The 114818-nt window shown below is 67.2% G+C and carries 101 protein-coding genes, 1 tRNA gene, 2 pseudogenes and 2 riboswitches (2 of these 106 only partly in view); of the genes and pseudogenes, 27 read left to right on the top strand and 77 right to left on the bottom strand.

Going from position 1 to position 114818, the window contains the following annotated elements:
- Both AC1MFL_RS05530 and AC1MFL_RS05535 read left to right on the top strand, forming a co-directional pair.
- Nucleotides 1–1004 carry the 3' portion of an HNH endonuclease signature motif containing protein gene (locus AC1MFL_RS05530; protein WP_479813912.1) on the top strand. It extends 1555 nt beyond the left edge of the window, so only the last 1004 of its 2559 coding nucleotides appear in the window; its start codon lies beyond the left edge, outside the window; its stop codon occupies nt 1002–1004.
- Nucleotides 1005–1110: 106 nt separating this feature from the next.
- Complete coding sequence (locus AC1MFL_RS05535; RefSeq protein ID WP_479813914.1) at nt 1111–2136, top strand: alpha/beta hydrolase; 1026 nt, start codon at nt 1111–1113, stop codon at nt 2134–2136.
- Nucleotides 2137–2232: 96 nt separating this feature from the next.
- Here AC1MFL_RS05535 and AC1MFL_RS05540 read toward each other — a convergent pair whose 3' ends face one another.
- The 5 genes from AC1MFL_RS05540 to AC1MFL_RS05560 form a co-directional block, all read right to left on the bottom strand.
- On the bottom strand, nt 2233–4023 hold the full coding sequence (locus tag AC1MFL_RS05540) for a gamma-glutamyltransferase family protein (RefSeq protein ID WP_479815318.1): 1791 nt from the start codon (nt 4021–4023) through the stop codon (nt 2233–2235).
- Between the two features lie 118 nt (nt 4024–4141).
- On the bottom strand, nt 4142–4270 hold the full coding sequence (locus AC1MFL_RS05545) for an MFS transporter small subunit (RefSeq protein WP_264196830.1): 129 nt from the start codon (nt 4268–4270) through the stop codon (nt 4142–4144).
- A 1-nt stretch (nt 4271) separates the two neighbouring features.
- On the bottom strand, nt 4272–5666 hold the full coding sequence (locus AC1MFL_RS05550; RefSeq protein WP_479813917.1) for an OFA family MFS transporter: 1395 nt from the start codon (nt 5664–5666) through the stop codon (nt 4272–4274).
- A gap of 158 nt (nt 5667–5824) precedes the next feature.
- Complete coding sequence (locus AC1MFL_RS05555; protein WP_479815320.1) at nt 5825–8305, bottom strand: Tex family protein; 2481 nt, start codon at nt 8303–8305, stop codon at nt 5825–5827.
- Between the two features lie 137 nt (nt 8306–8442).
- The gene (locus AC1MFL_RS05560) at nt 8443–9048 is read right to left on the bottom strand and encodes an SOUL family heme-binding protein (protein ID WP_479813919.1); all 606 of its coding nucleotides are present in this window, start codon (nt 9046–9048) and stop codon (nt 8443–8445) included.
- Between the two features lie 299 nt (nt 9049–9347).
- Between AC1MFL_RS05560 and AC1MFL_RS05565 the strand changes: the two genes are divergently transcribed.
- Nucleotides 9348–13004 carry a TM0106 family RecB-like putative nuclease gene (locus AC1MFL_RS05565; RefSeq protein WP_479813921.1) on the top strand — a complete coding sequence of 1219 codons (3657 nt, stop codon included), beginning with the start codon at nt 9348–9350 and terminating at the stop codon, nt 13002–13004.
- 264 nt (nt 13005–13268) lie between these two features.
- On the opposite strand, the gene AC1MFL_RS05570 is transcribed toward AC1MFL_RS05565, so the two are convergent.
- The 12 genes from AC1MFL_RS05570 to AC1MFL_RS05625 all read right to left on the bottom strand — a co-directional run bounded on the left by AC1MFL_RS05570 (nt 13269) and on the right by AC1MFL_RS05625 (nt 26334).
- On the bottom strand, nt 13269–14141 hold the full coding sequence (locus AC1MFL_RS05570; RefSeq protein WP_479813923.1) for a triose-phosphate isomerase family protein: 873 nt from the start codon (nt 14139–14141) through the stop codon (nt 13269–13271).
- A 12-nt stretch (nt 14142–14153) separates the two neighbouring features.
- Nucleotides 14154–15539, bottom strand: a complete 1386-nt coding sequence (locus tag AC1MFL_RS05575) for an MFS transporter (protein ID WP_479813925.1) — start codon at nt 15537–15539, stop codon at nt 14154–14156.
- Nucleotides 15540–15604: 65 nt separating this feature from the next.
- Nucleotides 15605–15730, bottom strand: a complete 126-nt coding sequence (locus AC1MFL_RS05580; RefSeq protein WP_479813927.1) for a hypothetical protein — start codon at nt 15728–15730, stop codon at nt 15605–15607.
- A gap of 12 nt (nt 15731–15742) precedes the next feature.
- On the bottom strand, nt 15743–16510 hold the full coding sequence (locus tag AC1MFL_RS05585) for an SDR family NAD(P)-dependent oxidoreductase (RefSeq protein WP_479813929.1): 768 nt from the start codon (nt 16508–16510) through the stop codon (nt 15743–15745).
- 34 nt (nt 16511–16544) lie between these two features.
- On the bottom strand, nt 16545–17531 hold the full coding sequence (locus AC1MFL_RS05590) for a 3-hydroxyacyl-CoA dehydrogenase family protein (RefSeq protein ID WP_479813931.1): 987 nt from the start codon (nt 17529–17531) through the stop codon (nt 16545–16547).
- A 2-nt stretch (nt 17532–17533) separates the two neighbouring features.
- Nucleotides 17534–18016 (bottom strand): ribose-5-phosphate isomerase, encoded by a 483-nt coding sequence (locus tag AC1MFL_RS05595; protein WP_479813933.1) that lies wholly within the window; start codon nt 18014–18016, stop codon nt 17534–17536.
- Nucleotides 18013–19770: a dihydroxyacetone kinase family protein gene (locus AC1MFL_RS05600; protein WP_479813935.1), complete on the bottom strand. Its 1758-nt coding sequence runs from the start codon at nt 19768–19770 to the stop codon at nt 18013–18015. Before AC1MFL_RS05600 ends, AC1MFL_RS05595 begins: the two co-directional genes overlap by 4 nt.
- Nucleotides 19771–19934: 164 nt before the next feature.
- Entirely contained in the window at nt 19935–20939 is a 1005-nt protein-coding gene (locus AC1MFL_RS05605; protein ID WP_479813937.1) for a sugar phosphate isomerase/epimerase family protein, read from the bottom strand.
- A gap of 273 nt (nt 20940–21212) precedes the next feature.
- Nucleotides 21213–21923: a GntR family transcriptional regulator gene (locus tag AC1MFL_RS05610; protein ID WP_479813939.1), complete on the bottom strand. Its 711-nt coding sequence runs from the start codon at nt 21921–21923 to the stop codon at nt 21213–21215.
- A gap of 273 nt (nt 21924–22196) precedes the next feature.
- Complete coding sequence (locus AC1MFL_RS05615) at nt 22197–23270, bottom strand: alkene reductase (RefSeq protein WP_479813941.1); 1074 nt, start codon at nt 23268–23270, stop codon at nt 22197–22199.
- An 82-nt stretch (nt 23271–23352) separates the two neighbouring features.
- Nucleotides 23353–24408, bottom strand: a complete 1056-nt coding sequence (locus AC1MFL_RS05620) for a 2,3-butanediol dehydrogenase (RefSeq protein ID WP_479813943.1) — start codon at nt 24406–24408, stop codon at nt 23353–23355.
- 135 nt (nt 24409–24543) lie between these two features.
- Nucleotides 24544–26334: an NAD(P)-binding domain-containing protein gene (locus AC1MFL_RS05625; protein ID WP_479813945.1), complete on the bottom strand. Its 1791-nt coding sequence runs from the start codon at nt 26332–26334 to the stop codon at nt 24544–24546.
- 205 nt (nt 26335–26539) lie between these two features.
- Between AC1MFL_RS05625 and AC1MFL_RS05630 the strand changes: the two genes are divergently transcribed.
- Nucleotides 26540–27874 carry a GAF domain-containing protein gene (locus AC1MFL_RS05630; protein ID WP_479815322.1) on the top strand — a complete coding sequence of 445 codons (1335 nt, stop codon included), beginning with the start codon at nt 26540–26542 and terminating at the stop codon, nt 27872–27874.
- Nucleotides 27875–27909: 35 nt separating this feature from the next.
- On the opposite strand, the gene AC1MFL_RS05635 is transcribed toward AC1MFL_RS05630, so the two are convergent.
- A complete protein-coding gene (locus AC1MFL_RS05635; RefSeq protein ID WP_479813946.1) occupies nt 27910–28848 on the bottom strand; it encodes a PKD domain-containing protein in 939 nt (312 codons plus the stop codon).
- Between the two features lie 3 nt (nt 28849–28851).
- On the bottom strand, nt 28852–29508 hold the full coding sequence (locus AC1MFL_RS05640; RefSeq protein WP_479813948.1) for a DUF6318 family protein: 657 nt from the start codon (nt 29506–29508) through the stop codon (nt 28852–28854).
- Nucleotides 29509–29880: 372 nt separating this feature from the next.
- Between AC1MFL_RS05640 and AC1MFL_RS05645 the strand changes: the two genes are divergently transcribed.
- The 3 genes from AC1MFL_RS05645 (at nt 29881) to AC1MFL_RS05655 (ending at nt 31288) form a co-directional block, all read left to right on the top strand.
- Complete coding sequence (locus AC1MFL_RS05645; RefSeq protein ID WP_226758546.1) at nt 29881–30315, top strand: pyridoxamine 5'-phosphate oxidase family protein; 435 nt, start codon at nt 29881–29883, stop codon at nt 30313–30315.
- A gap of 89 nt (nt 30316–30404) precedes the next feature.
- Nucleotides 30405–30836, top strand: a complete 432-nt coding sequence (locus AC1MFL_RS05650; protein ID WP_479813950.1) for a very short patch repair endonuclease — start codon at nt 30405–30407, stop codon at nt 30834–30836.
- Nucleotides 30837–30997: 161 nt separating this feature from the next.
- Nucleotides 30998–31288, top strand: a complete 291-nt coding sequence (locus tag AC1MFL_RS05655) for a hypothetical protein (RefSeq protein ID WP_479813951.1) — start codon at nt 30998–31000, stop codon at nt 31286–31288.
- A gap of 19 nt (nt 31289–31307) precedes the next feature.
- On the opposite strand, the gene AC1MFL_RS05660 is transcribed toward AC1MFL_RS05655, so the two are convergent.
- The 12 genes and pseudogenes from AC1MFL_RS05660 to AC1MFL_RS05715 form a co-directional block, all read right to left on the bottom strand.
- Entirely contained in the window at nt 31308–32576 is a 1269-nt protein-coding gene (locus AC1MFL_RS05660; protein WP_479815324.1) for a 5-methylcytosine restriction system specificity protein McrC, read from the bottom strand.
- Nucleotides 32563–34794 (bottom strand): McrB family protein, encoded by a 2232-nt coding sequence (locus AC1MFL_RS05665; protein WP_479813953.1) that lies wholly within the window; start codon nt 34792–34794, stop codon nt 32563–32565. Before AC1MFL_RS05665 ends, AC1MFL_RS05660 begins: the two co-directional genes overlap by 14 nt.
- Before the next feature lie 91 nt (nt 34795–34885).
- A complete protein-coding gene (locus AC1MFL_RS05670) occupies nt 34886–35164 on the bottom strand; it encodes a hypothetical protein (RefSeq protein ID WP_479813955.1) in 279 nt (92 codons plus the stop codon).
- 174 nt (nt 35165–35338) lie between these two features.
- Nucleotides 35339–35746 (bottom strand): annotated as a pseudogene (locus tag AC1MFL_RS05675) (acyl-CoA thioesterase); the annotation flags it as partial.
- Nucleotides 35747–35796: 50 nt separating this feature from the next.
- Nucleotides 35797–37740, bottom strand: a complete 1944-nt coding sequence (locus AC1MFL_RS05680) for an ABC transporter ATP-binding protein (RefSeq protein WP_479815326.1) — start codon at nt 37738–37740, stop codon at nt 35797–35799.
- 149 nt (nt 37741–37889) lie between these two features.
- Nucleotides 37890–39623: an ABC transporter ATP-binding protein gene (locus tag AC1MFL_RS05685; RefSeq protein WP_479813957.1), complete on the bottom strand. Its 1734-nt coding sequence runs from the start codon at nt 39621–39623 to the stop codon at nt 37890–37892.
- Nucleotides 39624–39913: 290 nt separating this feature from the next.
- Nucleotides 39914–41626 carry an MFS transporter gene (locus AC1MFL_RS05690; RefSeq protein WP_479813959.1) on the bottom strand — a complete coding sequence of 571 codons (1713 nt, stop codon included), beginning with the start codon at nt 41624–41626 and terminating at the stop codon, nt 39914–39916.
- A 10-nt stretch (nt 41627–41636) separates the two neighbouring features.
- Entirely contained in the window at nt 41637–42116 is a 480-nt protein-coding gene (locus tag AC1MFL_RS05695) for a MarR family winged helix-turn-helix transcriptional regulator (RefSeq protein ID WP_479813961.1), read from the bottom strand.
- Between the two features lie 154 nt (nt 42117–42270).
- Complete coding sequence (locus AC1MFL_RS05700; RefSeq protein WP_479813963.1) at nt 42271–43995, bottom strand: thiamine pyrophosphate-binding protein; 1725 nt, start codon at nt 43993–43995, stop codon at nt 42271–42273.
- On the bottom strand, nt 43992–45098 hold the full coding sequence (gene speB / locus AC1MFL_RS05705) for an agmatinase (RefSeq protein WP_479813964.1): 1107 nt from the start codon (nt 45096–45098) through the stop codon (nt 43992–43994). The genes AC1MFL_RS05700 and speB overlap by 4 nt, the downstream gene beginning before the upstream one ends.
- Nucleotides 45099–45197: 99 nt before the next feature.
- Complete coding sequence (locus AC1MFL_RS05710; protein ID WP_479815328.1) at nt 45198–46601, bottom strand: ammonium transporter; 1404 nt, start codon at nt 46599–46601, stop codon at nt 45198–45200.
- A gap of 284 nt (nt 46602–46885) precedes the next feature.
- Nucleotides 46886–47461: a helix-turn-helix domain-containing protein gene (locus tag AC1MFL_RS05715; RefSeq protein WP_301224498.1), complete on the bottom strand. Its 576-nt coding sequence runs from the start codon at nt 47459–47461 to the stop codon at nt 46886–46888.
- A gap of 181 nt (nt 47462–47642) precedes the next feature.
- Between AC1MFL_RS05715 and AC1MFL_RS05720 the strand changes: the two genes are divergently transcribed.
- Nucleotides 47643–49037, top strand: coding sequence for a sodium:solute symporter family protein (locus AC1MFL_RS05720; RefSeq protein ID WP_479813966.1), 1395 nt, complete (start codon nt 47643–47645; stop codon nt 49035–49037).
- A 144-nt stretch (nt 49038–49181) separates the two neighbouring features.
- Here AC1MFL_RS05720 and AC1MFL_RS05725 read toward each other — a convergent pair whose 3' ends face one another.
- Nucleotides 49182–49418 carry a hypothetical protein gene (locus tag AC1MFL_RS05725; RefSeq protein WP_479813968.1) on the bottom strand — a complete coding sequence of 79 codons (237 nt, stop codon included), beginning with the start codon at nt 49416–49418 and terminating at the stop codon, nt 49182–49184.
- Nucleotides 49419–49682: 264 nt separating this feature from the next.
- Between AC1MFL_RS05725 and AC1MFL_RS05730 the strand changes: the two genes are divergently transcribed.
- Nucleotides 49683–50987, top strand: coding sequence for a VIT1/CCC1 transporter family protein (locus AC1MFL_RS05730; RefSeq protein ID WP_479813969.1), 1305 nt, complete (start codon nt 49683–49685; stop codon nt 50985–50987).
- Entirely contained in the window at nt 50987–51904 is a 918-nt protein-coding gene (locus AC1MFL_RS05735) for a matrixin family metalloprotease (RefSeq protein WP_479813971.1), read from the top strand. Before AC1MFL_RS05730 ends, AC1MFL_RS05735 begins: the two co-directional genes overlap by 1 nt.
- 4 nt (nt 51905–51908) lie before the next feature.
- Here AC1MFL_RS05735 and AC1MFL_RS05740 read toward each other — a convergent pair whose 3' ends face one another.
- From AC1MFL_RS05740 to AC1MFL_RS05760, 5 genes are all read right to left on the bottom strand, one after another.
- Nucleotides 51909–53042: an LOG family protein gene (locus AC1MFL_RS05740; RefSeq protein WP_479813973.1), complete on the bottom strand. Its 1134-nt coding sequence runs from the start codon at nt 53040–53042 to the stop codon at nt 51909–51911.
- A gap of 136 nt (nt 53043–53178) precedes the next feature.
- Nucleotides 53179–53952, bottom strand: coding sequence for an SDR family NAD(P)-dependent oxidoreductase (locus AC1MFL_RS05745; protein ID WP_479813975.1), 774 nt, complete (start codon nt 53950–53952; stop codon nt 53179–53181).
- Nucleotides 53953–53980: 28 nt separating this feature from the next.
- A complete protein-coding gene (locus AC1MFL_RS05750; RefSeq protein ID WP_479813977.1) occupies nt 53981–55369 on the bottom strand; it encodes an MFS transporter in 1389 nt (462 codons plus the stop codon).
- A gap of 195 nt (nt 55370–55564) precedes the next feature.
- Nucleotides 55565–56272, bottom strand: a complete 708-nt coding sequence (locus tag AC1MFL_RS05755; protein WP_479813978.1) for a FadR/GntR family transcriptional regulator — start codon at nt 56270–56272, stop codon at nt 55565–55567.
- A gap of 129 nt (nt 56273–56401) precedes the next feature.
- The gene (locus AC1MFL_RS05760) at nt 56402–56890 is read right to left on the bottom strand and encodes an SRPBCC family protein (RefSeq protein ID WP_479813979.1); all 489 of its coding nucleotides are present in this window, start codon (nt 56888–56890) and stop codon (nt 56402–56404) included.
- A 53-nt stretch (nt 56891–56943) separates the two neighbouring features.
- Between AC1MFL_RS05760 and AC1MFL_RS05765 the strand changes: the two genes are divergently transcribed.
- From AC1MFL_RS05765 to iolB, 3 genes are all read left to right on the top strand, one after another.
- Complete coding sequence (locus AC1MFL_RS05765; protein ID WP_479813980.1) at nt 56944–57783, top strand: gamma-glutamyl-gamma-aminobutyrate hydrolase family protein; 840 nt, start codon at nt 56944–56946, stop codon at nt 57781–57783.
- 132 nt (nt 57784–57915) lie between these two features.
- On the top strand, nt 57916–58656 hold the full coding sequence (locus tag AC1MFL_RS05770; RefSeq protein ID WP_479813982.1) for a GntR family transcriptional regulator: 741 nt from the start codon (nt 57916–57918) through the stop codon (nt 58654–58656).
- A 156-nt stretch (nt 58657–58812) separates the two neighbouring features.
- Nucleotides 58813–59709, top strand: coding sequence for a 5-deoxy-glucuronate isomerase (gene iolB / locus AC1MFL_RS05775; protein ID WP_479813983.1), 897 nt, complete (start codon nt 58813–58815; stop codon nt 59707–59709).
- 99 nt (nt 59710–59808) lie between these two features.
- Here the strand turns inward: iolB and AC1MFL_RS05780 are convergent, their stop codons facing one another.
- From AC1MFL_RS05780 to AC1MFL_RS05810, 7 genes are all read right to left on the bottom strand, one after another.
- Nucleotides 59809–60843 carry a Gfo/Idh/MocA family protein gene (locus AC1MFL_RS05780; RefSeq protein ID WP_479813985.1) on the bottom strand — a complete coding sequence of 345 codons (1035 nt, stop codon included), beginning with the start codon at nt 60841–60843 and terminating at the stop codon, nt 59809–59811.
- Nucleotides 60840–61634: a TIM barrel protein gene (locus tag AC1MFL_RS05785; protein ID WP_479813986.1), complete on the bottom strand. Its 795-nt coding sequence runs from the start codon at nt 61632–61634 to the stop codon at nt 60840–60842. Before AC1MFL_RS05785 ends, AC1MFL_RS05780 begins: the two co-directional genes overlap by 4 nt.
- Nucleotides 61634–62749, bottom strand: a complete 1116-nt coding sequence (locus AC1MFL_RS05790; protein ID WP_479813988.1) for a Gfo/Idh/MocA family oxidoreductase — start codon at nt 62747–62749, stop codon at nt 61634–61636. Before AC1MFL_RS05790 ends, AC1MFL_RS05785 begins: the two co-directional genes overlap by 1 nt.
- A gap of 142 nt (nt 62750–62891) precedes the next feature.
- A complete protein-coding gene (locus AC1MFL_RS05795; protein ID WP_479813990.1) occupies nt 62892–63806 on the bottom strand; it encodes an ATP-binding cassette domain-containing protein in 915 nt (304 codons plus the stop codon).
- A gap of 17 nt (nt 63807–63823) precedes the next feature.
- On the bottom strand, nt 63824–64873 hold the full coding sequence (locus AC1MFL_RS05800) for an ABC transporter permease (RefSeq protein WP_479813992.1): 1050 nt from the start codon (nt 64871–64873) through the stop codon (nt 63824–63826).
- Between the two features lie 52 nt (nt 64874–64925).
- Entirely contained in the window at nt 64926–65921 is a 996-nt protein-coding gene (locus tag AC1MFL_RS05805) for a substrate-binding domain-containing protein (protein ID WP_479813994.1), read from the bottom strand.
- Nucleotides 65922–66238: 317 nt separating this feature from the next.
- Nucleotides 66239–67528 (bottom strand): MFS transporter, encoded by a 1290-nt coding sequence (locus AC1MFL_RS05810; RefSeq protein ID WP_479813996.1) that lies wholly within the window; start codon nt 67526–67528, stop codon nt 66239–66241.
- A 172-nt stretch (nt 67529–67700) separates the two neighbouring features.
- On the opposite strand from AC1MFL_RS05810, the gene AC1MFL_RS05815 reads away from it, so the two are divergent.
- Nucleotides 67701–68150 (top strand): MarR family winged helix-turn-helix transcriptional regulator, encoded by a 450-nt coding sequence (locus AC1MFL_RS05815; protein WP_479813998.1) that lies wholly within the window; start codon nt 67701–67703, stop codon nt 68148–68150.
- Between the two features lie 76 nt (nt 68151–68226).
- On the opposite strand, the gene AC1MFL_RS05820 is transcribed toward AC1MFL_RS05815, so the two are convergent.
- The 9 genes from AC1MFL_RS05820 to AC1MFL_RS05860 all read right to left on the bottom strand — a co-directional run bounded on the left by AC1MFL_RS05820 (nt 68227) and on the right by AC1MFL_RS05860 (nt 78759).
- A complete protein-coding gene (locus AC1MFL_RS05820) occupies nt 68227–69591 on the bottom strand; it encodes a sugar porter family MFS transporter (protein WP_479815330.1) in 1365 nt (454 codons plus the stop codon).
- A 97-nt stretch (nt 69592–69688) separates the two neighbouring features.
- Nucleotides 69689–70561 carry a sugar phosphate isomerase/epimerase family protein gene (locus AC1MFL_RS05825; RefSeq protein ID WP_479815332.1) on the bottom strand — a complete coding sequence of 291 codons (873 nt, stop codon included), beginning with the start codon at nt 70559–70561 and terminating at the stop codon, nt 69689–69691.
- An 88-nt stretch (nt 70562–70649) separates the two neighbouring features.
- Nucleotides 70650–71663 carry a Gfo/Idh/MocA family protein gene (locus AC1MFL_RS05830; RefSeq protein WP_479814000.1) on the bottom strand — a complete coding sequence of 338 codons (1014 nt, stop codon included), beginning with the start codon at nt 71661–71663 and terminating at the stop codon, nt 70650–70652.
- Between the two features lie 27 nt (nt 71664–71690).
- Nucleotides 71691–72602, bottom strand: a complete 912-nt coding sequence (locus tag AC1MFL_RS05835; protein ID WP_479814001.1) for a sugar phosphate isomerase/epimerase family protein — start codon at nt 72600–72602, stop codon at nt 71691–71693.
- Nucleotides 72603–72633: 31 nt separating this feature from the next.
- Nucleotides 72634–74151 carry a CoA-acylating methylmalonate-semialdehyde dehydrogenase gene (locus AC1MFL_RS05840; RefSeq protein ID WP_479814003.1) on the bottom strand — a complete coding sequence of 506 codons (1518 nt, stop codon included), beginning with the start codon at nt 74149–74151 and terminating at the stop codon, nt 72634–72636.
- Nucleotides 74152–74199: 48 nt separating this feature from the next.
- Entirely contained in the window at nt 74200–76161 is a 1962-nt protein-coding gene (gene iolD, locus AC1MFL_RS05845; RefSeq protein ID WP_479814004.1) for a 3D-(3,5/4)-trihydroxycyclohexane-1,2-dione acylhydrolase (decyclizing), read from the bottom strand.
- 6 nt (nt 76162–76167) lie between these two features.
- A complete protein-coding gene (locus AC1MFL_RS05850; RefSeq protein WP_479814005.1) occupies nt 76168–77124 on the bottom strand; it encodes a Cgl0159 family (beta/alpha)8-fold protein in 957 nt (318 codons plus the stop codon).
- Nucleotides 77121–78122 carry a 5-dehydro-2-deoxygluconokinase gene (iolC, locus tag AC1MFL_RS05855; protein ID WP_479814006.1) on the bottom strand — a complete coding sequence of 334 codons (1002 nt, stop codon included), beginning with the start codon at nt 78120–78122 and terminating at the stop codon, nt 77121–77123. The genes AC1MFL_RS05850 and iolC overlap by 4 nt, the downstream gene beginning before the upstream one ends.
- Nucleotides 78123–78354: 232 nt before the next feature.
- On the bottom strand, nt 78355–78759 hold the full coding sequence (locus tag AC1MFL_RS05860; protein WP_479814007.1) for a tautomerase family protein: 405 nt from the start codon (nt 78757–78759) through the stop codon (nt 78355–78357).
- A 289-nt stretch (nt 78760–79048) separates the two neighbouring features.
- Here AC1MFL_RS05860 and AC1MFL_RS05865 point away from each other — a divergent pair, with 289 nt between their 5' ends.
- Nucleotides 79049–79390, top strand: a complete 342-nt coding sequence (locus tag AC1MFL_RS05865; RefSeq protein WP_226758599.1) for an ArsR/SmtB family transcription factor — start codon at nt 79049–79051, stop codon at nt 79388–79390.
- Nucleotides 79387–79869 (top strand): SRPBCC family protein, encoded by a 483-nt coding sequence (locus AC1MFL_RS05870; protein ID WP_479814008.1) that lies wholly within the window; start codon nt 79387–79389, stop codon nt 79867–79869. Before AC1MFL_RS05865 ends, AC1MFL_RS05870 begins: the two co-directional genes overlap by 4 nt.
- Nucleotides 79870–79970: 101 nt before the next feature.
- Here AC1MFL_RS05870 and sucD read toward each other — a convergent pair whose 3' ends face one another.
- The 5 genes from sucD to AC1MFL_RS05895 form a co-directional block, all read right to left on the bottom strand.
- Nucleotides 79971–80873: a succinate--CoA ligase subunit alpha gene (gene sucD, locus AC1MFL_RS05875; protein WP_479814009.1), complete on the bottom strand. Its 903-nt coding sequence runs from the start codon at nt 80871–80873 to the stop codon at nt 79971–79973.
- 12 nt (nt 80874–80885) lie between these two features.
- Entirely contained in the window at nt 80886–82055 is a 1170-nt protein-coding gene (gene sucC, locus AC1MFL_RS05880) for an ADP-forming succinate--CoA ligase subunit beta (RefSeq protein ID WP_479814010.1), read from the bottom strand.
- Between the two features lie 224 nt (nt 82056–82279).
- A complete protein-coding gene (locus tag AC1MFL_RS05885; protein WP_479814011.1) occupies nt 82280–82987 on the bottom strand; it encodes a hypothetical protein in 708 nt (235 codons plus the stop codon).
- A 69-nt stretch (nt 82988–83056) separates the two neighbouring features.
- Nucleotides 83057–85573 carry a DNA helicase PcrA gene (gene pcrA / locus AC1MFL_RS05890; protein WP_479815334.1) on the bottom strand — a complete coding sequence of 839 codons (2517 nt, stop codon included), beginning with the start codon at nt 85571–85573 and terminating at the stop codon, nt 83057–83059.
- 289 nt (nt 85574–85862) lie between these two features.
- Nucleotides 85863–86720 (bottom strand): inositol monophosphatase family protein, encoded by an 858-nt coding sequence (locus AC1MFL_RS05895; protein ID WP_479814012.1) that lies wholly within the window; start codon nt 86718–86720, stop codon nt 85863–85865.
- A gap of 126 nt (nt 86721–86846) precedes the next feature.
- On the opposite strand from AC1MFL_RS05895, the gene AC1MFL_RS05900 reads away from it, so the two are divergent.
- Nucleotides 86847–87500: a hypothetical protein gene (locus AC1MFL_RS05900; RefSeq protein ID WP_479814013.1), complete on the top strand. Its 654-nt coding sequence runs from the start codon at nt 86847–86849 to the stop codon at nt 87498–87500.
- 201 nt (nt 87501–87701) lie between these two features.
- Here the strand turns inward: AC1MFL_RS05900 and AC1MFL_RS05905 are convergent, their stop codons facing one another.
- On the bottom strand, nt 87702–88724 hold the full coding sequence (locus AC1MFL_RS05905; RefSeq protein ID WP_479814014.1) for a hypothetical protein: 1023 nt from the start codon (nt 88722–88724) through the stop codon (nt 87702–87704).
- A 210-nt stretch (nt 88725–88934) separates the two neighbouring features.
- Here AC1MFL_RS05905 and AC1MFL_RS05910 point away from each other — a divergent pair, with 210 nt between their 5' ends.
- The gene (locus AC1MFL_RS05910; protein WP_479814015.1) at nt 88935–89087 is read left to right on the top strand and encodes a hypothetical protein; all 153 of its coding nucleotides are present in this window, start codon (nt 88935–88937) and stop codon (nt 89085–89087) included.
- A 101-nt stretch (nt 89088–89188) separates the two neighbouring features.
- On the opposite strand, the gene AC1MFL_RS05915 is transcribed toward AC1MFL_RS05910, so the two are convergent.
- The 4 genes from AC1MFL_RS05915 to AC1MFL_RS05930 form a co-directional block, all read right to left on the bottom strand.
- Nucleotides 89189–90721 carry a putative bifunctional diguanylate cyclase/phosphodiesterase gene (locus tag AC1MFL_RS05915; protein WP_479814016.1) on the bottom strand — a complete coding sequence of 511 codons (1533 nt, stop codon included), beginning with the start codon at nt 90719–90721 and terminating at the stop codon, nt 89189–89191.
- Nucleotides 90714–91190, bottom strand: a complete 477-nt coding sequence (locus AC1MFL_RS05920) for a DUF7793 family protein (protein WP_479814017.1) — start codon at nt 91188–91190, stop codon at nt 90714–90716. Before AC1MFL_RS05920 ends, AC1MFL_RS05915 begins: the two co-directional genes overlap by 8 nt.
- Nucleotides 91187–91324 (bottom strand): hypothetical protein, encoded by a 138-nt coding sequence (locus AC1MFL_RS05925; RefSeq protein WP_479814018.1) that lies wholly within the window; start codon nt 91322–91324, stop codon nt 91187–91189. Before AC1MFL_RS05925 ends, AC1MFL_RS05920 begins: the two co-directional genes overlap by 4 nt.
- A 154-nt stretch (nt 91325–91478) precedes the next feature.
- Entirely contained in the window at nt 91479–92276 is a 798-nt protein-coding gene (locus tag AC1MFL_RS05930; RefSeq protein ID WP_479814019.1) for a DUF998 domain-containing protein, read from the bottom strand.
- Nucleotides 92277–92361: 85 nt separating this feature from the next.
- Here AC1MFL_RS05930 and AC1MFL_RS05935 point away from each other — a divergent pair.
- From AC1MFL_RS05935 to AC1MFL_RS05945, 3 genes and pseudogenes are all read left to right on the top strand, one after another.
- Nucleotides 92362–92434 (top strand) — tRNA-Arg (locus tag AC1MFL_RS05935).
- 1 nt (nt 92435) lies between these two features.
- Nucleotides 92436–92930 (top strand): DUF6314 family protein, encoded by a 495-nt coding sequence (locus tag AC1MFL_RS05940; protein ID WP_479814020.1) that lies wholly within the window; start codon nt 92436–92438, stop codon nt 92928–92930.
- A pseudogene (locus AC1MFL_RS05945) lies at nt 92927–93328 on the top strand (NUDIX hydrolase); the annotation flags it as partial. The gene AC1MFL_RS05940 and the pseudogene AC1MFL_RS05945, both read left to right, overlap by 4 nt.
- Before the next feature lie 98 nt (nt 93329–93426).
- On the opposite strand, the gene AC1MFL_RS05950 reads toward AC1MFL_RS05945, so the two are convergent.
- Together AC1MFL_RS05950 and AC1MFL_RS05955 are read right to left on the bottom strand one after the other, a co-directional pair.
- On the bottom strand, nt 93427–95340 hold the full coding sequence (locus AC1MFL_RS05950) for an ABC transporter ATP-binding protein (protein WP_479814021.1): 1914 nt from the start codon (nt 95338–95340) through the stop codon (nt 93427–93429).
- Nucleotides 95337–97007 (bottom strand): ABC-F family ATP-binding cassette domain-containing protein, encoded by a 1671-nt coding sequence (locus AC1MFL_RS05955; protein ID WP_479814022.1) that lies wholly within the window; start codon nt 97005–97007, stop codon nt 95337–95339. The genes AC1MFL_RS05950 and AC1MFL_RS05955 overlap by 4 nt, the downstream gene beginning before the upstream one ends.
- Before the next feature lie 228 nt (nt 97008–97235).
- Between AC1MFL_RS05955 and AC1MFL_RS05960 the strand changes: the two genes are divergently transcribed.
- Genes AC1MFL_RS05960 through AC1MFL_RS05970 form a run of 3 tightly spaced genes read left to right on the top strand, consistent with a single transcriptional unit; the run spans nt 97236 to nt 99440 of the window.
- Nucleotides 97236–97982, top strand: a complete 747-nt coding sequence (locus tag AC1MFL_RS05960) for a hypothetical protein (protein WP_479814023.1) — start codon at nt 97236–97238, stop codon at nt 97980–97982.
- Nucleotides 97964–98692: a hypothetical protein gene (locus AC1MFL_RS05965; RefSeq protein ID WP_479814024.1), complete on the top strand. Its 729-nt coding sequence runs from the start codon at nt 97964–97966 to the stop codon at nt 98690–98692. The genes AC1MFL_RS05960 and AC1MFL_RS05965 overlap by 19 nt, the downstream gene beginning before the upstream one ends.
- 13 nt (nt 98693–98705) lie before the next feature.
- On the top strand, nt 98706–99440 hold the full coding sequence (locus AC1MFL_RS05970; RefSeq protein ID WP_479814025.1) for a hypothetical protein: 735 nt from the start codon (nt 98706–98708) through the stop codon (nt 99438–99440).
- A gap of 427 nt (nt 99441–99867) precedes the next feature.
- On the opposite strand, the gene AC1MFL_RS05975 is transcribed toward AC1MFL_RS05970, so the two are convergent.
- From AC1MFL_RS05975 to AC1MFL_RS06015, 9 genes are all read right to left on the bottom strand, one after another.
- Entirely contained in the window at nt 99868–102891 is a 3024-nt protein-coding gene (locus AC1MFL_RS05975; RefSeq protein ID WP_479814026.1) for an alpha-mannosidase, read from the bottom strand.
- A gap of 104 nt (nt 102892–102995) precedes the next feature.
- Nucleotides 102996–103871: a formate dehydrogenase accessory sulfurtransferase FdhD gene (fdhD, locus tag AC1MFL_RS05980; RefSeq protein ID WP_479814027.1), complete on the bottom strand. Its 876-nt coding sequence runs from the start codon at nt 103869–103871 to the stop codon at nt 102996–102998.
- A 76-nt stretch (nt 103872–103947) separates the two neighbouring features.
- Nucleotides 103948–105381: a molybdopterin molybdotransferase MoeA gene (locus AC1MFL_RS05985; RefSeq protein WP_479814028.1), complete on the bottom strand. Its 1434-nt coding sequence runs from the start codon at nt 105379–105381 to the stop codon at nt 103948–103950.
- Entirely contained in the window at nt 105378–105665 is a 288-nt protein-coding gene (locus AC1MFL_RS05990; RefSeq protein WP_479814029.1) for a DUF6457 domain-containing protein, read from the bottom strand. Before AC1MFL_RS05990 ends, AC1MFL_RS05985 begins: the two co-directional genes overlap by 4 nt.
- Nucleotides 105649–106371: a molybdenum cofactor guanylyltransferase gene (gene mobA / locus AC1MFL_RS05995; protein WP_479814030.1), complete on the bottom strand. Its 723-nt coding sequence runs from the start codon at nt 106369–106371 to the stop codon at nt 105649–105651. The genes AC1MFL_RS05990 and mobA overlap by 17 nt, the downstream gene beginning before the upstream one ends.
- A 54-nt stretch (nt 106372–106425) precedes the next feature.
- Complete coding sequence (locus AC1MFL_RS06000; protein ID WP_479814031.1) at nt 106426–106926, bottom strand: HNH endonuclease; 501 nt, start codon at nt 106924–106926, stop codon at nt 106426–106428.
- A 220-nt stretch (nt 106927–107146) separates the two neighbouring features.
- Nucleotides 107147–107908, bottom strand: coding sequence for an NlpC/P60 family protein (locus AC1MFL_RS06005; protein WP_479814032.1), 762 nt, complete (start codon nt 107906–107908; stop codon nt 107147–107149).
- 309 nt (nt 107909–108217) lie between these two features.
- Nucleotides 108218–108376: riboswitch (cyclic di-AMP (ydaO/yuaA leader) on the bottom strand.
- Between the two features lie 149 nt (nt 108377–108525).
- Nucleotides 108526–109341, bottom strand: a complete 816-nt coding sequence (locus AC1MFL_RS06010) for a M23 family metallopeptidase (RefSeq protein WP_479815336.1) — start codon at nt 109339–109341, stop codon at nt 108526–108528.
- A gap of 10 nt (nt 109342–109351) precedes the next feature.
- A riboswitch (cyclic di-AMP (ydaO/yuaA leader) is annotated at nt 109352–109562 on the bottom strand.
- Between the two features lie 149 nt (nt 109563–109711).
- On the bottom strand, nt 109712–110407 hold the full coding sequence (locus tag AC1MFL_RS06015) for an iron-dependent transcriptional repressor DtxR (protein WP_479814033.1): 696 nt from the start codon (nt 110405–110407) through the stop codon (nt 109712–109714).
- A gap of 265 nt (nt 110408–110672) precedes the next feature.
- On the opposite strand from AC1MFL_RS06015, the gene serC reads away from it, so the two are divergent.
- Complete coding sequence (serC, locus tag AC1MFL_RS06020; protein ID WP_479814034.1) at nt 110673–111800, top strand: phosphoserine transaminase; 1128 nt, start codon at nt 110673–110675, stop codon at nt 111798–111800.
- A 75-nt stretch (nt 111801–111875) separates the two neighbouring features.
- On the opposite strand, the gene AC1MFL_RS06025 is transcribed toward serC, so the two are convergent.
- Genes AC1MFL_RS06025 through AC1MFL_RS06035 form a run of 3 tightly spaced genes read right to left on the bottom strand, consistent with a single transcriptional unit; the run spans nt 111876 to nt 114319 of the window.
- A complete protein-coding gene (locus AC1MFL_RS06025) occupies nt 111876–113183 on the bottom strand; it encodes an MFS transporter (protein WP_479815338.1) in 1308 nt (435 codons plus the stop codon).
- Nucleotides 113184–113227: 44 nt separating this feature from the next.
- Complete coding sequence (locus tag AC1MFL_RS06030; RefSeq protein WP_479814035.1) at nt 113228–113926, bottom strand: DUF3027 domain-containing protein; 699 nt, start codon at nt 113924–113926, stop codon at nt 113228–113230.
- 9 nt (nt 113927–113935) lie between these two features.
- The gene (locus tag AC1MFL_RS06035; protein WP_479814036.1) at nt 113936–114319 is read right to left on the bottom strand and encodes a cold-shock protein; all 384 of its coding nucleotides are present in this window, start codon (nt 114317–114319) and stop codon (nt 113936–113938) included.
- Nucleotides 114320–114496: 177 nt separating this feature from the next.
- Between AC1MFL_RS06035 and AC1MFL_RS06040 the strand changes: the two genes are divergently transcribed.
- Both AC1MFL_RS06040 and AC1MFL_RS06045 read left to right on the top strand, forming a co-directional pair.
- Nucleotides 114497–114730 carry a hypothetical protein gene (locus AC1MFL_RS06040; RefSeq protein WP_226758620.1) on the top strand — a complete coding sequence of 78 codons (234 nt, stop codon included), beginning with the start codon at nt 114497–114499 and terminating at the stop codon, nt 114728–114730.
- A gap of 10 nt (nt 114731–114740) precedes the next feature.
- A protein-coding gene (locus tag AC1MFL_RS06045; RefSeq protein ID WP_479814037.1) for a helicase-associated domain-containing protein crosses the window boundary here: on the top strand, nt 114741–114818 show its beginning. 2418 nt of this gene lie beyond the right edge of the window; the window shows 78 of its 2496 coding nt (coding positions 1–78); the start codon lies at nt 114741–114743; its stop codon lies beyond the right edge, outside the window.

Raw genomic sequence — 114818 nt, forward strand, 5'->3', positions numbered from 1 at the left:
ACTTCCTGACACGCGTGGCCCGGAGCTGGACCGATGCCCTGGACCAGGACGGCGCCGAGCCCTCCGAGGAACTCCTGCGCCAACTCCAGGGCGCCTTCATCCGCAAACCCCGCCACGGACTCCAGCACCTGGAAATCTTCGGAACGGCCGAACAATTCGAACACCTCCTCACCGTCATGAACACCGCCACCAACCCCCGCACACCAGCCCCGGAACCCGGAACCGACGCCGCCCCGGCAGGCACCACCGCTGCCGCCGGAGTCCCGGCCGCCGGGATCTGCGCCGGGGCCGTCGCCGGAGGCCCCGTCCCGTGGGCCGAGGGCGGCCCGGACGCCGCAGAGGTCCCCCTTGACCTGCGCTCACGCCCGCAGAAACTCCTCGACGGCCTCGTCGGTGCCTGCAAAGCCGCCCTCGCCGCCGGCACGCTGCCCGCCGCGGGAGGACTCCGCCCACAGGTCATGGTCACCATCGACTACCGGGACCTGCTCGCCCGGCTCGGACACCTCGACGGAGACCTCCAGAACACCGCCGGCAGCCCCTTCCACCCGGGAGCCACAACGGAACACACCGGTAACCTGCTCTTCACCGGACCCGTCACCGCCTCCACCGTCCGGAAAATCGCCTGCGACGCGGACATCATCCCGGTCCTGCTCGGCAGCGAAGGCCGGGTCCTGGACATCGGCCGGGCCTCACGGGTCTTCCCGCCCCACATCCGCAAAGCCCTCACCGCCCGCGACCAAGGCTGCGCGTTCCCCGGCTGCACCATCCCCGCGCCCTGGTGCGAAGCCCACCACATCACCTACTGGTCCCGCGCCGGAACAACCGGCACAGACAACGGAACACTCCTGTGCTCCCACCACCACCACGTCATCCACAAAGAACAATGGACCATCCAAATCCGCACCGGCATCCCCTGGTTCATCCCGCCCCCACACCTGGACCCACGCCAAAAACCCCGCCGCAACCACTACTTCCGACCCACAGACCCCGACACCCCCGGCTGACCCTGGGCCCCTGAACAACGACAGCAAGCTCCGCACGGCATGAACACAAGTGCCGTCCAGCACGGTGAAAATCCAGTTATCTCGATGATGGAGATACCATCGAGCTGTGAGAAACGCGACGCCGGAGGACCAGGGCAACCATGAACCCGGAAGGCTTGGGCCGGCGGTCCTGAGATGGAGTGGCGCCGTCACTGCGGCAGCACTGATCGTGGTCCCGCTCTGGATGTTGCTTAGCAACAGCGCCGTCCTCGGCGGCCACCCGGCGCTGCCGGCCCTATTGTTGGCCGCCGTCGCACTGGGCCTTGTCTGGATGTTCACGCTTTTCAAACACTCGACCCTGCTCAAGCACTGGAGCCCCAACCCCAACCGGAGTTCGAACAATCACCGGAGGCCGCAGCGCAGAGTGACGCGCTGGCAACTGCTCCGCCGCCTTGCGGGCAGGATTGTTGTTCTCGGTCTCGTCGCGGGTCTGGCGTGGCTCAACCCATTCCCCTACCAGCCCGGCGGCGCCGATGGCCAGACGACCGGGACCTCCACTGAGGACGCCACCTCGATCACTCTCGCCCCGGAGGGCAGGGTCACGTCGGGTCTCGTCTTCTACCCCGGGGCGCGGGTAGACGCGCACGCCTACCGGGACATCCTGGGCCCGCTCGTGAACGCGGGCCATCTGGTCGTCATCCTGAAAGCACCGCTGGGCATCCCGCTGCTGGACACCGGCCAGGCCCGCGGAGCCATGGACCGCCACCCCGACGTCACGGCTTGGGCTGTCGGGGGCCACTCGCTGGGAGGAGTAAGCGCATCTTCCTTCGCGAAGTCGAACCCCGACGTCTCCGGGCTACTGCTCTTTGCTTCCTACCCCGCAGACAGCCTGGCGGGCAGCAACAATCTCTCGGTGCTGTCCATCTCAGGCTCGAATGATGGCCTCACCACCCCTGACAAGATCGCTGCGTCGAAGTTGATGCTCCCTCCAACCGCCACCTTCGCAACTGTGCAGGGCGGGGTGCACGCGTTCTTCGGAGACTATGGTGAGCAACCCGGGGACGGCCAACCGGGCGTCCCCCGCGACCAGGCCCAGCAGCAGATCGCTGCGGAATCAGTCCGCTTCATGGACGGGGTCCGCAGCGCCGGCTGACGGGCAGGCCGTCGCCCAAAGACACACCCAGGGACGCCCGGATTCTGCCACGATGGAATCATCCAAAATTCGTCGGCTGAGTGGCAACGTCGCCCGCTAACGTCCCGCGGCGTATCCCTGCGCACCGCGGGGATTTGCCGCCGCCTGCAGGACGCCGGTCGCAGGATCCCGCACCACCGCCGAGAGCCGTCCCAGCGTCCAGCCGCCTACCCTGGTGACGACGTGACCGCGGCGTTCCAGTCCCGCGATGACGTCCTCGCCCAGCCGGTCCTCGACGACGGCGCCGCCGGGTTCCCAGGTGCGCGGCCAGAATGAACCGGGCATCGACGTCGTATGGAACGTGGGTGCGTCCACGGCTTGCTGCGGCGTGTAGCCGCCGACGATCGTGCGCAGCAGGTACGGCAGCTGCCATTGATCCTGTTGGTCACCGCCCGGCGAACCCAGCGCGGTCACGGCCTTGCCGTCCCGCAGCACAATGGTGGGTGTCAGGGTGGTGCGGGGCCGCTTCCCCGGGGTCAGGGTGGACGGTGTACCCGGTTCGAGCCAGGTCATCTGGAGCCGGGTGCCGAGACAAAAGCCCAGCTGGGGGATGGCGGGTGAGGACTGCAGCCAGCCGCCCGACGGCGTGGCAGAGACCATGTTGCCCCAGCGGTCCACGACGTCGATATGGCAGGTGTCGCCCCGGGTTTCCCCGCTCGGCGCTACGGTGGGCTCCCCCACCCCGAGCCCGCCGGCTCCCGTTCCCGCTCCGTCTCCCGCCCCCGAAGGAGTTGGCGGCGTGTAGTGGGTGCGCAGCGGCGGCAAGAACGGCTCACGGCCGGGCACTGTGCCGGGCCGGAAGTCATGCGAGGCCCGCTCCCCGATCAGCGCGCGGCGTCCGGCGCAGTATTCGGCGGACAGCAGATACTCCAGCGGCACATCGGTGTCGCCGTAGTAGGCTTCCCGGTCCGCGAGCGCCAGTTTCTGGGCTTCCAGGATGGTGTGCGCACCGAGCTCGGTGGACGGGTCGAGGTACCGGTCATCGAACCCCTCGAGAATGGCGAGCGTCTGAAGCAGCGCCGGGCCCTGCCCCCACGGCCCCGTCTTGGCGATCGTGTGTCCCCGGAACTCAACGGTGGCTGCCGGCTCGTATCCGGCTTGGAATCCCCCGATGTCCTCGAGTGCCAGGACCCCGCGGTGGTCCGTGCCGGAGGAATGCCGGTGCGGGGTCTGGACGGATTCCACCATCGCCCTGGCGACGAAGCCCTCGCGCCATTCCCGGCGAGCGGCATCGATCCGGGCCTCGCGGGTGTCGTTCCCCGCCTGCACAACCGAACCGGCTGTCCCGGCGTCGACCAGGCGTTGCAGCGTCCGGGCATACGCAGGGTTCCGGACAAGCTCCCCTTCGGCCGGAATCCGGCCGCCTGGCATCCAGAGGTCGGCCGAGGTGGGCCAGTGAGTCTTGAACAGTTCCGCTACGGCGGCGATTGTCGTCCCGACCCTGCCCAGCATCGGGTGCCCGTCCCGGGCATAGTCGATCGCGAATTCCAGCACCTCGCCCAGTTCCCACGTCCCGTGGTCGCGCAACAGCAGGAGCCAGGCGTCGACGGCGGCGGGCACCGCGGCGGCCAGTGCACCCGAGCCCGGCACCAGTTCCAGGCCTTCGGCGAGATAGTGCACCGGGGTGGCTCCGGCTGGGGCCGGGCCCTGGCCCATCAGCACGACGGGTTTGCCGGGTTCCTCCGCGGTGGCGAAGACTCCGGTCATGTCCCCGCCCGGACCGTTCAGGTGCGGCTCCACTACATGCAGTACGAAGGCTCCGGCTGTTACGGCGTCGAACGCGTTACCGCCGCGTTCCAGCACCGCCTGGGCAGCCGCCGTCGCGAGCCAATGCGTGGAGGCGCTCATCCCGAAGGTGCCCTGCAGCGTGGGGCGGGTGGTGAACGCCTCCGGGCGGGTGAACGCCACCGGGCCGGCCGCCGCGGAAGCCCCCGGGGAACCCACGGAACCGCCAGCCGGCATTGGCTCAGCCAAACAGGGCCGCCACCCGGGTGAGGGTTTCGTATACGCCGTATCCCAGCGGAACCCCGACGAGCGCCCAGGCGATCACCAGTTTCCCGGTCGACGGATTGACCGATGTCTGTGCAGTGCTCATTTCAGGCCTCCAAGGCGGGTTCGTCGGACCGGGCGCGGCCCGGGCGGGGTTCGTGGAACCGGGCATCGACCGGGTTGACCAGCAGGTTGGCGACAAAGCCGATCACCAGCAGCCCCACCATGGTCAGCAGGGCCGGCTGGTAGGACGCAGCGGTTAGCTGGCCGGGCTTGCCCTGGGCATCCAGGAATGCGTTGACAATCAGCGGCCCGGCGATGCCGGCAGCGGACCAGGCCGTAAGGAGCCGGCCATGGATCGCCCCGACCTGGAAGGTGCCGAAGAGGTCGCGCAGGTAGGCGGGGGCGGTCGAGAAGCCGCCGCCGTAGAAGGAGATGATGATGAACGCGAGCGCCACATAGAGGAACGTGCTGGTGGAGCCGGCCAGTGCCAGCACGGCGTAGAGCACGGCACCGACGCCGAGGTACATCATGTAGATGCGCTTGCGGCCGGTGACGTCCGAGGTGGCGGACCAGGCGAAGCGGCCGGACATGTTGCCGATCGAGAGCAGCCCGACGAAGCCGGCGGCGACGGCGGCGCTGACCAGGGACACGCCGTCGGACTGGCGGAAGAAGTCCTGGATCATCGGCGCGGCCTGTTCGAGGATGCCGATGCCAGCGGTGACATTACAGAACAGGGCGACCCAGACCAGCCAGAACTGCCTGGTCTTGACGGCGTTCTTGGCGGAGACGTTGTCGGTGGTGACCAGCGTGGCGGCCTTGACCTTGGAGGGGTCGAAGCCCGCCGGCTTCCAGCCCTCGGCCGGGACCTTGATGGTGAACGCGCCGAACATCATGTAGGCGAGGTACAGGACGGCCAGGGTCAGGAAGAGCTTGCCGACGGAGTCGCCGCTGGCGATCCAGCCCTTGGCCCCGGAGTTGGGGTCGTACATTTTCAGCAGCGCGGTGGAGACCGGGCTGGCAATCAGGGCACCGCCGCCGAAGCCCATGATGGCCATGCCGGTCGCGAGGCCCGGGCGGTCGGGGAACCATTTGATCAGGGTGGAGACCGGCGAGATGTAGCCGATGCCCAGGCCGATGCCGCCGATGAAGCCGTAGCCCAGGTAGACGAGCCAGAGCTGGCTGCTGAAGATGCCGAGCGAACCGATCAGGAAGCCGCTGGCCCAGAACACCGCCGAGGTGAACATCGCCTTGCGCGGGCCGTTCTTGTCCACCCAGGTGCCCATGATGGCGGCCGAGAGGCCCAGCATCACGATGGCGATCGAGAAGATCACGCCGATCTCGGTCAGGCTGGCGCCGAAGTGCTTCACCAGCGCTGTCTTGTAGACGCTCGTTGCGTACGCCTGGCCGATGCACAGGTGCACGGCGAGCGCTGCGGGCGGCACCAGCCACCGGTTGAATCCCGGTGGGGCGATCGTTCGTTCGCGGTCCAGCCAGCCCATAGTTGCTCCTCTTGCTTGTCGAAGACGTCGGTGTCACGGCGGCACAGAGGCGAATGGCCCCCAACGCGAGCCGTTGCCTCCGGCAATCATGGTGCACATCATCAGCAAACGTACTAGCCGTGCGCCGAGTGGTAGGTATTCCGCGGTGAGCGGTCGGGCTACTTTCCGAGTCCGGCTTTCCGCAGCGCCTCGGCCATTGCCGTGTTGGCCGGCTGCGGGACCGGGGCGGACTTCTGCGGCTGCCTGGCCGGAGCCCGCCGCTCGGGGGCGGGTTTCCCGGACGGTTGCTGCGACGGCGCCCGGCGGGCCGGTGAGGGGGCCGCCTGCTGACCCGCTTGCTGACCCGCTTGCCGCGGACGGTCCGGGCGCGAATCGACGCGTCCGCTGGGGGCCGCACGCCCGCCGGCGGCCGCCGGTTCGTCGTCGAGCCGCAGCGTCAGCGAGATCCGCTTCCGTTCCGGATCGGCTTCAAGCACCTTGACCCGCACCACCTGGCCGGATTTGACCACTTCACGCGGATCGGACACGAAGCGGTTGGCCAGCGCGGAGACGTGCACCAGGCCATCCTGGTGCACCCCGACGTCGACAAACGCGCCGAACGCCGCGACGTTGGTGACAGTCCCTTCCAGGACCATCCCGGGCCTGAGGTCCGAGATCTTCTCGATGCCCTCCGAGAAAGTCGCCGCCGCAAAGGCCGGACGCGGGTCCCGGCCGGGCTTCTCCAGTTCGGCGATGATGTCCTGCACCGTGGGCAGGCCGAACGAGCCGTCGACGAAGTCCTGCGGATTCAAGCTGGCGTAGCTTCCCGCTGCCGGCCCCTTCCCCCCGACGGCGGCTCTGATTTTCCGCGCCACCGGGTACGCCTCCGGGTGCACGCTGGAGGCATCCAGCGGCTCCGCTCCCCCGGTGATCCGCAGGAAGCCGGCGCACTGTTCGAACGCCTTGGCGCCGAGCCGCGGCACCTTCTTCAGCTCGCTGCGCTTGTGGAACGGGCCGTGCTCGTTCCGGTAGGCGACGATGTTCTCGCTCAGCAGCGGCCCGACGCCGGCGACGCGGCTCAGCAGTGCCGGGGAGGCGGTGTTAACGTCCACGCCGACAGCGTTCACGCAGTCCTCAACGACCGCATCCAGGCTGCGGTCCAGCTTGGCGGCGGTGACGTCGTGCTGGTATTGCCCGACGCCGATCGACTTGGGCTCAATCTTGACCAGCTCAGCGAGCGGGTCCTGCAGCCGCCGTGCGATGGACACGGCCCCGCGCAGGGACACGTCCATGCCCGGCAGCTCCGCGGCGGCCAGCGCCGAGGCCGAATACACCGAGGCGCCGGCCTCCGACACCACGATCTTCTGCGGTTTGGCATGCTGGCCGGCCGGGTCCGCGCCCGCAAGCTGCTTGAGCAGCTCCGCGGCAAGCTTGTCCGTCTCCCGCGACGCGGTGCCGTTGCCGATGGCCACGAGTTCGACGGCGTGCTTCCGGGCCAGGCTGACGAGCGTGCGCAGCGCGTCGTCCCATTTCCGGGCCGGGGCGTGCGGGTAGATCGTGTCTGTGGCAACGACCTTGCCGGTACCGTCCACGACGGCGACCTTGACCCCGGTACGCAGCCCGGGGTCCAGGCCCAGGGTGGCGCGGTTCCCGGCCGGCGCTGCCAGCAGCACGTCGCGCAGGTTGGCGGCGAAGACCCGCACGGCTTCGTCCTCGGCGGCGGCGAACATCCGGCTTCGCAGGTCTGCCGTGAGCCGGGCCATTACGCGGGAGCGCCAGGCGAGCTGGGCGGTCTGCAGCAGCCAGGCGTCGGCGGGCCGGCCGCGGTCGGCAACCCCAAGGAACCGGGCCACGGCGGCTTCGTACCGGCCGCGGGCGGCGGTGAGGGCGGCGTCGTCGGTCGGTTCAGCCTCGGCGAGGTCCAGCTCCAGCACCCCGTCCTTTTCGCCGCGCAGCAGCGCCAGGACGCGGTGCGAGGGCATCGCTGACGGCTGCTGGGAGAACTCGAAGTAGTCCTTGAATTTCTGCCCCTCGGCGTCCTTGCCCTTCTTCACCCGGGACACCATCCGGCCCTGCGTCCAGAGCCGCTCCCGCAGCGTGGCGGCCAGGTCGGCGTCCTGGGCGACGCGTTCCACCAGGATGGAGCGGGCGCCGGCGAGCGCCGCGGCGGCGTCGACAATGGAGTGCTCGGCGTTGAGATACCGGCCGGCTTCGCGTTCCGGATCCAGCTCGGGCCGCTTCAGCAGGGCATCGGCGAGCGGCTCCAGCCCGGCCTCGCGGGCGATCTGCGCCTTGGTCCGCCGCTTGGTCTTGAACGGCAGGTAGATGTCCTCCAGCCGCGACTTGGTGTCGGCGCCGACGACGGCGGCCTGCAGTTCCGGGGTCAGCGCACCCTGCGCGGCGATTGCCTCAAGGATGGTCCGGCGGCGGTCCTCGAGCTCGCGCAGGTAGCGCAGCCGCTCCTCCAGGTCGCGGAGCTGGGTGTCATCGAGCGTCCCGGTGGCTTCCTTGCGGTACCGGGCGATGAACGGCACCGTGGACCCGGCGTCGAGCAGGTCCACGGCCGCTTTCACCTGCCAAGCCTGGACGCCGAGTTCGGCGGCGATCTGCGCGGCGATGCCGGACTCCTGGGTCTGCGGGGCCTGGGTCTGCGGGCCCAGGGTCCGAGACGCCTGGGTCTGTGGGGCCTGGGTCTGCAGGGCCTGGGCTGTGGCGGACGGAGTCCGGGGCGGTGCGGAGGCTGAGCTGGCGGGGCGCTGCGGGAGTTGGGTCACTCTGCCATTTTGCCTTACCGGGGTCAGCGGCCGGGCTCAGCTGAGGGTGGAGTAGTCTCCTGGACGTCCTGGACAACCTCGTTGCGGCGCAGGAACCACGGTTTGAACGGCGGATCAAAACGGGCGAATCGTGGGGGCCCCACGGCCTTGAGCCCGGCGAGCACAAGTGCCGCCTGGAGACCCTTGTTGCGCCGTTCGAAGGCGGCTTCCGAGCTGCTGCCGGAGAATTGCAGAACAGCCGCCAAGGACCCGGGGATGGTCCGGATCTTGACCTGGGGGTCCGCCGGGACCGGTGCCGTATCCGCCGTCAACCCTGCGGGGAGCACAAAGGCAACCACAAAATCAGCGGTACCGTCGCTTCCCGGCAGCGGACCGCTCTGGAGGACCGGGGCGGTCATCGCCAGCTTCTGCGAAGGACCGAGCTCCTGAATTACCGGGGCTGTCATCGCCAGCTTCTGACGGGCGTTGTTGCTGCCGCTGATGTAGTTGAACAGGTGCCGGAAGGCCGCATTACCGGCCCGGTCAAACGTCGCATTGACCTGTATTTCGGCCACAACATACGCGGGATAGCGGCGCAGCTCGAAGTGCGCGAAGCGCTGGACCAGCTCATAGGGTTGCTGTTCGGTCATAGTCCTCAGACCCTACGCCGATCCTGCGACGGGAACCAGCAGTATCCTGCCCGGTTTCCGGTTCCGGGTTCCGGGTTCCTGGGTTTCGGGTTCCTGGGTTCCTGGGTTCCTGGGTTCCGGTTCCGGTTCCGGTTCCGGGTTCCCGCTTCCTGCTTCCTGCTTCCTGCTTCCTGCTTCCTGCTTCCTGCTCGATTGTCAGAGGGCTTTGATAGTTTGAAGAGCAGAGAGCCAGGCCGCGCTGCCGGCGGGTCTTTGGCGGCAGGCGGCTACATGCGCAGCGCATCAACATCGGGGGCACAGTGTTTTTTCTTGAACCGGAAGTAGCGGGGACCGCGCAGGACCTGGTGTTCTCCGCGAGCGACCTCGTCACGGCCGCGAGCTGCGAGTACCAGCTGCTGCGCAAGCTTGACGAGAAGCTCGGCCGCTCGCCCAAGGCGTCCTTTGAAGACGATGAGATGCTCAAGCATGCAGCCGTGCTGGGCGACCGCCACGAGCACAAGGTCCTCGACGGCTTCGTGGAGGAGTTCGGGCACTGGGATCCCGCGTCCAGGCGCGGCGTGTATGACGTCGTGCCGGCACAAACCATGGACCGCGCCACCCTGCTGGCCAAGCACCGGGAATCCTTGGACGCCCTGCGCTCCGGCGCCGACGTCGTGTTCCAGGCCGCTTTCTTCGACGGCCAGTTCCACGGCCGCTCCGACTTCCTGGTCCGGCAGGCCGACGGCAGCTACGCGGTGTTCGACACCAAACTGGCCCGCCACGCGAAGGTGACCGCGCTGCTCCAGCTTGCCGCCTACGGCGATCAGCTGCTCAAGGCCGGGATCACACCGGCCCCGGCGGTGACCCTGGTCCTCGGCGCCACGGTCCCGCTCCCGGACGGCGGCTTCGACTACGTCCGCAGCCACCACAAACTTTCCGAGATCCTGCCGGTCTTCCGCGAGCGGCGGGACCGGTTCCTGGCCCTGACCTCCTCGCATCTGGCGCAGCCCGGCACCGTGCAGTGGGGGAATCCGGGACTCAGCGCCTGTGGCCGCTGCGATTACTGCCAGGAGCAGGTCGTAGCCACCGACGACCTGCTGCTCGTGGCGCGGATGAGCTCGGCGCAGCGCAAGGCACTCCACGGACAGAACATCTTCACGGTCAAAGAGCTCGCGGAGGCCCGGCTTCCCGGCGCGAACAGTGCACTGCTGCGCCTGCAGGACCAGGCGAGGATGCAGAGCGGGGTCGGTGCTTCCGACGGCGGCGTCCTTCACCTCAAGGACGGAACGGAACACGGCATCAGCTACCGGGTGATCCCGGAAAACACGCTGGCCGAACTGCCGCCGCCCAGCCAGGGCGACATCTTCTTCGACTTCGAGGGCGATCCCCTCTGGCAGGAAAGCGCCACCGGCATCTGGGGACTGGAATACCTGTTCGGCGTCGTCGAAGCCCCGACGGGCCCCGGCGTCCCGGGAGTGTTCCGGCCGTTCTGGGCGCACAGCCGGGAAGCGGAAAAGCAGGCCTTCCTCGATTTCCTCGACTACGTGCAGAAACGCCGGCCGGACCATCCGGACATGCACGTCTACCACTACGCGGCCTACGAAAAGACAGCGCTCCGGAAACTCTCCGTCCTGCATGTTGCCGGCGAGGACATCGTCGACGAATGGCTGCGCGAGGGCCTGCTGGTCGATCTCTACCAGACGGTCCGCAGCAGCATCCGGATCTCCGAGAATTCCTACAGCATCAAGAAACTTGAGCCCCTCTACATGGGGACGAATCTTCGCTCCGGGGATGTGAAAGACGCCGGCGCCTCGGTGGTGGCCTACGCCCACTACTGCGATGCGCGCGACGACGGTCGGGCTGAGGAAGCGGCCACCATCCTCGCCGGGATCTCCGACTACAACGAATACGACTGCCTCTCCACGCTGGAGCTCCGGAACTGGCTCCTTGGGCTGGCGCGGGAACGCGGGATCCAGCCAGCCGGGGACGGCGTCGCGTCCCCGGTCCCATCCGGCGTCGCGTCCACCGTCCCGTCCAGGGCCGGCGGCGGGCTCGCGGACACCGCACTGGATGCCTCACCGGGTGCCGCTGACCTGGACCCGCTGGAAGTGGCGCTGGCCGGGCTGGCGGATGCCGCCGTCGGGCTGTCCGAGGATGACCGGAAGGGGGTGTCCATGCTCGCGGCGGCGGTGAGCTACCACCGCCGGGAGCGCAAGGCGTTCTGGTGGGCGCACTTCGACCGGTGTGAAAACGGCCCCGACACGCATCAGCAGCAGGACCGCAATGTTTTCCTCGTCGAGGACGCGGAAGTGCTCGAGGACTGGTGGAAGGACGGGGCGAAGCTTCCGGAGCGGAAGGTGAAGCTGATCGGTACGGTCAGCCCGGGCTCCGATCTCCGCGGGGGCAGCACCTGGTTCCGCATGTATGAGCCGCCGCTTCCGGCCGGGCTGGAGGGCACTGGTATCAACGGGACCGGACGCAACGGCTGGTTCGGGACCGAGGTTCTGGAGCTGGGCCACGAGGACGGCAGGGACACCGTCGTCATCCGGGACAAGCTCCGCAAGACGATCGAACCCTACAGCCAGGTCCCCGTTGCCCTGACCGAAGACCAGCCCATCCAGACCAAGAGCCTTGAGGACGCGCTGGCGGCCCTGGCGTCCGACGTCGCCGCGGCATTGCAGTTCAATCCGCCCGTTTTCCCGAGCCATCCGGCCCTGGATCTCATCCGCCGTGTTCCGCCGCGGTTGAGTTCCGGGGCGCAATTGCCCCCGCCCGGGGAAGGCCCGGACCGGTTCATTGACGCGATCACGGAGGCTGTCGGAGCCCTGGACCGCTCCTATGTGGCAGTCCAGGGTCCGCCCGGGACCGGCAAGACCCATGTGGGATCCCATGTCATCGCCCGGCTGGTGGCCCGCGGGTGGAAGGTCGGCGTCGTCGGCCAGTCCCATGCGGTGGTAGAGAACCTGCTGAAGACAGCAGTGACCAAAGCCGGGGTCGATCCGGCTCTGGTGGCTAAGGAAGTGAAACACGCGGAGGCCCTCCCCTGGCAGCAGCGCTCAGCGAAGGATGTGGCGCACCTGCTCAGTTCGCCCGGCGGGGCGCTGGTCGGCGGGACAGCGTGGACCATGACGGGGGCCAACGTGCCGGCCGGATCGCTGGACCTGCTGGTGATCGACGAGGCCGGTCAGTTCTCCCTGGCCAACACCCTCGCCGTGGCGCAGGCCAGCAGCCGGTTGCTGCTGCTCGGCGATCCCCAGCAGTTGGCGCAGGTCAGCCAGGGCTCGCACCCCGAACCCGTGGATGAGTCAGCCCTGGGCTGGGTTTCCGCCGGACATGCCACCCTTCCGCCGGAACTCGGCTATTTCCTCGCCGACTCGTGGCGGATGACCTCCGAGCTGTGCCGGGCGGTCTCGGAGCTCTCCTATGAGGGCAAGCTGCGCTCAGCGCCGGCCGCGGACCTCCGGCGGCTCGAGGGAGTTCCGGCCGGGATCGAGACTGTCATGGTGGAGCACAGCGGCAACATCACATCCTCGGCCGAGGAAGCCGCCGAAGTCGTCCGGCAGGTGCGGCGCCACCTGGGCCTGGGCTGGCATTCGGAGCAGGGCACCCGGCCGCTCGACGCCGCCGACATCCTGGTGGTCGCGGCCTACAACGCCCAGGTCAACGTCATCCGCGCCGCGTTGGAAGGCGCTTCCCTGGCCGGCGTGCGGGTGGGGACCGTGGACAAGTTCCAGGGCCAGGAAGCCGCCGTGGTGATCGTGTCCATGGCCTGTTCGGCGGTGGCCGAGGCGCCGCGCGGCATGGAATTCCTGCTCTCACGCAACCGGATCAACGTGGCGGTGTCCCGCGGCCAGTGGCGCGCCGTCGTGGTACGGGCACCCGGGCTGACCAACTATCTCCCCAGCCATCCCGAGGGCCTGGAGCAGCTGGGCGGGTTCATCGGGCTGTGCCAACGCTCTGTGGCGGCCGTCCAGTAGGACATGTCCATTTCTGGGCCCCGCACCCGCGGGACATGCCCAGTCTTGGAGCCCACAAGTCTGGGACATGCCCAGTCTTGGAGCCCACAAGTCTGGGACATGCCCAGTCTTGGAGCCCACCAGTCTGGGACATGCCCATTCCTGGACGCGGACAGTGGACACAATGGCATTATGTCCACTGGTTGCCGCCGCGGCGGGGCATGTCCAGCGGTGGCGGTGTCCGCGGCGGGGCATGTCCGGCGGTGGCGGTTCCCTCGGCCGGTCCTAGTTGCGGCGGGCGGGGGCAGACGCTGCCGCGGCCGTCACGGGAATGGTCGTCCCAGGCACAGCCCTCCCAGGGATGTCTGTCCCGGCGATTTCCTCAGCCAGCAGGAGTGCTTCATCCAGGACGGCCCCGAAGTTGGCCGGGTTGTGGGCGAAGCGGCCGAGGAAGAGCCCGGAGACGCCGTCGAGCGTGGGCAGCAGTCCGGGCTTTGCCGAGCCGCCGTAGATGACGGGCAGGTCTCGCAGCCCGGAGGCGGCGAGCTGTTCCCGGAGTTGCCCGACGACGTCGGACACGAACCCGGCGTCGGCGGGCTCCGCCGCACCGATGGCCCGGACCGGTTCGTACGCGATGACGAGCCGCGCGGCAAGATCCCAGTCGCCGTCGACGGCCGAGCGGATCTGGCGGCGGACAAAGTCAGCGGCGGCAGCGGGCTCACTGCGGTCGAGCTCTCCGACGCACAGCAGCGGCGTGAGCCCGGCGTCGGCCGCGGCCCGGACCTTGCGCGCGATCATGGGCTCGTCTTCGCCCAAGTGGCGCCGGCGCTCGGCGTGGCCGATTTCCACGAGCCGGACCCCAAGCTCCGCAAGCATGGACGGGGCCACCTCCCCGGTCCACGGGCCGTCGGCCCAGCCGCAGTTCTGGGCGCCGAGCAACAGCGGCGAACCGGCCAGCAGCCCGGCGGCGGCGGGCAGGACGGGAAACGACGGAATGACAAACGGGACAACCCGCCCGGCCGCAAGGGCCGGGCGGGTGTCCACTTCACGCCGCAGTAGCCCCAGCCAGTCCAGGCTGTCCTGGTAGCCCAGGTACATCTTGGTGCTGACACCGACCAGGATGCTGCCGGTGGTGGTCTGGCTGGGGTGCTGCTGCATTGTTGGTGCTTTCTACTTGGATCCGGGTGCGCCGGTCTGGACGGAAGGCTGCTCCTCCAGCAGTTCGTCTGCCTTGTTCTTGAACCGCTTGGTGGCGAACATCATCGCCGCGGCGAGGAAGGGCAGGACACCCAGCGCGTAGACACCCATGGTTCCGGTGTCGGAAGCCGTCATCTGGTTGACCGAGGTCCGCAGAATCGGGGCGACAAAGCCGCCCAGGTTACCGAGGGAGTTGATCAGGCCGATGCCCGCGGCGGCGGCTGTTCCGGTGAGGAACGCCGTCGGGTAGGACCAGGCGATGGGGCCGATGGACAGGAAGCTGCACACGGCAAGGGTGATGAAGATGATGCCCAGCGCCGGAATGTGGTTGGCGCCGGCCCACGCGGAGCCGAAGATGCAGAGCCCGGTGGAGATGAAGAGCCCGGTGCCCCAAATGCGGCGGCGGACTACGGTGTTGGCGGCCTTGCCGATGAAGTAGCAGGCGAAGATCCCGAAGAACCACGGGATCGCGGCCATCAGGCCGACGGCGAAGCCGACCTTCTGGCCGGTCAGCTGGGCCACCTGCTGCGGCAGGTAGAACGTCACACCGTACACGGCGATCTGGAGGCAGAAGTAGATGACGGTGAAGTACCAGACCTTGCCGTTCTTCATGGCCGCCAGCACGCCGCGCGGGCCGGACTCCTCCTTGACGGTGTCCTCCAGCGCCATGACCTCCAGGAGTGCGCTCTTCTCTTCCTTGTTCAGGAACTTGGCGTCCTGCGGGCTGTTGATCAGGAAGAAGAACGCTGCAACGCCGGCGAGGACGGCGAGCATGCCCTCGACGAAGAACATGACCTGCCAGCCCTGGACACCGGGGACCTGGTCGCCGATGTTGATCAGCCAGCCGGAGAGCGGCGCGCCCAGCATCTGGGAGAACGGCTGCGCCAGGTAGAAGATGGCGAACATCCTGACGCGGACCTTGTTGGGGAACCACGCGGCGAGGAACATGATGACGCCCGGGAACAGGCCGGCCTCGGTGACACCGAGCAGGAAGCGCAGGATGATGAACGATGTCTCGCCCTGGACGAACGCGAAGCATGCGGAGACGATGCCCCAGGTGATGGCGATGCGGGCCAGCCAGATCTTGGCGCCGAACTTCGTCAGGAGCAGGTTGCTCGGGATTTCGAACAGGGCGTAGCCGATGAAGAAGATCCCGGCACCGAGGGCGTAGGCGCCGGCAGTGATGCCCTTGTCCACGCCGAGGGCGGCTTCGGCGAAGCCCACGTTGGTGCGGTCCAGGAAGGCCACCACGTACAGGATGACCAGCATGGGCATAAGCCGGCGGGACGCCTTGGAGATCGCCGATTTCAGGACCGGGGTCTCCAGAAGGTCCCTGGTGGACGTTGATACAACGGACATCAAAACTCCTCGTCGAGCAGATAAGTTGAGTGAATCAGGTGGGTGGAGCGGCAAAACGGTGTTCTCTAGCGGGACAAGGCGATGATCATGACCCCGGCCAGGCAGGCCAGGATCCCGACGGCGAGGTAGATCTTCCGTCCCCTGCTCCACGACGCGAATCCGGAGGCTGCGGTCTTACTCGGTTGTGCCACGGCGCTTCTTCCTTAGTGCATGTAGAGTCCGCCATCCACATTCAGCGTCTGGCCGGAGATGTAGCCGGCGTCCTCGCTGATGAGGAAGGCGATGGCGGCCGCGATGTCCCGGGTGGAGCCCACCCGGTTCACGACGAGGTCTTTGGTGAGGTCATCCTTGCGTTCCTGGCTCAGGGTGCCGCCCATGATGTCGGTATCGATAGGGCCCGGAGAGATGGCGTTAACCGTGATGTCGTATTCGCCGAGTTCGCGGGCGGTGGCTCGGGTCAGCCCGATCACGCCGGCCTTGGCCACGGAGTACGGGGTCTTGGAGTAGGTTCCGCCGCCGCGCTGGGCGGAGACGGAGGAGATGTTGACGATGCGGCCGATCCTGTTCTTGACCATGGACTCGGCGACCCGTCGGGTGGCGTAGTGGACGCCGTTGAGATTGATGCTGAGGACCCGGTCCCACTCAGCCGCGTCCAGTTCCAGGTACGGGACCGGGGAGCTGACGCCGGCGACGTTGGCCAGGGCCACGATCTGGGGCAGTTCGGCCTCGATCGCGTCGATGGCTGCGCGGACGGATGCTTCGTCGCCGACATTGGCGCCGGCGCCGAACGCCTTGACGCCGTGCTCGGCCGCCAGTTCCTTGGCCGCGGCCTTGCACCGGGCGTCGTCGAGGTCGATGATGCCGACGTTCCAGCCCTGCGCCGCCAGGTAGTTTGCCGTGGCTCGGCCGATGCCGCGCTCGGACACGGCGCCGGTGATGATGGCGGTGCGTCCTGCGGGGAAAGTGCTCATGAAACTGCTCCTGAAAGTGTGAAAGGGGCGGGGCTCAGTTGATGGGGGCAGGGCCAAGCTCATCGATGAGCTTCTGCATGGCCACGTACGCCTTGTTCCGGTAGGCGATGAGCTCGGGCGTGCGCTCCGCCGGGACGTTGAGGAAGCCGGCACCGGTCTTGGTGCCCAGCTTGCCGGCGTCGACGAGTTCGCTGAGGATCTTCGGCGTCGCGAAGCGCTCCGGGAATTCCGTCTGCAGCGACTTGTAGCAGAAGTTGTAGACGTCCAGCCCGGCCATATCGGCGATGGCGAACGGTCCAAAGAACGGCAGCCGGAAACCGAACGTGGTGCGGACCAGGGTGTCGATGTCCTCCGCCGTCGCGATCTCCTGCTCCACCAGCTGGGCGGCCTCGTGGAACAGGGCGTACTGGAGGCGGTTGAGGACGAAGCCGGTGACGTCCTTGACGACGGCGGTCTGCTTGCCGGCCGCGTGGACCAGCTCGCGGACAGCGCCGACCGTGGTGGCCGAAGTGCCGGCGTGAGGGATGATCTCCACGCCGGGGATGAAGGGCGAGGGGTTGGAGAAGTGCACGCCCAGGAAACGCTCCGGGTGGGTGACGGGCTCGGACAGTTCCGCGATGGAGATTGTGGAGGTGTTGGATCCGATGATGGCGTCCGGGCGGGCGGCGGCGCTGATCCGTGCCAGCGTCTGGTGCTTGATCGCAAGGATCTCGGGGACGGCTTCCTCGATGAAGTCGGCGTCCGCCACCGCTTCCTCGATGTCCCGGGCGGCCCAGAGGTTCTCTTTCAGGACCGCGGTGGAGCCTGCCGGGAAGAGACCGGCGGCGACAAATTCGTCCGATTCGGCCAGCAGCCGTTCGTAGTTCTTCTGCGCCACTTCGGCGGACACGTCGGCCAGAGCCACCCGGGCGCCGCCGAGCGCCAGTACCTGTGCGATCCCGCCGCCCATGTAGCCAGAGCCGACGACGGCGATCTTACGGGCGGCGTTAAGGGCGGCTGCGGTGTTTGCTGATTCGGTCATGGTCAAACTGCCTTCGTGTATTCGGGCTCGTAGGAGCAGATGGCGTCCACCTTGGCGGCGGAGGAAGAGGTTTCGTCGAAGCTGTGGCCCAGCCATTCGCCGACGAGTTTCTTGGCGAGTTCCAGGCCGATGACGCGCTGGCCAAGGGTGAGCACCTGGGCGTTGTTGCTGAGCACGGACCGTTCCACGGAGTAGCTGTCGTGCGCGGTGACGGCGCGGATGCCGGGGACTTTGTTGGCCGCGATGGCGACGCCCAGGCCGGTGCCGCAGATCAGCAGGGCCCGGTCGGCGCGGCCCTCGACCACTATCCGGGCGGCTTCGACGGCGACGTGCGGGTACGCGGTGGTGTCATTGGCCCCGACTCCGATGTCCTGCACGGACGCGACGCGGGGGTCCGCTTCGAGCAGTGCTTTGAGGGCGTTCTTGTATTCGACGCCGGCTTCGTCGTTTCCGACGACCACGCGCCAGCCTGCTGCTGTGCTCATGCCTGTACTCCTTGCTGGGCCGGTTCGGGGTGAGCGAGCCGGCTGTCGGTGTGTGCGGAAATCCTTGCTGCGATGAGGGCGAATGAAATCGCTCCCGGGTCGGGGTGTCCCAGGCTCTTTTCGGCGAGCGGCCGGGCGCGTCCCTTGAGGGGCCGGAGCCCGGCGGTGGCGTCGGCGGCTGTCCTGGCGGCGGTGGCGGCTGCGGCCAGCGCTTCGGCGACGGACGCGCCGCCGTCGAACGCCGTGAGGAAGGTGTCCCGGAAGGGCAGCAGGGCGTCCACCATGGTTTTGTCCCCCGGATCGGCCTTGCCAAGTTCGGTGATCGCACCGACGAAGGCTGTGATCACTGCTGCTGCATCCTCGCCGCTGTAGCTGTCACGGTTGCCCAGCGAAAGTCCCGCAGCGATGACCGCGGATCCCCAGAGGGCACCGGAGGTGCCGCCGGCGCGTTCGCTCCATGCCTCCCCGGCGGAGGTCAGGACGCGCGCGGCGGAGGCACCGCCGTCGTCCGCGGCCGCCCGCTCGGCGGCTGCGACCGCCGCGTCCACGCCGCGGCGCATGCCGATGCCGTGGTCGCCGTCGCCGGCGATGGCGTCCAGCCGGCCCAGTTCGTCCTCGTGCTCGACGACGACGTCCCGCACCTGACGGAGCATGGCGGCGGCCTGCCGTCCGAGGCCAGCCGCGGCAGCGGTGGGGCGTTCGACGTCGGACGTAACTTCCTCGTCCGCCGCGGCCAGCTGGCGCGCGGCACGCGGTGCCATGCTGCCCTTGCGGAACGCGGGGGTGTCGGCCGGGGCCGCCCAGTACTGCTCAAGTTCGTCGTCCAGCCAGAGCAGGGTCAGCGAGAGTCCGGACATGTCCAGGCTGGTGACGAGCTCGCCGCATTCCGGTTCCACCACGGTGAGTCCGGCCGCGAGGAGCAGCTTTTCGATCTTGCCGAAGAGCAGGAACAGCTCGTCGTACTTGACCGTGCCGAGGCCGTTGACGATCGCCACGACACGGCTGCCAGCGTCGTGGGGTATGTCGGCGAGGAGTTTGGTGACCAGCAGTTCGGCGAGTTCGGAGGCGGTGGGCATCGGGTGCTCGGAGATCCCCGGTTCGCCGTGGATCCCGAGTCCCAGGGACATTTGTCCCGCAGGGACGGAAAACAGCGGGGCGTCGGCGCCCGGCAGGGTGCATCCGTCGAAGGCCACGCCGAGGGAGCGGGTGCGGTAGTTCGTCCGGATGGCGAGCCGTTCGACGTCGTCGAGGTCCAGCCCGGCCTCGGCGGCGGCGCCGGCGATTTTGAAGACCGTCAGGTCACCGGCGATCCCGCGGCGCTTTTCGATCTGGTCCAGCGGGGCGCTGGCGATGTCGTCCGTGACGAGGACGGTGCGAGTTTCGATGCCTTCGGCGTTGAGGCGGAGCTGGGCCTGGCCGAAGTGCAGGACGTCCCCCGCGTAGTTGCCGTAGCTCAGCAGCACCCCTCCCCCGGCGTTGGCGGCCCGGGCCACCCGGTAGACCTGGCCGGCGGCGGGCGACGCGAACATGTTGCCGCAGGCGGAGGCGGCGGCAAGTCCGGGTCCCACGAGCCCGGCGAAGGCCGGGTAGTGGCCGGACCCGCCGCCGACCACCAGGGCCACCTGCCCGGCCGGGACCTCGGTGGAGCGGACGACGCCGCCGTCCACGCGGGCAACGTACCCGCGGTTGGCTGCCACAAAGCCGTCCAACGCTTCATCCGCAAAGTCAGCGGGGTTGTCGAAGATCTGGGTCATGGTTCCTCATTGAATCCGTGTTGGAAAGTATTGCTGGGGGTGGAGCTGGGGTGTGGTGCGGCCGCCCCCAAATGGTTTGACGGCCGCACCGGGCGCTGGTGTCAGGCGCTGGTGTCAGGCGCCGGTGTGAGGCGCCGGGTCAGACGCCGGTGTGAGGCGCCGGGTCAGGCGCTGGCGAGTGCCGCGGCGGCCGGCAGCTGCCGGCCCTGTGCGACCTGGCTCTGGCCGAGGGCATAGCCGTCGGTCTTGGGCAGGATCCGGCGGCGGAGGTAGTCCTGGTTGCTGGCCGTGACGCTGAGACCGTCGCCGCCGTAGTGCTCGGTGCACAGGATGCCCTGGAAACCGACCGACAGCGCGATCCGGAAGGCCTCGCGGTAGTTGATCAGGCCGCTTTCCATCGGTGCGGGCATCGCGACATAGCTGTCACGGGCCACATCCTCATCGCGGATGTAGTTCTTCATGTGCCAGTAGTTGGAGTACGGGAGGGTCTTGGCGACCATCTCGCGCCAGTCCTCGATCGGGCGGTGCACCCGGATCAGGTTGCCGAGATCGGGGTTGAGGCCCACGTTGTCCAGTCCGATGTCCTGGACCAGCTGGACGGACGAATCCGCGGTGCCCAGGTAGGTGTCCTCGTACATTTCGAGCGAGAGCAGGACGCCGGCCTCGGCCGCGTGCCGGCCCAGTTCGCGGAGCCGGGTAACGGCTTTGCCCCAGGTTTCCTTGTCCCCCACCGGGTCCTTGTACCCTTCGACGGTCCAGAACCAGAGCTGTTTCTGCTGCTCGGCGGTGATGGCCTGGTGCAGCCCGAACGAGACCACCTCGCAGCCGAGTTCGGCGGCGGCGTCGATCGTGCGGTGGCTGTAGGCCAGGTTCGCTTCCCAGTTCCGTTCCTCGATCACGCTGCGGCGGATGGCGGAGATGACCGGGATGCCGATGCCGACATTCTCGGCGGTCTGCTTGAACTCGGCGAGGCGGGCGGGGCTCAGGTCGCCGGGACGGACCCAGCTGTCCGTGAGGTCCGCATCGGTGAAGCCTGCGTCCTTGACCTCGGTGAGGACTTCGGCCCAGGCCGCGGCGGGAGCGTCATTGATCTGAGTTCCGGCGGCGTCGACGCCGGGGAACTGCAGCAGCGCTGCGGTGATCGGCCAGTTTTCGGCTGTGTACGCCATGGGGTTCACTCCTTCGTGGAATCCTGTTTCCTATAGGATTTACTATCCGCAGAGTGTTGTCAAGATCACATCCGGGGTTTTCGGCAATAATCGAAGATCCTATAGGGGATCGTCCGGCCGCGGTAGGGTGCCCCTGAGATTCTCGAAGGGACTCTTGTCCGGGACGGCAGGTTGCCTCGGGTCAAGCCGGGCAAGTCCGGGCAGCGACGGGGTAAGCCTGCAAACTCGGGGGGGCGTCGGGCGGTGAAACTGGGCTCGGGCTGGTGTCCCGGGTCAGCCTGCCGGAGCGTCGGCGATGGCGCGGCCACGCACCTTGTTCACGTGGTCAGCCATCGCAGCTGCCGCCTTCTCCGGGTCGCCCGTGGCGAATGCGTCCAGGACGGACTGGTGCTCGGCGATGGCATTCTCAGCGTCGGTGATGCCCACTCCCCCGAAGAGGCGGAAGCGCTGGACCTGTCCCCCAAGGGCGGCGTAGGCGGCGACCATGAACTGGTTGCCGGTCTGTTCCGCAATCAGCCGGTGGAACCTCTCATCCGCTTCCAGGTAGTCGCGGTATTCGGCAAACGACGGACCCCGCGGCGCAGTCTTGAGGTCAGCGACAGCCCGCTCCAGCTCGGCGAGGTGCTCGGAGGTCAACCGGGCGCACGCGAGGCGGGCGTTAACGGGTTCAATCGCCAGGCGTGCCTCCATGAGTTCGGCAAAGTCTTCCTGGGTGAAAACCGGTGCGACCCGGTACCCCTTGAGTGCCACGCGGCGCACCATGCCGGTGTGCTCGAGGCGTGCGAGCGCTTCCCGGACCGGTGTCGGCGAGACATCGAGTTCCCTGGCGGTGCCGTCGATGCTCACCACGGCCCCGGGTTCGAGCCGGCCGTCCATGAGGGACGCCAGAAGTTCTTCGTACACGTGATCAGCGAGGACCTGGCGGCTGATGGTACGGCCTTTGCTGCGGACCTCAGCACGGTCGCCTGGCGGAGCTGGTTGCATAGTCAAATCCTATAGGACCGACCGAAGCAGGAGTCTCCCGGAGACGCACTCGCGACATGCCCATCCCTGACGTCCACTCCCGGGGGACATGCCCATTCCTGGCTCACATACCCGGGGGACATGCCCATTGTTAAAAGCGAACAGTGGACAGAATGGCATTCTGTCCACTGTTCGTGGCCGCGGCGGGACATGTCCAGCCGGTCGGGTGGTGCGGGTGGTGCGGGTGGTTCCGGGTCCCAGTGTCTGGTGGCGCCGGAGTTGCCGCCCGGGAACCTAGTTCTGGTAGGCCGGGTAGTCCGTGTAGCCCTCGGCGCCGTCGGTGTAGAACGTGGACGGGTCCGGCTGGTTGACCGGAAGTCCCTCACTCCAGCGGCGGACCAGGTCCGGGTTGGCGATGGCCGGGCGTCCCACGACGACGGCGTCAGCGTGGCCGTCCGCGACCAGCGCCTTGGCCTCCTCGCGGGTGGTCATGACGCCGAAGCCCGAGTTCAGCAGGAAGGTTCCGCCGAAGCGGGTGCGCAGATCCTGCACCAGCTCGCTGGTGGCGGGTTCCTTGTGCAGGACGCTCAGGTAGGCCAGTTTCAGGGGCGCCAGGGCGTCCACCAGGATGCCGTAGGTTTCCCGGACGTCGGCTGCGTCGAGCTCCAAAGCTCCCTGGACATTGTGCTCCGGGGAGATCCGGATGCCGACGCGGTCGGCACCAACGGCATCCACTACGGCCCGGGTCACTTCAATGACGAAGCGGGCACGGTTCTCCGGCGAGCCGCCGTAGATGTCGTCGCGCTGGTTGGCGGACGGGGCGAGGAATTCGTGCAGCAGGTACCCGTTGGCCGAGTGCAGCTCGACGCCGTCGAACCCGGCATTGAGCGCATTGCGGGACGCGGTCACGAACTCCTGGACGATGCCCGGCAGTTCGTCCGTGCTCAGCGCACGCGGGACGGGGAACGCCTGCTTGCCCTCGTAGGTGCGGGTTTCGCCGTCGATCGCGATGGCGCTGGGAGCGACCACTTCGTACCCGCCGGTAGTGTCTTTGTGGGTGACCCGGCCGGCGTGCATGACCTGGGCGAAGATCCGGCCGCCCTCGGCATGCACGGCGGAGGTGACCTTGGCCCAGCCCGCAAGCTGTTCCTCGGTGACCAAGCCGGGCTGGCCCGGGAACCCCCGGCCGGCCCGGCTGGGATACGTGCCCTCACTGACGATCAATCCGAGCGAAGCACGCTGGCGGTAGTGCTCGACAACGAGCGGGCCGGGAACGCCCTCCCTGCCGGAGCGGACGCGGGTCAGCGGCGCCATCACCAGTCGGTTGGGCAGTTCCAGCTCGCCAAGAGTCATCGGGGAAAACAGCATGCGCAGTTCCTTTCACAAGGGATTGGGTTCTCTGGTAGCAACTGCGCGGCGCCTGCAACTATTCCTGATGAGACTCGGATCACTAGGGGTGGACGATGATTTTCACGGCGGTGTCGTTGTGGTTGATGAGGGTGTCGAAGCCCTTGTCCACGAGGTCGTCCAGGGCGATTCTTCCCGTGATGAAGGGTTTCAGATCGACTTTCCCTTCCTGGACGAGCTTGATGGCGGCCGGATGATCACCGCAGTAGGCGATGGTGCCGCGGAGGTCGATTTCCTTCAGGACGACCTTCTGCATGTCCACGGTGGCCGGACGTCCCCAGATCGAGACGTTGACCACGACGCCGGCCGGCTTCACGACGTCGAGCATGGTGTCCAGCACGGCATTCACGCCGGCACATTCAAAGGCTGCATCCGCCCCCGCACCGGCCGTCAGTTCCAGCACCCGCGCCTTGACGTCATCGGAGCTCGGGTCCAGCACATGGTCCGCGACCCCCGAGGACACCGCTTTTTCCTTCCGTGCCGCCGACAGTTCGGTAACGATCGTTGTGACGCCCAGGCCCTTGAGGACCGCTGCGGTCAGCAGGCCAATCGGGCCCGCACCGCCGACGACGGCGACGTCCCCGGCCTTGACGTCGCCCCTGCCGACGGCGTGATAGGCCACCGCGAGGGGTTCGATAAGGGCGGCTTCGTCCAGCGGGATGTCGCCGACGGGGTGGACCCACCGGGTTTCGACGACGACCTTCTCACTCAGTCCCCCGCCGCCGCCCGCCAAGCCGATGAAGCCGAGTTTGGTGCACAGGTTGTAGTGGCCGCTGAGGCACGGGCCGCATTCGTTGCAGACGATATATGGTTCCACCACCACGCTGTCTCCGACGGCGAGCCCGGTCACACCCTCCCCCAGTTCCTCGATGGTGCCGGAAAATTCGTGCCCCAGGGTGACCGGGGCTTCCTCGTGGGAAATCGGGTGGGGGTGGCCGGGCGGCGGGGTGAAGATCGGCCCTTCCAGGAATTCGTGCAGGTCAGTCCCGCAGATCCCGCACCAGGCGACGGCGATCTTCACTGCTCCCGGGCGCAGCTCCGGCTCCGGAATGTCTTCGATCCGGAGGACCTCACGGGCATGGAATCGTGCTGCTTTCATGGTGCTTTCCTTCGCATTACGGGCCGTGGATGCGCCCGGTCAGGCGCATCCACGGCATGTCGTTGGATTGTCACAACGGGGGCCGTCACCCCCAGTGTGGTTCCCGGGCGGCCGATTGTCACGGCCCCGTCCCGGTCAGCGCGTGTGGTGCGTGGGCTGGCGTTCGAAGACCGGCGTCGGAAGCCCCTCCATCCTGGCCTTGAGCTGCAGCGCCAGATAGTTGGAGTAGTGGCGGCTTTGGTGCAGATTGCCGCCGTGGATCCACAGGTTGTCCACGTTGGTGGGTTTCCACATGTTGCGCAGTTCCCCTTCCCACGGGCCCGGGTCCTTCGGGGTGTCGGAGCCAAAGCCCCAGCACTTCCCGACGGCGTCGGCCACCTCGGGTGAGACCAGATCAGCCAGCCAGCCGTTCATCGACCCGTAGCCGGTGGCGTAGATGATGGCGTCCGCTTCCAGTTCCGTTCCGTTGGCCATTACGACGGCGTTCCCGGTGATTTTGTCGACCTCGCCGTTGGCGAGTTTGACCCGGCCGTCGATGATCAGCTGGGAGGCGCCGACGTCGATGTAGTAGCCGGAGCCGCGCCGCAGGTATTTGAGGAACAGTCCGGAGCCGTCGACGCCGAAGTCCAGGTCAAAGCCGGCGGCCTCCAGCTGGGAGTAGAACTCGGCGTCCCGCTCGGCCATCTCCGCGTAGACCGGGATCTGGGCTTCGGGCAGAATCCGGTAGGGCAGGGACGCGAACAGCAGGTCGGCCTTCTCCGTGGTGACCCCGTTGGCCAGTGCCTTTTCCGAGTACAGGCCCCCGAGGGCGAGGTCCATGAGTGATTCGCTCCGCGCGATGTGGGTGGAGGACCGCTGGACCATGGTGACGTCCGCGCCGTGTTCCCAGAGGTCGGCGCAGATGTCGTGGGCTGAGTTGTTGGAGCCGATGACCACGGCCTTCTTCCCGGTCCAGTCCCCTCCGCCCGGGTGCTTGGACGAGTGGTACTGCTCCCCGAGGAAGGACTCGGCGCCGTCGAACGCGGGAACGCTGGGGTACCCAGAGACGCCCAGGGCGAAGACGAGCTGTTTCGGCCGCAGGGTGACCGGTTCGCCATCGCGCACCACCTCAACGATCCACTCCTGCGAGGTCTCGTCGAAGCGGGCGTTGGTGCATTCGGTCTTGGACCAGTAGTTCAGTTCCATGATCCGCGTGTAGTTTTCCAGCCAGTCGCCGATCTTGTCCTTCGCAGCGAAAACCGGCCAGTCGTCGGGGAACTTGATGTAGGGCAGGTGGTCGTACCAGACCGGATCGTGGAGGTGCAGGGACTTGTAGCGGTTCCGCCAGGAGTCACCGGGACGGTCGTTCTTTTCGATGATGATGGTGGGCACGCCGAGCCGGCGCAGCCGCGCCCCCAGCCCGATTCCGCCCTGGCCGCCGCCGATGATGACGGTGTAGGGCTGGTCTTCATAGCCGAGCCGGGCTTCCTGCTCTTCCTTCAGCTCCAGCCATGACTTGCGGCCCTTGGTGATCTCGTGGGCGACGCCTTTCTCCCGGTTGACGCCCTTCTTTTCCTCGAAGCCCTTGAGCTCCTGCATGGTGGTCAGCAGGGTCCAGCATTTGCCGTTCCGAAGGCGCAGGTGGGCGTAGCCCCGGGCCTGGGCTGTTTCGAAATTCACCCAGGCCTCGGCGTTGGCGGCGTCCCCGGTGGCGTCCTCGGCCAGGGTCCAGTTGCTGGGCTTCACGTCGTCCAGGGTCGCATCCAGCATGCGCCGGATGTCCTCCTTGCCTTCCAGGGTCTTGAGGTTCCAAGTAAAGGAGACGAAGTCGCGCCAGTACGAATCGTCATCGAATAGTTCAAGCACGTTGTCGGTGTTGTGGCTGCGCAGCGCCTCATCGAACTGCGCCAGCCAGGCCTCGACCACGCCGTTTGGAGTCTCAGGCATGTTTCCTCTTTCCTTTGCCAACTGTGGGCCGGTCCCGTTGCATGGCAACCGCGCCATGCAGTGACCTGCCTCACAAGTAAAAGTCTCAGGGGGTTACAATCGGGTTACACAGAGCTCTCCGGCTCTTGGCCCGCGTTGACCGCCGGGCGGGTGCCGGCGTAGCTGGCCGGGTGCGATGATTCGAGGGCGAGTTGGGAATATGAGCATGCGGCCGGGCAGCCGCTCCACCACGCAGCTCTCCGACCTGAGGTTTTCTGCGCCGGCTGAGTACGCGCGTGTCCTCCGCAAGGCGCACGAGTCAATAGTTTCTGGCACGCCAAGTCCGCATTTGTCTCCGTCCCTCGTCAAGTCCTGGCAGCGTTCCCTGGCTTTGGGCATCAATCCGGACCTGCACCGCCCGGTGCACCGGCACGAAGTTTCCGAGGCGCGCTCGCTCAGTGCCGGCCACAGGCTGGCTGCCGTGATGCCCGCGCTGTCGCAGTTGCTGGCCGATGAGACGGCTACCGGGCGGCACCTGTTGATCGTCACCGATCATCAGGGTGAAGTGCTGTGGCGCGTCGGCAGCAAGCAGGCCTTGAAACTTGCGGACTCGCTGGAGTTCGTGGAGGGTGCCGACTGGTCCGAATCCGGGGTCGGTACCAACGCTATTAGCGAGGCGCTGGTGACGGGCGCCCCGGCGCAGCTGTTCTCGGCCGAACACCTCGTGCGGACGCACCACGATTGGGCCTGCACGGCGTCCCCGATCCGGGACCCTTTGACGGGCGAGGTCGTTGGCGTCCTGGACGTTTCCGGCCCGTACGAATCGGTCACGCCGGACAGCCTTCGCCTGGTGCGCTGTGGCGTGCGGCTGGCTGAGGAGCTGTTGAAGTCCGCGGCCCCTCCCGTCGGCGCCGGCGGCAGGACCGGGAACGCCGACGGGGTCACCGGTAGGCGATCCGAAGCCGGTGCCCGGTCACAGCTGGTGCTGCAGCTGCTGGGGGACGCGCCATCTGCTGCGCTCGACGGCGGCACCCGCCGCCCGCTAACGCTGCGCCGCGCCGAGATCCTGGCCCTGCTGGCCTCCCGCACCCAGGGGTGGAGCGCCGACGAACTGGCCTACGAGATACATGGCGACGCGGGCACCGCTGCAGCCATCCGGACCGAGATGCACCGGGTACGCAGCATCCTGGGCAATGTGGTGGAAGCGAACCCCTACCGTTTCTCCTCCGCCGTGAGAGTCGTGACGGATGCCTCGATCGTGGCTGGCCATCTGCGCGACGGACGGGTGACGGAGGCCTTTGCGGCCTACCCGGCCAAGCTCCTCAACCGTTCGAGCAACCTCGCCGTCGGGTTCATGCGTGATGAGCTCAATGAAGCCGTCGGCGCCTCCGTCCGGACCAGCGGCGACGCCCGGTTGATCCTGCAGTGGTGCACCAGCGACATGGGCTCCTCGGATACGGCCGCCGCAGCGACTGCGGCCATGCTCCTGGGACCCCAGGATCCACGCTGCCAGCTGGTGAGCGCACGGATGGAACGGGTCGACCGGGAGCTGCGAGCCTGAGCACTGCGCCAGTGGCGTCCGTGTATGTCCCGATGCTAGGGCGCAGGCGGAACGACGCCGGGGCACCCTTGGCCTTGCGGGTTGCGGAGGCAGTCGTCAGCATAGTTCCGGGTGATGGAGCGCCAGACGCTTACGGTCTGCGGCGGCGAACTGAACTGCCCCTGGCCCGGAATGGGCAACGGCGGCCCGCCATTGACGGAGTATGTCCCCTGGAAATGCGTCGTCAGCACCACCGGGAAATCCCCGGTTTGGGTATAGACGTGGCTGGTGGCTGTCTTTTCGCCCCAGCGGTCCTGCGGGAGGGATCCACCGGCCGAGGTCTGCGGCCCCAGCGAGGTGCCGTCACCGTAATTCCAGGTGTACTGGACGGGCCTGGCGACGACGTGCACTTTCTGCGCCAGGAGGGTGATGTCGAATTGCTGCTCCGCCGCGGCCGCGAAGAAGTTGGTCTCGGCACCGCGCAAGGTATGTGGGCTCGGCTGGGCCGTGACGGATCCTGCAGCGATGGGCAGCCTCTGGAACTCCGTTTGGATCATGGCGGCGATCCTGGGCAGCAAATCCTCCGGCTTGGGATCGAAAAGACACGTGGGCCCGGAGTGAAAGCTCCACGTCGGGTTCGGCACGCCAGCCGGGGCCTTAAGCCACACGACCGGAATTCCATCCTTGCCGTCGGGGCCGTTCTTGCAGTCCACGAGGACGGCCAGGCACTTTGTGTCGAAGTCGCCTCCGCCCAGATGGCACTGCAGCTCGTACTTGTATTGGTATGGGTCGGCTTGAGGTGCGCCAGGTTGAAGCGCCACAAACTTCCCTGTCGCTGGATCCAGCCTCCAACCCCCAACACTTACGCTGTCCGGCTTCCAATCACTGAATATGTCGGGCGGCTCAGCTTGAGCAGCCGCAGGTGCGATGAACATGACGATCGCGGCCGCGACGACCCATGCGCTCAGAGTGCGGCGTGTGGTGGCGAATCGCATGATCTAACCGACGATTCTGCCGACATTTACCACGGTCCATAAGCCGCCGCTGAAAGTTATGAACAACAGATTCCCAGTATCATCCGGCTGAGGATCACTGCGGGCCACGGTGGCATCCTGTCTCATATATGTGAGTGGAGTTTGCTGGGCCTGGACTACAACCTGATACGTGGCGTCCACGTCGCGGACAAATTCACTGCTAATCGACGGCGTCGTGATCTTCCCCCCTACCAACCAGCGCCCTTCTGCGTGCCAGGCGCTGATAACGCTCTTAGCCTTTGCGCATGGCTCACAATCTGGCGACGTAACTGCTTCAAATTGCGCCAGTTCGCCCGTCTCATATCCGTAGCTGAGCAGGCTGAACCAGTACGAAGCAAAAGCGATAGCACCTTCCTTCGTCTCGGCCTTCGCAGCTTCCGGCAGCACGGGGACCGGCACGTTCTCCGCCTTGCCCGAGGCGTCGGCCGGTTTATAGCTGGCCGTTGGCGAGGGACTGGCGGTAGCTGTCGGCGACGCCGTCGGACTCGAGGATCCGGGTGCGGCCGTTGCACCCGGCGTTGTTCCCCCGCCGGTGCAGGCAGTGACCGGCAAGAGGGACAGAGCGACCATGGCTGCGCAAACGCGTCTGCGGCGGACGAAAGATGGAGTGCGAGATGTCATGGTCAGCTATTCCCCCCGATAGAAATCAAGACGCCTGAAGCCAAACAATGACTTAAGGGTAACTGACATCACATTTTGGACATCCAAGTTATCCACAGGCGCTCGTTGACCGGCCGGGCGGCCGACTTCCGGAAACCACATGGGCGGCGGGTCCGCTTCACTGAAGACACGGATCAGCCCGCACCGCGGCCGGCAACCCCAGAAAATCCAGAGCAGCCGATTGAAGGCGAACGGCATCAGCCTACGGACGAGGTCCGACAATTCGCCGCAGCCTGGTCGTTTCGCCGCAAATGCTCCGCCTCACAGCGACTCAGATCGACTTTCACGCCGCAGGCTCTGGCATTTTTCTACACGGGCCAGAACAATGAACCCATGATGTTCGAACATGCAGACGAAAACCCCATCCTGATCCTTGATGACGACCAGAGCTGGAAGCTGATTGAAGGCACCAAGCACGGCAGGCTCGTGGTCATCGTCGGCGGCGAACCGGATATCTTTCCGGTGAACTATGCCGTGAGCGGCAGGAAGCTTTACCTCCGGACTGCGCCCGGCAACAAACTCGCTGAACTGACCATCAATTCCAAGGTGCTGTTCGAAACGGACGGCATTCTCTCCGACGAGGCCTGGTCGATCGTCCTGCGGGGCACGGCCCGGGTGTTGGAACAGTCTGCCGATATCGCAGCGGCAGAGGCCCTTGGGCTCAAGCCGTGGGTGCCCACCCTGAAGGACTTCTACGTCGAGATCGCGCCCACCTCCGTCAGCGGGCGCCATTTCCAATTCGGTGAGCACCCTGAGCGGGAGATCTAGCAGCCGTTCGACGGCGGCGATGGCCGGCTGACCGACTGACCGGTTATCCGGCCGACGCCGGGCTCCAGACTGCCGCCTAGACTTAAACCATGGCGGACAAGCTGACACCCGAGCGGCGCAGCTGGAACATGTCCCGCATCCGCGGGAAAAACACCACGCCCGAACTGCTGGTCCGAAAGTTGCTCCACGCCAAGGGCTACCGCTACCGGCTGCACGGCACCGCCCGCGGGGGGAGGCTCCCCGGCAACCCGGACCTGGTCTTTGCCGGCCGCCACAAAGTCATCTTCGTCAACGGCTGCTTCTGGCATTTCCATGACTGCAGGGTCGGGCAGCACGCGCCCAAGGCCAATGCGGAGTTCTGGGAAACCAAGCGCACCCGCACGCGGAACCGCGACGCCGAACAGCGCCATCAGCTGGAGCGCTCAGGCTGGGAAGTCCTCACTGTCTGGGAGTGCGAACTCAAGGATCTCTCGGCGCTGGAAAAGCAGCTGGATGATTTTCTTCGGGGAACAACCGCATAGGCCGGTCGCCCCCAGCGTCCGGAAGTCGTTCTGGCGACATCAAGAAAAGACCTCAGCGCTACCGGACAGATTGGCCTGACTCGGGTAATATCCCAATCTGGGGACAAGGACCCTACCCGGGGTCCGCACTTACCGTTTTAATTGACCACGGGAGAGCGCAGATGCCGAACTTGCTGAAGTCCAACGCGTCGCTGAACACAGTTCGGCCACCGAAGTCCTCACACGAATCCTGGGCGCAGGAGTGCCGGCGGTCCCCAGATGGCGAGCATGACCTTAGCCCTCTGCGTCAGCAGGTTTCCGCGATCATTGCGGCGATTCTCGCTGACACCACGACCGAAGAAGCCCACGTGCGCGAGAAGCTGCGCTGGCATGTCGCCAACAACCCCGGCCAGCCGGAAAAAGCCCTCTTGAGCCACCTTCTGGCCGTGTCGGTGGAACAGCAATCCAGCTGACGCCGCTCCCCGGAGCGCGTCAACGGTTGATGGTTGCCTGACGCACCACTTCGCCCCAGGACTGCTGTGCGAGGTCCGCCACAGAGGCCAGGATTTCCGCTGGCGGCTTCGACAGGTCCAGCGGGAATTCCACCACGTCGATGTCAGTGTTGAGGATCCGGCGCAGTTTGAGCTCTCCCGCGCCGGGATACACCAGCCATGCCGTCGGAACCCGCAGCGAGGTGCAATAGGCGAGCATCCGGTAGTGGTCCCCCGACAGGGACGCCCCGGTGTCGGCCGCGGCCCGGTACTTCGCGTCGTAGACCATCACCGGCCGTCCTCCCAGCAGGTGGACGGCTCCTGGCTGCACCACGATCCGGTCCGAATCGCGGACGGCCTCATTGAGCAGGGCGTTGTAACGCAGCCGCATCTCCCCCGGGTATGCCGCCATTGCCTCGCGGAGCGCCGTTCCGACGAAGTCCTCGAACACCGTGGACATGTCCACCACAAACGACGCCGACTGCTGCGTGCCGTCGCCGGCCTCCGCCGAAGCATGGCGCAGGATCACCTCGGCGAGCCGAAGCGCGGCCTGGTACCGGGTGTTCATCCGGCTGGCGCGCCACACCGGCAGGGGTGCGCCGGACTGCAGCCGGGTCACGGCCACGAGCTTTCCCTTGAGCTGGCGCAGCCGGCTCAGCACCTCCGGCCGCACCCCCGGGACCTGCGACATCCGTTCCAGCGCCGCCCGCAGGATGCGGTTCTCCGCAATGTCCCCGGTGAACTCGTCATAGGAAACTTCGAGGGGCGCCAGCATGCCGGGCCGTCGCGAAATCTGGTCCGAGATCCGGATCCGGCCTTTGACCGTCCGCAGGGACTCCTCCACATTAAGGTAGCCCTGCAGCACGCCGCGGCTAAGCGCCCGGTCCGCAAGCTGGGCCAGCGACTCGGCCAGTGCGCTCCACAGGTCCGCTTCCTCGACCGCTGCGACGCAGTCCTCCCGGAAGCCCTGGTCCCCGGCGTAGCCGAGCAGGAACAGCAGCCGGTCCAGGCCAAGCCGTTCCTTGGGCCGCACCTCGAGCTGCACTGTGGGAGTGCGCACCGAGCCGACCTTCCCCACAGGCTCGATACGGAACAAACCCATGCCCATGGGCGAGGCATTGGCCAGGCCGCTGCCGTTGACGTAGGCCGCACTGGCAGGGTCAAGCCGTTCCACGACGCCCCGGGACAGCTCGTCAAGGACGATCCGGCGGACCGGCTTGGAGCCCGGCGCCGCGCGGCTGGCCGGCCCCGGCTGGCTAGACGCGCGCAAGGCGGTCAAGCAACTGGTCCAGCCCGAACCGCTCCTCCAACTGCGCGCGGTTCAGCTGGCCGTGGTAATGCTCCTCCAGCAGCGGCATCAGCTCGTACTTCCAGATCCGGCGCAGGCCCTTGGGCGTCTGTGCGGACGGTTTCATGAAGTAGGACGGGCCGATCATCAGGTCCCGGTCCCATTCATCGATGGCATCGTTGAGCGCGTCCATCAGCAGGGCCGGCGTCGTGTCCAGCTCCCGGGCCTGCAGGAACCGCAGCAGCGATCCCTTCACCGGCTCCGTCTTGGGGTGGAGCTCGATGAAAGAGAAGCGGCGGCGGATGGCTGCATCCATCATCGCGATGGACCGGTCCGCGGTGTTCATGGTGCCGATGATGTAGAGGTTGTCCGGCAGCGTGAAGGGCTCGTTGGGGCTGTACTGCAGGTAGATCCGGTCGTCGCGGTACTCCAGCAGGAAATACAGCTCGCCGAAGACCTTCGCGAGGTTGGCCCGGTTCATCTCATCGATGATCAGGAAATACGGCTTGCTCTCGTTCCCCGGCTTGGCGGCCTCTTCGGCGATCCGGCGCAGCGGCCCCGCCACGAGTTTGAAGGACACCTGGCCTTCCTCGGTTTTGTCCGGACGGAAGCCCTCGAAGAAGTCCTCATAGGCGTACGAGGGGTGGAACTGCACCAGCTTGACGCGCTCGTCGGTGGTGTCTCCGGCGAGCTGGGCGGCCAGGTGCTTGGCGAGGTATGTCTTGCCGGTGCCGGGCGGGCCGTAAAGCACCAGCTGGCGGTTCTCCTCCAGCAGTTCGGCAATTTCCTGCAGCGGCTCGAGGTCCATGTGCAGCGACTCGGCGAATTCCGCCGTCAACGGGCGGAACCCCTCACAGACAGGTTCGACGACGGCGGCCGGCTCGGTGCCGTCGTCGGTCTCGGCTTCCGCTTCGGCGGGAAGGAGCGCCTCCAGGGCCTGGATGACGCGGGTGATGTCCACAACGATGCCGGAGGTGGCCAGCTGCCGCTGCACGTGGCGGGGCAGCCCGGTCATGCTGTGGGTTTCGTCGAACCAGCGGACCTTCCGGCGCAGCCGGCGGTTGGCCTCGTGGTGTTCGGGCTCGCCCAGGACCACACCCACCCGGACGGTGCCGGCGCTCTGGTACAGGGCCAGGTCGCCGGGCTTCATCACGGTCAGGAAGGCGAAGACGGCGGTTTTCGTGTCCTCGCGCTCTACGTAGCCGAGGTGCTTGTAGTCCTCATCCACGGCGTGCTGGACCAGCCCGGCGCTGACGCCGGGGTCCAGCAGGCGGAGGTGCTCGACGTCGAGCGTCACCCGCTCCTCGGATTGCCAGCTGCCGAGCAGGTCGGCGTTGTCGTGGTGGGTGCGCAGCAGCCAGGCCCGCCGCCCGGGGTCGCCCACTTTGCGCCACTGGCTGACCAGCTGCCGGGAGTACCAGTCGATCCGCTGGCCGGCCTGTTCGTCGAGGTGCAGCCGGATGCGGTGGATGTCCGCGGAGATGTCCTCGTCGCTGTCGCCCTTCGCGCCGCCCACGAGGGAGGCGAAGGCGTCACGGATTTCCTGGCGCTCGACGTCGGCCACCACGGGCTCGAAGTAGCTGGGCCAGACCAGGAACTCGATGCTGCGGCGGATGGCCGGCTGGTCACCGGGCGTGCCGGCAACGAGCTGGTGGAAGGCCAGCGGGTCCTTGACCGCTGCGGCGACGGCGCCGGCCGGACGCCGGGCGACGTGCTGCACGAACCGGCACAGCCACTTCAGGTGGTCCCAAATGGTCCAGTTGAACTCCGCGGTGCGGTCCCGGATGACACCGTGGTCCGTCATGCCGGCGAACAGCTCATCCGGCAGTTCCAGCGGCGGCTCCAGCCAGGAGGCGGCTTCGGCGACGCGCGCGCGTTTGACCTTGAGGGATTTCACCTCGTGCGCCAACGGCAGGGACTGCAGGAAGAGCAGCTCGACGGCCAGTTGCTTGGCGCCCCGGGAGGCGTCCTGGAGGTTTTGCCGCAGGTTGGTCATCATGGGAGCTTTGGCGTCCGGGACCCCGCGCTCGAGCCGGTCGAGCAGCTCAGCGGCAGCGGGCACCGACCAGGTTTTGGTGCGCCCGTCCAGGGCCGACGCTTTGCCGTGCAGCCCTGGCCCCAGCACAAACCACGCCGCATCCTCAATCTCCTTGGAGATGCCGAGGGCGCGGTGCATGGCAGGCTTTTTGGTTGGGGTCATCCCTTCAATTTACAGGCTTAAGCTGGACGCCCGCATCATGGGACGTCCCACTGTTACTGCCCGGTAGCTCCGTGCGGGGACCGGGCGCCGGCTACTTGGCCGCCGCGCTCCGCCTGACACCGAACGTGAAGTAGCTGCCCGGGCCGACGAAGTTGACCAGCGTGGCCAGCCGCCAAAACATCTTGCTGCCGCGGATCTGTGCAGCCGGGCGGTGTGAGATGTCTCGCTGGGCTGCGAACCGGAGCGAAAGCTGGACGATGGCGCCGGTAATCGTGCCGACCTTCGCCATCGGAGAGAGTTCCTTCCAGCTCTTCTTCCGGGCGTTCCGCTTGCGCTTGTTCGCCATGAACTGTGCTCGTTTGTTCACCATGATGAGTGCTCCTTGGCTTCCGGGCTGACTGCCCGCGGGGTGTTCATTCTAGGGACGAACGGTGCACCGAGGTAGAGGCTATCGGACCGGGCGGGCAGGGTCCGGGTAGGCAGCTCCGGGCTGCGCGGGTTCAGGCTGCGCGGGATCCGTGGACGGGGCCGGGCGGACGGCCATGTACGGAGCCAGCCTGTCCTTCTGCTCCGGGGTCAGCCGGAGCACCCGCCCGGTGGCCTCGTCGACGAACGCCAGGTGGCTCGTGGCACGGACGCAATCCTCCCGGGTGACCGGGTCCTGGACCAGGTAGTGGATGTCGAAGCTGGCACCCTTCACGGCACCGATCCACATCTGGACCAGGGCCGGGACATTGCGGTACTCGAGGGTCCGGACATAGCGGATCTTGTGCTCCACGATCAGCGCCAGGGTCCCCTCCGGAACCACGTTGAAGAGCGATACCGGCGGCTCAACCCCCGGCAGCCCCGGCCCGCGCGGCGGCCCGAAGGCCGCGATGCGGGCTTCCTCGAGGATCCGTACGAGCTGGACGTTGTTGATGTGGCCGTAGGCGTCCATGTCGCCCCAGCGCATCGGGATCTGCACCTCGATGCGCCGGGGCTCCGCGGCGCGGCCGGCGGCGCTCAACTGTGCACCGCCGTTGCGTCGTTTGCCGTGTTTTCCGAAAAGGCCGTCTCCGCGTCCTCGCCCGCAAACTGGGACATGTAGAGGCGGTAGTAGGCCCCCTTGAGCTCCAGCAGCTGGGCGTGGGCACCCTGCTCCACGATCCGGCCGGCCTCCATCACCAGGATGGTGTCGGCGTCGCGGATGGTGGAGAGGCGGTGGGCGATCACGAAGCTCGTGCGATCGGTGCGCAGGGCGGCCATGGCCTTCTGGACGAGCACTTCGGTGCGGGTGTCCACCGAGCTGGTGGCTTCGTCCAGAATCAGCAGCGAGGGGTTGGCCACGAAGGCCCGGGCAATGGTGATCAGCTGCTTCTCGCCCGCGCTGACGTTGTTGCCTTCCTCGTCGATGACGGTGTTGTAGCCGTCCGGGAGGGCGCGGACGAAGCGGTCCACGAAGGTGGCCTTCGCCGCCTCCATCACCTGGTCTTCGGTGGCGTCCAGCTTGCCGTAGCGGATGTTGTCGTAGATGGTCCCGCCGAAGAGCCAGGCGTCCTGCAGCACCATGCCCACCTTGGCCCGCAGTTCCGCTCGGCTGAGGTGGGTGATGTCGACGCCGTCCAGGGTGATGCTGCCGCCCTGGAGTTCATAGAAGCGCATCACGAGGTTCACCAGGGTGGTCTTGCCGGCACCGGTGGGGCCGACGATCGCCACGGTGTGCCCCGGTTCCGCGGTGAAGGACAGGTCCTCGATCAGCGGCTTGTCCGGGGTGTAGCTGAAGGTGACGTGCCGGAACTCGACGTGGCCGTCGGTCTTGGCCGGCAGCTGCTCGGTGGCGGTCTCGGCGTCCTGTTCCTCGGCGTCGAGGAATTCGAAGACCCGCTCGGCGGAGGCAACGCCGGACTGCAGCATGTTGGCCATGCCCGCCATCTGGCCCAGCGGCTGGGTGAGTTCGCGCGAGTACTGGATAAACGCCGTGGCGTCGCCCAGGCTCATCCCGCCGGAGGCCACGCGCAGCCCGCCGACGACGGCGATCCCGACGTAGCTGAGGTAGGAGACAAACTGCATGACCGGCATGATCATGCCGGAGACGAACTGCGCCCCGAAGCTGGCCTGGTAGAGGGCTTCGTTCCGTTCGTCGAAGCGGGCCAGCATGTCGGCGTCGCGGCCGAAGACGCGGACGAGGTCGTGCCCGGAGAATGATTCCTCAATCTGGCCGTTGAGCTCGCCGGTGTTCTTCCACTGGGCGGCGAAGAGCTTCTGGCTGCGGGAGCCGATCATGCCGGCGGCCACGGCCGAGAGCGGCAGCGCGACCAGCGCAATCAGGGCCAGCTGCCAGGACACGATGAACATCATGATAACGATGCCGATCACCGTCAGCGCCGAGTTCACCAGCTGCGCGAAGGCCTGCTGCAGCGCCTGCTGGATGTTGTCCACGTCGTTCGTGACCCGCGACAGGATGTCACCGCGCTGGCGGGTGTCGAAGTAGTTCAGCGGGAGCCGGTTCAGCTTCGTTTCGGTGTCATCGCGCAGCCGGCGGACCACCCGCATGACCAGGACGTTCAGGACATAGCCCTGCAGCCAGAGGAAAATGTTCGCGACGAAGTACATCACCAGCACCACGCTGATCAGGAACGCGAGCTGCTGGAAATCGACGCCGGCACCGGGGACGACGTTCATCTTGGCGAGCATGTCGGCGAAGTTGTCCTGGCCCTGGGCGCGCAGGCCCGCGACGAACTGCTCCTTCGTGCCTCCGGCGGGCAGCTGCTTGCCAACGACTCCGCCGAAGATCACGTCCATCGCCTGTCCGAGGATCCGGGGCGCCACAACGTTGAGGACGACGGCGACCGTCACCATCGCGAGCACGGCGATGATGCCGGTCCGCTCGGGCTTGAGCAGTCCCATCAGCCGCTTCGCGGAGGGCCAGAAGTGCTGGGCCTTCTTCGCGGGCAGGTTCCCGAACATGCCGCCGTCGGCCTCGCCGGGCGTGAATTCCTCTTCGTAGAAGTCGTCATCCGGCCCGGTCGCGGAGGACCCGGCGGAAAGACCGGTGGCGGAGGACTCTGCGCCGGATTCGGTGCCCGAGGGCCCGAGTTCGACCTTTTCGTTGGTGCTCATGCCACGGCCTCCGCGGTCAGCTGGGATTCGACAATTTCCTGGTAGGTGCTGGAGCTCTGCAAGAGTTCCTCATGCGTGCCGCGGTCCACGATCCGTCCGTTGTCGAGCACTAGGATCTGGTCGGCATCGGCGATGGTGGAGACGCGCTGGCCGACAATGATGACGGTGGCGTCGGCGGTTTTCGTCTTAAGGGCGCGCCGGAGCCTGGCGTCTGTCGCGACGTCAAGGGCGGAGAAGGAGTCATCGAACAGGAAGACCTTGGGTTCGGTGACGAGGGCCCGGGCGATGCAGAGGCGTTGGCGCTGGCCGCCCGAGACGTTGGTCCCGCCCTGGGCTATCCGTGCGCCGAGTCCGTCCTTCTTCTCGCGCACAAAGTCGGCTGCCTGGGCCACGGTCAGGGCGTCCCAGAGCTGCTCATCCGTGGCCCCGGGCTTGCCGAAACGCAGGTTGTGCTCGATCGTTCCGGAGAACAGGTAGGGCCGCTGCGGCACCATGGCCACGCGCTGCGTGATCTCCGAGCGGTCCAGCTGGGTGAGAGGGACGCCGTCGAGCAGCACCTCCCCCGAGTCCGCGTCGTAAAGGCGGGGCAGCAGCGAGAGCAGGCTGGTCTTGCCGGCGCCGGTGGAGCCGATGATCGCCACGGTCTGGCCAGGCTCGGCGGTGAAGCTGATGCCGCTGAGGACCGGCGCTTCGGCGCCGGGATAGGCGAAGGACACATTCCGGAACTCGACGCGGCCGGCCTTGGCGGCCGGCGCCACCGGGGTGAGGGTCTCGTGGATGGAAGGTTCGACGTCGAGCACCTCGCCGATGCGGTCGGCGCAGACCGAGGCGCGGGGAATCATCATGGCCATGAATGTGCCCATCATGACGGCCATCAGGATCTGCAGCAGGTACTGCAGGAACGCCGTCAGCGAGCCGACCTGCATCTCGCCGGCGTCGACCCGCTGGCCGCCAAACCACAGCACGGCCGCGGTGGAGATGTGCAGGATCATGCCGATCGCGGGGAACATCAGCACAAACAGGGCGCCGATTTTCAGCGAAACGTCGGTGAGTTCCTTGTTCGCCGCGCCGAAGCGCCCGGCTTCGTGCGGTTCGCGGACAAAGGCACGCACGACGCGGATGCCGATGATCTGCTCGCGGAGGATGCCGTTGAGCCGGTCGATCTTCTTCTGCATGGAACGAAAGAGCGGCATCAGGCGGACCACGATGTAGCCGACCACCACCACCAGCAACGGAACGGAAACCCAGACCAGCCAGGAGAGGTTAAGGTCCTCGCGGAGGGCCATGAAGATGCCGCCGATGCACATGATGGGTGTGGCCACCATGAAGTTCAGGCCCATCAGCATGAGCATCTGCACCTGCTGGACGTCGTTGGTGCCGCGGGTGATCAGGGTGGGGGCGCCGAAGACGTTGACGTCCTTCGCGGAGAAGCTCGAGACCTTGCGGAACACCCCGCGGCGCAGGTCGCGGCCGAATGCCATGGCGGCCCTGGACCCGAAGTAGACCCCGGCGATCGCGGTGGCAACCTGGACCAGGGCGACGCCGAGCATCACCCCTCCGGTGCGCCAGATGTAGTCCGTGTCGCCACGGGAGACGCCCTCGTCAATGATCTGGGCGTTCAGGCTGGGAAGATACAGCGCCGCGATGGTGGAGGCGAGCTGGAAGAAAACCACCGCACCGATGTATGGCAGATACGGCTTCGAGAACCGCCGTATGAGGGTGACAAGCATGCCCACGAGTCCTTAGGAAATAACGAAGTGGATGAGGCTGGAGAAGAGTCCGGCAGGAAAACGCCTGCCGCATGCCCCCAGTCCTAGCAGGGGGGGCCGACAGCCTTAGCGATCCAACTCTACGAAACGACCGGCCCGCGCGGAACATCGGACACTGAAAATCATCCAAACGGCGTACTTTTCGCGCTCCGCAAAGACACTTTCGCGGACTGCAAGGACAATAGTGCGGCACCGGGGCCGCCCCTGATTAGCGGGGCGGCCTCGGTGCCGTTTGCGGGCAGTCGTCCTGCCTATTGGGCCCGGCGCTGGCTTTCGCGCTGCTGGCTGAGCACCTCGACAAATTCCCGGTCGAGATCGACGATGCCGGTCCCGGCCACGGGTCCGGCGGAGGCAGCCGACGCGGGCGCCGCCGACTCCACCGCAGTCCCGGCGGACGGGCCGCCGTCGTCGACTTTGGCGGAGGGGGTGGCGATGTCCACGGTGCGCCGCAGCGGCTCCTCCTTGATGAAGAGGATGGCCACCAGGGCGACCAGGCCGACGATCGCGGAGATCATAAAGATCTGGGCGGTTGCGTCGCCGTAGGCGGCCCGCATGATTTCGCGGACGGGCTCCGGCAGGTCCTTGAGGTCCATGCTGGCCCCGGATCCGCCCCCGGTGGGAATCCCGGCGGCGGCAAGGCCCTTGGTGGCGAGTTCCTTGACCCGGTTGCCCATGATGGCACCGAGCACGGAGACGCCGATGGCGCCGCCGACCGACCGGAAGAACGCGACCGAGGCGCTGGCGGTTCCGATGTCGCTGGCCCGCACGGTGTTCTGCACCGCCAGGACGAGGTTCTGCATCAGCAGGCCCAGGCCGAGGCCAAGGACTGCGGTGTAGATGCCGGTCTGCCAGAGTTCGGTCGTGTGATCGATGGTTCCGGTCAGTCCGAGGCCGCTGATCAGCAGGATTGAGCCCGCGACCAGGTACCGCTTCCACTTTCCGGTCCGGCTGATCAGCTGTCCGGAGACCACGGAGCCGATCAGGTTGCCGGCGATCATCGGAAGTGTCAGGAGCCCTGCTTCGGTGGGTGTTGCCCCGCGCGCCACCTGGAAGTACTGGCCCAGGAAGGCGGAGGAGCCGAACATCCCGACGCCGACGGCGATCGAGGCAAGGATGGCGAGGGCGGTGGTGCGCTGCGAGATGATCTTCAGCGGAATGATCGGCTGCGAGACCTTGGATTCGACCAGGATCAGCAGGGCCAGCAGGGCAATGCCGCCACCCACCATGGCCGCGGTCTGCCAGGACCACCAGTCGTAGTAGTCCGGGTTGCCGGCGAAGGACACCCAGATCAGCAGCAGGCTCACGCCGGAGGTCAGGAGGATGGAGCCGAGCCAGTCGATCTTGGCAGGGCGCCGGACGTGCGGCAGCTTCAGGGTGATCTGCAGCAGGATGAGCGCGACAATGGCCAGCGGAACGCAGACGAAGAAGGTCCAGCGCCAGCCCAGCGGGCTGTCCACGATGAAGCCGCCGAGCAGCGGGCCGCCGGCAGTCCCCACGGCCATCACGGCGCCCATGTAGCCGGAGTACTTGCCGCGGTCGCGGGGCGGGATGATGGAGCCGATGATGGCCATGGCCAGCGCGGTGAGCCCGCCCATGGCGATGCCCTGGATCACGCGGGCGGTCAGCAGCAGCGGGATCGTCTCGGACAGGCCGGCCATCACGGACCCGCCGACGAAGATCACGATGCTGAGCTGGACCAGCACCTTCTTGTTGAAGAGGTCCGCGAGCTTGCCCCAGATGGGGGTGGTCGCCGCGTTGGCCAGCAGGGCCGCGGTGATGACCCAGGCGAAGTCGGTCTGGGTTCCGTTGAGCTCGGACATGATCGTCGGAAGCGCGTTCGCGACAATCGTGCTGCTGATGATCGCGGTGAAGAACGCGGCCAGCAGGCCGGTCAGGGCTTCCATGATCTGGCGGTGGGTCATCACCAACATTGGTGCCGGGGGCATTTCTGTGGTTGCTGCCATGGGGCGCTCCTTAAACAATTTCGGTCGTATTAGTGGATCCGGCCGTCGTTGCCCGGGCTGAGGTCCTAAGGGACTCAGCAAGTTTCTGCAAGGTTTTCGTTGTCTCTTCGACGTCCTGCTCACTCCAGTCCTGCAGGAAGCCCAGGAGTGTGGCGGCGCGCTGGTCCTCGATGGAGCGGAGTTTCCCGATCCCCGAGTCGGAGAGCGCGACCAGCTGCGCCCGCCCGTCCAGGGGGTCCGGCCGGCGGACCACGTAGCCCTGCTCCTCCAGCTCGGCAATGTGCCGGCTGAGGACGGGCGCGCTGACCCCGAGCCGGTCCGCGAGCTGGGTGGCCCGGGATTCGCCCTCCCCCACGAAGCGCAGGACGCCCTGAAGCGCCACGCCGGTGTCCTCCCCGCGAAGCTTGACGGCGGCGACGCAGCGCACAGCACGCTGCAAATCGAAGATCTGGTGGACGAGTTTGGCTGCGGTGTCCGGCTCAACTGCCATGAGGGCTCCCTCTTTGCTTGCCTAAGGCAACAATATAGCAGGAAATTAGTTACTTTGGGAAACTAACCCTATTTCCGGGCTTAAACGCCGAGCGCGGACCGGCAGCAGTGCTGCCGGTCCGCGCTCGTCCTCGAAGGGGGCGGGGCGGTATTGCTCAGGGCTCCACGTGGGTGGGGGCGAACATCCTGAGCAGGGTCTCGACGACGACGACGTTCGGCCCGTCGGCGGCGAAACCGGCCCTGAGGGCGTCCCCGACGTCCTCGGGAGCAACCCGGACGGCCGGAACCCCGAAGGCCTCGGCGAGCTTGACGAAATCAGGACGGGCGAGTTCAGTGGCGGTGGCCTTGCCGAAGGCGCCGACCATGTATTCGCGCAGGATGCCGTAGCCGCCGTCGTCCACAATCAGCCAGGTGACCGGGACGTTGTGCTGCTTGGCCGTGGCCAGTTCGGAGATGGAGTACATCGCCGAGCCGTCGCCGGAGACCGCAAGCACCCGGGCTGAAGTGCCGGACTTGCCGGTGGTTTCCAGGCCGACGGCGCCGCCGATTGCCGCGGGGAAACCGAAGCCGAGTCCGCCGGCGCCCTGCGCGGAGTGGAACTGGCCCTCGCGGGCGTCCCAGCAGCTCCAGGCCCAGTACGCGGAAATGGTCATGTCCCAGAAGGTCTGCATGCCGGAGGGCACTGCCTCCCGGATGTCCGCCATGAACTTCAGTTCCTTGCCCAGGTCCTGGGATTCCAGCCGGGCCTTAACCTTCGCGAGGGTGTCCTTCACCAGGGTCTCTGGTGGGGTGCCGTGCCAGTCCGCGCGCTTTTTGCGCGGCTCCGTCAGAGCGGGCGGCTCCGTCAGGGCGGGCGGCTCGGTCAGGGCGGCGTCGAGCTCGGTGTCCAGCGCGGCGTCCAGGGCGGCGAGCGCCTGGCCGGCGTCGGCCCGGATGCCCAGGCCGGGGCTGTTGGATTCCAGCACGCGAGGTTCGGCATCGATCTGGATGATCCTGCCGCGCGGGGCAAAGGTGAAGTAGTTGGACGTCACTTCCCCGAGCGAGGAGCCGATCACGATCAGCACATCGGCGTCCTCGAGCAGCTCCGTCATGTACTGGTCCTCGATCCAGGACTGCAGTGAGAGCTCGTGGCTCCACGGGAATGCACCGTTCCCGCCGGGAGTGCAGATGACCGGTGCCCGGAGTTTCTCGGCGATGGAGAGCAGCGACTTTTCGGCCCGGCCGCGTCGGGTGCCGCCGCCGGCGATGATGGCGGGACGTTCCGCCGTCGCAAGCCATTTCACGGCCTCGCGGACCAGTTCCACGCGGGGCGGATTATCCGCGGCCTCGGCGAGGGCGTCCTCCACCGGCGGCACCATGATGGGATCCAGCAGCACGTTCTGCGGGATTTCCAGCCAGACGGGGCCCTGCGGCGAGGAGATCGCCTCGGTCCAGGCGTCCTGGATGGCCGAGGGGATGCCGGAGGCGTGCTGGATCAGCCGCTGGCTCTTGGTGACGTTCGCGGCCGAGGCCTTCTGGTCATCGAGCTGGTGCAGCATGCCCTTGCGGCGGGCACCGAGTCCTTCCAGCGGGATCTGGCTCGCAACGACCACCATGGGAACGCCGGTGGCATAGGCCTCCTGCAGGCCGGCCAGGGAGGTCAGCGCGCCGGGGCCGGTGGAGAGGAACAGGACACCGACCTCGCCGGTGGCCCGGGAGTAACCGTCCGCGGCGAAGGCCGAGTTGTTCTCCACCCGCGAGGAGACAAAATGCAGGTTTCCGCGGCCCATGGCGTCGAAGAGACCCAGCGCATGCTGGCCCGGGATGCCGAATACGGTCTTGGCGCCGAGCGCTTCGAGGGTCTCGACGACGAGGTCGCCGCCGTTGCGCACGCCGGTCACCGGGTGGCTCCGCCCCCGGCGCCCCGGCCCGCCGGAGCCGCGAATCCCGCCGGAGCCGCGAAGCCGGCCGGGCGGCGGGATTCCTGGCCGAGGGCCTGGGCCGCGTACCCGTTGGGCGTGCCGAAGCGGTCGCCGTCGACCGCGCGGTCCGCCATCAGGGTGACGAGTTCAAAGGCCACGTGGCTGGCGGCGACGCCGGTGATGTCCGCGTGGTCGTACGCGGGTGCCACTTCGACGACGTCGGCGCCGACCAGGTTCATGCCGCGGAAGCCGCGGATGATTTCCAGCAGCTCGCGGCTGGTGATGCCGCCCGCTTCCGGGGTTCCGGTGCCGGGCGCGTGGGCGGGATCCAGCACGTCGATGTCGACGGAGATGTAGAGCGGACGGTTGCCGATCCGGTCGCGGACCTTGGCGACGGTTTCCAGCACGCCCTGGTAGTAGACATCGGCGGAGGTGACGATGCCGAAGCCGAAGCGGTGGTCGTCGTCGAGGTCCTTCTTGCCGTAGAGCGGGCCGCGGGTGCCGATGTGGCTGATGGCCTCGGTGTCCAGGATGCCTTCCTCGACGGCGCGGCGGAAGGGGGTGCCGTGGGTGTATTCGGCGCCGAAGTAGGTGTCCCAGGTGTCCAGGTGCGCGTCGAAGTGGAGCATGGCAATGGGCTGGCCGGCGCGTTCGGCGGCGGCGCGGAGCAGCGGCAGGGCGATGGTGTGGTCCCCGCCGAGGGTCAGCAGCTTGCTGCCCGAGGCGGTCAGGTCCAGGGCGTTCTGCTGGATGGTCTCGATCGCTTCATGGATGTTGAAGGGGTTGACCGCCATGTCGCCGGCGTCGGCCACCTGGATGTTTTCGAAGGGGCTGACGTCCCACGCCGGGTTGTACGGGCGCAGCAGCCGGCTGGCCTCGCGGATGTGGTTGGACCCGAAGCGGGCGCCGGGCCGGTACGAGACGCCTGAGTCGAACGGCACTCCGACGACCGTGACGTCGGCCTTGGCGACCTGGTCCAGCCGCGGCAGGCGCGCATAGGTGGCGGCTCCCGCGTAGCGCGGAATGCGGGATGAATCGATGGGGCCAAGGTTGCCATTGGCCTCGATGCGCAGCTCTTCCAAAAGAAAGCCTCTCCTTCGAGGATTGACCGACGGGTGTGACAGCCATCATACACTCGAAGTTTCTCATTGCGCATCAATTGTTTACCTGAAGGCTGAGCTTCATGTGGACACCTTGCCGCGGCTGCGCCGGCTTTCCGGCTGGCTCTCGGCGGCCGCTGCGTCAGCATCCGCCTTGCCGTGCGGATCCCCCGGGTGGAAGCTGCCGCCGACCATCAGGAGTTCGTAGGCCGTCTCGGCATGCTCGGTCACGTCGATGCCGTTGAGTTCGTCGGCTTCGGAAACCCTCATGCCCATGGTCTTGTGGATGAGGAAGGCGATCAGGGTCGTCATCAGGCCACTCCACAGGGTGATGATGAGCGCGGTGAGCAGCTGCGGCCAGAACTGGGCCATGCCTCCGCCGAAGAACAGCCCGCCCTCCGTCTTGGCCGAGGGGAGGGCGAAGAAGCCCAGGGACAGGGTGCCCCACAGGCCGCCGACGAAGTGGACAGCCACCACGTCCAGGGAGTCATCCAGCCCGATCTTAAATTTCAGTCCCACGGCGAGCGCGCAGACCGCGCCCGCCACGGCGCCGATCGCGATGGCCCCGATGGGGTCGACAAATCCGCAGGCTGGGGTCACGGCCACGAGCCCGGCCACTGCGCCCGAGGCGGCGCCCAGGGAGGTGGCGTGCCCGTCGCGGAGCCGCTCGATGAGCAGCCAGCCAAGCAGCGCCGCACTGGTTGCGAGCAGCGTGTTGGTCCAGGCCAGGGCCGCCGTGGCGTCGGCCGCCAGTTCGGAGCCGGCGTTGAACCCGAACCAGCCGAACCACAGCAGCCCCGCCCCGAGCATCACGAACGGCAGGTTGTGCGGGCGGATGTTCGGGTCCTTCATAAAGCCCAGCCGTTTGCCAAGGACCACCGCCAGCATGAGGCCGGCAATACCGGCATTCATGTGCACCACGGTTCCGCCGGCGAAGTCGAGGGCCGAGATCTTGCTCCCGATGACGCCGTCGGCCCCGAAGATGCCGCCGCCCCAGACCCAGTGGGCAATGGGGGCGTAGACGAGGGTGACCCACAAGGCGGCGAAGAGCAGCCAGGGTCCGAACCGGACACGTTCAGCGACGGCGCCGCTGATCAGGGCGACGGTAATAATGGCGAAGGTGGCCTGGAATCCGATGAACACCATGTCCGGCAGGCCGGCGGCCTTGGTGCCGATCGTGCTGGTCAGCCCGCTCAGGCCGAAATTGGCGAAGGGGTCGCCGACCAATCCGTTGAGTGAGTCGGGCCCGAACGCCATGCCGTAGCCCCACAGGGCCCAGACGACGCCGACGACGCCCATGGCGCCAAAGCTCATCATCATGATGTTCAGGACGGATTTCATCCGGACGAGGCCGCCGTAGAAGAAGGCCAGACCGGGAGTCATCAGGAGAACCAGCGCGGATGCCGCCAGCATCCATGCCGTCGCACCAGGGTCGAGCGCCTGGGGATCAACTTCCATTGCTACTGCAAGCACAGCCATGTTCATCACGGGAGCCTTCCTTGAGTACCGGCGCTCCAAGGGCGCCGGATCGGCGAGACCGTTGCTAAAGTCGGCACAGTTGCCCGTCCCTCCCCGTAGCTGACGCTACCGGGGGCGTGTTTCAGGCGGGCTGTGCCGATATTGCAGCCACGTAACAAGGGAAGCGCCAATGCTAAATCGGCGTTTCGGGGACGTTAACGGCGTATGACGTACATCTCACATGGCTCGCGGTCCGGCTTCCGGGCGCGCGGTCCGGCTCGCGGCCATGGCCGCGGCCCGGTACCTGGACCCTAGCGGCTCGCGGCGGGGACCAGCACCCAGAGGACCTCGACAGCTTCGTCCGTCGGATTCACCCAGGTGTGCGGCTCGCGGCCCGGGAAGGTCACGGTGTCCCCCGCGTGCAGCACGAATTCCTCGTTCGTGAGGATCAGCCGGATGCTGCCGTTGACGACGTGCAGCACGTCGACGTCGCAGTCCACCGCGTACAGTTCCGATTCGCCGCGGCCGCGGGGCTCGATCACGGCCTGGATGATCTGCACCCGGCGCTCGGAGCGCGCGGTCAGCAGCCGCTCCACAATCCCTTCGCCGCCGAGCGAGATCCGCGGGCCCTCGTTCTTCTTGGTGAGATGCGTTTCCGGTGCGGCAAAGAGATCGCCGATCGAGATGGAGAGCACCTGGCAGAGGGTCACGAGGGAGGCGACCGAGGGTGAGGTGAGGTCGCGCTCCACCCGGCTGAGGAACCCCTTGGTCAGCCCGGTGGCATCGGCAACCTGCTCGATGGTGAGCCGCTGCGACTGCCGGGCGGCGCGGATCCGGGAACCGATGGCAACGGGAACGTTGCTCGGTTCAACTGGTAGAGCCTTCATTTTGGAACCTTTCACGGCCGGCCGCTCGGCCCCATCATTGGAGCAATACTAGCGGGACGGCCTCCACCGGCGGCCGGACACACCTGCGACGCGTCATACGCCTTGACTGTTACACGGATCACACCTATTGTTTGGCAACAAGTGTTGCCTATGGGGCAATAACTGCCGTCGAACCACGGTGGTGTCGCCCGGCCAGGGGACACTGGCGTTTGGCTGGTGGGGCAAGTCCCGCGCCAAGAACAACAGCGACTTCCTGGTGGCCGGCCGCCGCCTCGGCCCGTTCCTCTATACCGGAACCATGGCCGCCGTCGTGCTCGGTGGCGCCTCCACCGTCGGCGGCGTCGGCCTTGGCTACAAGTTCGGCATCTCAGGCATGTGGCTCGTGGTCGCGATCGGCGCCGGCGTACTGCTGCTCAGCCTGCTCTTCGCCAGCACCATCCAGAAACTCAGGATCTACACGGTCTCCCAGATGCTGAGCCTGCGCTACGGCAGCCACGCCACCCAGACCTCCGGCATCGTCATGCTCGCCTACACGCTGATGCTCTGCGCCACATCCACCGGCGCCTACGCCACCATCTTCGTGGTGCTCTTCGGCTGGGACCGCGCCCCCGCCATCGCCATCGGCGGCGCGATCGTCCTGGCCTATTCGACCATCGGCGGCATGTGGTCCATCACCCTGGCCGACCAGGTCCAGTTCGTCATCAAGACGGTCGGGATCTTCTTCCTGATGCTGCCGCTGACGCTCAACGCCGCCGGCGGCCTCGACGGGATCCGTGCCCGCGTGGACGCCAGCTTCTTCCAGATTGACGGCATCGGCATCCAGACGATCATCACCTACTTCGTCGTCTACACCCTGGGCCCGCTGATCGGCCAGGACATCTGGCAGCGCATTTTCACCGCCAAGACACCCACGGTCGCACGCTGGGGCGGCGCCACGGCTGGCATCTACTGCATCCTTTACGGTGCGGCCGGCGCCCTGATCGGCATCGGTGGCCTGGTGCTCGCCGCGGCCGTCGCCGCCACGGTGGCCACGGCCTCCGGCGCCCTGATCGCCGCCGCCACGGTGGCCCGCGCCGACGTCCTGCCGTTCGTTGCCGGCTGGTTTGGCAAGAACATCAACACCGACGACACGGACAACCCCGAGCACGACGTCAAGGCCAACCGCATGTGGGTCCTGGGCCTCGGCATGATGGCGATCGTGATCGCCATCATCACCAAGGACGTCGTCGCCGCCCTGACCATCGCCTATGACATCCTCGGCGGCGGACTCCTGGTCGCCATCCTCGGCGGCCTGGTCTGGAAGCGCGGCACGGGCGTCGCCGCGGCTGCCTCCATGGCCGTGGGCTCGGTCATCACGCTGGGCACCATGATCTTCCTGGAGATCAACGCCGAGGTCCCGCTGGACGGCATCTACGCCAACGAACCGATCTGCTACGGCCTGCTGGCCTCCGCGGCCGTCTACATTGCGGCGTCGCTGTTGACCAGGCCGACGGATCCGGCGGTCATGGCCAACTGGCACCGCCGGGTGGCCGGCATGGCGGCCGAGGACGAACAGGTCCCGGCCCTGACGCACTAGGGTCCGGACGCACTAGGGTCCGGACGCCCTCGTTCCGGACGCACTCGTTCCGGCGCTCCAAGGTCCGGTCCGCGGGTTAAAGGTCGACGGCGGCGCTCCCCTTTCCGGGGGCGCCGCCGTCGGACGTTCAAGCCGTTGGGAGCATCATTCGTTTTCCTCCGGCTCAAGGAATTCCTGCCCCTCCACTGGCAGCACCGGCGTCTCCTCGCCCAGGAAATCCTCCTCTTCGAGGGGAACGAGCCGATCGGCTTCCTCGAGAAGCTCGTCCTCCTCGCTTTCCTCGCCATCACTCACGGGCGCGTCCTCGGCGAAGTCGTACGCGGGGTCGGACTCGAGGGAATCCCGGGCCGGCTGGATTGGACGTGAGCCGATGTTGTCCATGATGCAACCTCCGTGTGGCTGGGGTGGCGGCAAGGGCCTCGGAGAGCCCGCCCTGGGTTTCATTCGAACACCGGGAGCCCGGGCGGTCAAGGGCTCCCGCCGGGCCGGATCCCGACAGCCTCAAAAGTCCCTGTGGCGCCGGCCGTTTTTACGGTCCGCCTAAACTCTGCAGTAAGGATCGCCAGCCGAAAATCCGCGGAAATACGGGGTACGCTGGATACGCAATGGGGCCGAACCATGCCCTTTTCAAGCCCAGGAGCTTCCGTGTCCCAGCACGCCACATCTGACCCGTTCAGCCCAGAACCCCACCACGAATCCAGCCCCGAGGCGCCCGCCGCAATGCCGGGCCCCGCAGCGCCGGGAGAGGCAACACCGCGCCCCGCAGCGCCGGGAGAGGCAACACCGCGCCCCGCAGCGCCGGGAGAGGCAACACCGCGCGCCGCAGCGCCGGGAGAGGCAACACCGCGCGCCGCAGCGCCGGGAGATGCAAAACCCAGCCCCGCGGACATCAAACGGTGGCGGCAGTACCTCGCCGACGAACGGGCCGAAGCCTCCGTCTACCGCGACCTGGCCCAGAACCGCCGCGGCGAGGAACGCCAGATCCTGCTTGCCCTGGCCGAAGCCGAAGGCCGCCACGAGGCGCACTGGCTCCAGCTGCTCGGCGAGCACGCCGGCCGGCCCCGCCCCGCCTCGCTCCGCAGCCAGCTGCTGGGCTTCCTGGCCCGGCACTTCGGCTCGGTCTTTGTCCTGGCCCTCGCCCAGCGGGCCGAAAGCCGTTCGCCGTACGCCAAGGACCCCTCGGCCACCCCGGCCATGGTCGCCGACGAACAGATCCACGAAGAAGTCGTCCGCGGGCTCGCGACCCGGGGCCGCAACCGGCTGGCCGGCACCTTCCGCGCGGCTGTCTTCGGTGCCAACGACGGGCTGGTCAGCAACCTTTCCCTCGTCATGGGCATGGCCGCCTCCGGCGTGGGCAGTTCCGTGGTCCTGCTCAGCGGTGTCGCGGGGCTGCTGGCCGGGGCGCTGTCCATGGGGGCCGGCGAGTTCATTTCCGTGCGCTCGCAGCGCGAACTCCTGGCCGCGACCCGCCCCACCCAGATCACTCTGGCCGCCGCACCTTCGCTGGACATCGAGAACAACGAACTCCTGCTGGTCTACCTGGCCCGCGGCATGTCGCGGGAGGCTGCCGAACACCGCGTGGCGGAGCGGATGGGCCTGCTCGACTGCGACTGCGATCCCAGCCTGTCGCTGCAGCCGGAGCTGCCGGAGGCCCGCGACGAGCACGAAGCCGTCGGCACCGCCTGGAGTGCGGCGGCGTCGAGCTTCTGTTTCTTCGCCTCCGGCGCGATCGTGCCGATCCTGCCCTTCGTCCTGGGCATGACCGGCGTCGCGGCCCTTGCAGTGTCCGCCGTCCTGGTGGGCCTGGCGCTGCTGTTCACCGGCGGCGTCGTCGGCCTCCTCTCCGGCACCTCGCCCACCTCCCGCGGCCTCCGCCAGCTGGCCATCGGCATGGGCGCCGCCGGCGTGACGTATCTGCTGGGCATGGCCTTCGGCGCCGTGGTCTCTTAGTGGACGGTCCTGAGTTCCGGGACCGTCCACTACGGCACAGCCGTTCCCGCACCGCGTGGCGGATCATCCGGGGCCTCGCCACGGCAGCCCTGATTGCCGGCGCCGCGTTCCTGGCAGCCGGCTTCATCTACGGGGATCCGCGTTTCGCCGGGCTCTTCGAGGTCAGCCGCGGAACCGGGCCGGGCAAGTCGCTGGCGGGGCAGCCGGGCCAGCCCGGGCAGCCGGCGGCGGCTGAAGCCGTGCGGACCGACACTCCCCCGCCCGGACTGGAGGAGCAGGACGAGCCGCTGGGCCGCCCGCAGAAACCGGCCGTTTCCAGCAGCTCATACAAGTTCCTGGCCGTGAACGACGACGGCACCCCGGTGGGCTACTCGCCCTGCCGGCCGCTGCATTTTGTGGTGAACGCGGCACTCGCCCCGGAGGGCGCCGAACGCCTGGTTGACGACGCGATCAAGACCGTGTCCCGGGCGACCGGCATCAGATTCGTCAACGACGGACCCACCGCCGAGCAGCCCGCCCAGTCCCGCGTCCCCTACCAGCAGGGCGTCTACGGCGAACGCTGGGCGCCGCTGCTGATCGCGTGGACCACCCCGGAGCAGGCCCCGCAGCTCAAGGGACCGGTGATCGGCACCGGCGGCAGCACCCACTTCAGCTTCGGCGCCGGACCCAAAAGCTTCGTCACCGGCAGCCTGGAACTCGACGCTCCGCAGATCGCCGTCGACCTCAACCGGCGGGACGGAGCCGCGTATGCCACCGCGGTGATCCTGCACGAACTCGGCCATGTCATGGGGCTGGAGCACGTGGACGACCCGACGCAGCTGATGTACCCCGAGATCGGCGCCCCGGACGGCCTGGCCGCCGGCGATCTGAACGGCCTGTACGAGCTGGGCAGGGCCCAGTGCCGCAGGGACCTGTGAGCGCCTAACGGTCCAGGAAGGCGAGCGCCTCCTCCACAGTGTCCACCAGGAAGATCCGGCTCTCCATCCCCCGCCCGGCGGCGAGGCTCTGCAGCAGGGGCCAGGCCGGGTAGCGCCGCAGCCAGTGTTCCTGTCCCACCAGCACCATCGGCATGATGGTTTCCCGGGTGCCGTAGTAGTTCTCGCAGGCATCCTGGAAGATCTCCTGCACGGTGCCTCCGGATCCCGGCAGGAAGACGATGCCGCCGTTGCACAGCTCCAGCAGGATGGCCTCGCGGATGGCGTTCGCGAAGTACTTGGCGATGTGGGTGGCGAAGAAGTTCGGCGGCTCGTGCCCGTAGAACCAGGTGGGGATCCCCAGTGACGGTGTGCCTTCCGGATGGCGTTCGACGACGGCGGCGGCAGTACGCGTCCACGCCGAAACGGAGGGCCGGAAGCCGGGAACCGCGGCGAGGTCTTCCAGCGCCCGCCGGAATTCCTGCTCCGTGGCGTCGCTCAGGTAGGCGCCGAGGTTGGCGGCCTCCATGGTGCCGGGACCGCCGCCGGTGGCGACCACCCGGCCGTCCCGGGCCAGCAGCCGCCCCAGCAGCGCGGCCTCCTCGTAAACGCCGGAACCGCGCCGCGCCGCATGCCCGCCCATCACGCCCACCATGGTGCGGCCGACGCAGAGTTCGGAGCGGGTCAGCTCATCAAGGGCGTCGCCGATCGAGTGGTCGTGCAGGGCCGCGGCCAGGGTCGCGTCCAGGCGGTGGCGCTGTCCCGGCTGGATGCTCCACTGGTAGACCCTGGCGTCCAGGGTGTCCTCATAGCGTGATTCGCCGATCCCCTCGTAGAGCTCCTGCGGGGTGTACAGCCGCGCGCGGTAGGGATTGAACGGCACCGCCTCAAGCTTTGGGAAAATGAGGGCGCCGCGGCTGCGCAGTACGTCCTCCACGCCGTCGTCGAAAGTGCAGCCGAGGAAAATCCCGCCCTGCGCGTTCATGGCCTCCAGCTGCGCCGTGCGTCCGCGCAGGTCCAGCGACTGGGCATGCCAGCCCTGCATGGTCCTGGCCCCGGCCGCGACCAGCCGGTCGAAGCCGTCCAGGCTTTCGACCTCCAGTGTTCGCGGGCTCGGGTGCAGGCTGCGGGCGGCGTTCATAGGGCCAGCCTAATGCGGGTGCACCGGCAGCTCCGTTCCAGGGCATCGGGTCCGCCGCGGCAGGCACAGGGGCCGTCAACACGGAGGTGCCCCCGCCGAAACCGGCGGGGGCACCCGTGGGTGGGTCCGGATCGCGTCAGGAAACTTGGAGCCCGCCGTTGATGTCGTAGGTGGCGGCCGTAATGTAGCCCGCATCCGGTCCCAGCAGGAAGGAGATCAGGGCCGCGACGTCCTCGCGGGTGCCGACGCGGCCCATCATGATGCCCTCGGACATCTGGGCCTTGCGCTCGTCACTCAGCGCGCCGCCCATGATGTCCGTGTCGATCGGACCGGGTGCGATGGCGTTGACAGTGACGCCGAATTCGCCCACTTCCCGGGCCAGGGCCCTGGTGAACCCGATGATGCCGGCCTTGGAGGCGCTGTAGGCAACCTTGGAGTAGGTGCCGCCGCCGCGCTGGGCGGAGATGGAGGAGATACTCACAATCCGTCCGAGTTTGCGCTCGATCATTCCCTTGAGCACCCGCTGGGAGACGATGAAGGTTCCGCGCATGTTGATGGCGAAAACCTTGTCCCACTCCTCGACGGTCGTTTCCATGAACGTCGTCGGGGAGCTGATGCCCGCCAGGTTGGCCAGGGCCACAATCGGCGGCAGCGAATCTTCAATCTCGGTGATCGCCCTGTCAACGGACGCCGCATCGGAGACATCCGCCCCGACGCCGATGGCCTTGACCGCGCGGTTGGAGCCGATCTCGGCGGCGGCGGCTTTGGCGTCCTCGGCGTTGATGTCCAGGATGGCGATGGACCATCCTTCGCTGGCCATCCGGTCGGCGGCGGCGCGGCCGATGCCTCTAGCCGACGCAGCGCCGGTCAGGACAACTGTGCGTTCGGTGGGGAAAGTGGTTGCGCTCATGTTGGTGTTTCCTTTGGGAATGTCGGGGTCAGGAGATCGTGGCGGGGGCCGTGGAGCCGGTGGTCGCTGCGGCGGCCGCGGCCAGTGCGGGATCCAGCGCGGCATCGCCTTCGGGACGTTTGCGGGCGTAGAAGTACGTCGCCACCGCGGTAATGCACAGGCACAGGGACAGGAACAGCAGGCCGCTTTGGTTGCTGCCCGTGGCGTCGTTCAGGAGTCCCACGGCGTAGGGGGCAACGAAGCCGCCCAGGTTGCCCAGTGAGTTGACCATGGCCAGGCCCGCGGCAGCTGCCGCCCCGGTCAGCGCAGCGGACGGCATGGACAGGAACGGTGCGATGGCGCCGTAGATGCCCATGGCCGAGGCCGTCAGCCCGATCATGGCCAGAACGGGGTTGACGGGCAGCAGGTATCCTGCGGCCAGCAGGCCCATGCCGGCCAGCAGCATGCTGACGGCGGTGTGCCAGGCGCGCTTCCCGGTCCGGTCCGCACGCTTGCTCCAGAAGTACACGAAGACGGCGGCCACGGTGTACGGGATGCAGACGATGAAGCCGATCTGCGGCGTGGAGAACTTGCCGAGGGCGGCGACGATGGTGGGCATCCACAGGCCCAGCCCGTAGATGCCGCAGACCAGTCCGAAGTAGAGGGCGGAGTAGACCAGGGTGCGCTTGTCCTTGAGGCCGGCCAGGAAGTTGTGGTTGCCGGCGCCGGACTTCACGGCCAGTTCGGCTTCCATGGTGCCGGCAAGCCATTCCCGCTCGTCATTGTCGAGCCATTTGGCATCCCGCGGGCGGTCGGTCATGAGGATGGGGGTGAGCAGGCCCAGCAGGATGGCCGGGATGCCCTCGATGATGTACAGCCACTGCCAGCCCTGAAGGCCCATGACGCCGTCCATCTGCAGGAGCAGCCCGGACACCGGGGCACCCAGGGCGTTGGACACCGGCTGGGCAAGAATGAAGATGCCGAGCACGGTCACACGCTGCGCGGCGGGGAACCAGAGGGTCAGGTAGAAGAGGATTGCGGGGAAGAACCCGGCCTCGGCGGCCCCCAGCAGGAAGCGGACGATGTAGTACGTGGATTCGCCGTTCACCAGGCACATGGCCGTGGCGAAGATGCCCCAGGTAATGAGGATGCGGGCCAGCCACTTGCGTGCGCCGAACCGGTACATGCCCGCGTTGCTGGGGATCTCGAGGAGCGCGTAGCCGAGGAAGAAGATGCCGGCGCCCAGCCCGTACGCGGCGGCGTTCAGGCCGATGTCCTCGCTCATGGTGAGTTTGGCGAAGCCGACGTTGTTGCGGTCAAGGTAGGCGACAAAGTAGAGCAGGACGATCAGCGGCATAACGCGGCGGCGGACCTTGCGGAGCGTGCGCTCGCCGAGCTCGCCGAGTCCGGCGGGCTTTTGGGAGAGGGAAGTCATCATCGACCTTCTGTCTAACGGAGGCCCGCACCGGCGGTGGTGGCGGATCTCCGTGGGGAGGGTGGGGAGGCTCAGTCCGGGTGTAACGGCTCGAAAAGAACTGAGTCAGATGTCAGACATCTGATGGAAGAGCACGAGGAAGAGCATAAAAGAGTGACGCGGGTTACGTCAAGCCCCGGCTGGCGTGCGACCGTCCGGTCAGGACGCCGCCTTGTGCACGTAGCGCTCGTAGTCCCGGTACGTCTGGTCCATGTGTTCGTCCATGCTGCGGCGGGCCAGTTCGGCGTCGCCGCTCAGGATCCCGTCCAGGACCTTCTGGTGGTACTCGATGGCATGCAGCTGGATCTCCTCGACCGCTGACGTTTCGCGCCGCTTCACGTACAGGAGCTGCCCCAGCTGGGCGAACAGCGCCCGCACGAAAGGATTGCCCGAGGCCTTCAGCACGACGTCGTGGAAGCCGATGTCCGCCGCCACAAAGGCATCCAGGTCGCCGGAATCATGGAAGCGTTTCATGTCCGCGATGCACTCGCGCATCTGCTGGGCATGTTCGGGGGTGTGGCGTTTGGCCGCCAGCGCGGCGGCCCCGGTTTCCACCATGCGGCGCATCTCAATCAGGCCCGCACCCACCTGCTCCGCCCCGCTGCCGTGCGAGGCGGCCTTGAAGATGGCATCAAGGCCGGTCCAGTTGTCGGACGGATTGACGAAGGTTCCGCGGCCGGCCTTCACATAGAGGATGTTCTGCGCGCGCAGGGCCTTCAGCGCTTCGCGCACCGTCAGGCGGCTGACATCGTAGGCCCTGGCGATATCGGCCTCAGGGGGAATGGCTTGGTGGGGCTGCAGTTTGCCGTCCAGGATGTCGGCGAGCAGGCCGTCGACGAGGTCGTCAACGAGTGTCCTGCGGCCCATCACGGCTCCCACCTTCAGTCCTGCTTCAGTCCTGCCTTTTGCTCCCGGTGCCATCCACATTACAGACCCCGCCGGACGCGGCGGGGTCCACCGCCCGGCGGCACGGCCCGTGCGGGCACTGCCCGGGCGTCAGGAAGCCCCGGGAGTGCCGGCTCCGCGCCGGCCGGGGGGCGCAACGTAGGCATCCAGCTTGGCGAGGGTCTGCTCGATGCTGGCCGGGTGGCGGCGGAGGTAGCCGGCCAGGCGCAGCAGGATCCTGGCGCGCACCTGCCGCGCGTCCCACTGTTCCGTGACGAGGGTGCCCGGGTTGCCGGCGGCGTCAGTGGCAGGCTCCAGCAGGTAGCGCCAGATGTGGCCGCCGAAGTGCCGCCAGGCGATCCTCCGGCCCTCCTCGAACTCGCACACCGTGTTGAGGATCTTGTAGTCCAGTTTCATGTTCATGTCCATGCCGAACTTCGCACCCAGGGCGAGCCGTTCGGGGCCGCGCGGCTGGGCGCCCTTCACGGTGTCCGATCCGTCGATCACACTGTGCAGCGCGGGGTTGGACAGCACTTCGAAGATGGCTTCCGGAGCTGCCGCGATGAAGCGGCTGCGGGACACGAGATATCTGTTGGTCATCCGCTAAGCCTAGACCTGCGTTGCGGGACAGAAGATCTGTTGCAGAATAAATCATGCAGACTCCGTCCATCCCCCGTTGCGGCCGGCCCCGCATCGGCATTCCCGTCCGGCTCAGCAGCTCCACGGACCCGGATCCGCGGGTGGCGGAGGCCAACGCGCTCTTCGACTACATCGTGGAACTGGTGCGCGACGGCGGCGGCGAACCGGTGCTGCTGTCGGCGCCGGAGGAGCCGCTCGAGGCGCTCGACGGCGTCCTCCTTCCGGGCGGCGGCGACCTGGACCCCCGGCGCTACGGCGAGGTGCCCGGAGACGCCTGCTACGACGTCAGCCACGCCCAGGACGAACTGGACATGTCCATTGCCCGGCGGTCGATCGGCGCGGGACTCCCGGTGCTCGGCGTCTGCCGGGGGCACCAGTTGCTCAACGTGCTCTATGGCGGAACGCTGGTCCAGGACATGGATCCGGGGACCGTGGCCCACCGGGAACCGGAGCCGGCGGACGGGGCCGGGCCGTGGGCCTGGCACGAGGTCGAGGTGCAGGGCGGGAGCAAGGTCGCCGGGCTGTACGGCGGGGAAACAGGCGGAGGAACAGCCGCCGGCAACGGCGGCGGAGCGGGCGGCACGGGCAACACCGGTACCGGCAGCGCAGGGAACGGAACCGCCGGCGTCACTGTCAGGATTGCCTCCGGCCACCATCAGGCCGTGGGCCGGGTCGCCGCCGGACTCGTCGTGACAGCCGTGGCCGCGGACGGGACCGTCGAGGCGCTCGAGGATCCGGAACGCTGGGTGGCGTCCGTGCAGTGGCATCCCGAGGCCCTGGAACTCCCGGCCGAGGAGCGGCTGGCCCCGTTCCTTGCCTTCATTGAGGTGTGTCGCAGGTCTCCCCTGGCCTGAAACGCCCTGCTATTATGAACTTAGGCAGTATGTCCTATCAAGCGAACATATGCCGAGGAACGTGACCGGAGGCCCAGCCTGGGCCCCAGGTCCGGGGCACAAGGGAGCGCTTCAACAGTGGCTATTCAAAAAGTGGCGAATCAACTCAAACTCAACGTCGACCGGAACTCCCCGGTCCCGCTCTACCACCAGGTGGTCCAGGGTATTGAAGCCGCGATCCACGGCGGGATCCTTCCGCCGGGGAGTCGGCTCGACAACGAGATCGACCTGGCCGCCCAGCTGAACCTCTCCCGCCCCACCATGCGCAAAGCCATGGACGAACTGGTCCGCTCCGGCCTGCTGGTGCGCAAGCGCGGCGTCGGCACCCAGGTGGTCTCCAGCCAGGTCCGGCGCCCCCTGGAACTCTCCAGCCTGTTCGATGACCTCAGCAACAACGGAAGCAAGCCCACCACGGAGGTGCTGAGTTTCTCCCACGATGAGGCCGACCCCGCCACCCGGAAGGCACTGGAGCTCCCCGACGGCGCCAAGGTCTACCACTTCACCCGGCTCCGGAAGGTCGGCGGCAAACCGCTGGCGCTGATGGAGAACTGGGTCCGTGATGACATCACCCCCCTCGACGAGGCGCTCCTGGGCTCACAAGGCCTGTACGGAATCCTCCGCAACGGCGGCGTGAATTTCCGGCTCGCCTCACAGCGGATCGGCGCCATGATCGCCAACGACTACCAGGCCACCCTGCTGGAAACCACCCCCGGCTCGGCCCTCGTGACCATGGAGCGCACGGCCGTGGACGACACCGGCCGCCAGGTGGAGACCGGACACCACGTCTACCGCGCGGATTCCTACAGCTTCGAAATGACGCTCGTCCAAAGGTAGGCGCCACCGCGCCAGCCTGCCGTCCGGCGACGCGCGCCCCGCCGTCGCGAACACCGCACCGCGAACACCGCACCGCACCGCACCGCACCGCACCACGAACACCCCCCGTCAACTAACCGCGCTTTCCTCCGGCGTGACAACGAAAGGGCTGAATTCATGGCCAACTGGGTCTATCCGCTCGGCACCGCTGCCCAAGGCAGCTGGGACATCTCGCTGGGACCGTCAGATTCCGCCGTTCCGGTGGAAGGCTGGGCCCACACCGGGCTGAAGGTCGCCACGCTGGCCAAGGGGGCCGCCGTCGAACTCCCCGCCGCGGACGAGGAACGCATCGTGGTCCCGCTCAACGGGTCCTTTACGGTGTCCGTCGACGGCGAGGATTACCGGCTGGCCGGCCGGGCGGACGTCTTCAGCGGCCCCAGCGACGTCCTGTATACGGGAACCGGCAGGGCCTTGAGCATCAGTTCGGCCGGCGGCGGTCGGGTCGCCGTGGCCACGGCCCCGGCCAAGGCCTCCTACCCGACGCGCCTCATCACGGCCGCGGAGACCCCGGTGGAACTGCGCGGGGCCGGCAACTGCTCCCGCCAGGTCCACAACTTCGGCACCCCCGCCACGCTGGAGGCGGACCGTTTCATCGTCTGCGAGGTCCTCACCCCGGCCGGCAACTGGTCCTCCTATCCCCCGCACAAGCACGACGAGGAGAAGGAGGGCGAAACCAGCCTCGAGGAGATCTACTACTTTGAAACCCGGGTGGCGCCCGGTGCACCGGCCCGGCCGGGGGCGGACGACGCGATCGGCTACCAGCGCGTGTACGCCTCGGACGAGCGGCCCATCGATGTCGCGGCGGAGGTGCGGACCGGCGACGTCGTCCTGGTGCCGTACGGCTGGCACGGCCCGGCGATGGCGGCTCCGGGCTATGACCTGTACTACCTCAATGTGATGGCTGGCCCCGGCCCGGTCCGCGAGTGGCGCATCAGCGACGATCCGCACCACGGCTGGATCCGCCAGACGTGGGCAGGCCAGGACCTCGATCCGCGGCTGCCCTTCGGCGCCTGAGGCGCCGCAACCCACTCCAGACACAAAAGAACCCCGGAGCCCTTGGGCCCCGGGGTTCTTGCGCTCCACCCGGCGACGGAACCGGATGGGGCGGCCCGTTCAGCCGGCCACGGCCTGGACGACGCGGACCGGCACGCCGGTCGCGAGGGATTCCTGGGCGGCGTCCGCGACCCGGGAGGCGGCCACGGCATCCTCCGGGGTGCAGGGGTTGTCCCGGCGGCCCAGGATCAACTCGACGAAAGCCGCCATCTCGGAGCGGTAGGCCGTCTCGAACCGTTCGGCGAAGGTCCGGTGCGGCTCTCCGGCCGGGAACGAGACCCCGGCTTCGGCCGAGGCCAGCGCCGATTTGTCATCCAGGCCGACCATGAGCGAACGGCGGGAACCCTGGATTTCCAGCCGCACGTCGTGGCCCGCCCCGTTGTACCGGGTGGCCGAGACCGTTCCCACGGTGCCGTCGTCGAAGGTCACCAGCGCGAGGGCGGTGTCCACATCGCCGGCTTCCCCGATGGCCGGGTCCCCGTTGTTGGAGCCCCTGGCGTACACCTCGACGATTTCCCGGCCGGTGAGCCAGCGCAGGATGTCGAAATCGTGGACGGAGCAGTCCCGGAACAGTCCCCCGGAGCTGGCCAGGAACTCCACCGGCGGCGGGGCCGTGTCGCAGGTGACGGCGCGCAGCGAGTGGATCCAGCCCAGCTCCCCGGCCTGGTAGGCACGCCGGGCCTCCTGGTAGCCGGCGTCGAAGCGGCGCTGGTGGCCGATCTGGACCACGCCGTGCCGGTCCCGGATGTAGTCCAGGACCGGCAGGGCGTCGGCCACGTTCAGGGCAACGGGCTTCTCGCAGAAGACCGGGATCCCGGCGTCCACTCCGGCCTTGATCAGCTCCGGATGGGTCCCGGTTCCGGTGGCGATGACGACTCCGTCCAGCCCGGAGGCGAGGAGCGCCTCCACGGACGGCAGGAACTCGGCACCGAGCCCGGCGGCAATGCTCCGGGCGTGCTCTTCGGCGACGTCGGTGAGCCGGAGCCGGACGTTGATGCCCTGCGGGTTCAGGACGCCGTTGAGCCCGGCGATGTTGTTGGCGTGCATTACGCCGATCCGCCCCACCCCGACCAGCCCGAGCATTACGTCTTTCATGCGTCTGCTCCTATGTGTAGTGCGGGGACGGTGAATGCCGCCCGGAAGGCCTCCAGCGCGGCGTCGCTGTCGCCGCTGGCCCAGGCTTCCATGCCCACGGTGCCGTCGTAGCCTGCCTCGGCGAGTGCCCGGGCGATGGCCGCGTAGTTGATTTCGCCGGTTCCGGGTTCGCAGCGACCCGGAACATCCGCCACCTGGATCTCACCGATGTGGGGCAGGGCGGCCCGCACCAGTTCAATGAGGTTCCCCTCCCCCAGCTGGGCGTGGTAAAGGTCCAGCATAAGTTTTACCCTGGGGTGGCCGGCGGCCGCCACGAGCGCGAGGGTGTCCTTCGCGCGGGCCAGCGGGATGCCGGGGTGGTCGAGGATGGTGTTGAGGTTCTCCAGGCAGAACGTCACCCCGTATTTCTCGCCGAGCCGGCCGAGCCGCTCGAGGGTCCGGGCCCCGGTGATCCACATCGGCCCGCTGGACCGGTAGACGGGACGGGCCGCGTGGCCGTCGACGAGTTCGGCCGGGTGCACCACCATCCGGCTCACGCCGAGCTCCAGGGCGGTGGGGATCAGCCACTCGGCCGTCCGCACCACCTCATCGGCCGACTCGGGGTCCACCAGGCTGCCGGCGGTGTATCCGGTCATGGACGAGAACACGGCCCCGGTGGCCTTGAGGGCTCCGATGTCTTTAGTCCTGGAGTCCCAGAGTTCGACGTCGAACCCGGCCTCGTGGATCCGGCGCACCCGCTCCGTGAAGGGGAGCTCGGTGAAGACCATCTCCGCGCAGACGGCCAGGCGCATCAGAGGACTGCCGTCTGGTTGGCGGCCGTGTTGACGGCGACTGTGTTGACAGCCATGGGGGCGCCGCGCTTGACCGACTCGATGCAGGCCAGCGCCACGGCCAGGGCGCGCCGGGCGTCAGCAGCCCCGGGCGTGAGGGAGTAGGCGGCCGACGGCGGCGTGGTGCCGTCGCGCCGTGCGCGCACGGCGTCGGCAAAGTCGACGAGTTCATCGGTGTAGGCCTGGCGAAAGAGCTCGATGTTCAGCCGCGGGGTGTCGGCCGACATCCCTTCGGCGGTGAACCGGCGCGCGGCGGTTTCCGTGGCGCGGCCGGCCTGAACCATGCCCCTGGAGCCGAAGACTTCCCCGCGGATGTCGTAGCCGTAGAGGGCGCTGAAGCTTGCCTCGGCCACCGCGATGGCACCGTTGCTGTAGCGGATGGTCACGACTGCCGTGTCCAGGAAGCCCTGGTCGCGCAGTCCGGGTTCCACCAGCGCGTCGGCAACGGCGTAGACCTCCACCGGTTCGGCGCCTTCGTTGAACCAGTTCAGCGTGTCGAAGTCGTGGATCAGGGTTTCCAGGAAGACGGTCCACGCCGGGACCCTGGCTGCGTGCGGGATGCTTCCCGTGCCGGGATCCCGGGTCAGCGACCGCAGCAGTTGCGGCGTTCCGACGGTTCCGGCGGCGAGGTCCTTCTTGGCGGCCTGGAAGTCCGCCGCGTACCGGCGGTTGAAGCCGATCTGGAAATGCACTCCTGCTGCCTCCACGGCGGCCAGGGCGGTGTCGAGCTCGTCGAGCCCCTGACCGGCCGGCTTCTCGCAGAACACATGCTTCCCGGCGGCGGCGGCCTGGGCGATCAGCGCGGAGTGGAAACGCGCCGGGCTGGCAATGATGACGGCGTCGATTTCCGGGTCGGCGAGGATGTCGCCGGCGTCGGCGGTCACCTTGCCGGTTCCCAGTGCGGCTGCCAGCGCGGCGGCGGACTCGACGTTGGGGTCCGCGATGGCCGCGAGCTCGGCGCCCGGGACCCGGCGGGCGATGCTCTCGGCGTGGAAAGCGCCCATCCAGCCGGAGCCGATGAGCCCGATGCGCACGGGCGCGGGGTGACTGGTGGAGTCTCGGTTCAGGTAAGCCATGGGCTCGTCCTTTCAAAGGTAATCACAACTGCTTGTCTGGGAGCTGGTCCGGGGTGTGGCCGCGGATTCCGGGCCGGGGCTCGACCAGCCCATGAAGAGGCAGGGCCGGCCCGGAGGGGCGGGCCCTGCCTCTTCCGTGGGGCTAGTAGGTGTTGCCGGTGGTCTGGGCTACCCCGGCCACTTCGCTCTGGACTTCCTTGACGACGTCGCCGTGGCCGCCGAGCTGTTCGAGTTCGTGGGCGAGTTCGGCGAGTTCGGCGCCGCCGGCCATCTGGGCGGTCAGTTCGTCGAGGGTGATGTCCTTCTTGTCGTAGTAGCCGATGGACTTGCCGCGTTTGAGCAGCAGGAACCGGTCGCCGACGGGGAAGGCGTGGTGCGGGTTGTGGGTGATGAAGATGACGCCGAGGCCGCGGTCGCGGGCCTGCAGGATGTAGCGAAGGACCACGCCGGACTGCTTCACGCCCAGGGCGGCGGTGGGCTCGTCCAGGATCAGGACCTTCGCGCCGAAGTACACGGCGCGGGCGATCGCGACGCACTGGCGTTCACCGCCGGAGAGCTGGCCGATGGGCTGTTCGACGTCGCGCAGGTCGATGCCCATCGCGGCGAGTTCCTTCAGCGTGATCTCCTTCATTTTCTCGACGTCCAGGCTCTTGAACGGGCCGAAGCCTGAGGTCAGTTCCGAGCCGAGGAAGAAGTTCCGCCAGATCGGCATCAGCGGCACCACCGCGAGGTCCTGGTAGACGGTCGCGATGCCGGCGTCCAGGGCGTCGCGGGGGGAGGTGAATTTGCGTTCCTCGCCCATGACCTTCAGGATCCCGGCGTCGTGCTGGTGCAGGCCGGCGATGATCTTGATCAGGGTGGACTTGCCGGCGCCGTTGTCGCCCAGGACGCAGGTGACGCGGCCGTTGTCCACGGCCATCGTGACATCACTCAGGGCGATGATGTTGCCGTAGTGCTTGGCGACCCCGTCGAGGGAGAGCAGGTGCACGGGGGTGTGGGTGAGGGGGTCTTTTTCGTTCTGCAGCAGCGTTTGCTGGTCGATCTTTTTGGCGTTCATGGTTCTCGGAGGCCCCTTTACTTCAGTTCCGCGCGGCGCTTGACGATGAGGTTGACGATGGTGGCCAGCAGCAGCATCAGGCCCAGGAAGAACTTGAACCAGTCCGGGTTCCACTGGGCGTAGACGATGCCCTTGTTGGCCATGCCGAAGATGAACGCGCCGATCGCGCCGCCGATCGCCGAGCCGTAGCCGCCGGTGAGCAGGCAGCCGCCGATGACCGCGGCGATGATGTAGAGGAACTCATTGCCCACGCCCTCACCGGACTGCACAGCGTCGAAGGCGAAGAGGTTGTGCATGCCCAGGATCCAGCCGCAGAACCCCACGGCCATGAACAGTCCGATCTTGGTGGCCTTGACTGGCACGCCCACGGCGCGGGCCGCATTCGCGTCCCCGCCGACCGCGAAGATCCAGTTCCCCACCCGGGTCCGCATCAGCACCCACGTCGCCACGGCGACGAGCGCGAACCAGATGAACACGGTGATTTTGACTTCGACGCCGCCGATGGACACCGAGGAGGCGAACACCGCCCGGGCCGAGGCGAAGCCCTCCATGGACGAGATCGAGGGCGAGGACACCGAGCCGCCGATCAGCCGGGTCAGGCCCAGGTTCAGGCCGGTCAGCATCAGGAACGTCGCCAGGGTGACGATGAAGGACGGCAGCTTGGTCTTCATCAGGATCCAGCCGTTGATGAATCCGATGGACAAGGACACCACCAGGGCCAGGGCCACGCCGACCCAGACGTTCGTGCTGAAGTACCAGCTGAACAGCGACGCGGTCAGCGCCGAGGAGATCACGGCGACACCGGTGGAGAGGTCGAACTCCCCGCCAATCATCAGCAGGGACACCCCCACCGCCATGATCCCGATAGTGGAGGAACCGTAGAGGATGGTCGCGAAGGCATTGGGCTGGGTGAACGTCGGGGACACCAATGCGAAGAAGATGAAGAGGACGATGGCGCCCACCAGGGCACCGACCTCGGGACGCCCGAGGAGTTTCTGGAACGGACTGCGCTTGGCGACGCGCTCATCGGGCGCCGCCGGCTTTGGCTTGGTCTGGGTGATGGTCATGATGAATCTCCTTGCTGCCGGGCCGGCGTGAACCGGCCCGGCCAGCGGGCTGTTAGCGGATGCCCTGCTGGGCGAACTTCAGGACATCAGCCGCGTTGCTCTTGTCGACGATGCTCGGACCGGTGAGGACCGACTGGCCGCCGCCGAGCTTGAAGCCGCCGCGCTTGTTCTGCCAGAGCGCGTCAATGGACATGTAGCCCTGCAGCCACGGCTGCTGGTCCACGGTGAACAGAACTGCACCGTCCACAATCTTCTGGGCGAGATCCGCGTTCAGGTCGAAACTTGCCACCTTGGCCGAGCTGCCCGCGTCAGTGACCGACTTGAGGAGAGTCAGTGTGAAGGGAGCGCCGAGGCCGATGACGACGTCGGCGTCCTTGGACGCCTGGAGCTTGGCAGTCGCGGTGGACTGGACAGAGGTCATGTCCTTGCCGTCAACGTAAAGGATCTCCGTTCCGGGCACCTTCGCCTTGACACCAGCACACCGTGCTTCAAGTCCGACGTGCCCCTGTTCCTGGATGACGCAGATCGGGTGCTTGAAGTTCTCCGCCGCGAGCCGTGTGCCGACTGCCTCACCGGCGAGCTTTTCGTTCGAGCCGAAGTGGGTAAACGCTCCCAGCTGCGCCGAGACATCCTCGCCGGCGTTGAGGCTCACAATCGGGATGCCGGCGTCGGCGGCCTTCTTCAGGACATCTTTGAGGGCTTCGGGCTTGGCGAGCGTGACCGCGATGCCGTCGACCTTCTGGTCTATTGCCTGCTGGATGAGCTGAGCCTGGCGCCCGGCTTCGGGATCCGACGTGTAGAGGAGTTCAACGTTGTCCTTCGCCGATGCTTCCTCGGCGCCCTTGCGGACGATGTCCCAGAAGGTGTCGCCCGCCGCAGCGTGGGTGATGAGGGCGACCTTGATCCGGGCGGTCGAAGCGGCCTGGCCGCCGGCGGCGGCGTTGCCTGAGTCGGCCGGCTTGCCGCCGGTGCTTGAACATGCGCTCAGTGCCAGCATCGGGACAACTGCCGCTACCAGGGTTGCCTTGCGCCAGGAAAATTTAGCCACCGTGAATCTCCTTTGATCTCAGCTCCGGGCTGCTACCTTGCAGCCGCCGGAATAATGCCTACCTCGATCATGGTGATTTAGCTCACTTCTGTCAACAGTTTGTCCTGACATTAGGATGTAATCACGTAACTAATGCGGTTGTGCGCGTAAAGAACCTCCGGGCTGACAGCGATTCCAGGACCTGAGGCTCAGCCGGAAACGACGACGGCGGGAGCCCCAGGGGCCGCCGTCGTCGCTGTTGTCGTTGTCGTCGCTGCCGGCGCTGTCGTCGCTGCCGGCGCCGCAACGGCAGCGATGGCCCCTGCGATGGGGGGCCGCTAGGCCCGCTGGACGTCCACCTTCTCCCGTTCGCCGTCCGCGCGGACGGCGTCGGCCCCGGTAGCCGCTCCGGTTCCGGAGGCCACGTCGGTCCCGGAGGCTTCGGGGCGCGGGGCCTGTCCGGCGCCGTGCCGCTTCGCGGCGGCTGCCGCGAACACCATGACCCCCAAGCCCAGCAGAGTGATCCCGGCGCCGGCCCAGATGGGCGAGGTGTAGCCGAGGCCGGCGGTGATGGTCACGCCGCCCATCCATGCCCCCAGGGCGTTGCCGACGTTGAAGGCACCGATGTTGGCGCCGGACGCCAGGGTGGGCGCCGTCGTGGCGTACTTCATGACGCGCATCTGCAGCCCGGGGACGGTGGCGAAGCCGAAGCCGCCCAGCAGCACCATGGAGGCAATGGTCACCGGCTGGCTGCCGGCTGTGAGTGCGAAGGCCATCAGCACAACCACCAGGGCGGCGAGCGCCACCAGCAGGGTGCGGTCCACGTTCCGGTCGGCCGCCCTGCCGCCCGCGGTGTTGCCGATGAAGAGTCCCACGCCGAACAGGATGAGCAGCCACGGCACGGTGGAGGCCGAGAATCCGGTGACCTCGGTGAGCGTGAAGGCGATGTAGGTGAAGGCGCCGAACATGCCGCCGTAGCCGAGGATGGTGACCAGGATGGAGAGCCAGACCTGCCCGGAACGGAAGGCACGGAGCTCCCCGCGGAGTGTGCCACGGGCAGAACCGGGTGCCGCCTCGCCCGCACCGGTTTTCGGAACCAGGGTGAGAATGCCGACCAGCGCGAGCACACCGATGCCCGTGATCGCCCAGAAGGTGGACCGCCAGCCGGCGGCCTGCCCCAGCATTGTGCCGAACGGCACGCCCAGCACATTGGCGGCCGTGAGCCCGGTGAACATGATGGCGATTGCCCCGGCCTTTTTGGTAGGGGCGACCATGCTGGCCGCAACCACGGCGCCGATACCGAAGAAGGCGCCGTGCGCGAGCGCCGCGATGATGCGGCCGATCATCATCAGCGCGTAGTCGGGTGCGATGGCGGAGACCAGGTTGCCGGCAATGAACAGCACCATCAGCACGGCGAGCACCGGCTTGCGCTCGAAGCGTGTCACGGCGGCGGTCAGGAGCAAGGCCCCCACGACGACGGCGAGCGCGTAGCCGGAGATGAGCCAGCCCGCCGTCGCCTCGCTGACCTGAAAGTCCGTGGCCACTTCGGGCAGCAGACCCATGATGACGAACTCGGTGAGTCCGATCCCGAACCCACCGAGGGCGAGTGCTATCAGGCCAATAGGCATGGAGGTGCTCCTTCGAAAACTGTACGGAAAGAAATGCGAAGCGTAAGCTATTAGTTGCAGACGCGTTATTTATTGTTGCACAAGCAACTATGCCGCGCAAGCAACTAAATTGTGGGCTGCCTGTGTTCCCGGAGATTCGGGGCCGGGCAGGCTGATCTGAAGGGAAGAACTGATGGGCATCAAGGACGACGCCGTCGAGGTCCGGGCGCAAGGCTGGCGGACCCTGGCGGCCCTGCACGGGCTGATCGAGGCGGAGCTGGAGCGCTCATTGCAGGCGGTGGCGCAGCTGTCCGTCGTGGAGTACACCGTGCTGGACGCGCTGAGCCGCCAGGATGGCTGGCATATGCGGATGCAGCAGCTCGCCCGCGCCACCGCGCTGAGCGCCAGCGCCACCACGCGCCTGGTCAACCGCCTCGAGGACCGGGGGCTGCTGACCCGGATCCTGTGTGCCGACGACCGCCGGGGAATCTACACCGAACTGACGGCGAGCGGCATCAAACTGCTGGAGGAGGCCCGGCCCAGCCATGACGCCACACTGGAGCGGGCGCTGGCCGAGGCGCGGGAGGTTCCGGAGCTGGCGCCACTGGTCGACGCCCTCCCGACGCTGCTCGCGCACGCCTAGCAACGCGGCCCGGCTTCCGGGCACGGACAAAGCCCTGCCCCGCGTCGGGCCGCGGGCAGGGCTTTGTGCTGGAAGGCTATGCGGTGGCGGGCTGCTTGGCGGCCGCGCTCTTGAAGTAGTGCTCCAGGTCTTCCAGGGACTTGTCCTTGGTTTCCGGGACCACCCGTTTCACCCAGACGATCGCTGCCAGCTGCATGGCCACGAAGATGAAGAACGTCATGGAGACGCCGATCCAGGCGACCATCTGCGGAAAGAAGAATCCGATCAGGAAGTTGATCATCCACAGCACGAACACGCAGATGCCCATGCCGATCCCGCGGACATGCAGCGGGAAGATTTCGGACATCGTCAGCCACGTCACGGTGCCGATGCAGGACTGCATGGACGCCAGGAACGTCACCATGAACAGCAGCACCAGATAGCCCCGGAGGGTGCTCGCCGGGATCAGCATCGAAATCAGGCCAATGGCCAGCAGCGAGGATGACGTACCGACGAGGCCGGCCACAAGCATGGACTTTCGGCGCACCCGGGTCATCATGGACATGCCGACAATGACGGCGACGACGGAGGTGACACCGTTGACGACGTTGGCGAGCAGGGCGCCCTTGTCCCCGAAGCCGGAGCTGGAGAGGATCGAGGTGCCGTAGTACATGATGGCGTTGACGCCGCTGATCTGGTTGATGACCGCCATGCCCAGCCCCACCACGAAGATCCTGCGGATCCACGGCACGGTGAGGTCGCGGAAGGTCCCGAGCCGGGATTGGTAGTCTTCCCGGGCAGCCTGCCGCACTTCATCGAATTCCGTGGAGACATCGGCCGGTGCGCGGGTCTTGCGCAGGACTTCGAGGACCTCGCCGAAGCGTCCGGCCGAGGCCAGCCAGCGGGGGCTTTCGGGCAGGACCAGCATTCCGAACCAGAGCAGGACGGCGGGCAGTGTTGCGATGACCAGCATCCAGCGCCACACGTGGGAGGCCTCGGGGAAGGCGTTGCCCAGGACGGCGTTGAACGTAAACGCCAGGAACTGGCCCGTGACGATCATGAGTTCGTTTTGCGTGACGATCCGCCCGCGTTGGGCTGCCGGTGACATTTCCGCGAGGTACACGGGCACGATCACCGAGGCCCCGCCGACAGCCAGGCCCAGGACGGTCCGGGCCGCGACCAGCAGCTCCGTTGTGGGGGCGAGGGAACAGGCGATGGTGGCGACGGCGAAGATGAGGGCCAGCGCCATGATCGTCCTGCGGCGGCCGAACCGGTCGGAGAGCCGGCCGGCGGTGATGGCGCCGAAGGCCGCGCCGAACAGCAGGGTCGAGGTGACCAGGCCCTCCGTCAGCGGTGTCAGCCCAAGGTCGCGCTGCATGAACGGCAGTGCCCCGTTGATAACGCCGGTGTCGTAGCCGAAGAGCAGGCCGCCGAAGGTCGAGAACAGGGCGACCCGCCGCATGAACCCCTTGGGATTCGCGGGGGCACCGGCGGGGCCGCCCGCGGTGCGGGCCGAAGGACTGGTGGGTGTGGTTTCTACTCTCTGCACAGGGCGGCCGCTACCGGGCTTTTTCGATGTAGGTGTTCATCGTGTCCAGCTGGTAGCGGGAGACCTCGGCGGCGTCGTCGTCCTCGGCGAAGACGCTGGAGACCATGACGGTGTCCTCACGGTCCAGGAAGCCGATTTCCTTGAGACCGCCGAAGAACTCGTCCCAGTTGACGTCGCCGTCGCCGATCTTCAGGTGCTGGTGCACCCGGACCGGGTTGCCGGGTGGGTTGGTGATGTAGCGCAGCCCGTGGGAGGCGTGGTGGTCCATGGTGTCGGCGACGTGGACCAGGCGGAGCTTGTCCCCCGCGGCGCGCATGATCTCCAGCGGCGCGTTCTGCATGTGGAAACTGTGGGAGGCGACGTAGACCAGGCCGACGTTCTTGGAGTTCAGGCCGCGGATCACCCGGACCGCGGCCAGGCCCTCCTCGACGAAGTCGTCCGGGTGCGGGTCGATCAGCAGGTCGATGCCTTCGCGTTCGATGATCGGCAGCAGTTCCTCCATGGAGCGGTAAAACGCGCGCTCGGATTCCTCGGCTTTTTCCGGGCGTCCGCTGAATTCGGTGTTCATGGTGCTGACCCCGAGGTCCACGGCGATCTGGATGGCACGCTTCCAGTACCGGACGGCCGCCTCGCGGGCATCCTCATCCGGGCCGGACCAGCGCAACACCGGCAGCACCGAGGCGATTTCGATGCCGGCATCCTTGCAGGCCGCCTTGAGCTGGCCCACCAGTTCGTCATCGGCCTTCGGGTGGTTGTAGAACGGGATGAGATCGGCGTGCGGGGTCATCTGCATGTACTTGTAGCCGAGGTCCGCCACCACCCGGGGAAACTCGAGCAGGCTGTGCGAGTGGTGGAAGGGCGTTGGATCAAGCGCGATTTTCACTTCGGAACTCTCCATGGTGGATCAGTCAGGTTGTACGTAGGGCCGGAGGGAACGCAGAAGGAGGCCGTGGCCCCCTTCCGCGTTCCTCCTAGCGGTAGAGGCCGGGCTTGGCGTTCAGTTTCACGGCGACCTTTTCGCCGTTCTTCTGCGCCTCGACGCCGGCCTCGCAGCAGGCGGCGGTGGCGTACCCGTCCCAGGCGGTCGGGCCGCCGATTTCACCGCGCCGGGCGGCATCGACCCAGGACTGGATTTCGACGTCGTAGGCAGCGCCGAAACGCTCCTCGAAGCCGGGCGTGACGTTGCCGCCCCAGCGGCCGTTGCTGCGGGTGTAGGGGCCCTTGTCCCCGCCGATGCTCACGATGCCGTCCTCGAAGGAGGCCTGGGTGGCCACCTCGTAGCCGAACTTGGCGTTGACGTAGATCTCGACGTCGGCCAGGACGCCGGATTCGGTTTCGATCAGCACGTGCTGGGGGTCGTGCTGGCCGGCCGGGGCGTTCCGGGTGGCCTTGCCGAGGCGGACCTGGACCGAGGTGATTTCCTCGCCGGTGAAGTAGCGGATGGCGTCGAATTCGTGCACCACGGAGTCGTTGATCAGCATTTCGTTGGTGAAGCCCGGCGGGGTGGTCGGGTTGCGGTGCTGGTGGTGCAGCATCAGCAGCTCGCCGAGTTCGGAGTCTCGGATGATCTTGCCGAGGGCGGCGTATTCGGCGTCGAAGCGGCGCATGAAGCCGACCTGGATGCGCTGGTGGCCAAGCTTCTGCTCTGCCTCGACAATCTTCCAGGCGGAAGCGGCGTCCGGGGTGAGCGGCTTCTCGCAGAGGATCGGGATATCCTTGGCGATCGCCTTGAGCAGGATGTCCTCGTGCAGGAAGCCGGGGGTGGCGATCAGGACGGCGTTGACGTCGCCGTTGTTGAGGGCCTCGTCGGCGTCGGCGAGGGCGACGGCGCCCGGGATGCCTTCGATCGCGGCCTGGGCACGGGCAAGGTCAACGTCGACGACGGCGGCAACTTCGGCGCCGTGGATGCGGGTGTTGAGCCGCTGGATGTGGTCTGCGCCCATACGGCCGGCGCCAATGACAGCTACGCGGAGGGTTTTGGTCATGGTCTTGTCCTCAGTTCTGGTTGACGTCTAGTTGACGGCGGTGCGGGAGCCGCAGGAGAGCAGGTAGTTGCGGGTGCGCTTGGCGATCGGCATCGGGACGTTGAACGCGACGGGGTACATGTCCTGTTCCACAATGCCAAAGATCGGCCGGTTCAGCGCCTCGACGGCTTCGATGACGGCGCGCAGGTCCGGCAGGCCGTTCGGCGGTTCGGTCATCACGCCGGCCAGGTTGGCGGCGGCCCAGGTCATGTTTTCCTCGTTGACCTTCCTGAGGATGTCCGGGTTGATCTGCTTGAGGTGCAGGTAGCCGATCCGGTCCGGGTAGTTCTTGATCAGTTCCAGGCTGGAGGCGCCGCAGTATTCGGCGTGGCCGGTGTCCAGGCACAGGTTGAGGTACTTGCTGTCCGTGGCGGCGAGCAGGCTCTCGATGTCCTCCTGCGCGCCGACATGCGAATCGGCGTGCGAGTGGAACTGCTGCTTCAGGCCGAAGTCCTCCAGCAGGGTCTTGCCGAGGCGGTTGTGCCCGGCGAAGAGGTCGGCCCAGGCCTTTTCGCTGAGCTCACCGCTCTCCACCGCTTCGCCGGTGACGTCATCGCGCCACATCGCCGGGATGACCACGATGTGTTCGCCGCCCATCGCGGCGGTGAGCTCGGCGACCTTGCGGGCCGGTTCCCAGGCGGATTCCCACTGGTCCAGGCCGCGGTGGAAGGCGGTGAACACGGTGCCGGCCGAGATCTTCAGATCGCGGGCCTTGAGTTCCTCGGCCAGCCGGGCGGGGTCGGTGGGCAGGTAGCCGTAGGGGCCCAGCTCGATCCACTTGTAGCCGGATTCGGCCACCTCGTCGAGGAAGCGTTCCCAGGGGGTCTGCTTGGGGTCATCCGCAAACCAGACGCCCCAGGAGTCCGGCGCGGTGCCGATGATCAGCTTGTTCTCAGTCATGACAGCGTTGTCTTTCTTGTTCGGGCCGGGACTAGTTGGACGGGAAGTTGTAGGAGGCGCCGGAGGCGTGGGTCGGCTCCGGCCAGCGGGAGGTGACTACCTTGCCGCGGGTGTAGAAGGAAACGCCTTCAGGGCCGTAGATGTGCTTGTCGCCGAAGAGCGAGGCCTTCCAGCCGCCGAAGGAGTGGTGTGCCACCGGCACGGGCAGCGGCACGTTGATGCCGATCATCCCCACCGTGACGGAGCGCTGGAACTTGCGGGCGTTGGCGCCGGAGGAGGTGAAGATGGCGGTGCCGTTGCCGTAGGGGTTGGAGTTGATCAGGGCGATGCCGGCGTCGAGGTCCTCGACCCGGACCACCACGAGGACGGGTCCGAAGATTTCCTCGCTGTAAGCGGTCATTTCGGTCTTGACGTGGTCCAGGACGGTGGGGCCGACCCAGAAGCCGTCCTCATGGCCGGGGACGACGAGGTCGCGGCCGTCCACCACCATGGCCGCACCGGCCGTTTCGGCTTCGGTGACGATCCGGACAATGCGTTCCTTGGAGGCCGGAGTGATGACCGGACCCATTTCGGCGTCGGGCGCGGTGCCGTTGTTGACCTTGACGGCGAGGGCACGTTCCCGGACCTTGTCGACCAGCACGTCCGCGGCGTCGCCGACGGCGACGGCGACCGAGATGGCCATGCAGCGCTCCCCGGCGGAGCCAAAGGCGGCGGCGGCGAGGTGGTCCGCGGCGTTGTCGAGGTCGGCGTCGGGCATGACGATGGCGTGGTTCTTCGCGCCGCCGAGGGCCTGGACGCGCTTGCCGTGGGCGGTGGCGGTCTCGTGGACGTACTTGGCGATCGGGGTGGAGCCGACGAAGGAGATGCCGTCCACGTCCGGGTGGGTCAGGAGGCCTTCGACGGTTTCCTTGTCGCCGTGCAGGACCTGGAAGACGCCGTCAGGAAGTCCCGCGTCCTTCCACAGCTTGGCCAGCAGCATCGAGGCGGAGGGATCACGTTCGGAGGGCTTGAGGATGAAGGCGTTGCCGGTGGCGATCGCCATCGGCGCCATCCACAGCGGCACCATGACCGGGAAGTTGAACGGGGTGATGCCGGCGACGACGCCGAGCGGCTCGCGGAAGGAGAAGACGTCGATCCCGGTGGAGACCTGGTCCGAGTAGTCGCCCTTGAGCAGGGTCGGGATGCCGCAGGCGAACTCGATGACTTCGAGGCCGCGGCCGATTTCGCCCTTGGCGTCGGAGAGGACCTTGCCGTGCTCGGCGGTGATCAGCTCGGCGAGGTCGTCCACGTGGGCCGCGACGAGTTCGCGGAACTTGAACAACACGGCGGTGCGCTTGGCGAGGGAGAACTCGCCCCAGCTGTCGGCCGCGGCGCGGGCGGCGGCGACGGTGGCGTCCAGGTCCGCCCGGTTGGCCAGCCGCAGCTCTGCGGTGACGGCGCCGGTGGCGGGGTTGTAGACGGGCTGGGTGCGGTCCCCGGCGCCTGCGGTTTCGGCGCCGTTGATGAAGTGGTGGATGGTTTTGGTGGTGGTGACGGTGGGGGTGCTCATGAAAATGTCCTTGGGGGTTTGGATGCTCGGTGGCTCGGGGGGCCGGGGTCAGCCGAGCAGCTTGCGCTGGTGGCTCTTGTGGTCGATGTAGGTCTGGAAGGCCTGTTTGGTGGAGTCGAGCTCGGAGACCTGGGAGACCGGGACGTCCCACCAGGACTCGGAGCTGGGGGCGTCCAGCAGCGGGTCGGATTCGACGTGGATGAGGATCGGGCCGCCGCGTTCGGGGGCCGCCTTGGCGTCCCGGACGGCCTGTTCGAGTTCGGCGATGACCTTCTCCCCCGGTTCGATCCGGATCACCTTCACGCCGAGGCTTTCGGCGTTCAGGGCCAGGTCCACCGGGAGCCGGTCACCGTCGTCGAAGCTGTGGTGTTCCTCGTCCAGGGCCCGGTACTGGGTGCCGAAGCGCTGGGAGCCGAGGGACTCGGAGAGCGAGCCGATCGAGGCGTAGCCGTGGTTCTGGATCAGGACCACGATCAGTTTGATCCGTTCGGCGACGGCGGTGACGAGTTCGGTGTGCATCATGAGGTAGGAACCGTCCCCCACCATCACGACGACGTCGCGCTGCGCGCCGCCCCTCGCGGCTTCGGCCAGCGCCGCGCGCTTGACGCCGAGGCCGCCGGGGATTTCGTAGCCCATGCAGGAGTAGGCGTATTCGACGTGGTAGCCGAACGGGTCCCGGACGCGCCACATCTTGTGCAGGTCGCCCGGGAGGGAACCGGCGGCACAGATGACCACGTCCTGGGCGTCCATGGCCCGGTGTGTCGCGCCGATGATCTCGTTCTGGGCCGGCAGCGGGGTGAAGCGGGTGTTGAAGGCCTCGTCGACGGTGGCGTCCCAGCGGGTCTTCTCGGCCGCGATCTGCTGCTCGAGGTCCGCGCCGATCCGGTAGCCGCCCAGGGCCTGGTTCAGCTTGACCAGGGCCTTGCGGGCGTCGGCGACGATGGGCAGCGAGGTGCCGTGCTTGTAGGCGTCGATCGCGGCGACGTTGATGTTGATGAACTTCACATCCGGGTTCTGGAACGCGGTCCGGGAGGCGGTGGTGAAGTCCTCGTAGCGGGTGCCGATGCCGATGACCAGGTCCGCGTCGGCGGCGATGGCATTGGCCGCCGTCGTGCCGGTGGAGCCGATCGCGCCGAGGGAGAACTTGTGGTCCCAGGGCAGGACGCCGACGCCGGCCTGGCTGTTGCCCACCGGGATGCCGGTCAGTTCGACGAATTTCGCGAGCTCCTCGTTGGCGTAGGCGTAGAGCACGCCGCCGCCCGCGATGATAAGCGGGCGCTTGGCGGCGCGGATGGCCTCGGCGGCGCGGCGGATGTCCCCGTCGTCGGCGTCGGGGCGGCGGATCCGCCATTCGCGTTCGGCGAGGAATTCCCCGGGCACGTCGAAAGCCTCGGCCTGCACGTCCTGGGGCAACGAGATGGTGACGGCGCCGGTCTCGGCCGGGTCGGTCAGCACCCGGAGGCCGTGGTGGAACGCGGAGAACAGCTGCTCGGGCCGGGTCACCCGGTCGAAGAACTTGGACAGCGGACGGAACGCGTCGTTGACCGTGATGTCGTAGCCGTGGGGCTGTTCGAGCTGCTGCAGGACGGGGTCCGCGGCACGGGTGGCGAAGGTGTCGCTGGGCAGCAGGAGCACCGGCAGCCGGTTGGTGGTGGCCAGGGCAGCGCCGGTGAGCAGGTTCGAGGAGCCCGGGCCGATCGAGGTGCTGATCGCGAAGGTCTGCCGGCGGCGGGTGTGGCGGGCGTAGCCGACGGCCTGGTGCGCCTGGGCCTGTTCGTTGCGGCCCTGGTAGTACGGCATGATCGTCGGATCAAGCTGCTGGTACTGCTTGAGGGCCTGGCCGACGCCGGCAACATTGCCGTGGCCGAAGATCCCGAAGGTGCCCGGGATGAGCCGCTCGCGGTAGTCCTGGCCGCCGATCGAATCGACGGTGTACTGCTTGGACAGGTATTCGACGACGGCCTGGGCGACCGTCAGTCTGCGTGTTCCGGGGGCAGTTCTCGTTCCCATGGGAAGTTACTCCGATGCTTCTACGATGCGGGTGGATTCGGTGTGGTGCAGCAGTGACGCGGCGGTCGCCACGGCGCCGGCGACGTCGCCGTCGTGCGGGTAGAGCAGGGTCCGGCCGACGGTGAGCCCCTGGACGCCGGGGAGCGCGAGGGCTGCTTCCCAGCTCGCGAAGACGTCGTCCTGGCTGCTGTCCGGGTCGCCGCCCAGGAGCACGGTGGGCATCGTGGTGGCCGCCATGACGCGTTCCATTTCGGCCACGACCGGGAGCTTCATCCAGGTGTAGGCGCTGGTGGAGCCCAGGCCCTCGGCGATCGCGACGGACTTGATGACCGCGTTGGTCGAGAGGTCGTTGCGGAGCCTGCCGTTTTCCCGGACGGAGAGGAAAGGTTCCACCATGGCGATGAGCTTGCGTTCGGCGAGGGAATCGATCGCTTTGGCGGTGGCTTCCAGGGTGGCCACGGTGTCCGGGTCGCCGAGGCAGATGCGGGTGAGCATCTTGCCGCCGTCGGCGCCCAGCGCCTCCAGGGCCGCGGCCGTGTGGCCGGTGAAGCGGTCATCGAGTTCGTTGACCAGGCCGGAGAGGCCGCCGCGGTTCATCGAGCCGAAGAGGAGCTTGCCGTCCAGTGCCCCGAGCAGCAGCAGGTCGTCCATGATGTCCGGGGAGGCGAGGACGCCGTCCACGTCAGGGTTGGCGAGGGCGATCCGGAGCCGGTCCAGGAGCTGGCGGCGGTCGGCCATGGCCACCGGGTCGTTGCCGACCGCGAGGGCGCCGCGGGCCGGGTGGTCGGCCGCGACAATGAAGTTCTGTTTGCCGGATTTGGGGCCTGGATGGCGGCGGCGCGCCTTGGCGGCGCGGGCGATCGCGTCCGGGTCTTCGAGCCGGATGGTGCTCAGGTGCTCGTAACGGCGGGGATCACCGTCCACCGGGGCGGAGGTAGGGGCGGAGGCGGGCTTGAGGCTCACAGGGTTGCTCCTTCGGTGGAGTAGGTTCCGGGTACCAGCCGGCCGCGTTCGGCGAGCAGCGCGGTGACCTCGTCCGGCGTCGGCATGGCATCGGCGCAGGAGAGCCGGGATGCGACCAGCGCGCCGGCGGCGTTGGCGAAGTCGAGGACCTGGACGAGCGGCCAGCCGGAGAGCAGTCCGTGGCAGAAGGCCCCGCCGAAGGAGTCCCCGGCGCCGAGGCCGTTGAGGGTTTCCACCGGGACGGGAGCGGACACGACGCGTTCGGTGCGGGTCTTCGCCATCACCCCTTCCGGGCCGAGCTTCACGACGGCGATTTCGACGCCGGCCGCGAGCAGCCGGTCCGCCTGCTCATCCGGGGTGCCCTCGCCGACGGCGACGGCGCATTCCTTGTCGTTGCCGATCGCCACGGTGACGTGCGGGAGGATTTTGGCGACCTGCTCCCGGGCTTCTTCTTCGGAGGCCCAGAACATCGGCCGGTAGTCGAGGTCCAGGATGGTGTACTGGCCCGGCTTCAGTGCGGTGCGGGGCCGGGCCTCGTGGGCCGCGAGGTGCGCGGTGCGGCTGGGTTCCTGGCAGAGGCCGGTCACAGTGGACCAGAAGATGCCGGCGTCGCGGATGGCGTCCAGGTCCAGTTCCCCTGCCTTGATCTGCAGGTCAGGCGCGGTGGGAAAGCGTCCGTAGAAGTAGAGCGGGAAGTCCTCCGGCGGCTTGATCGCGCAGAACGTGACCGCGGTGGGCCATTCCTTGACTGCGGTGACGAAGGAATCGTCGACGTTGAACTTGCGCAGTTCGCGGTGCAAGTATTTGCCGAAGGCGTCATCGCCGGTGCGGGTGATCACGGCGGTGTGGCGGCCATGGCGGGCAGCGGCCACGGCGACGTTGGACGGGGAGCCGCCCAGGTATTTCCCGAAGGACGTGACGTCCTCCAGATCCACCCCGATGTCGTTCGGGTAGATATCAACGCTGATGCGCCCGATCGTGAGCAGTTCGTGGGTCACGGTGATCGTGGACCTTTCTGGTGTGAACTCTGTACCTTTTACACAGCCTGCGCTTCGGCGCCTTGCGGGCTGGCGTGAGCCAGGCCACATCCACTACTTTGCCTTAGAATCTATGTACTGTCAAAGGTTTGTACTGACATATTTACAACTTGACACAGGGTGCCGGATTGGGCTCGCCACGGGCCTGGCAGGGTGGCCGCGCGCGTGGCCACATTCCGGCGGGGCCCAGCGGCTACTTGCCGGGGACGCCGAGCTCGCCGGTGATGTACTGGGCCCGGCCAAAACCGAAGGACCAGTCCCCCGCTGCGTTCTCGACATACCCGATAAACACGTCCTCGCCGGCAATCCCGGCAGCTTCCAGGTTGGCGGCGATCGCAGCAAAGAGTGACTGCTTCGCCTCCTGGCTGCGGCCGGCCTGGGTGAAGATCTGGATCATCACCACATCCGGGGTTCGTTCAAACCCGAGGCCGGCGTCCTGGGCGATGATCTGGCCCTGCGGATGCTCGGTCAGCACGTGGAAGTAGTCGCGCTCCGGAATGCCGTATTCGGCCAGGATGGCGTCGTGGATGCTTTGGCTGAGCGCCCGCAGCCGCTCCGGACTCCGGCCCTGGTTGACGTCGATTCGCACGAGAGGCATTCGCTGCTCCTTCATAGTTTGTCCTGACATACTAACAATTTGCGGGAAGCCGACGCAAGCACCCCCTCCCCCACCCAAACAACGCGGGGTCACATCGCGCCCATCCCGAGGGGTCGGATGGGCGCGATGTGACCCCGCGTTGGGCTATTGCACAGGCCGGCGGCCGGGAGTAGCATTAACAACCTAAAGGTTGATCAACGTATCGATTGATTACCTGGTTGGTCAGCAGCTGGATATCCGGATCCGCGACGAGGAGGTGGGGCACCCAGTGGAAGAACGCGACGACGGCATGCTCGACGCGGCGTTTCTCGCCCTGGCCGACCCGGTCCGCCGTCGCATCATCTCCCGGCTCAGCCGGGGTCCGGCCACCGTGAATGAACTGGCGGAACCTTTCGCGATCACCAAGCAGGCGGTCTCGAAACACATCCAGGTCCTCGAGCAGGCGCAGCTGGTCACGCGCACCCGTGACGCCCAGCGCCGGCCCGTCCACCTGAACCCCGCACGGCTGGAGGCGCTCACCGCATGGATCGACCAGTACCGGCTGGTCCGCGAGGGGCAGTTCCGCAGCCTTGATGCCGTGCTCCACTCAAACGCCGCGGCGCGCGGCACGCAGGCAAAGGACTCATCATGACCAACGCCCTGAAACTCAGCGTTCCGGAGGGGCTGCCCTTCATCGACTTTGAGCGGGAGTTCGATTTCCCCGTCTCCGAGGTCTTCCGGGCCCACAAGGAACCAGAACTCGTCGCCCAGTGGCTCGGGCCACGCAGGCTGACGATGGACATCGACCACTACGATTTCCGCACCGGCGGCAGCTACCGCTATACCCACATCGCGCCGGACGGCGCCCGCTACGGCTTCAACGGCCTCTTCCACACGGTCCGGGAAAACGACTTCGCCATCCAGACCTTCGAGTTCGACGGGTACCCTGACGTGGTCAGCATCGAATTCCTGAGCTTCGAGGATCTTGGCGGCGGACGCACCCGGCTCACGGCCCACGCGGTCTATCCCAGCATGGAGGCGCGCGACGGCATGGCCCAGTCCGGCATGGAGACCGGCCTGTCCGAAGGCTATGAGCGGCTCGAGGAACTCCTCGCCGGCGCGAAAGTCTGAGCCGCCGTCGTACTTAAACAGCAACGCGGGGTCACTTCGGGCCCATCCCAGGGTGTGGGACGGGCCGGAAGTGACCCCGCGTTGCGGGTGGTGCGTGGAGTCTAGAGGGTGGCGAGGACTTCGCGCAGGAGCTTGGCGGTCTCGGACGGCGTCTTGCCGACCTTGACGCCGGCAGCCTCGAGGGCTTCCTTCTTGGCCTGGGCGGTGCCCGCGGAGCCCGAGACGATGGCGCCGGCGTGGCCCATGGTCTTGCCTTCCGGGGCGGTGAAGCCGGCCACATAGCCGATAACCGGCTTCGTGACGTGTGCCTTGATGTAATCAGCAGCACGCTCTTCAGCGTCGCCGCCGATTTCGCCGATCATAACGATCGCCTTGGTTTCCGGGTCAGCTTCGAAGGCTTCGAGAGCATCGATGTGGGTGGTGCCGATGACCGGGTCGCCGCCGATGCCGATGGCGGTGGAGAAGCCCAGGTCGCGCAGTTCGTACATCATCTGGTAGGTCAGGGTGCCTGACTTGGAGACGAGGCCGATCGGGCCCTTGCCCGTGATGTTGGCCGGGGTGATGCCGACGAGGGCCTCACCCGGGGTGATGATGCCGGGGCAGTTCGGTCCGATGATACGGGTGACCTGCTTGCCGTTGGCGTCGACCTTGGACTGCGCCAGTGCCCAGAACTCGGCAGAGTCCTGGACCGGCACGCCCTCGGTGATGACGACGACCAGGCCGATGCCGGCCTCGATGGCCTCAACGACGGCGTCCTTGGTGAATGCCGGCGGCACGAAGACGATGGAGACGTCAGCGCCGGTTTCGGCCATGGCTTCCTTGACGGTGCCGAAGACTGTGATCTCCTTGTCGCCGTGCAGGACCGTGGTGCCGGCCTTGCGGGCGTTGACGCCGCCAACAACGTTGGTGCCGGCCTTCAGCATCAGGGCGGTGTGCTTGGTGCCTTCGCCGCCGGTGATGCCCTGGACGATGACCTTGGAGTCCTTGTTCAGATAAATAGACATAGTCGGGTCCCTTTACTTCGCTGCGTTGGCGAGCTCGGCGGCCTTGTCGGCGCCCTCGTCCATGGTGGCGGCCAGGGTAACCAGCGGGTGGTTGGCCTCGGCCAGGATGCGGCGGCCTTCCTCAACGTTGTTGCCGTCGAGGCGGACTACCAGCGGCTTGTTCGCGGAGTGGCCCAGCTCGGCCAGTGCGCCGACGATGCCCTTGGCGACGGCGTCACAGGCGGTGATGCCGCCGAAGACGTTGACGAAGACGGACTTGACCTGCGGGTCGCCCAGGATGACGTCGAGGCCTGCTGCCATGACCTCGGCGGACGCTCCACCGCCGATGTCCAGGAAGTTGGCGGGCTTGACGTTGCCGTGGTTTTCGCCGGCGTAGGCAACGACGTCGAGGGTGGACATGACCAGGCCTGCACCGTTACCGATGATGCCGACAGAGCCGTCCAGCTTCACGTAGTTGAGGTCCTGCGCCTTGGCCTTGGCCTCGAGCGGGTCAGCAGCGTCCTTGTCTTCAAGGGTGGCGTGCTTGGGGTGGCGGAAGCTGGCGTTCTCGTCCAGGGAGACCTTGCCGTCGAGGGCAACGATGTCACCGGCACCGGTCAGGACCAGCGGGTTGACCTCCACAAGGGTGGCGTCTTCCTTCTTGAAAACGTCCCACAGCTTCAGGATCACGCTGGCGACCTTGCCGCGCAGTTCCTCGGCGAAGCCCGCCGCGGCGACGATTTCGTCTGCCTTGGCCTGGTCGATGCCGACGGCCGGGTCGATCGCGATCTTGGCAAGGGCCTCGGGACGCTCAACGGCGAGCTGCTCGATTTCCATGCCGCCTTCAACCGAGCACATGGCCAGGTAGTTGCGGTTGGCCCGGTCCAGAAGGACGGAAAAGTAGTATTCCTCGGCGATGTCCGCGCCCTGGGCAATCATCACGCGGTGGACCGTGTGGCCCTTGATGTCCATGCCGAGGATGTTGGTGGAGTGTTCAAAAGCCTCGTCAGCGGTCTTAGCGACCTTGACGCCGCCGGCCTTGCCGCGGCCTCCGGCCTTGACCTGTGCCTTGACGACAGTTAGGCCGCCAATTTTCTCGGCAGCTGCCTTTGCTTCTTCAGGGGTGTGCGCCACGATGCCAGCAAGCACGGGTACACCGTGCGCCTCGAACATATCGCGCGCCTGGTATTCAAACAGGTCCACGGTTTAGTGTCCTTCTACGTCGAAGTAGTTTCTGTACAGCCGGACCCCACGTTATCGCGGTTACCGGGCTGCGGAATAAACGCACCTTGCGACTAGCTTGGAAACGAGCCACACGGCGCAATGCTCCTTTCGGAACTCTAGTCCTTTCTGGGGACCGGCCCGCTCCAGAGTACCCCTTATGTGAGTAAGGACACTATTCTATGGGGCGTAGAAAAACCGCTAGATTACGGGGTTTTTGGAGCCTCTGAAGCAGGCTGGGAGGCCCGCTTTCCGGCGTCGGAGATCAGCTCGTAATGGTCCCGCGAGACAAAGAAAGCGACGCCGGCGGAGACGTTTCCGCAGGCGACCCCGCCGTTGTAGGCCGAGCAGCGCAAGCCGTTGCGCTCCAGCTTCTGGCCCTCGTCGAGGACCGGCAGTTGCGATATCGGGCCGGTCCGGCTCCCCTTGGGCCCGGATTCCGCTTCCTGCTCTGTGACACCGGAGCGGCATTCGCCGTAGTGGGCGGAGTCCGGGGTGAGCAGCGCGGCACCGCCAAGGTAGCCCAGGCCGGTGCCGCCGCAGTCGTCCGCGATGTCCTTCGCCGCCGGCGCGGGGTAGGCGGCGAGTTCGCAGTGTGCCACGGGGACGGTCGCCAGCTTGTTGTTGGCGGAGTCCGAATAGCCGTTCTGCTCATAGGGCAGGTTCACGTGCTCGCCTTTGGCCGAGGTCAGGGAGCAGACCACGTTCCGGTCCGCGGTGACAAAGCTGAGCAGGTCCTGGCCCACCGCATACTTCGCGGGGTCGACGACGGGCGCCTGGCTGAGCTGCTCGAGGGCAGGCAACGGTGCAGGTGGAACATAATCCGGGTCCTTCTGCGTGATGGTGCACGCCGTGGCCGCCAGCAGGAGGAAGGCGGCCAGGATCCCCAGAAGTGTCCGTCGCATGGGCTCCATTATGCCTGCAGGGGCGCGCTCCGCCCGCGACGGCCAAGCGGCGGCCCTTACGACGGCCGCTGAGGTTGGTCAGGCGTCGACTTTGGTCAGTGGGGCGTAGCGGAGCAGGAGCCGCTTCTCGCCGACGCTGAACTTCACCTTCGCCACCGTTTTGTCCCCTGCGCCCTCAACGGCCAGCACGGTGCCGTTGCCGAAGCTGGTGTGGTTGACCTTGTCGCCCACACTGACGGCGACGACCTCTTTCTGCGGCTGCACCCGGTTCTTGGCGATGGCCGCCGGAACATCGGCGTTGAAGCCGGCCGAGGGGCTGGCCTCGGTGCCGCGCGCGGTGCCGGCTCCCCAGAAGGATCCGCCGTAGCGGCTGGAACCGATGGAGGCGCCGCTCCCCCAGCCGCCGGCCTGGCGGGTGGAGCCTTCGCGCTTCCATTCCACCAGCTCGGCCGGGATTTCCTCGATGAACTGGCTGGCCGGGTTGTACTGGCTCTGGCCCCACATGCTGCGGACTTCGGAGCGGGTCAGGTACAGGCGCTTCCGGGCCCGGGTCAGGCCGACGTAGGCCAGCCGGCGTTCCTCGGCCAGTTCCTTGGGGTCGGTGGCGGAGCGCTGGTGCGGGAACAGCCCGTGCTCCATGCCGGTCAGGAACACCACCGGGAATTCCAGCCCCTTGGCGGTGTGCAGGGTCATCAGGGTGACGACGCCGAGCCGCTTGGCTTCGGCGACGGCGGCGGCCATCTGGTCGGCTGAGCCTGCCGGGGCGTCCGGGATCTGGTCGGCGTCGGCAACGAGCGAGACGCCTTCCAGGAAGGCGCCGAGCGCCCCCTCGGGGTTGTCGCGCTCGTATTCCCGCACGACGGCGACGAGTTCCGCGAGGTTCTCCACCCGGGACTCGTCCTGCGGATCGCTGCTGGAGCGGAGGGTCGCGAGGTAGCCGGTCTGTTCCAGGACCGCTTCCAGGGCGGCCGCGGCGCCGGAGCCGGAGGCCACTTCGGCGAGGTCGTCGAGGAGTTTTACGAAGCCCTGGACCGCGTTGACGGACCTGGTGGCCATGCCGGGGGCCTCATCGGCGCGGCGGGCCGCGGCCATAAACGAGATCCGGTCGCGCTGGGCGAGGGAAGCCACGGCACCCTCGGCCCGGTCGCCGATGCCGCGTTTGGGCTCGTTCAGGATGCGGCGCAGGTTAACGTCGTCGTCCGGGTTGACGAGGACCCGCAGGTAGGCGAGCGCGTCCTTGATTTCCTTGCGCTCGTAGAAGCGGGTCCCCCCGACCACCTTGTACGGGAGCCCGACGCGGACCAGGACGTCCTCGATCGAGCGGGACTGCGCGTTGGTGCGGTAGAAGATGGCGACGTCGCCGGGGCGGAGGTCGCCCTCGTCCTGCAGCCGGTCGATTTCCTTGGCGATGAACTGCGCTTCGTCGTGTTCGTTCTCGCCGACGTAGCCGACAATCTTCTCGCCGTCGCCCTCCGCCGTCCACAGCCGCTTTTCGGGCCGGTTGGGGTTGCGGGAGATCACCGAGTTGGCGGCGCTGAGGATGTTCTGGGTGGAGCGGTAGTTCTGCTCGAGCTTGATCGTGCGGGCGTCCGGGTAGTCCTTCTCGAACTCCACGATGTTGCGGATGTCGGCGCCGCGGAAGGCGTAAATGGACTGGTCCGAATCTCCGACGACGGTCAGCTCGGCGGCGCCGGGGCCCTCGCCGACAATCTCGCGGACGAGGGCGTACTGGGCGTGGTTGGTGTCCTGGTACTCGTCGACGAGGACGTGCCGGAAGCGGCGCCGGTAGGACTCGGCGAGCGCCGGGAAGGCGCGGAACATGTAGACCGTCTCGGCGATCAGGTCATCGAAGTCCATGGCGTTGGCCTGGCGCAGCCGCTGCGTGTAGCCCTTGAAGACCTCGGCGACGGCCTGCTCGAAGGGGTCGTTGTGGTTGGCGCTGGAGGAGTAGCTGTCCGCGTCGATCAGTTCGTTCTTGAGCGCGGAAATCTTGTGCTGGATTGCCTTGGGGGCGAACCGCTTCGGGTCGAGGTCCAGGCTCTTGGCCACGAGAGTGATGAGGCGCAGCGAGTCGGCCGAATCGTAAATGGAGAAGTTGGAGTTCAGGCCGACATTCTTGGCTTCGCGGCGCAGGATCCGGACGCAGGAGGAGTGGAAGGTGGAGACCCACATGGTCTTGGCCCGGCCGCCGACCAGGGCCTCAACGCGCTCCCGCATTTCGGCGGCAGCCTTGTTGGTGAAGGTGATGGCCAGGATCTCGCCGTGGTGCGCGCGCCGGGTGGCGATCAGGTAGGCGATCCGGTTGCTGAGCACCCGGGTCTTGCCCGAGCCGGCGCCGGCGACAATGAGCAGGGCGCTGCCGGTGTGCTTGACGGCCTCTTCCTGCTGCGGGTTCAGCCCCTCAAGGAGCTCGGCCGGACCCGGGAGCGGGGCGTGGTCCGGTTCCCCGGCCGGGTTGTCCGTGTGGACGCGGACGGAACCGCCGCCCGGGGCGGAATCCGGCGCCGCCAGCCCGTTGCCGGCAGGCGTCTTCGTGCGCGCGGCCGTCTTGGAGGCAGCTGGGAAAGGTCCGTCGGCGTAGGGGTCAAACAACATATCCATGGTGTTAACAAGTCTAGGCGGTGCCGCTGACAGTCAGGTCCGCCCCTCGGGACATGCCCTCCCCTGCCCACAGCCACTGGACATAATGCCCGTATGTCCATTCCCCGCGGCCAACAATGGGCATGTGCCTCGGCGCCCCAAGACCCCAGGGCGGGACATGTCCTCCCCTGCCCGCAGCCAAAGGACATAGTGCCTACATGTCCACGCCCCGCGGCCAACAATGAGCATGTCCTCCGGCGCGGAGCTGTTGGGCGCCGGACCTATCCCGAAACCTGACCCTCGTCTATCCCGCGGAGCCGGATTCGAGGGCGGCCCGGAGTTCGCGGACCGCCCTCGCACCTCCGGCGACGAACCAGTCCAGTCCGTTGACCCGGACGACGTCGGCCGCGCCGCCGGCCGCCAGGACAATCGCTTGGCCCGGCAGCCAGTCCCATTCCGGGCAGCTGTGCTGGAACCAGCAGCCCAGGCCGCCGTCGGCCACCCTGCTGAGGTCGCAGGAGCCCGAGCCGAACATGCGCAGCGCGGCGGCGGAGGTCGCGGCGGCGTGCCAAGGCATCGCGCACATCGGGTCGGCGAGCCAGGTGGGGTGGATGTACGTGGCGGCACCGAGTTCGGACAACGGGGTGTCGGAACGGCTGGCGCCCGGGACTGCGCCCGGACGGAAGGTGGTCAGCCGTTCGCCGTTGAGGGTTGCTGGCCGGGCAGTCCCGCCGAGCCAGAGCTTGTCCTCCTCGGGCTGGAAGATTGCGCCGAGCACCGTCCCGGAAGAGTCCTTGAGGGCAATGGCGGAGCACCAGTAGGTGGAGCCGTGCAGGAAGTTGTAGGTCCCGTCGACCGGGTCGATAACCCAGGTCCTGCCGCTGGTGCCTGCCACCGAGGCACCCTCTTCGCCGAGGATGCCGTCGTCGGGCCGGCAGCGCTGGAGCTGTTCCAGCACATAGGCCTCGGCGGCGTGGTCCGCGGCCGTGACGACGTCGGATACCGACGTCTTTTGCCGGCCCTCCAGCCCGCCCTTCCGCATGAGGAGGGCCAGGGTTCCGGCCTCCCGCACGAGCGCCTCGGCGAGCTGGTAGTCGTCCAGGGCGGGGTTGAGTTCAGCGGTGCTGTGCCGGCCGAGCCGGTGCTTTCCTAGTTCAGTCACGCGCTCCAGCCTATCGGCGGCCGCCGGCAGTGAACAGACGGCAGGCGGCGCTGTCCGGGCAACGGCTGGCGTCCGGCGGGCGTCCGACTGGCGTCCGGCTGCCCGAGTGCCGGGCGATAATGGACCATGGCCAAGACACCCGCACAGCGGATCAAGAAGCACGGCGCCAACGCGACCGTACCCCAGCACCATCTGCCGTCGGTGATCAACCCAAGCACCAGCCGGACCCCGAAAAAGGCGCAGAACAACAGCAACCTGATCCTGATTGCCGGGGTCGTGACGAGCCTGTTCCTGTTCTGGTACCTCCACCTGCTCACCCTGAACCAGCTCACCCAGCTGAGCGGCGGCGCGGCCATGCCGGACTCGCTGGTCGGGGGCTTCGATTCAGGCTTCGTGGAGCAGTTGCGTGCGGCGATGGACGAGGATGCCCGCGGGCAGCTCAACTACATCCACAAAACTGCCGGCACGCTCTTTCCCCTGATCTTCGGCTTCACCTGGCTGCTGCTCATTGGCACGAATGTTGCACGGAAGGGACTGCGCTGGGCACTGTGGGCCGTGCCCCTGCTCTTCGCGGCCGTCCGGTTGTGGGGCAACGCGGTCATTGACTCAATGATGTCCGCCGACACGGTCGACGCCGGCCAGGTCGCCCTGGCATCGGGCCTGACCGTCGCCGGCTGGGTGCTATTGGTGATGAGCCTGGTGGCCGGAGGCGTCGCGGTCTTCCTGGGCCGCAAGCCTGCCTCGATTACCCCTCCCACTGCGGGACATGCCCAGTCCTAGGCACAATGACTGGGCATAGTGCCACTATGTCCATCCGCAGCGGATCCCGGAGGGCATGATCCACGGCGCCCCACCGCGGGACATGCCCAATCCTGGTCACGACCACTGGGCATAGTGCCACTATGTCCATCCGCAGCGGATCCCGGAGGGCATGTCCATCGCGGGGGTGAAGGAGGCGGGGCCAGCGTCAGCCGGTCATGCTTATGCCTCGGCTGCCAGGTACTCTCGGGCCTGGTCCGCACGTTGCTGTGCGCCCGCCATCTCGAAATGATCCGCCGCGTTCAGAAGTTGCTCCCGGGCGGCAGAATGGTCTCCTAACGCGGCCTTGGCCTTTCCCAGAAGCAGGCATGCCTCGCCGAGGATCTGGGGCCCGGTATTGTCTACCTCAACGCAGATGCCTTCAAGTATCTGGATCGCTGCCTCTACCTCGCCGGCCAGAAACTTCCAGTGCCCGCGGTTAAGCCTCAGCAGCAGCAAGTCGCTAACGCTTCCGCCGATGACGTCAGTAGCCAGCTCCGCCCGTTCGATACAGCGCAAGGTGTCGGCGTCTGCGATGTCCGCCGCGAGCCGCATAGCTGCTGATGCCTTGTTGAACTTTGCCCATACATCGAGATTTCTTGCTGGCGAAAAAGTTGCGGCCGCTAGCTCGTGATATTCAAGACCCTCAGGGACCTTGTTGCATAGGAACGCAACGTTGCCGATTACCCAGTAAACCTTGCCGATCAACTGGTCGTCGACCTCCGTAGAAACCGCGTCGGCCAGGTTAAGACATTCGGCCCAGGCTTCATCCAGCCTTCCGCTGTCTGCCAGGGCAGCGATTAGGGCTTGTCGCGCCTTGACGCGGATCTCGACGTCCTCTTCCGTCGCCAGCTCGGACGCTGCACGGGCGGCTTCGACCGCCCCTTCCAGCAGGCCAGCGCCTTGTCTAGCCTTGGCTACCAAGATGTAAGTTAGTGCCTTGGCCTGTGGCTCCATCGCGGAGTGAGGGCCGTCGACCAAGTCCGAAGCGAGTGCTGCGCAGGCCTCAAATTCCTCCGCATCCAGAAGATTCTCGGCTTGGACGAACGTCATGTTCCACCAAGACTCCAGGTCACCGTCATTGCGGGCGATTTCGGCCGCTTCGTGCGCGCTGACGGCGGCTTTAACGAAGGCGTGGTTGGTCCTGTGCTCATATGCCTGAAATTCAGCGGCGGCGTATAACGGCGAAACGGAGTGCAATGGCATTACTCCATTATCCGTTGCTGCAGAAGCGGATCGGGACACACCACAAAAGCAGGAGCCGCGCAGTTTTCACACAGGAACGTCTCAACTTCGCGCGAATAACACAGTTTTCTACGTACTGGCGACATTTTAGCCCTGCGGGGTGTCTAATGCCTCTATACTGAACTCGCATCACATGAGTCCCATCAGCCTCTTACGTATCAGGAGCCCTTCATGAAGAAAATCCTTGCAACGCTCCTCGTCACCGGAGCCATCGCAGCCGCGGGCCTGTCCGCTGGCGCCGCTATCTCAGCAAGCGGCGACAACTCCGGTCAGGGCTCAATCTCGGCAGTGTACTGGTGGCCGAATTCCACTCCCACGAACTAGGGGAAACGGACGGAACGGCGGGTACCGGAAGGAGACTTCCAGTACCCGCCTTTCTTGCTTAACGCACGCAAGCAGGCCCTGAACAAAATAATGCGCCCCAGCTACACCGGGCCCCCGGCCCCCGGCCCAATCAGCGCCTCGATCTGCGCCGCCGGAACCGGCCGGCCGAAGTAGTAGCCCTGGCCGCTCGCGCAGCCCAGGCGAACCAGTTCAGCCGCCTGCTCGGCCGTCTCGATGCCTTCGGCAACGGCCTTGAGCCCGCAGGCGTGGATGAGGTGCAGCACCGCCGCGACGAAGTTGCTCTGCTCCTCGTCTGAGCCGAGCCCGTCGATCAGGCTCTTGTCGATCTTGACCACGTTGACCGGCAGCTTCCGCAGGTAGCTGATGGAGGAATAGCCGGTGCCAAAGTCATCGATTTCAAGCTGCACACCCAGGCGCCGCAGCCCGCTCAGGGAGTACTTGTCCACGTCCCCGCCGTTGATGGCCATGGATTCCGTGAGTTCGATGATGAGGTTGGCGGCGTCCACCCCGGTTTCGTGGAGGACGTCGCGGACGTTTTCGATCAGGTCGAGGTTCTGCAACTCCGTCGTGGAGATGTTGACGCGGACGTTGAAACTGCCGTCCACGTTCAGCTGCTGCTGCCAGTGCCGCAGTTGGCGCACGGCGTTCCGCAGGACCCAGTGGCCCAGGTCCACGATCATCCCCGTCTCTTCAGCCAGCGGGATGAACGAATCGGGCATCAGGAGTCCACGCTCCGGGTGGTTCCAGCGCACCAGCGCTTCAACGCCCTCGATCCGTCTGGTGGCAAGGTCCACGACCGGCTGATAATGCAGCGTGAGCTGGTCCTGGCGGATCGCCTCGCGCAATTCGGTGATCATCACGCTCTGGAGCCGCCGGGCATAGAGCAGCGCCGGTTCGAACACCTTGATGCTGCTGTGCGGCTGGGCCTTGGCTGCGTACATCGCCGTGTCGGCCTCCATCACCAGATCGTCGACCGACTGGCCGGGTTCGGCGACCCGCAGTCCGATGCTGGTGCCGCAGGTAATGCGCAGGTCCCCGATTTCCAGGCTCTCGCCGAGCGCCTTGAGGATCCGGTTGGCGACCCGCCGGGCCCTGACCAGATTCGATTTCGGCAGCATCACGGCGAATTCGTCGCCCCCGAGGCGTGCGACTGTGTCGGTGTCGCGGACGGCATCTTGCAGCCGCCGCGAGATCACCCGGAGCACATCGTCGCCGGCGCTGTGGCCCAGGGTGTCGTTGATGCCCTTGAAGGAGTCGAGATCGAGGACCAGCAGGGCCGGTGGCAATTCGCCCCGGGAGGTCTCGGCCAGGGCGTGGCTCAGGACCGAGTTCAGCGCCGTCCGGTTGGCGAGCTGGGTCAGCGGGTCGGTCAGCGCCATCCGCTCAAGCTCAACCTGGGCCTCGCGGAGCATTGCGGTCCGGCTTTCGACGCGCTGCTCAAGTTCCAGGTAGATGGTCTGCAGGTCATCCGCCATCAGGTTGATCCCGGCGATGACCGCCGCGACGTCGTCCCTGGCGCCGGAGTGGGGAATCCTGGTCGTCAGGTCACCGCCCGCGATTCGGACGATGCCTTCGACGAGGGCGTGCAGCCTGGGGTCCGGGGGGTCAGTCATCACTCGAGTAGTGCCCTAACCAATCGATAGCCTCAGCCTCGGACATGAAGAACTGCGCCGGGATGCTCTCGGTCCTGGACCGCAACAGGTAGTGCGCGATCACGCGGTCGACGGGGCTTTCACCCACAAGGGCGAATGCGGACGCCGCGATCGAGGTGCTGTAGACGTGCCGGGCCTCGGGGCTGAGGCCCACCACACCCGTGATGACCAGCAGCACAGGCATGCGCCGGCCGCTGGCCAGGGCCCGGACCGCGGTGCCGGCCACGCGGGCCTCGGGGCCCTCAATTTCCGCATTGGCGGGGAGCTCGACTTCGATGATGCCGCCGTCGCGCATGCGGACGGCGATCGGGTCACCCGCAGCGGGCGCCGACGGGGCCGCAGGCGCCGCCGGCGCCGACGTCAGGCAGGATAGTCCCGTGGTCTCTTCGGGTATGCGTTCATCGGGCCAGGCCGCCGTCCCGACCGTCATTGGAGCTCAGCCCAGCGGTAGTCCGGCTCAGCAAGTTCGGGGGCCACACCGGAGTCGGGGTGGACAACGCCGTCGCTCAAGCCCGCGACGGCGGCCGCTGCATCAAAGCGCCGCAAGACTAGCTCAACAGACATACGTCCCCATTGGACTCCGGAGTCGGCCATTCGTCATGCGCTGGAGTCACGTCGCGCATGCTGCACCGGATTGTTCCGGCGAATGCCCTCATGATAATCGAAGCCGGGGTTCTTTTGAGACATAAGACACCACGGAACCGCCGCGCCCGTCCCGTCAGGGACCGTCCGCCGGCCCCTGCGCCGCGTGACCCCGCGTTCCGGCCAGCCGGCGCACCGTGCGCTCCCTGCCCACCCGTTGCGCCACCACCAGACCGACCGCGGCCGTGCCAATGGTGATGGGGTAGCCCATCAGCCGCTCCAGGGTGCCCGGTTCGGGCACGTCCATCCCCGTCACTCCGCCGGCGGCGAGGGCGCCAAGGGACACCACGCCGCACACCAGGATGAGCACGCTCAGCGGCGTCTGCCGCAGCCAGAGCCAGCCCAGCAGCACCAGCGCGAGGCCCCCTGCCGCGAAGTACGTGATGGCGCCGGCCGCGTGCCACGCGGAGCCGGCGTCCTCGGGGACCAGCCCCACGATGACGGTCCCGGCACCGGCGAAGGCGGTGAGGGCGCGCGCGGCGAACGCGGCCGCCCACGGTGTCCGGCTGGCCGGACCGGGCGTGAGGCGCGCGCCCGGCCGCGCTGCCGTGCACAGCAGCGCCGCGCTGAGCAGTACCGCCCCGCCCATCATGCCCACGCCCTGGACCACAAACGAGGCGTTCATCAGCAGGTTGGCGGGCGAGCAGACATCCCGGCCCTCGAAGGCCCCGCAGACCCCGGCGCCCAGATCGCTGATGTAGCCGGTCCGGCGGCTGTACGGCTGCCGGCCCGCCCACGCCCCGATCACGGCAGCTTCCGCCACGAAATACTGCAGCACGCTGAGCAGTGCCAGCGCGCCGGCGTAGAACCTCGTGGACGGCAGATCCGGGAGGTAGATGATGTCCTTGGACGGCGAGTCAGCGCGGGCGGTCATGCCAAGAGCGTAGTACGGCCCCTCACCTTGTATGCTTATATCCGTGTCCGAACGGGCCGGCCCCGGCCAGCCAGCACGGACGCCCGCCCTCGTAGCTCAGTGGATAGAGCACGGCTCTCCTAAAGCCGGTGTCGTTGGTTCGATTCCAATCGAGGGCACTTGAACCGCCACTCCCCGGACGACGCTCCGGACTTCGATCTCCGCGCCTTCCTGCTGGGCAGCTGGACCGTGGAACGAACCCTTCTGGACAGGGCCACCGGCACGCAGGGATCCTTCACCGGCGTCGTGCACTTCACCGAAACAACCGACGGCGGCCTCCGCCTCCGCGAAGAGGGCACCGTTTCCTGGGCGTCCGTCCCGGGCGGACCGGCCGGCACACCGTTCACCGGCGCCGCCAGCAGGGAATACCTGCTCCGGCCCAGCGGCGCACCGGACACGATGGACATGTTCTTCCCTGACGGCCGGCCGTTCCACCGCATGGGCTTCGGCCCGCGGAGCAGCCGGGCCCGGCACTGGTGCGACCCGGACAGCTACCGCGTGAGCTACACCAGAACCGGTCCGGACGAATTCCGCTACGAGTGGGACGTCACCGGGCCGGCCAAGGACCAGCTGCTCACATCGGTCCTGCGCCGCACCACGGAGTCCGCGGCATGAACCCGCTCATCGTTGTCTCTGCGGTCTGCGTCTTCGACGCGGCCGGACGCCTCCTCACCGTCCGCAAGCGGGGCACGGACAAGTTCATGCATCCTGGCGGCAAGCCCGAGGCGGGCGAAACCGCCGCCCAGACGGCCGCGCGGGAGCTGGCCGAAGAAGTCGGGATCGTGCTCGCCGCCGAAGAGCTGGTGCTCCTGGGCATCTGGTTCGCGGACGCCGCCAACGAGGCCGCGACGCGGATCCAGGCAACGGTCTTCACGGCGCCGGGGGTCTGGAGCGCCCATCCGTCCGCGGAAATCGCCGAGATCCGCTGGCTGGACCTGGCCGGTGAGCTGCCGGACGATCTCGCCCCGCTGCTCACCGATTACGTCCTGCCGGCCCTCGCGGGCCAGTCCGGTCAGGGCCGGGGCCGCCTCGCGGGCCAGTCCGGTCAGGGCCAGGGCCGCCTCGCGGGCCAGTCCGGTCAGGGCCAGGGCCGCCTCGCGGGCCAGTCCGGCTAGAGTCCGGGAACGGCGTCTTCCGCCACGGCGCTGGCTTCGCTGAACTGGGTCCGGTACAGCTCGGCATACCGGCCCTCGGCGGCCAGCAGCTCGGTGTGCGTTCCGCGCTCCACGATCCTGCCGTCCTCCACCACCAGGATGGCGTCGGCGGCCCGGATGGTCGAGAGCCGGTGGGCAATCACGACGGCGGTGCGGCCCTCAAGCGCCGCGCCGAGCGCCTCCTGGACGGCGGCTTCATTGGTCGAGTCCAGGGCCGCAGTGGCCTCATCCAGGATCACGACGCGCGGCTGCGCAATGAGCAGGCGGGCGATGGTGAGCCGCTGGCGTTCGCCGCCCGAAAGCCGGTAGCCGCGCTCCCCCACCACGGTGTTCAGGCCGTCCGGGAGCGAGCGGATCATGTCTTCCAGCCGGGCCTGGCGCAGGACATCCCACATGAGCTCGTCGCTGGCGTCCGGACGGGCCAGCCGCAGGTTGGAGGCAATGCTCTCGTGGAACAGGTGCCCGTCCTGGGTCACCATGCCCAGGGTGTGCCGCATCGAGTCGAAGGTGAGGTCCCGGACGTCGACCCCGGTCCCCGGGGTGGCCCCGCCAAAGCGGACGGCACCGGAATCGACGTCGTACAGGCGGGACAGCAGTTGCGCGATGGTGGACTTGCCGGCGCCTGAGGAGCCCACGAGGGCCACGGTCTGGCCGGGTTCCACCCGGAAGCTGATGCCGTGCAGCACCTCTTCGCCGCCGCGGGTGTCCAGGGTGGACACGTCCTCCAGCGAGGCGAGCGAGACCTTGTCCGCCGAAGGGTAGGAGAAGCGGACGTCGTCGAACTCCACGGACAGCGGCCCGGGGGGCGATGACACCGCATCGGGCTTCTGTTCGATGAGCGGCCTGAGGTCCAGGATCTCGAAGACCCGCTCGAAGCTGACCAGGGCGCTCATGATTTCGACCCGGGCGTTGGAGAGCGCCGTGAGCGGCGCGTACAGGCGGGTGAGCAGCAGTGCCAGCACCACGACGTCGCCCGCGGCCAGCTGCCCCTGCAGCGCCAGGACGCCGCCGAGGCCGTAGACCAGCGCGAGGGCCAGCGCGGAGACGAGGGTCAGGGCCGTCACGAAGGTGAACTGCAGCATCGCCGTCCGGATGCCGATGTCCCGCACGCGTCCGGCGCGGACGGCGAATTCCCGGGATTCCTCGTCGGGACGGCCGAAGAGCTTCACCAGGGTGGCGCCGGGGGCGGAGAAGCGCTCCGTCATCTGGGTGCCCATGGAGGCGTTGTGCTCCGCGGCTTCGCGGCGCAGGTCGGCCAGCTTGGAACCCATCCGGCGGGCCGGGATGAGGAAGATCGGCAGCAGGATCATGGCGAGCACGGTGATCAGCCAGGACTTGCCCAGCATCACCACGAGGGTCAGCGCGAGCGCGACAACGTTGCTGACGACGCCGGAGAGGGTTCCGGCGAAGGCCGACTGCGCGCCGATCACGTCGTTGTTCAGCCGGCTGACCAGGGCCCCGGTGCGGGTGCGGGTGAAGAAGGCGATCGGCATCTTCTGCACGTGGTCGAAGACCTTGGTGCGCAGGTCCACGATCACGCCCTCGCCGATCGTGGACGACAGCCAGCGGGTGACCAGCCCCAGCCCGGCTTCGGCGACGGCCACAATGGCGATCAGCACGGCCAGCCAGACCACGACGTCGGTGCCCGCGCCGGCGATGATCGCGTCAACGACCTGTCCGGCGAGGACCGGGGTGGCGACGGCGAGGACGGCCATCACGATGGACAGCAGCACGAAGGCGATCAGCTGGCCCTTGTGCGGACGGGCGAAGCCGAACACCCGCTTGAGGGTCTCCTTCGAGAACGGCTTCGAACCGCTCGAGGCGCGGGTGATGTTGTAAAGGGAGCTCCAGGCTACCCGGTCCATGCTCATGTGTTGTTGCCTTTCGGGGCGGTGTGGCCCAGCAGCTCGGTGACGACGCCGTTGTCCACGTTCCAGTGCGCGTCCAGGCGCACGTTTTCCAGCAGCCGGCGGTCGTGGGTGACCAGCAGCAGGGCGCCGTCGTAGCTTTCGAGGGCTTCCTCGAGCTGTTCGATCGCCGGGAGATCCAGATGGTTGGTGGGTTCATCGAGCACGAGCAGGTTCACGCCGCGGGCCTGCAACAGGGCCAGGGCGGCCCGGGTCCGCTCCCCCGGCGAGAGTGAATCCACGGGGCGGGAGGTGTGGTCCGCCTTGAGCCCGAACTTGGCCAGCAGGGTGCGGACCTCGGCCGGGGTCCGGTCGGTGAGGACGGCCTCGACGGCGTCTCCCAGTTTCAGCTCGCCGGCCAGCAGCCCGCGGGCCTGGTCGATCTCCCCGATGGCCACGGAGGCGCCCATGGCGGCGTCGCCGGAATCGGGCCGCTGAACGCCCAGGAGCAGCCGGAGCAGGGTGGACTTGCCGGCGCCGTTGGGGCCGGTGATGCCGATCCGTTCCCCGGCATTGAGCTGCAGGTTGACGGGACCGAGGGTGAAGTCGCCCTGGTGCACGACGGCGTCGCGCAGTGTTGCCACGACGGCGCTGGAACGCGGTGCCGCCCCGATGCTGAACTGCAGCTGCCATTCCTTGCGGGGCTCGTCGACCTCTTCGAGCCGGGCGATGCGGGATTCCATCTGGCGGACCTTCTGGCCCTGCTTCTCGGAGGACTCGGTGCTGGCCGCACGGCGGATCTTGTCGTTGTCCGGGTTCTTCTTCATGGCGTTCCGGACTCCCTGGGAGCTCCACTCGCGCTGGGTGCGGGCACGGGAGACGAGATCGGCCTTGGTGTTGGCAAACTCGTCGTACCGTTCGCGGGCGTGCCGGCGGGCCACGGCCCGTTCCTCCAGGTAGGCCTCGTAGCCGCCGTCGTAGACGGCCACGGAGTTCTGCGCCAGGTCCAGCTCCACGATCGTGCTCACGCAGCGGGCGAGGAACTCACGGTCGTGGGAAACCAGCACCACGCCGCCGCGGAGTCCCTGCACGAACGCCTCGAGTTTGGCCAGTCCGTTGAGGTCCAGGTCGTTCGTGGGCTCGTCCAGGAGCACGATGTCGAACCTGCTCAGCAGCAGGGCCGCGAGCGCCACTCGGGCAGCCTGTCCGCCGGAGAGCCCGGTCATGGCGGCATCCTGCCCCACCTCGAGGCCAAGGTCGGCCAGGACAGCCGGGATGCGTTCGTCCAGGTCCGCGGCGCCCGAGGCCATCCAGCGATCGAACGCGAGCGAGTAGTCGTCCTCGGAGCCGGGGGCGCCACTGCCAAGGGCGTCCGCTGCGGACTCCATGTCCAGGGTGGCCCGGGCGCAGCCGGTGCGCCGCGCGATGTAGCCGCCCACGCTCTCGCCGGCGATCCGTTCGTGCTCCTGCGGCAGCCAGCCGACGAACGCATCTGCCGGGGAAAGGCTGACGGTGCCTTCCTGCGGCTCATCGACGCCGGCCAGCAGGCGGAGCAGGGTGGATTTGCCCGCGCCGTTGGCGCCGACGACGCCGACGACGTCGCCGGGCGCGACAGTCAGGGAAAGTTTGGAGAAGAGTGTGCGGTGGTCGTGACCACCGGCGAGGTCCTTGGCAACAAGGGTTGCAGTCATTAGTCCATTCTCTCACCGCGGCCCGCGGCAGGGCGCCAACGGGCGCTCCAGGCGGCCGCCGGCCGCCGGGCGTAGAAGAACCCGCCGGTCCGGACTTGGGGGGTGTACGGACCAGCGGGTTCGAACATTTAGCATAGTTGAATCAGCACCTGCCGTAAAATCAACACAGTCACCGCTCCACCGAACATCAGAAGCCGCCCTTCCATTCGACTCTGCAGGAAGCCATAAATGCCCTTACCCGCCAAGGCGTTTCAACACTGGCTCCATGGCGTTGCTCCCAACGCGAGCACCGCGGACATCTGCAGAATCTCCGGGATCAAGCGCACCACTCTCGCCCAGCAGCTGGTCCGCGGCAAGGTCGCGGAAACCACCCTTGTCAGCATCAGCCGGGCCCTAAAGCGCCGCCCGCTGGACGACCTCGCCTCGTTTGACAGCTACGCGGAACTTGCAGGGCCGCCGCAGCCGCCCACGCAGGCCGAACTCGTCAGCCAGATTGCCACCATGGATTTGCTGCGGGCTGTCATTTCCCGTTCGTCCCCGGCATACGGGGGCTTCGGAGACGAGGGCAGTTCGCTGACGCCGGCGCTCGGCCCCGCCCCGCACGCCACCTCGGTCCGGAACTGGGTGGACTCGGTCGACGACGGCGAATTACGGCACCGGGTCTCGGCCGCCACCGGAGTCGCGCCGCAGAACTATTCGGCCCAGTTGACCGCCAACAGGCTCTCCCCGGAACTGGCGGTCGCAACCGCGCGCGCCGCGGGCGTAGGATTCACGGGCGGACTCGTCGCTACGGGCTTGATAACGGAAGCCGAGGCGGGCTGGCCCGCCTCGGCCAGGCAAGCCGCTTTGGACGGACTCTCCGATGGCGAGCTCACGGCCCTGGCCGGCGAACGGTTGCAGTCCCTCGGTAAGACCCTGCGCCGCCAGGAACACGAACACGAACAAACTAAGAAGATATGGGAGAACCTCGGTTGATAGCGATCCTGCAGTGGACAACCCTTGTGGTCTGCGCTCTGGCGGCGGCCGCGCGGATCCCGAGCGCACTCCGGGGCCAGAACAGGTCTGTTTTCGGCGTTTTCGTCCTCGCCACCCTTGCCGTTCTGCTCAGCATCGACGTGAGCTACCAGGCCATCGATTTGTGGCTCGGTTCGGAGAACTACGCGAACCTCATCCTGCGCTTTGTCGTCTACGGGGCAGTGATGCTGGCCGGCTACCGGATTGCCAAGGCCTTCGACGCCCTGAGGAGCGTCCGCCTCATCGTCGGCCCCGTAGGCCTCGGTGTTCTCGCCGTCATAGGCATCGCCACCGTGGTCCTCTTCCTGTTGGCTGACACAACCGGGTCCGTCACCGGGCTGGCCACCCTTCCGTCGAGAAGCCCGGAGAACGCAACGCTCATCGAATCGTACGCCGCCGCGGGCCGCCTCTACCCGTCGTTCGTCGCAGTGTGCATCCTGCCCGCCACCTTTCTGGCCATCAGCCAAAGACTGCCCCGGGCCATCCGCATCGGAGCACTGTTGCTGACCATCGCCTTCGCCGGCATGGCCCTCGGCTCCTTCTTCCCCCTGATCCCGCCGGAAATCGGGTACGTGGAAGCGATCATCAACTACACCTCGGTGCTGTGTCTTGCGCTGGGGCTCGCTTTCGTCTGGATCTCCAGCCTGATGGCAAAACGCGCGAAAGAATAGGGATGATTTCTCAATGATCGCGACCCTGCAGTGGACCACCCTGGCCGTCTGCGCCCTGGCTGCCATCACACGTATCCCGAGCGCCCTCCGGGGAGAGAACCGGTCGCTGTTCACTATCTACGCGTTCGTTACCGCGGCAATCCTGTTGAGCATCGACGCACCGTATCTGGCCGTGGACGGGGTGCTGGGCGGCTTCAACCTGGCCAACCTGCTGCTGCGCTTCATCATCTTCGGCACGATCTTTGCGCTGGGGCTCAGAATCGCGCGGGGGTTCGGCGCAACGGACAGCCTCCGGCTGATTACCGGGCCCTATGGGCTCGCCTTTGCGGGAGCGGCGTCAGTCGCGCTGGTAATGGTCTTCCTGATGATGGACACCGCGGGTTCGTCGGCCGGGTTGGTCGCGGTGTATGCCAAAGATGCACGCAATGCCGCGCTCGTGGAATACTATGGCGCCGCCGGCCGTCTCTATCCCGCATACGTCTCCCTCGCCCTCCTGCCTGCCATGGTGCGGACGTTACGCAGCGGACTGCCCGGCCTCGTGCGGTTCGGCGCCGGATTGCTGGCAGTCGGTTCAGTGGCCATGACGCTGAGCCTGCTGTCCCCCGTCATTCCACCGTCGCTGGGGTATCTGCGGTTCGTCTTCAGCTACGCCGCCATTTTGTGCCTCGTGGTGGGGCTTGCCTTGATCTGGGTGTCGAAAATGGTGGCAGCGAAGTCGCGGAAAGCCCACACTGGCTTGACCGGCTAGCAGACGGGGGGCGGTCTCGTCGCAGTCAGGGCCCACCCTGATTGCCGGCGGAATCGGCCGTTGGGCGCTGAGGCTCAGCTGCCTGGCCGTGACGGTGGCGGCCCTGGGCTACGTCGTGGGCCTCGTCGTCTTCTGGTTGTCCGGGCTGGTCTCGAACAAAACTGGTAACGGTAATGCAACATTACGTAAAGACCGCAGCCGGGCATTCACAAAATCATTAGATCGTGAGAGAATCATGAATGTGTGAAAGCGGCATCCGCTTCGTGAACGGGGACAATCCGTGCGGAGCCGAGGCAGCCGCCCAAGCGCCATTGGGGGGATGAGTGGTAGCGGTCCAACTGGACCGCTCCCACTCAGCCTGTTTAACGGCGCATGCCTGCCGGAGAGCCTCCCGGCGGCGCCTTACCGGCCGGCCCGGACCGCGGCCTCAGCGCACAAACCTCAGGGTCACCAGCTGGAAGGGCCGGAGCGCCAGTTCCGCCGAGTCCACCGCTGCAGTCACGCCGGGCGCAGCCGCGGGACGTTCCAGCAGGTCCACCGGATGGACGCCGCTGACGCCGAAGTTGGCTCTAACGTGCCCGGCGGACCGCTCCCCCAGGGATTCATAAACCCGCACGATCACATCGCCGGAGCCATCCTCGGCGAGCTTCACGGCTTCCACCACCAGCGCGGCATTGGAAACCGTGAGGAGCGGTTCCACGCCGTGGGCACCTTTCAGAACCCGGGGCGCGAGGTTCGTGCGGTACCCCTCTTCGACGGCGTCGGCGATGCTGGCGCCGGGACGGATGGTGACGTTCAATTCGTGCAGGCCGCGGTCCGCACCGGGGTCCGGGAACTTCGGCGCGCGCAGCAGCGAGAGCCGCACGGTGGTGGTCGTCCCGCCGTCGATCTCCCGGATAGCCCGGGTGACGTCATGTCCGTACGTTGATGAGTTGGACAGCGCCACCCCGTAGCCGGGTTCGGCAACGTGAATCCACCGGTGGGCGCAGATCTCGAACTTCGCCGCCTCCCAGGAGGTGTTGAGATGCGTCGGGCGGAACACGTGACCGAACTGGGTCTCCGAGGCGGAGCGGTCGGCCCGGACATCGAGGGCGAACCCGAGCTTGAGCAGTTTTTCGCTTTCCTGCCAGTCCACCGCCGTGGAAATCGCCAGGGACGCCGCCCCCGGCGCCAGCGAGATCCGCTGCGTCAGAGTCGAAGCGCCCGCCAGCCGTTCCACCACGACGGCGGCGTCCCCGCCGCTGCGCTCCACTGCCACCGAACGCGCACCGGTCAGCCGGACGACGTTGCGGCGGTAGAAGGCGTCGATGTCCCAGGCATCCCATTCGTTGGGGGTGTCCCGGTGCAGTTCCAGCACGTTCCCGAACTGTCCGGGGGCGATCGCATCGCGCCCGCTCGCATGGTCGATCAGGGATTCCAGCAGGCCATCGGCGTTGATGACGGCCCGGATGATCCCGTTGTCCAGGATGAAGCTGCCGACTGCCTCGGTGACGAGCACCGGCTCCCCCGCGTCCGCCGGCGCGGCGATGGCGAGCGGGGCGACGCCTGTGCGCCTGTGCGGAGCGGCGTTGAGCAGGAAGTCAGTTTCCCCAGCGCCCAGCATCGCGCCGGCGGCGCCGGCGATGATCTCCTCAAGCTGCCTGGCGACGGCGGCATAATTCCGCTCGGCATCCTGGTGCACCCAGGCGATGGAGCTGCCGGGGAGAATGTCGTGGAACTGCTGCAGCAGGACGAGGCGCCAGAGCCGTTTCAGCTCTGCCGCGGGGTACCTATACCCGGTGCGCACGGCGGCCGTGGCGCACCAGAGTTCAGCTTCCCGCAGCAGATGTTCGCTGCGCCGGTTGCCCAGTTTTGTCTTGGCCTGGCTGGTGTACGTGCCGCGGTGGAGTTCGAGGTACATCTCGCCGACCCAGACCGGGAGTGCCTCGTACTCGGCCTGGGCGCGGGCGAAGAAGTTGGCGGCCGGGCCGATTTCCACTCTTGGCGACCCTTCGAGGTCCGCAGTGCGGCGCGCCGCCGCCAGCATCTCGCGGGTGGGACCGCCGCCGCCGTCGCCGTAGCCAAACGGGACCAGCGAGGTGGTGCCCCGTCCGTGGTCCCGGTAGTTCCGCTCAGCGTGGGCGAGCTCCCGGCCGCTGAGTTCGGAGCTGTAGCTGTCCACCGGCGGGAAATGCGTGAAGAGCCGGGTACCGTCGATCCCTTCCCAGTCGAAGGTGTGGTGCGGCATCCGGTTGACCTGGTTCCAGGAAATTTTTTGTGTGAGGAACCACTTGCTGCCTGCGGCCTTGACGATCTGCGGCATGGCCGCCGAATAGCCGAAGGTGTCCGGAAGCCACGCTTCCTCGCATTCCACACCGAACTCGGCCAGGAAGAAGCTCTTTCCCTCCAGGAATTGGCGGGCAATGGCCTCGCCGCCGGGCATGTTGGTGTCCGACTCGACCCACATGCCGCCCACGGGGACGAACTGCCCGGTTTTGACCTTCTCCCGGATCCGCTCGAACAGCTCGGGGTACAGTTCCTTGGTCCAGGCGAGCTGCTGGGCCGAGGAGCACGAAAACACGAAACCCGGGTCTTCGTCCATCAGGGCCACGACGTTGGAGAAGGTGCGGGCGCACTTGCGGATGGTTTCGCGGACGGGCCAGAGCCAGGCGGAGTCGATGTGCGCGTGTCCGGTGGCGAGCAAGTGGTGCGCCGAGGCGTAGGCCGGGCGGGCCAGGACCCCCGCGAGGGCCTCCCGCCCCGCGCCTGCTGTGCCCGGAACGTCGTCGGGGTCCATGACGTCCAGCATCCGTTCCAGCGCGCGGAGGATTTCGTGACGGCGGGGCAGTTCCATCGGCAGTTCGTGCATCAGGCCGCTGAGGGTCCAGATGTCCTGCTGCAGCTCCCAGACAGTCTGGTTGAGTTCGGCGATGACGATCCTGCCGAGCCGGTATTTCGGGTCATTTCCCGCGGTCGCCTTGTCCCCGTACGGGGTGGCTGCGAAGGTCCAGCCCTGCGACAGATCGGGATTGGCGGCCGCCTCGACGTAGAAGTCGACCGACATCCCGCTGCCCAGAAGCTTCAGCGGGATGTACTGGTTCCGCGGCGAAATGGCCTTGACGATCGTGCCGTCCGGGCGCCAGGCGATTCCTTCGCACTGGAAGCCGGGAAGGTCGCCGCTGAAGCCCAGGTCGACGATGATTTCGACTGAAGTGTCCGGGGCCGTGCCCCAGGCGTCCGGAACCTGCCCCTGCAGGCGGAGCCATTTGGTGCTCCACGGCCGCCCCCAGGCGGCTCCGTGCTCCTGCGGTGTGAACTGCTGCCGGAGCGCCTCCAGGGCCGGCACCGGTTCATCCGGGACATCCCAGCTGCTGAGGGTGAGCGGCTCGCTGCGCGGATAAACCGCGGGGACGATGCGTTCGCGAATAAATCGGTCGAGCCGGACTTCCGTGAGACGGCGGTCGTCGTGCAATGTGTTCCTCTTAGCGCTGGCGTGGATGACGCTGAAATGCATCCAATTGATGGATAAAACTTACTTTGCCGGCGGTCCCACGCCAAGGGGGCACTCAGCGGCGTTTAGCCACCTACGGGTACGGGCACGCCGCCCACGCGTCCGGCGCCCGCATAAACGTTCAGCGACGTGCCGCGGCTGAACCCGGCCAGCGTGATGCCGCTGGCCTCGGCGAGTTCGACAGCCAGGCTCGACGGCGCACTCACCGCGGCCAGCACCGGAATGCCGGCCAGTGCCGCCTTCTGCACCAGTTCGAACGACGCCCGTCCGGAGACCTGGAGCACGGTGCCGCGCAGTGGCAGCATGCCTTCGCGGAGGGCCCAGCCGACCACCTTGTCCACGGCATTGTGGCGTCCGACGTCCTCACGCACGCACAGCAGTTCGGCGGACCCGTCGTCGGCGATCCGGAACAGACCGGCAGCGTGCACGCCGCCGGTGACGTCAAAGACAGCCTGGGCTTCCCGCAGCCGGTCCGGAAGGGACGCGAGAATGGTGACGGGAACCACCAGTGGGTCGTCGGCAGGGCTGAAATGCGAGGACTTGTGCACGGCTTCAATGGAATCCGTGCCGCAGATACCGCAGGAGCTTGAGGTGAACACGTTTCGCCCGATGTCCGGCCGGACGACGTCGGGCCTCAGCTGGGCTTCCACCACGTTGAATGTCTGGACGCCGTCCTCGTCCTCCCCGGCGCAGAACCGCAGCGAGACGAGCTGTTCGGGGCTCCAGATGATGCCCTCGGAGACGAGGAAGCCCGCGACGAGGTCAAAGTCGCTCCCCGGGGTCCGCATGGTGACGGAAAAGGACAGGCTGTCCAGCCGGATTTCCAGCGGTTCCTCGACGGCGAGCACGTCCTCCCGGTAGCGGACCGGGAATTCAAGTGCCTGGGGCGACCCGTCCAGGACGTATTTATGCACCTTGCGGCGCTGTGTTACTCGGCCCATCAGGTACTCCTAACCAACATATCTCCATCATGGCAAGCACTGGGCCGGGTGGCCAGCGCGGGTTCAAGGCAAGGTGCTACCCCAGCAGTTCACTCCAGTCCACAGGGCCGCCGGTTCCGGCAGGCTTCCGGGCAGGCCGCTTGGGGGCCGGTTTGTCCTTCGCGGCCGCAGGATCCGGAAGGGGCGCGCCCCAGGGAAGGGCAAAGGCCGGAACGAGTTCCCCCAGCTGCACTCCATGCGGAGGGACCACCAGGACACCGTCGGCCGCGGCCAGCCCGCGCATCATTCCCGGGCCGGTGTGCTGCGCCGGGGAGGCCATGCCGTAGAGCAGCCGAAAGGGCATCAGCCGGGTCCGGCCGGGGTCGGGCTCGATCATGGATCCGCAGGGGACCTCGGTGACATGAGGCAGGGGCCGGTGCCCCAGTGCCGCCAGGAGCGGGGCGCCAATGGTTGACAGTGCCATCATGGCGGCCAGCGGATTGCCCGGCAGCCCGATGATGAACCTGCCATCCGGCAGCTCCGCCAGGACGGCGGGGTGGCCTGGCCGCATGGCGATGCCGTCGATGAGCAGCCGGCCGCCGAGCTCGGCGACGGACCGCCGCAGGTGGTCGGTGCCGGACTGGCCGGTGCCGCCCGTGGTGATGACGACGTCGGCGGGCAACGGCCCGGCGGCGGAAGGCCCGGGAAGCTGCCCCGCGGCAGCTGCCCCGGCGTCCTCTGCCGGTTCGGGGTCCTCGAGCGCGGCAAGCCACTCGGCATAGCTGTCGCCAATTTTTGTTTCCCCGGCGCAGATTCCCCCAAGCATTTCCACGACGCCGGCGAGCTGGGGACCGAAGGTGTCGCGCACTTGCCCGGGCTCCGGGATCCCCGCCGTGACCACCTCGGAGCCGGTGAACACCAGCCGGACGATTGCTTTGCCCACCACCTGGAGGCTGTCGTGGCCGGCGAGGGCCGCGAGCGCCAGGTGGGCGGGGTTGAGCAGCGTGCCGCTCTTGATCAGCATTTCCCCGGCGGCGGCTTCCTGCGCGGCCTTTCGGATGTGTTCGCCGTTCCGCGGCTCACCGGGCTTGGCGCGGCCGCCAAGCTGCAGCACCGGCAACCCCTCCTCATCGCTGGCGATGGTGCCGCTTTCGCTGCGCAGAACGGCCTTCGCCCCGGGAGGAATCAGTCCGCCCGTGACGATCGGGCTGGCCTGGTGGGGCGCCAACCGCTGGCCGGGTTCCGCGAGGATCCAGGGTCCGCTGCCGTTGACCGCCCAGCCGTCCATGGCGGAGGAGGCATAGTGCGGCAGGTCCACGAGCGCTTCCACATCGGCGGCAAGCGTCCGCCCCAGGGCCTCGCTCAGGGCGACGGGGGCAGCGGGAATGGGAGTTGCGCAGTCGAAGGCAAGCTGCCAGGCCTCCTGCCAGGTGTGTGCGAGGTGCCGGTGCGGCGGCGCATCGGGTTCCGCGCCGGATGCCGGCCCAACCCCGGCGGCAGCTGCGCCGCCGTGAGGGGGTGCAGGTGTCATGCCCCGGAGGCTTCGGTGGCCGCGTAGTCCGTGGCGAGTTTGCGGGCTACGCCCATCGCTGCCTGCATGGAAACGGCATCCGTGGCCTGTCCCGAGCCGGAGGCCAGGCCTGCCGCGAAGCCGGCGATGAACGTCGTCAAGGGAGCGGCCGGGCGCACCACAGAGTGCGCTGCCACACCGGCGAGGGCCAGGACCTCGTTCACGTCAACCTCGACGTCTTCCAGTTCCAGGGCCTGAAGCAGGGCACGGCACCAGTCTTCCAGTGTTTCATCCTGGGTTTTCACCGTTTGCCTCCAAGGTCGAGTTCAGCTGGGGAGTCCCGGGCCGGCTGCCGGATTGGCGGCCGCGGTCATGGCTATCACTGCCACTCCCGCCGGGCGGGCGGGTCACCCCTAATGCGGACGCATCGTCCCAAGTATCCACATCATCGGTGGACCCCTCGGGGACGCTGACCTCCCGCACCTCCAGCCTAGCAAGAAGGGAGAACACCGAGGCGTTTTCAAGCGTGCCGCGCCGGGCTGCCTCGGCGACGCATCGTTGTAGCGCAACTGTGCCATATAGGCCCACCAGGGGCTGCCGGCGCCCGTCAGCGGACACTGCCACCAGGGCGTCCACCGGGGGGGCTCCCGCAGCCGCCTCCAGCAGCACCCGGACGGCAGCGCCCGCCCGTGGCATGTCGCAGGCCAGGACCAGGGTGTACGGGGCGGCAACACGGTGGCGCGGTTCCCCGTCGCGGTCCTGCGCCAGCGCGGAAAGACCTGCGGCGATGGCCGCGGCGGGTCCGGCGTACGGCGGGTCCTCCCGGCAGCTCAGAACACCCTCGGGCAGCCCCCCCGGGTCGGGCCCGACGACGGCGATTGCCGCCGCGGCGCGGGCGGCCAGCAGGGCGCGCTCAAGGAGGGAGGCGCCGTCGTGCATCAGTCCGGACTTGGGGACGCCGCCCAGCCGGGAGGACCTCCCGCCGGAAAGAATGACAGCATCAAATTCCACCCGCCCAGCCTAACGCGGTCCGGGGATATCCCGGATCAGAGTAAGGGACCTGCTTCAGGCCGCGGATTCCGGCAGCAGGAAAGGGTCCCAGGCCGGAGTGGGCTTCTCTAGTTCCTTGATCTGCCAGGTTGTGCCGCGTGGCGGCGCAGGGGTGAAGCTGAGCTTCCACCCCATTTCCCCCGGAGTGTGGTCACCCTTGGCGTTGTTGCACCTCAGGCAGGCAGCGACCAGATTCTCCCAGGAATCCGCGCCACCCCTGGATTTGGGCTGGACATGATCGATGGTGTGGGCAGCTTTGCCGCAGTAGGCGCAGCGTTGTCCGTCCCGGCGGAGCACACCCCGGCGGCTGACCGCCGTTGAGGTGTTGTACCGGGGCCTGATGTAGCGATTCAACAGAATCACCGAGGGACGGCCCAGGACGTCCTGGGGTCCGACGACGGGATCGTCGCCTTCCGCCACGACGCTGGCCTTCCCGGTCAGCACAAGGACGAGCGCCCGGCGGAAGGTCACAACCGCCAGCGGTTCATATCCAGCATTCAGAACGAGAGTGCGCATCCGCATACCTCTTCACGGCCGCACCCGCCAGGGGCACGAGGGCCGGCTGCCCTCTGCATGGTCGGGCTATGGATCGACAAAACAAGAGTAAACACTGAGGTGCCGTTTCACCGAATTTTTTTGCCGGCGGCCGGCCGTGCAGGCTGAAGTTCACGCTCCGGCAGCACAAAGGACCCCCGCCGGATGGCGGGGGTCCTTTGTGTTGCGATCAGGTGAAGTCTTAGCCGCCGACGCGGATGAAGACCGGACCGGAGCCGACGTTGACGGTCTGCAGGGACGTGGTCCCACCGTTCCAGCCGCCGTGGACGGCCATGCCGTTGCCGACGTAAACAGCGATGTGGGCCATGCCCGAGCCACCGTTCGCGTAGTACGCAAGGTCGCCGGAGCGTGCCTCGGCAGCGCTCACGGTGCGTCCCAGGGACAGGTAACCTGCCGGCCAGCCGTGGTAGTTGATGCCCGCAGCAGCCAGCGCGTTCGTGGCAAGTGCGGTGCAGTCCTGGCTGATGCCGATCTGGGCGTAGGCAGCCGCGGCGATCGTGGCGCCCATGCCGCTGGCGACGGCCAGGGCCGGGGTGGCGGCAGCGGTGGAGGCGGCGGCGCCGGCCTTCGTGCCTGCGGCCGGGGCGGCGGCGGGAGCCGCCTGCACCTTGACGACAGGCTTCGGGGCCTCGACGACGGGGGCCGGTGACGTGGTGACAGCCGGCTTCTCGTAGGAGATCGCGATGGTCGAAGCAGCCGAGATGGTCGCCGGGGAGGCCGACTGTACTTCGAGCGTGGAAGCGGAGGTGGAGTCGCGCTGGACGTTGGTCTCAGCAGCGTTGGCCGCGATACCGCTGGTCAGGACGAGGCCGGAAGCAGCTGCGATAACTGCAGCCTGGCGACCCATGCCGCCGGCGTTGTCGCCGACAGCTTTGGCAATGACGGCCAGCGAGTTGGTCTTGGTGACCTCGGCGCGGTGCCGTGCGTTTGCACGAGTAGTCATTAAGTTCTCTCTTTCGTGATCCTGGGTCCGCGCTTTTCGGGCGCGGGCTGAGGACGCTCCGGCATCTTGGGGGTACGCCGGATCGCCCCGAAATGGGTTACTTAGCGAAGGGTGTACTGCGAAGACGCGCCAAAAGCGGGAACTGCGTGCAGGTGCTTGGCCTGCGGGCCGGTCTCAGCAGAGCTTGAGACGGCGGCATGGAATCCGTTCCGGGCACCAAAAAGGGCGGTACGGACATTGGATTCCAGCGGGCTCGTTAGAGCCGCGCAAGCGCGGTGACGCGCAGCATTGTGGCGTGAAGACACGAAAGTAGCCTCTCCCAATGCCTGCGAGGTGAGCTGTCGGATTCGGATGGGAGTCACCCGGCCGCGCTGCTTCCTGGGAAGCTTTGCGACTTAACCCCAAGGTCTTCTTGCGAAGACCAAAATTGGTTCCCCCGCCCCTGCCAGACGATGTCATGCGAACGGACCTTGAGCGGTGGCAGAGCTAGGCAATCCACTCAAGAGCGCCAACTTCGGAAAAGTTGGCGTAGGTCAAACGGTACAGCAGTTGGGACGCAATGTCACATTCAGATCACGGCATGTCACAAGAATGCGAGAGTGATCCATCGTCTTGGCTCAAAGCCAGCCGAGGGGGTCAACAACATCGCCGTTGACCATCACCTCAAAGTGGAGGTGGCAGCCGGTGGACGCGCCTGTGGTGCCGCTCATGGCGACGAGGTCCCCGCGCGAGACCTTCTGGCCGACGTGGACCGAGGAAGAGGACAGGTGGTTATAGGTGGTCTCCAGGCCGTTGCCGTGGTCGATCACGATGCGGTTACCCCCGCCATAGGGGTGCCATCCAGAAAATGTGACGGTGCCGCTGGCCGCCGCGTGGACGGCTGTTCCGCACTGTGCGGCATAGTCCTGGCCGCGGTGGAACTCACCCGCACCGCCCGTGATGGGGCTGACACGGTAGCCGAAGGGAGAGGAAGCCATCATCACATCCAGCGGCGCACCGAGGGTCCCCGCCGATGCCGCACGCGTGATGCTGCCGACGGATTGGGCGCTCAGCAACTGCTTGAGCTTCCCGTCCGGGTCACCCTGGGTGGTGACCGCGGTGCGGCTGAAGTCGATCTTGGCCTCGGCCGCGGTGACGTCCGGCTGGACGGCGGCCGACACGGATCCCGAGCCGGACGCGGCGTCCGTGGCCATGACAGGGCCCGTGGCGGGCACGGTGACAGTGAGGACCAGTCCCGTGGCGGCCAGGGCGATGCCGGCCTTTTGCCCGACGCCGCTGGCGGCGGCAAAGTCGGTTACCTGGCGGAACGGGCTGCGGCGGCCCCTGCGTTCATCGCGGTGCGCGTCACGCGGGCGGTCTGCCAGGACGGCGACGGCCGGACGCGGCTCCGGAGCGGGACCGGTCGCACGGCGGCGGCCCTTGGCGGTCTGGATGGTCAAGAACGGTTCCTCTCTGGAGAGCCTGCGGGGTTAGCTGTCGGATTCGGGTCAGAGAGATCAAAGACCCGGCCCGCCGTAGCAAGCACCCAGGCACAGAGGCATCCAAAGGAGTCCCTCGGTGGAGCGTGCTTGCCGCTGACGGACTTCACCCCAAGGCTGCAAAACAGCCGGAAGTGGTTCCCCCGCCCCTGCCAGAAAGGTGACTCTGGGACTGATCCGCTGGCAGAGCTCGGCTCGGATCAGATAACGCTTTGGTATCGGTACTAGCCTTCAACTATAGGCGATGAAGCCGTCGGGAGATAAATCCGTTATCGATTCTGTGCACAACTCATGGGTCGTCCCATGAGCGGACGACTAGCGCCGGTTAGCTGACGGTAACAAAGACGTGCGCAGCAACCTCGGGCGGGAGTTCCAGTGCGCCCTCGATATCCGGCACCCGCACCGAGATGTACTCCCCCACCCGCTCCAGTGACACCGATGCGCCGGGGCGGATGCCGCCTTCGTCAAGCTGGACCAGCAGTTCCGGTTCGACCTGGATGGGTTCGGCGAGCCGGCTGACCCTGACCCGGGAATCCGGCCCGTAGCCGGACATGGCCTCGAGCAAATTCACAACGCCGTCCAGGGGCGGCTGGGACGGCAGGCCCCCCAGTTCGGCGAGGCCGGGAATCGGGTTGCCATAGGGCGAGACGGTGGGGTGGTTGAGCAGCTCGAAGATCCGCCGCTCCACCCGTTCGCTCATGACATGTTCCCAGCGGCAGGCTTCCTCATGGACATAGGCCCAGTCGAGCCCGATCACATCGGCCAGCAGACGTTCGGCAAGGCGGTGCTTGCGCATGACTTCGATGGCACGTTTCCGGCCGGTTGCGGTTAGTTCAAGGTGCCTGTCGCCCGAAACGACCACCAGCCCGTCGCGCTCCATGCGGCCAATGGTCTGCGAAACAGTCGGGCCCGAGTGGCGGAGCCGCTCGGCGATGCGGGCACGGAGAGCGACAATGTTCTCTTCTTCAAGTTCCAGAATGGTCCGAAGATACATCTCGGTTGTATCGATCAGATCCGTCATTCAGCTCAGCTCCTCGAGCGCCGTCCTTGCGTGATTCCCACCGTACCGCGAGCTGCTGGCGCCCTGGCGGGGTCCGCCGTACGTTCGCAGGACAGCTTAGCCTATTTTGAATTTGTCCGGATAATCTCAATGACCGGACTGTGACGGCCGCTTTTGCCTCGCCTGCCGGGCAGTCAGGCAGAATGAAACGCAAGGCTCCGCTGCAGCCACCTGCCGGGCCATCTCCTGAGCCGCACCCTAGTACCTGCCGAAAATTGGAGCCACTGTGAGCGACACCAGCATCACGATTCCCGCAAACCTCCTTCCCAAGGACGGCCGGTTCGGCGCCGGACCCTCCAAGGTCCGCCCGGAACAGCTGGAAGCCCTCGCCGCGGCTTCGAAGCTCCTGGGAACATCCCACCGCCAGGCGCCGGTCAAGAACCTCGTGGGCTCGGTCCGGAACGGGCTCAGCCAGTTCTTCCGGGCCCCCGACGGCTACGAGGTCATCCTCGGCGTCGGCGGATCGACCGCGTTCTGGGACATCGCCAGCTTCGGCCTGGTCGAGAACAAGGCACAGCACCTGTCCTTTGGCGAGTTTGGCTCGAAGTTCGCCTCAGCGACCAACAAGGCACCCTTCCTCGCGGAGTCCTCCATCATCAAGTCCGAGCCGGGCACCCGCCCTGCAGCGCGGGCCGAAGCCGGCGTCGATGTCTACGCCTGGCCCCAGAACGAGACGTCCACCGGCGTTGCCGCTCCGGTCCAGCGTGTGGCCGGCGCCGACGCGGGTTCCCTCGTCCTGGTGGACGCCACCTCGGCTGCCGGCGGGCTGGACGTCGACGTCGCCGAAGCGGACGTCTACTACTTCGCCCCGCAGAAGAACTTTGCGTCCGACGGCGGCCTGTGGCTTGGCCTGTTCTCCCCCGCAGCGCTGGAGCGGGCGGCGCGGATCAAGGCCGACGGACGCTGGATCCCGGACTTCCTGGACCTGCAGACCGCGATCGACAACTCGCGGCTGAACCAGACCTACAACACCCCCGCGCTGGCCACGCTCGTCACGCTGGACGCCCAGGTGCAGTGGCTCAACGCGAACGGCGGACTGGACTTCGCCTCGGCGCGGACCGCGGATTCCGCCGGCCGCATCTACCGCTGGGCCGAGGCTTCGAAGTACGCGACCCCGTTTGTGGCGAAGGCGGAGGACCGTTCCAACGTCATCGCGACGATCGACTTCGACGACTCCATCGATGCCGCCGCGATCGCGAAGGTGCTCCGCGCCAACGGCATTGTGGACACCGAACCGTACCGCAAGCTGGGCCGCAACCAGCTCCGGATCGCGACCTTCGTGGCCATCGAGCCCGACGACGTGTCCGCGCTGCTGGAATGCATCGACTTCGTGGTGGGCGAGCTGAAAAAGTAGCTGCCCGCCCAACACAGAGCGCTGAAGCGTCAGCAATCGACAACGAGCGTCAGCGTTCGACGGCGTCGTCCGGTCTTATTCCCGGGCGGCGCCGTCCGCGTTGGGGCCGTCGGCGCTCCGGGGCCCGGCGGACACGACGCGGAACTGGCGCAGGCCTCGGGCGCGGCGGTCAAACCGGATCCGCAGCTGCCTGGCCCGGACGATCCACACCAGCCCGATCAGGGCCGCGATCAGGCCCGAGGCCGCCGCGACGCTCAGCGACCAGCGGGGGCCGGCGACGTTTGCGACCCAGCCCACGAACGGCGCCCCGATGGGCGTGCCGCCCATGAAGATCGCCATATAGAGCGCCATCACCCGGCCGCGCATCACGGGGTCGGTGGTCGTCTGGACGTAGCCGTTGGCGCTCGTCAGCATGGTAATGGCGAAGAGTCCCACCGGAACCAGCGCCACACCGAACCAGAAGTAGCTGGGGGCCAGTGCGGCGATGCCCGCGGTCACGCCGAAGGCTCCGGCCGCCCCGAATATGATCCGCAGCCTGGGCTTCTGTCGTCCGGCGGACAGCAGGGCGCCGGCGACGGATCCAATGGCCATAATGGAATTCATCAGGCCGAAGGCGCTGGCGTCCAGGCCGAATTCCGTGCCGACCATGGCCGCGATGAACAGCACAAAGTTCAGTCCCAGGGTGCCCACGATGAAGACCGCGACCAGCACCACCACGATGTCGGGCCGGAACCGCACGTACCGCAGCCCTTCCCGGATCCGTCCCTTGCCGGCCGACGCCCGGGGCAGCTGGCGCAGCGACGCCGAGGGAATCCGCCACAGGCTCAGCAGCAGGGCCACGAAGGTCAGGGTGTTGATCAGGAAGACCCAGCCGGGTCCCACAGCGACCGTGAGGACGCCGGCGACGGCGGGGCCGATCATCCGCGCCACATTGAAGGAGGCGCTGTTGAGCGCCACCGCGTTGGGGAGGTAATCGTCGCGGACCAGTTCGGAGACGAACGTCTGGCGCACGGGAGCATCCAGTGCGGAGACGACCCCGAGCAGCAGGGCGAAACCGTAGACATGCCACAGTTGCGCAGCCCCGGAAATCACGAGGATGCCCAGGGCAGCGCTCAGCACCGCCATCGCCGACTGGGTCGCGACGAGCAGCTGCTTGCGGTTGAAACGGTCCGCCACCAGCCCGGCCACGGGGGCGAGGAATAGCTGGGGCCCGAGTTGCAGGGCCATGGTGATGCCCATGGCGCTGGCGTCGTGTTCGGTCAGGTGGTCAAAGACCAGCCAGTCCTGGGCAGTGCGCTGCATCCAGGTCCCGATATTGGAAATGATCGCCCCGATGAACCAGATCCGGTAGTTCAGGATGTGCAGGGACTTGAAGGTGGACATCATGTCCAGCCCTCACAGTGCAGCGCCCCGGATGGTTCCAACCGCTAGTCAGCCTGCGCTGCGGGGAGCCCGTCGGCCGGACCGTCTTCAGAGTCCTCGTCGTCCTCGGAGTCCTCGTCATCTTCAGAGTCGTCGTCAACATCGTCGGCGTCGTACTCGTCGCCGGCACCGTCCGCGTTGCCGTCGGCGTCGTCCGAATCGTCTTCCCGCGCCTCACCGGCAGCGGAGCCGGTGTCGAATGTGTCCCCCGCATCCCCTGTCACCTCGGCGTCCGGCAGGGGTGCCGGGCTTGCGGCTTCCGCGAGTTCATCCTCGCCCTGTTCATCGCCGGGGCGGACCCGTTCGGCCCACGGGACCCATTCGGGCGCCAGGATCGAATCCTCCGAGGGCAGCAGGCCCAGCTCGTCGACCGTAACGACCTTGGAGCGAGAGTTGCGCGTGAGCACGGCGTACCAGGTCCACCCGCCGTAACCGGCCAGCTTCGATTCGAAGAGGTGCGTGACCAGGCGGTCGCCTTCGCTCTTGGCAGCCAGGTGCCTGCCGATCTGCTCGGCCGGGGCGATGCCCTCCAGGGCGGCACGGGCGACGTCGACGGCGGCGGCCAGGAACGCGTCGGGCTTGCCGGTGCGCCAGACGGGGACGCCGGCGCGGGGCTTGGAGCCCTCTTTGGCCCCGGCTTTTTTGTCCCCGGCGCCCCTGTCCCCGGCGGCCCGGGAGGAGGTCTGATCAGTTTCTGGAGTCATCGCCGAGACCTACGCGTCCAGCTCGTCGGCAACCTTACGCAGGGCGACGGCGATCGCCTTGCCCTTGTTGCCTTCCGGGTATTTGCCCGCGGACAGCGTGCCGGACAGGTTGTCCAGCACGGAAACGAGGTCCTGCACCAGCGGGGCAAGGTCTTTCGCGCTGGGCCGCTTGGCCTTGGCGATGGAGGGCGTTTTGTCCAGCACGCGCAGGCCCAGGGCCTGGGCACCCTTGCGGCCGTCGGCCACACCGAATTCGACCCGGGTGCCGGCCTTGAGCTCGGTTACGCCCTCGGGCAGCGCGGACTTGGGCAGGAAGACTTCCTGGCCGTCCTCGCCTGCGAGGAATCCGAAGCCCTTTTCCTTGTCATACCACTTGACCTTGCCAATAGGCACGTAATCAACCTTCTTCGTTCTGCTGGTGACACGGCGGACGGCCACCGCATCCGCATGGATATGCGGGTTCAGGGTATGGCTGCCGGACCGTATTGGTCTGTTCCTTCAAGGTTATCCTGCCTAGCCTACTTTGGCCGTTTGGGGCGCGGGACAAGCCGGGCTGTTAGCGTTAGCTCCATGACACCATTGCGTTTCCGGCGGCCACTGTTGATCGTCGCGGCCGCCGCCGCCGTCCTGTCGCTCGCGGCCGTCGGCGTCGTGATGGCGATGGCCTTCAATAACGCCGTGTCGCCCGTCTGGATCACCTCCACTGCCTTGTACGGGCTTCCCCTGGCTTTCCTGCTGATGCTCCTGCTCATTGTTGACGGAATTGCAGCACGGCGCCGGACCCGACGGCCAGACGAAAGGTAGCGTGGCACTGATGTCCCTTATCCGCGCGCTCAGCAAGGAACTGCAGGCACGCAGCGATGACTCGTTGCGGGCCTTGTTCTCCGCGCGG

Source organism: Arthrobacter sp. BG3 (genome assembly GCF_056680185.1).

Coding starts and splice junctions, on each gene's coding strand:
- AC1MFL_RS05540 (WP_479815318.1), bottom strand. CDS start 4,023: ATGAGCGCCTCCACGCATTGGCTCGCGACGGCGGCTGCCCAGGCGGTG.
- AC1MFL_RS05545 (WP_264196830.1), bottom strand. CDS start 4,270: ATGAGCACTGCACAGACATCGGTCAATCCGTCGACCGGGAAACTGGTG.
- AC1MFL_RS05550 (WP_479813917.1), bottom strand. CDS start 5,666: ATGGGCTGGCTGGACCGCGAACGAACGATCGCCCCACCGGGATTCAAC.
- AC1MFL_RS05560 (WP_479813919.1), bottom strand. CDS start 9,048: ATGACCGAACAGCAACCCTATGAGCTGGTCCAGCGCTTCGCGCACTTC.
- AC1MFL_RS05570 (WP_479813923.1), bottom strand. CDS start 14,141: ATGCAGCAGCACCCCAGCCAGACCACCACCGGCAGCATCCTGGTCGGT.
- AC1MFL_RS05575 (WP_479813925.1), bottom strand. CDS start 15,539: ATGTCCGTTGTATCAACGTCCACCAGGGACCTTCTGGAGACCCCGGTC.
- AC1MFL_RS05585 (WP_479813929.1), bottom strand. CDS start 16,510: ATGAGCACTTTCCCCGCAGGACGCACCGCCATCATCACCGGCGCCGTG.
- AC1MFL_RS05590 (WP_479813931.1), bottom strand. CDS start 17,531: ATGACCGAATCAGCAAACACCGCAGCCGCCCTTAACGCCGCCCGTAAG.
- AC1MFL_RS05595 (WP_479813933.1), bottom strand. CDS start 18,016: ATGAGCACAGCAGCAGGCTGGCGCGTGGTCGTCGGAAACGACGAAGCC.
- AC1MFL_RS05600 (WP_479813935.1), bottom strand. CDS start 19,770: ATGACCCAGATCTTCGACAACCCCGCTGACTTTGCGGATGAAGCGTTG.
- AC1MFL_RS05605 (WP_479813937.1), bottom strand. CDS start 20,939: ATGGCGTACACAGCCGAAAACTGGCCGATCACCGCAGCGCTGCTGCAG.
- AC1MFL_RS05610 (WP_479813939.1), bottom strand. CDS start 21,923: ATGCAACCAGCTCCGCCAGGCGACCGTGCTGAGGTCCGCAGCAAAGGC.
- AC1MFL_RS05615 (WP_479813941.1), bottom strand. CDS start 23,270: ATGCTGTTTTCCCCGATGACTCTTGGCGAGCTGGAACTGCCCAACCGA.
- AC1MFL_RS05620 (WP_479813943.1), bottom strand. CDS start 24,408: ATGAAAGCAGCACGATTCCATGCCCGTGAGGTCCTCCGGATCGAAGAC.
- AC1MFL_RS05625 (WP_479813945.1), bottom strand. CDS start 26,334: ATGCCTGAGACTCCAAACGGCGTGGTCGAGGCCTGGCTGGCGCAGTTC.
- AC1MFL_RS05630 (WP_479815322.1), top strand. CDS start 26,540: ATGCGGCCGGGCAGCCGCTCCACCACGCAGCTCTCCGACCTGAGGTTT.
- AC1MFL_RS05635 (WP_479813946.1), bottom strand. CDS start 28,848: ATGCGATTCGCCACCACACGCCGCACTCTGAGCGCATGGGTCGTCGCG.
- AC1MFL_RS05640 (WP_479813948.1), bottom strand. CDS start 29,508: ATGACATCTCGCACTCCATCTTTCGTCCGCCGCAGACGCGTTTGCGCA.
- AC1MFL_RS05645 (WP_226758546.1), top strand. CDS start 29,881: ATGATGTTCGAACATGCAGACGAAAACCCCATCCTGATCCTTGATGAC.
- AC1MFL_RS05650 (WP_479813950.1), top strand. CDS start 30,405: ATGGCGGACAAGCTGACACCCGAGCGGCGCAGCTGGAACATGTCCCGC.
- AC1MFL_RS05655 (WP_479813951.1), top strand. CDS start 30,998: ATGCCGAACTTGCTGAAGTCCAACGCGTCGCTGAACACAGTTCGGCCA.
- AC1MFL_RS05665 (WP_479813953.1), bottom strand. CDS start 34,794: ATGACCCCAACCAAAAAGCCTGCCATGCACCGCGCCCTCGGCATCTCC.
- AC1MFL_RS05670 (WP_479813955.1), bottom strand. CDS start 35,164: ATGGTGAACAAACGAGCACAGTTCATGGCGAACAAGCGCAAGCGGAAC.
- AC1MFL_RS05680 (WP_479815326.1), bottom strand. CDS start 37,740: ATGTTCGGGAACCTGCCCGCGAAGAAGGCCCAGCACTTCTGGCCCTCC.
- AC1MFL_RS05685 (WP_479813957.1), bottom strand. CDS start 39,623: ATGCTTGTCACCCTCATACGGCGGTTCTCGAAGCCGTATCTGCCATAC.
- AC1MFL_RS05690 (WP_479813959.1), bottom strand. CDS start 41,626: ATGGCAGCAACCACAGAAATGCCCCCGGCACCAATGTTGGTGATGACC.
- AC1MFL_RS05695 (WP_479813961.1), bottom strand. CDS start 42,116: ATGGCAGTTGAGCCGGACACCGCAGCCAAACTCGTCCACCAGATCTTC.
- AC1MFL_RS05710 (WP_479815328.1), bottom strand. CDS start 46,601: ATGAACATGGCTGTGCTTGCAGTAGCAATGGAAGTTGATCCCCAGGCG.
- AC1MFL_RS05715 (WP_301224498.1), bottom strand. CDS start 47,461: ATGAAGGCTCTACCAGTTGAACCGAGCAACGTTCCCGTTGCCATCGGT.
- AC1MFL_RS05725 (WP_479813968.1), bottom strand. CDS start 49,418: ATGGACAACATCGGCTCACGTCCAATCCAGCCGGCCCGGGATTCCCTC.
- AC1MFL_RS05740 (WP_479813973.1), bottom strand. CDS start 53,042: ATGAACGCCGCCCGCAGCCTGCACCCGAGCCCGCGAACACTGGAGGTC.
- AC1MFL_RS05745 (WP_479813975.1), bottom strand. CDS start 53,952: ATGAGCGCAACCACTTTCCCCACCGAACGCACAGTTGTCCTGACCGGC.
- AC1MFL_RS05750 (WP_479813977.1), bottom strand. CDS start 55,369: ATGATGACTTCCCTCTCCCAAAAGCCCGCCGGACTCGGCGAGCTCGGC.
- AC1MFL_RS05755 (WP_479813978.1), bottom strand. CDS start 56,272: ATGGGCCGCAGGACACTCGTTGACGACCTCGTCGACGGCCTGCTCGCC.
- AC1MFL_RS05760 (WP_479813979.1), bottom strand. CDS start 56,890: ATGACCAACAGATATCTCGTGTCCCGCAGCCGCTTCATCGCGGCAGCT.
- AC1MFL_RS05765 (WP_479813980.1), top strand. CDS start 56,944: ATGCAGACTCCGTCCATCCCCCGTTGCGGCCGGCCCCGCATCGGCATT.
- iolB (WP_479813983.1), top strand. CDS start 58,813: ATGGCCAACTGGGTCTATCCGCTCGGCACCGCTGCCCAAGGCAGCTGG.
- AC1MFL_RS05780 (WP_479813985.1), bottom strand. CDS start 60,843: ATGAAAGACGTAATGCTCGGGCTGGTCGGGGTGGGGCGGATCGGCGTA.
- AC1MFL_RS05785 (WP_479813986.1), bottom strand. CDS start 61,634: ATGCGCCTGGCCGTCTGCGCGGAGATGGTCTTCACCGAGCTCCCCTTC.
- AC1MFL_RS05790 (WP_479813988.1), bottom strand. CDS start 62,749: ATGGCTTACCTGAACCGAGACTCCACCAGTCACCCCGCGCCCGTGCGC.
- AC1MFL_RS05795 (WP_479813990.1), bottom strand. CDS start 63,806: ATGAACGCCAAAAAGATCGACCAGCAAACGCTGCTGCAGAACGAAAAA.
- AC1MFL_RS05800 (WP_479813992.1), bottom strand. CDS start 64,873: ATGACCATCACCCAGACCAAGCCAAAGCCGGCGGCGCCCGATGAGCGC.
- AC1MFL_RS05810 (WP_479813996.1), bottom strand. CDS start 67,528: ATGCCTATTGGCCTGATAGCACTCGCCCTCGGTGGGTTCGGGATCGGA.
- AC1MFL_RS05815 (WP_479813998.1), top strand. CDS start 67,701: ATGGGCATCAAGGACGACGCCGTCGAGGTCCGGGCGCAAGGCTGGCGG.
- AC1MFL_RS05820 (WP_479815330.1), bottom strand. CDS start 69,591: ATGCGGCGGGTCGCCCTGTTCTCGACCTTCGGCGGCCTGCTCTTCGGC.
- AC1MFL_RS05830 (WP_479814000.1), bottom strand. CDS start 71,663: ATGACCAAAACCCTCCGCGTAGCTGTCATTGGCGCCGGCCGTATGGGC.
- AC1MFL_RS05835 (WP_479814001.1), bottom strand. CDS start 72,602: ATGACTGAGAACAAGCTGATCATCGGCACCGCGCCGGACTCCTGGGGC.
- AC1MFL_RS05840 (WP_479814003.1), bottom strand. CDS start 74,151: ATGAGCACCCCCACCGTCACCACCACCAAAACCATCCACCACTTCATC.
- iolD (WP_479814004.1), bottom strand. CDS start 76,161: ATGGGAACGAGAACTGCCCCCGGAACACGCAGACTGACGGTCGCCCAG.
- AC1MFL_RS05860 (WP_479814007.1), bottom strand. CDS start 78,759: ATGCCTCTCGTGCGAATCGACGTCAACCAGGGCCGGAGTCCGGAGCGG.
- AC1MFL_RS05865 (WP_226758599.1), top strand. CDS start 79,049: ATGCTCGACGCGGCGTTTCTCGCCCTGGCCGACCCGGTCCGCCGTCGC.
- AC1MFL_RS05870 (WP_479814008.1), top strand. CDS start 79,387: ATGACCAACGCCCTGAAACTCAGCGTTCCGGAGGGGCTGCCCTTCATC.
- sucD (WP_479814009.1), bottom strand. CDS start 80,873: ATGTCTATTTATCTGAACAAGGACTCCAAGGTCATCGTCCAGGGCATC.
- AC1MFL_RS05885 (WP_479814011.1), bottom strand. CDS start 82,987: ATGGAGCCCATGCGACGGACACTTCTGGGGATCCTGGCCGCCTTCCTC.
- pcrA (WP_479815334.1), bottom strand. CDS start 85,573: ATGTTGTTTGACCCCTACGCCGACGGACCTTTCCCAGCTGCCTCCAAG.
- AC1MFL_RS05900 (WP_479814013.1), top strand. CDS start 86,847: ATGGCCAAGACACCCGCACAGCGGATCAAGAAGCACGGCGCCAACGCG.
- AC1MFL_RS05905 (WP_479814014.1), bottom strand. CDS start 88,724: ATGCCATTGCACTCCGTTTCGCCGTTATACGCCGCCGCTGAATTTCAG.
- AC1MFL_RS05910 (WP_479814015.1), top strand. CDS start 88,935: ATGAAGAAAATCCTTGCAACGCTCCTCGTCACCGGAGCCATCGCAGCC.
- AC1MFL_RS05915 (WP_479814016.1), bottom strand. CDS start 90,721: ATGACTGACCCCCCGGACCCCAGGCTGCACGCCCTCGTCGAAGGCATC.
- AC1MFL_RS05920 (WP_479814017.1), bottom strand. CDS start 91,190: ATGACGGTCGGGACGGCGGCCTGGCCCGATGAACGCATACCCGAAGAG.
- AC1MFL_RS05925 (WP_479814018.1), bottom strand. CDS start 91,324: ATGTCTGTTGAGCTAGTCTTGCGGCGCTTTGATGCAGCGGCCGCCGTC.
- AC1MFL_RS05930 (WP_479814019.1), bottom strand. CDS start 92,276: ATGACCGCCCGCGCTGACTCGCCGTCCAAGGACATCATCTACCTCCCG.
- AC1MFL_RS05950 (WP_479814021.1), bottom strand. CDS start 95,340: ATGAGCATGGACCGGGTAGCCTGGAGCTCCCTTTACAACATCACCCGC.
- AC1MFL_RS05955 (WP_479814022.1), bottom strand. CDS start 97,007: ATGACTGCAACCCTTGTTGCCAAGGACCTCGCCGGTGGTCACGACCAC.
- AC1MFL_RS05960 (WP_479814023.1), top strand. CDS start 97,236: ATGCCCTTACCCGCCAAGGCGTTTCAACACTGGCTCCATGGCGTTGCT.
- AC1MFL_RS05965 (WP_479814024.1), top strand. CDS start 97,964: ATGGGAGAACCTCGGTTGATAGCGATCCTGCAGTGGACAACCCTTGTG.
- AC1MFL_RS05970 (WP_479814025.1), top strand. CDS start 98,706: ATGATCGCGACCCTGCAGTGGACCACCCTGGCCGTCTGCGCCCTGGCT.
- fdhD (WP_479814027.1), bottom strand. CDS start 103,871: ATGGGCCGAGTAACACAGCGCCGCAAGGTGCATAAATACGTCCTGGAC.
- AC1MFL_RS05985 (WP_479814028.1), bottom strand. CDS start 105,381: ATGACACCTGCACCCCCTCACGGCGGCGCAGCTGCCGCCGGGGTTGGG.
- AC1MFL_RS06000 (WP_479814031.1), bottom strand. CDS start 106,926: ATGCGCACTCTCGTTCTGAATGCTGGATATGAACCGCTGGCGGTTGTG.
- AC1MFL_RS06005 (WP_479814032.1), bottom strand. CDS start 107,908: ATGACTACTCGTGCAAACGCACGGCACCGCGCCGAGGTCACCAAGACC.
- AC1MFL_RS06015 (WP_479814033.1), bottom strand. CDS start 110,407: ATGACGGATCTGATCGATACAACCGAGATGTATCTTCGGACCATTCTG.
- AC1MFL_RS06025 (WP_479815338.1), bottom strand. CDS start 113,183: ATGTCCACCTTCAAGTCCCTGCACATCCTGAACTACCGGATCTGGTTC.
- AC1MFL_RS06030 (WP_479814035.1), bottom strand. CDS start 113,926: ATGACTCCAGAAACTGATCAGACCTCCTCCCGGGCCGCCGGGGACAGG.
- AC1MFL_RS06040 (WP_226758620.1), top strand. CDS start 114,497: ATGACACCATTGCGTTTCCGGCGGCCACTGTTGATCGTCGCGGCCGCC.